The organism is Prauserella oleivorans, assembly GCF_042685745.1.
GTDB lineage: Bacteria > Actinomycetota > Actinomycetes > Mycobacteriales > Pseudonocardiaceae > Prauserella_A > Prauserella_A oleivorans.
On the sequence record NZ_JBHUNT010000001.1, the window covers coordinates 4,165,487 to 4,277,366 of the forward strand.

108 protein-coding genes (2 of these 108 cut by a window edge) are annotated in these 111,880 nt (G+C 71.5%); 54 read left to right on the forward strand and 54 right to left on the reverse strand.

From position 1 onward, the window contains the following. Window positions 1-596: the 3' portion of a phosphatase PAP2 family protein gene (locus tag ACFSZT_RS20400; protein ID WP_377385440.1), read on the forward strand. The gene continues 40 nt to the left of window position 1, outside the view; 596 of the gene's 636 nt are visible here — the last part of the coding sequence; its start codon lies beyond the left edge, outside the window; the stop codon is at window positions 594-596. Here the strand turns inward: ACFSZT_RS20400 and zapE are convergent. Then, window positions 528-1,568: a cell division protein ZapE gene (gene zapE, locus ACFSZT_RS20405; protein ID WP_377385445.1), complete on the reverse strand. Its 1,041-nt coding sequence runs from the start codon at window positions 1,566-1,568 to the stop codon at window positions 528-530. The two genes, ACFSZT_RS20400 and zapE, sit on opposite strands and share 69 nt — an antisense overlap. Before the next feature lie 54 nt (window positions 1,569-1,622). On the opposite strand from zapE, the gene ACFSZT_RS20410 reads away from it, so the two are divergent. From ACFSZT_RS20410 to msrB, 16 genes are all read left to right on the forward strand, one after another. After that, on the forward strand, window positions 1,623-2,402 hold the full coding sequence (locus tag ACFSZT_RS20410) for a pyrimidine reductase family protein (protein WP_377385449.1): 780 nt from the start codon (window positions 1,623-1,625) through the stop codon (window positions 2,400-2,402). A 77-nt stretch (window positions 2,403-2,479) separates the two neighbouring features. Beyond that, on the forward strand, window positions 2,480-2,947 hold the full coding sequence (locus ACFSZT_RS20415) for an Asp23/Gls24 family envelope stress response protein (protein ID WP_377385452.1): 468 nt from the start codon (window positions 2,480-2,482) through the stop codon (window positions 2,945-2,947). Between the two features lie 3 nt (window positions 2,948-2,950). Further along, window positions 2,951-3,265: a hypothetical protein gene (locus ACFSZT_RS20420; RefSeq protein WP_377385455.1), complete on the forward strand. Its 315-nt coding sequence runs from the start codon at window positions 2,951-2,953 to the stop codon at window positions 3,263-3,265. Further along, window positions 3,265-3,519: a hypothetical protein gene (locus ACFSZT_RS20425; RefSeq protein ID WP_377385457.1), complete on the forward strand. Its 255-nt coding sequence runs from the start codon at window positions 3,265-3,267 to the stop codon at window positions 3,517-3,519. The genes ACFSZT_RS20420 and ACFSZT_RS20425 overlap by 1 nt, the downstream gene beginning before the upstream one ends. A gap of 60 nt (window positions 3,520-3,579) precedes the next feature. After that, window positions 3,580-3,756 carry a hypothetical protein gene (locus tag ACFSZT_RS20430; RefSeq protein ID WP_377385460.1) on the forward strand — a complete coding sequence of 59 codons (177 nt, stop codon included), beginning with the start codon at window positions 3,580-3,582 and terminating at the stop codon, window positions 3,754-3,756. After that, window positions 3,753-4,187, forward strand: coding sequence for an Asp23/Gls24 family envelope stress response protein (locus ACFSZT_RS20435; protein ID WP_377385463.1), 435 nt, complete (start codon window positions 3,753-3,755; stop codon window positions 4,185-4,187). Before ACFSZT_RS20430 ends, ACFSZT_RS20435 begins: the two co-directional genes overlap by 4 nt. A gap of 15 nt (window positions 4,188-4,202) precedes the next feature. Further along, a complete protein-coding gene (locus tag ACFSZT_RS20440; RefSeq protein WP_377385466.1) occupies window positions 4,203-4,739 on the forward strand; it encodes a DUF6286 domain-containing protein in 537 nt (178 codons plus the stop codon). After that, on the forward strand, window positions 4,736-5,338 hold the full coding sequence (gene amaP / locus ACFSZT_RS20445; protein WP_377385469.1) for an alkaline shock response membrane anchor protein AmaP: 603 nt from the start codon (window positions 4,736-4,738) through the stop codon (window positions 5,336-5,338). Before ACFSZT_RS20440 ends, amaP begins: the two co-directional genes overlap by 4 nt. A 35-nt stretch (window positions 5,339-5,373) precedes the next feature. Beyond that, a complete protein-coding gene (locus tag ACFSZT_RS20450; RefSeq protein WP_377385472.1) occupies window positions 5,374-6,450 on the forward strand; it encodes an ATP-dependent DNA ligase in 1,077 nt (358 codons plus the stop codon). A 75-nt stretch (window positions 6,451-6,525) separates the two neighbouring features. Next, window positions 6,526-8,082: an alpha/beta hydrolase gene (locus tag ACFSZT_RS20455; protein ID WP_377478317.1), complete on the forward strand. Its 1,557-nt coding sequence runs from the start codon at window positions 6,526-6,528 to the stop codon at window positions 8,080-8,082. Window positions 8,083-8,170: 88 nt separating this feature from the next. Then, on the forward strand, window positions 8,171-9,436 hold the full coding sequence (locus tag ACFSZT_RS20460) for an AMP-binding protein (protein WP_377385478.1): 1,266 nt from the start codon (window positions 8,171-8,173) through the stop codon (window positions 9,434-9,436). A 49-nt stretch (window positions 9,437-9,485) separates the two neighbouring features. Next, on the forward strand, window positions 9,486-9,890 hold the full coding sequence (locus ACFSZT_RS20465) for a pyridoxamine 5'-phosphate oxidase family protein (RefSeq protein ID WP_377385481.1): 405 nt from the start codon (window positions 9,486-9,488) through the stop codon (window positions 9,888-9,890). Window positions 9,891-9,945: 55 nt separating this feature from the next. Beyond that, window positions 9,946-10,617, forward strand: a complete 672-nt coding sequence (locus ACFSZT_RS20470; protein WP_377385484.1) for a TVP38/TMEM64 family protein — start codon at window positions 9,946-9,948, stop codon at window positions 10,615-10,617. 189 nt (window positions 10,618-10,806) lie between these two features. Then, window positions 10,807-12,294 carry a serine/threonine-protein kinase gene (locus ACFSZT_RS20475; protein ID WP_377386839.1) on the forward strand — a complete coding sequence of 496 codons (1,488 nt, stop codon included), beginning with the start codon at window positions 10,807-10,809 and terminating at the stop codon, window positions 12,292-12,294. A gap of 37 nt (window positions 12,295-12,331) precedes the next feature. Beyond that, complete coding sequence (locus ACFSZT_RS20480) at window positions 12,332-12,631, forward strand: hypothetical protein (protein ID WP_377385487.1); 300 nt, start codon at window positions 12,332-12,334, stop codon at window positions 12,629-12,631. 10 nt (window positions 12,632-12,641) lie between these two features. Next, window positions 12,642-13,067: a peptide-methionine (R)-S-oxide reductase MsrB gene (gene msrB / locus ACFSZT_RS20485; RefSeq protein ID WP_377385490.1), complete on the forward strand. Its 426-nt coding sequence runs from the start codon at window positions 12,642-12,644 to the stop codon at window positions 13,065-13,067. Window positions 13,068-13,206: 139 nt separating this feature from the next. On the opposite strand, the gene hemQ is transcribed toward msrB, so the two are convergent. The 3 genes from hemQ to hemE are packed head-to-tail and all read right to left on the reverse strand — an operon-like array spanning window position 13,207 to window position 16,437. Then, the gene (gene hemQ, locus ACFSZT_RS20490) at window positions 13,207-13,902 is read right to left on the reverse strand and encodes a hydrogen peroxide-dependent heme synthase (protein ID WP_377385493.1); all 696 of its coding nucleotides are present in this window, start codon (window positions 13,900-13,902) and stop codon (window positions 13,207-13,209) included. A 4-nt stretch (window positions 13,903-13,906) separates the two neighbouring features. Beyond that, window positions 13,907-15,325 (reverse strand): protoporphyrinogen oxidase, encoded by a 1,419-nt coding sequence (hemG, locus tag ACFSZT_RS20495; RefSeq protein ID WP_377385496.1) that lies wholly within the window; start codon window positions 15,323-15,325, stop codon window positions 13,907-13,909. Then, entirely contained in the window at window positions 15,322-16,437 is a 1,116-nt protein-coding gene (hemE, locus tag ACFSZT_RS20500; protein WP_377385499.1) for a uroporphyrinogen decarboxylase, read from the reverse strand. Before hemE ends, hemG begins: the two co-directional genes overlap by 4 nt. An 87-nt stretch (window positions 16,438-16,524) precedes the next feature. Here hemE and ACFSZT_RS20505 point away from each other — a divergent pair, with 87 nt between their 5' ends. The 3 genes from ACFSZT_RS20505 (at window position 16,525) to ACFSZT_RS20515 (ending at window position 19,520) form a co-directional block, all read left to right on the forward strand. Continuing rightward, window positions 16,525-17,088 carry a DUF3000 domain-containing protein gene (locus ACFSZT_RS20505; protein WP_377385502.1) on the forward strand — a complete coding sequence of 188 codons (564 nt, stop codon included), beginning with the start codon at window positions 16,525-16,527 and terminating at the stop codon, window positions 17,086-17,088. A gap of 406 nt (window positions 17,089-17,494) precedes the next feature. Beyond that, window positions 17,495-18,211 carry a response regulator gene (locus ACFSZT_RS20510; protein WP_377385505.1) on the forward strand — a complete coding sequence of 239 codons (717 nt, stop codon included), beginning with the start codon at window positions 17,495-17,497 and terminating at the stop codon, window positions 18,209-18,211. 67 nt (window positions 18,212-18,278) lie between these two features. Next, complete coding sequence (locus tag ACFSZT_RS20515; protein WP_377385508.1) at window positions 18,279-19,520, forward strand: HRDC domain-containing protein; 1,242 nt, start codon at window positions 18,279-18,281, stop codon at window positions 19,518-19,520. Between the two features lie 15 nt (window positions 19,521-19,535). Here ACFSZT_RS20515 and ACFSZT_RS20520 read toward each other — a convergent pair whose 3' ends face one another. Next, window positions 19,536-20,120, reverse strand: coding sequence for a hypothetical protein (locus tag ACFSZT_RS20520; protein ID WP_377385511.1), 585 nt, complete (start codon window positions 20,118-20,120; stop codon window positions 19,536-19,538). 234 nt (window positions 20,121-20,354) lie between these two features. Between ACFSZT_RS20520 and ACFSZT_RS20525 the strand changes: the two genes are divergently transcribed. Together ACFSZT_RS20525 and ACFSZT_RS20530 are read left to right on the forward strand one after the other, a co-directional pair. Further along, a complete protein-coding gene (locus ACFSZT_RS20525; RefSeq protein WP_377385514.1) occupies window positions 20,355-21,557 on the forward strand; it encodes a thiolase family protein in 1,203 nt (400 codons plus the stop codon). Further along, on the forward strand, window positions 21,554-23,662 hold the full coding sequence (locus ACFSZT_RS20530; RefSeq protein ID WP_377385517.1) for a 3-hydroxyacyl-CoA dehydrogenase NAD-binding domain-containing protein: 2,109 nt from the start codon (window positions 21,554-21,556) through the stop codon (window positions 23,660-23,662). Before ACFSZT_RS20525 ends, ACFSZT_RS20530 begins: the two co-directional genes overlap by 4 nt. 66 nt (window positions 23,663-23,728) lie before the next feature. Here the strand turns inward: ACFSZT_RS20530 and ACFSZT_RS20535 are convergent, their stop codons facing one another. From ACFSZT_RS20535 to ACFSZT_RS20560, 6 genes are all read right to left on the reverse strand, one after another. Beyond that, window positions 23,729-25,567, reverse strand: coding sequence for a C69 family dipeptidase (locus ACFSZT_RS20535; RefSeq protein ID WP_377385520.1), 1,839 nt, complete (start codon window positions 25,565-25,567; stop codon window positions 23,729-23,731). Window positions 25,568-25,700: 133 nt separating this feature from the next. Next, window positions 25,701-26,522, reverse strand: coding sequence for an aldo/keto reductase (locus ACFSZT_RS20540; RefSeq protein ID WP_377385523.1), 822 nt, complete (start codon window positions 26,520-26,522; stop codon window positions 25,701-25,703). A 17-nt stretch (window positions 26,523-26,539) separates the two neighbouring features. After that, entirely contained in the window at window positions 26,540-27,676 is a 1,137-nt protein-coding gene (locus tag ACFSZT_RS20545; RefSeq protein ID WP_377385526.1) for a sensor histidine kinase, read from the reverse strand. Then, the gene (locus tag ACFSZT_RS20550) at window positions 27,673-28,368 is read right to left on the reverse strand and encodes a response regulator transcription factor (protein ID WP_377385530.1); all 696 of its coding nucleotides are present in this window, start codon (window positions 28,366-28,368) and stop codon (window positions 27,673-27,675) included. The genes ACFSZT_RS20545 and ACFSZT_RS20550 overlap by 4 nt, the downstream gene beginning before the upstream one ends. A 118-nt stretch (window positions 28,369-28,486) precedes the next feature. After that, on the reverse strand, window positions 28,487-30,400 hold the full coding sequence (dxs, locus tag ACFSZT_RS20555; RefSeq protein WP_377385533.1) for a 1-deoxy-D-xylulose-5-phosphate synthase: 1,914 nt from the start codon (window positions 30,398-30,400) through the stop codon (window positions 28,487-28,489). Window positions 30,401-30,533: 133 nt separating this feature from the next. Beyond that, window positions 30,534-31,250, reverse strand: a complete 717-nt coding sequence (locus ACFSZT_RS20560; protein ID WP_377385536.1) for a FadR/GntR family transcriptional regulator — start codon at window positions 31,248-31,250, stop codon at window positions 30,534-30,536. 177 nt (window positions 31,251-31,427) lie between these two features. Here ACFSZT_RS20560 and ACFSZT_RS20565 point away from each other — a divergent pair, with 177 nt between their 5' ends. Beyond that, complete coding sequence (locus ACFSZT_RS20565; RefSeq protein WP_377385539.1) at window positions 31,428-31,940, forward strand: gluconokinase; 513 nt, start codon at window positions 31,428-31,430, stop codon at window positions 31,938-31,940. A gap of 35 nt (window positions 31,941-31,975) precedes the next feature. Beyond that, window positions 31,976-33,364: a GntP family permease gene (locus tag ACFSZT_RS20570; RefSeq protein ID WP_377385542.1), complete on the forward strand. Its 1,389-nt coding sequence runs from the start codon at window positions 31,976-31,978 to the stop codon at window positions 33,362-33,364. 1 nt (window position 33,365) lies between these two features. On the opposite strand, the gene ACFSZT_RS20575 is transcribed toward ACFSZT_RS20570, so the two are convergent. Together ACFSZT_RS20575 and ACFSZT_RS20580 are read right to left on the reverse strand one after the other, a co-directional pair. Continuing rightward, on the reverse strand, window positions 33,366-34,565 hold the full coding sequence (locus ACFSZT_RS20575) for a class I SAM-dependent RNA methyltransferase (protein ID WP_377385544.1): 1,200 nt from the start codon (window positions 34,563-34,565) through the stop codon (window positions 33,366-33,368). Further along, window positions 34,562-36,616 carry an APC family permease gene (locus tag ACFSZT_RS20580; protein WP_377385547.1) on the reverse strand — a complete coding sequence of 685 codons (2,055 nt, stop codon included), beginning with the start codon at window positions 36,614-36,616 and terminating at the stop codon, window positions 34,562-34,564. Before ACFSZT_RS20580 ends, ACFSZT_RS20575 begins: the two co-directional genes overlap by 4 nt. Window positions 36,617-36,788: 172 nt before the next feature. Here ACFSZT_RS20580 and ACFSZT_RS20585 point away from each other — a divergent pair, with 172 nt between their 5' ends. Together ACFSZT_RS20585 and ACFSZT_RS20590 are read left to right on the forward strand one after the other, a co-directional pair. Beyond that, window positions 36,789-37,454, forward strand: coding sequence for a potassium channel family protein (locus ACFSZT_RS20585; RefSeq protein WP_377385550.1), 666 nt, complete (start codon window positions 36,789-36,791; stop codon window positions 37,452-37,454). Continuing rightward, window positions 37,454-38,110 (forward strand): potassium channel family protein, encoded by a 657-nt coding sequence (locus tag ACFSZT_RS20590; RefSeq protein ID WP_377385553.1) that lies wholly within the window; start codon window positions 37,454-37,456, stop codon window positions 38,108-38,110. The genes ACFSZT_RS20585 and ACFSZT_RS20590 overlap by 1 nt, the downstream gene beginning before the upstream one ends. A gap of 6 nt (window positions 38,111-38,116) precedes the next feature. Here the strand turns inward: ACFSZT_RS20590 and ACFSZT_RS20595 are convergent, their stop codons facing one another. Both ACFSZT_RS20595 and ACFSZT_RS20600 read right to left on the reverse strand, forming a co-directional pair. Then, window positions 38,117-38,863, reverse strand: a complete 747-nt coding sequence (locus tag ACFSZT_RS20595; protein ID WP_377385556.1) for a DUF3159 domain-containing protein — start codon at window positions 38,861-38,863, stop codon at window positions 38,117-38,119. Between the two features lie 11 nt (window positions 38,864-38,874). Then, window positions 38,875-39,252, reverse strand: a complete 378-nt coding sequence (locus ACFSZT_RS20600) for an OB-fold nucleic acid binding domain-containing protein (protein WP_377385559.1) — start codon at window positions 39,250-39,252, stop codon at window positions 38,875-38,877. Between the two features lie 116 nt (window positions 39,253-39,368). Between ACFSZT_RS20600 and ACFSZT_RS20605 the strand changes: the two genes are divergently transcribed. Next, window positions 39,369-40,133, forward strand: coding sequence for an alpha/beta fold hydrolase (locus tag ACFSZT_RS20605; protein ID WP_377385562.1), 765 nt, complete (start codon window positions 39,369-39,371; stop codon window positions 40,131-40,133). Here the strand turns inward: ACFSZT_RS20605 and ACFSZT_RS20610 are convergent. Both ACFSZT_RS20610 and dut read right to left on the reverse strand, forming a co-directional pair. Continuing rightward, entirely contained in the window at window positions 40,130-40,807 is a 678-nt protein-coding gene (locus ACFSZT_RS20610; RefSeq protein WP_377385565.1) for a DUF3710 domain-containing protein, read from the reverse strand. The two genes, ACFSZT_RS20605 and ACFSZT_RS20610, sit on opposite strands and share 4 nt — an antisense overlap. Further along, on the reverse strand, window positions 40,807-41,271 hold the full coding sequence (gene dut, locus ACFSZT_RS20615) for a dUTP diphosphatase (RefSeq protein ID WP_377385568.1): 465 nt from the start codon (window positions 41,269-41,271) through the stop codon (window positions 40,807-40,809). The genes ACFSZT_RS20610 and dut overlap by 1 nt, the downstream gene beginning before the upstream one ends. 24 nt (window positions 41,272-41,295) lie before the next feature. Here dut and ACFSZT_RS20620 point away from each other — a divergent pair, with 24 nt between their 5' ends. After that, window positions 41,296-41,856, forward strand: a complete 561-nt coding sequence (locus ACFSZT_RS20620) for a DUF3093 domain-containing protein (RefSeq protein ID WP_377385571.1) — start codon at window positions 41,296-41,298, stop codon at window positions 41,854-41,856. A gap of 137 nt (window positions 41,857-41,993) precedes the next feature. Here ACFSZT_RS20620 and ACFSZT_RS20625 read toward each other — a convergent pair whose 3' ends face one another. Next, a complete protein-coding gene (locus tag ACFSZT_RS20625; RefSeq protein ID WP_009153915.1) occupies window positions 41,994-42,302 on the reverse strand; it encodes a DUF4193 domain-containing protein in 309 nt (102 codons plus the stop codon). Window positions 42,303-42,766: 464 nt separating this feature from the next. Between ACFSZT_RS20625 and cei the strand changes: the two genes are divergently transcribed. Beyond that, a complete protein-coding gene (gene cei / locus ACFSZT_RS20630; protein WP_377385575.1) occupies window positions 42,767-43,450 on the forward strand; it encodes an envelope integrity protein Cei in 684 nt (227 codons plus the stop codon). 10 nt (window positions 43,451-43,460) lie between these two features. Here cei and ACFSZT_RS20635 read toward each other — a convergent pair whose 3' ends face one another. After that, window positions 43,461-44,279 carry an inositol monophosphatase family protein gene (locus ACFSZT_RS20635; protein WP_377385578.1) on the reverse strand — a complete coding sequence of 273 codons (819 nt, stop codon included), beginning with the start codon at window positions 44,277-44,279 and terminating at the stop codon, window positions 43,461-43,463. Between the two features lie 72 nt (window positions 44,280-44,351). Here ACFSZT_RS20635 and ppgK point away from each other — a divergent pair, with 72 nt between their 5' ends. The 3 genes from ppgK (at window position 44,352) to ACFSZT_RS20650 (ending at window position 48,313) form a co-directional block, all read left to right on the forward strand. Next, window positions 44,352-45,113 carry a polyphosphate--glucose phosphotransferase gene (gene ppgK, locus ACFSZT_RS20640; RefSeq protein WP_377385581.1) on the forward strand — a complete coding sequence of 254 codons (762 nt, stop codon included), beginning with the start codon at window positions 44,352-44,354 and terminating at the stop codon, window positions 45,111-45,113. A gap of 173 nt (window positions 45,114-45,286) precedes the next feature. Continuing rightward, a complete protein-coding gene (locus ACFSZT_RS20645) occupies window positions 45,287-46,690 on the forward strand; it encodes an RNA polymerase sigma factor (protein WP_377385584.1) in 1,404 nt (467 codons plus the stop codon). A gap of 174 nt (window positions 46,691-46,864) precedes the next feature. Then, complete coding sequence (locus ACFSZT_RS20650) at window positions 46,865-48,313, forward strand: APC family permease (protein WP_449301430.1); 1,449 nt, start codon at window positions 46,865-46,867, stop codon at window positions 48,311-48,313. Here ACFSZT_RS20650 and ACFSZT_RS20655 read toward each other — a convergent pair. The 3 genes from ACFSZT_RS20655 to ACFSZT_RS20665 are packed head-to-tail and all read right to left on the reverse strand — an operon-like array spanning window position 48,306 to window position 51,294. Then, on the reverse strand, window positions 48,306-49,106 hold the full coding sequence (locus ACFSZT_RS20655) for a DUF6885 family protein (RefSeq protein ID WP_377385590.1): 801 nt from the start codon (window positions 49,104-49,106) through the stop codon (window positions 48,306-48,308). The two genes, ACFSZT_RS20650 and ACFSZT_RS20655, sit on opposite strands and share 8 nt — an antisense overlap. After that, window positions 49,107-50,459, reverse strand: a complete 1,353-nt coding sequence (locus ACFSZT_RS20660; RefSeq protein ID WP_377385593.1) for a glutamine synthetase — start codon at window positions 50,457-50,459, stop codon at window positions 49,107-49,109. It lies immediately after the preceding gene. Between the two features lie 40 nt (window positions 50,460-50,499). Next, window positions 50,500-51,294 carry an EamA family transporter gene (locus ACFSZT_RS20665; RefSeq protein WP_377386842.1) on the reverse strand — a complete coding sequence of 265 codons (795 nt, stop codon included), beginning with the start codon at window positions 51,292-51,294 and terminating at the stop codon, window positions 50,500-50,502. A gap of 323 nt (window positions 51,295-51,617) precedes the next feature. Here ACFSZT_RS20665 and ACFSZT_RS20670 point away from each other — a divergent pair, with 323 nt between their 5' ends. After that, a complete protein-coding gene (locus ACFSZT_RS20670) occupies window positions 51,618-51,797 on the forward strand; it encodes a DUF7455 domain-containing protein (protein ID WP_377385596.1) in 180 nt (59 codons plus the stop codon). 135 nt (window positions 51,798-51,932) lie between these two features. Continuing rightward, window positions 51,933-53,330, forward strand: a complete 1,398-nt coding sequence (locus ACFSZT_RS20675; protein WP_377385599.1) for a PepSY-associated TM helix domain-containing protein — start codon at window positions 51,933-51,935, stop codon at window positions 53,328-53,330. Between the two features lie 15 nt (window positions 53,331-53,345). On the opposite strand, the gene ACFSZT_RS20680 is transcribed toward ACFSZT_RS20675, so the two are convergent. After that, window positions 53,346-55,103, reverse strand: coding sequence for a DEAD/DEAH box helicase (locus tag ACFSZT_RS20680; protein ID WP_377385602.1), 1,758 nt, complete (start codon window positions 55,101-55,103; stop codon window positions 53,346-53,348). Between the two features lie 197 nt (window positions 55,104-55,300). On the opposite strand from ACFSZT_RS20680, the gene ACFSZT_RS20685 reads away from it, so the two are divergent. Further along, on the forward strand, window positions 55,301-56,536 hold the full coding sequence (locus ACFSZT_RS20685; protein ID WP_377385605.1) for a YihY/virulence factor BrkB family protein: 1,236 nt from the start codon (window positions 55,301-55,303) through the stop codon (window positions 56,534-56,536). On the opposite strand, the gene ACFSZT_RS20690 is transcribed toward ACFSZT_RS20685, so the two are convergent. Next, window positions 56,503-56,751 carry a DUF3039 domain-containing protein gene (locus ACFSZT_RS20690; protein WP_377385608.1) on the reverse strand — a complete coding sequence of 83 codons (249 nt, stop codon included), beginning with the start codon at window positions 56,749-56,751 and terminating at the stop codon, window positions 56,503-56,505. The genes ACFSZT_RS20685 and ACFSZT_RS20690 overlap by 34 nt on opposite strands. Before the next feature lie 101 nt (window positions 56,752-56,852). Here ACFSZT_RS20690 and ACFSZT_RS20695 point away from each other — a divergent pair, with 101 nt between their 5' ends. Both ACFSZT_RS20695 and ACFSZT_RS20700 read left to right on the forward strand, forming a co-directional pair. Then, window positions 56,853-57,752 carry a pseudouridine-5'-phosphate glycosidase gene (locus tag ACFSZT_RS20695; protein ID WP_377386845.1) on the forward strand — a complete coding sequence of 300 codons (900 nt, stop codon included), beginning with the start codon at window positions 56,853-56,855 and terminating at the stop codon, window positions 57,750-57,752. 2 nt (window positions 57,753-57,754) lie between these two features. Further along, on the forward strand, window positions 57,755-58,648 hold the full coding sequence (locus tag ACFSZT_RS20700; RefSeq protein ID WP_377386848.1) for a carbohydrate kinase family protein: 894 nt from the start codon (window positions 57,755-57,757) through the stop codon (window positions 58,646-58,648). A gap of 4 nt (window positions 58,649-58,652) precedes the next feature. Here ACFSZT_RS20700 and ACFSZT_RS20705 read toward each other — a convergent pair whose 3' ends face one another. Both ACFSZT_RS20705 and ACFSZT_RS20710 read right to left on the reverse strand, forming a co-directional pair. Further along, window positions 58,653-58,991 carry a DUF3099 domain-containing protein gene (locus ACFSZT_RS20705; protein ID WP_377385611.1) on the reverse strand — a complete coding sequence of 113 codons (339 nt, stop codon included), beginning with the start codon at window positions 58,989-58,991 and terminating at the stop codon, window positions 58,653-58,655. 17 nt (window positions 58,992-59,008) lie between these two features. Further along, window positions 59,009-60,283, reverse strand: coding sequence for an amidohydrolase (locus ACFSZT_RS20710; protein ID WP_377385614.1), 1,275 nt, complete (start codon window positions 60,281-60,283; stop codon window positions 59,009-59,011). A 56-nt stretch (window positions 60,284-60,339) separates the two neighbouring features. Here ACFSZT_RS20710 and ACFSZT_RS20715 point away from each other — a divergent pair, with 56 nt between their 5' ends. The 4 genes from ACFSZT_RS20715 to ACFSZT_RS20730 all read left to right on the forward strand — a co-directional run bounded on the left by ACFSZT_RS20715 (window position 60,340) and on the right by ACFSZT_RS20730 (window position 65,626). Beyond that, window positions 60,340-61,854, forward strand: coding sequence for a DUF7782 domain-containing protein (locus ACFSZT_RS20715; RefSeq protein ID WP_377385617.1), 1,515 nt, complete (start codon window positions 60,340-60,342; stop codon window positions 61,852-61,854). Beyond that, window positions 61,851-62,276 carry a D-aminoacyl-tRNA deacylase gene (dtd, locus tag ACFSZT_RS20720; RefSeq protein WP_377385620.1) on the forward strand — a complete coding sequence of 142 codons (426 nt, stop codon included), beginning with the start codon at window positions 61,851-61,853 and terminating at the stop codon, window positions 62,274-62,276. Before ACFSZT_RS20715 ends, dtd begins: the two co-directional genes overlap by 4 nt. A 256-nt stretch (window positions 62,277-62,532) precedes the next feature. Beyond that, a complete protein-coding gene (locus tag ACFSZT_RS20725; RefSeq protein ID WP_377385623.1) occupies window positions 62,533-63,561 on the forward strand; it encodes a sigma-70 family RNA polymerase sigma factor in 1,029 nt (342 codons plus the stop codon). 388 nt (window positions 63,562-63,949) lie between these two features. After that, window positions 63,950-65,626: a fumarate hydratase gene (locus ACFSZT_RS20730; protein WP_377385626.1), complete on the forward strand. Its 1,677-nt coding sequence runs from the start codon at window positions 63,950-63,952 to the stop codon at window positions 65,624-65,626. Here ACFSZT_RS20730 and ACFSZT_RS20735 read toward each other — a convergent pair. Both ACFSZT_RS20735 and ACFSZT_RS20740 read right to left on the reverse strand, forming a co-directional pair. Continuing rightward, the gene (locus ACFSZT_RS20735) at window positions 65,556-66,068 is read right to left on the reverse strand and encodes an SRPBCC family protein (RefSeq protein WP_377385628.1); all 513 of its coding nucleotides are present in this window, start codon (window positions 66,066-66,068) and stop codon (window positions 65,556-65,558) included. The two genes, ACFSZT_RS20730 and ACFSZT_RS20735, sit on opposite strands and share 71 nt — an antisense overlap. Window positions 66,069-66,088: 20 nt before the next feature. Continuing rightward, window positions 66,089-66,547: a hypothetical protein gene (locus ACFSZT_RS20740; RefSeq protein WP_377385631.1), complete on the reverse strand. Its 459-nt coding sequence runs from the start codon at window positions 66,545-66,547 to the stop codon at window positions 66,089-66,091. A gap of 41 nt (window positions 66,548-66,588) precedes the next feature. Between ACFSZT_RS20740 and ACFSZT_RS20745 the strand changes: the two genes are divergently transcribed. Further along, a complete protein-coding gene (locus ACFSZT_RS20745; protein WP_377385633.1) occupies window positions 66,589-67,818 on the forward strand; it encodes an APC family permease in 1,230 nt (409 codons plus the stop codon). On the opposite strand, the gene ACFSZT_RS20750 is transcribed toward ACFSZT_RS20745, so the two are convergent. Together ACFSZT_RS20750 and ACFSZT_RS20755 are read right to left on the reverse strand one after the other, a co-directional pair. Beyond that, window positions 67,805-68,917 carry an NAD(P)H-dependent flavin oxidoreductase gene (locus ACFSZT_RS20750; RefSeq protein ID WP_377385636.1) on the reverse strand — a complete coding sequence of 371 codons (1,113 nt, stop codon included), beginning with the start codon at window positions 68,915-68,917 and terminating at the stop codon, window positions 67,805-67,807. The two genes, ACFSZT_RS20745 and ACFSZT_RS20750, sit on opposite strands and share 14 nt — an antisense overlap. Window positions 68,918-68,930: 13 nt before the next feature. Next, entirely contained in the window at window positions 68,931-70,550 is a 1,620-nt protein-coding gene (locus ACFSZT_RS20755) for an acyl-CoA synthetase (RefSeq protein ID WP_377385639.1), read from the reverse strand. Window positions 70,551-70,619: 69 nt separating this feature from the next. Here ACFSZT_RS20755 and ACFSZT_RS20760 point away from each other — a divergent pair, with 69 nt between their 5' ends. Further along, window positions 70,620-71,408 carry a crotonase/enoyl-CoA hydratase family protein gene (locus ACFSZT_RS20760; RefSeq protein WP_377385642.1) on the forward strand — a complete coding sequence of 263 codons (789 nt, stop codon included), beginning with the start codon at window positions 70,620-70,622 and terminating at the stop codon, window positions 71,406-71,408. Between the two features lie 5 nt (window positions 71,409-71,413). On the opposite strand, the gene ACFSZT_RS20765 is transcribed toward ACFSZT_RS20760, so the two are convergent. Continuing rightward, the gene (locus ACFSZT_RS20765) at window positions 71,414-72,991 is read right to left on the reverse strand and encodes an acyl-CoA synthetase (protein ID WP_377385644.1); all 1,578 of its coding nucleotides are present in this window, start codon (window positions 72,989-72,991) and stop codon (window positions 71,414-71,416) included. Between the two features lie 101 nt (window positions 72,992-73,092). Between ACFSZT_RS20765 and ACFSZT_RS20770 the strand changes: the two genes are divergently transcribed. The 3 genes from ACFSZT_RS20770 to ACFSZT_RS20780 are packed head-to-tail and all read left to right on the forward strand — an operon-like array spanning window position 73,093 to window position 76,313. After that, window positions 73,093-74,088: a Zn-ribbon domain-containing OB-fold protein gene (locus ACFSZT_RS20770; RefSeq protein WP_377385647.1), complete on the forward strand. Its 996-nt coding sequence runs from the start codon at window positions 73,093-73,095 to the stop codon at window positions 74,086-74,088. A 10-nt stretch (window positions 74,089-74,098) separates the two neighbouring features. After that, complete coding sequence (locus ACFSZT_RS20775) at window positions 74,099-75,151, forward strand: thiolase domain-containing protein (RefSeq protein ID WP_377385650.1); 1,053 nt, start codon at window positions 74,099-74,101, stop codon at window positions 75,149-75,151. Window position 75,152: 1 nt separating this feature from the next. Further along, window positions 75,153-76,313, forward strand: a complete 1,161-nt coding sequence (locus ACFSZT_RS20780) for a thiolase domain-containing protein (RefSeq protein ID WP_377385653.1) — start codon at window positions 75,153-75,155, stop codon at window positions 76,311-76,313. A 262-nt stretch (window positions 76,314-76,575) separates the two neighbouring features. Here the strand turns inward: ACFSZT_RS20780 and ACFSZT_RS20785 are convergent, their stop codons facing one another. Beyond that, window positions 76,576-77,802, reverse strand: coding sequence for a cytochrome P450 (locus ACFSZT_RS20785; RefSeq protein WP_377385656.1), 1,227 nt, complete (start codon window positions 77,800-77,802; stop codon window positions 76,576-76,578). 243 nt (window positions 77,803-78,045) lie between these two features. Here ACFSZT_RS20785 and ACFSZT_RS20790 point away from each other — a divergent pair, with 243 nt between their 5' ends. Next, window positions 78,046-79,209 (forward strand): steroid 3-ketoacyl-CoA thiolase, encoded by a 1,164-nt coding sequence (locus ACFSZT_RS20790; RefSeq protein WP_377385659.1) that lies wholly within the window; start codon window positions 78,046-78,048, stop codon window positions 79,207-79,209. 3 nt (window positions 79,210-79,212) lie between these two features. Here the strand turns inward: ACFSZT_RS20790 and ACFSZT_RS20795 are convergent, their stop codons facing one another. The 7 genes from ACFSZT_RS20795 to hsaA form a co-directional block, all read right to left on the reverse strand. After that, on the reverse strand, window positions 79,213-79,509 hold the full coding sequence (locus tag ACFSZT_RS20795) for a hypothetical protein (RefSeq protein ID WP_377478320.1): 297 nt from the start codon (window positions 79,507-79,509) through the stop codon (window positions 79,213-79,215). Between the two features lie 101 nt (window positions 79,510-79,610). Continuing rightward, entirely contained in the window at window positions 79,611-80,033 is a 423-nt protein-coding gene (locus ACFSZT_RS20800) for a WGxxGxxG family protein (RefSeq protein ID WP_377478322.1), read from the reverse strand. A 121-nt stretch (window positions 80,034-80,154) separates the two neighbouring features. Beyond that, window positions 80,155-80,898 (reverse strand): SDR family oxidoreductase, encoded by a 744-nt coding sequence (locus tag ACFSZT_RS20805; protein WP_377385665.1) that lies wholly within the window; start codon window positions 80,896-80,898, stop codon window positions 80,155-80,157. 60 nt (window positions 80,899-80,958) lie between these two features. After that, complete coding sequence (gene hsaB, locus ACFSZT_RS20810) at window positions 80,959-81,495, reverse strand: 3-hydroxy-9,10-secoandrosta-1,3,5(10)-triene-9,17-dione monooxygenase reductase subunit (RefSeq protein WP_377385667.1); 537 nt, start codon at window positions 81,493-81,495, stop codon at window positions 80,959-80,961. After that, window positions 81,492-82,391, reverse strand: a complete 900-nt coding sequence (gene hsaC, locus ACFSZT_RS20815; protein ID WP_377385670.1) for an iron-dependent extradiol dioxygenase HsaC — start codon at window positions 82,389-82,391, stop codon at window positions 81,492-81,494. Before hsaC ends, hsaB begins: the two co-directional genes overlap by 4 nt. A 2-nt stretch (window positions 82,392-82,393) precedes the next feature. After that, a complete protein-coding gene (hsaD, locus tag ACFSZT_RS20820) occupies window positions 82,394-83,248 on the reverse strand; it encodes a 4,5:9,10-diseco-3-hydroxy-5,9,17-trioxoandrosta-1(10),2-diene-4-oate hydrolase (protein ID WP_377385673.1) in 855 nt (284 codons plus the stop codon). Between the two features lie 4 nt (window positions 83,249-83,252). Then, on the reverse strand, window positions 83,253-84,431 hold the full coding sequence (hsaA, locus tag ACFSZT_RS20825) for a 3-hydroxy-9,10-secoandrosta-1,3,5(10)-triene-9,17-dione monooxygenase oxygenase subunit (RefSeq protein WP_377385676.1): 1,179 nt from the start codon (window positions 84,429-84,431) through the stop codon (window positions 83,253-83,255). Between the two features lie 398 nt (window positions 84,432-84,829). Between hsaA and ACFSZT_RS20830 the strand changes: the two genes are divergently transcribed. Genes ACFSZT_RS20830 through ACFSZT_RS20845 form a run of 4 tightly spaced genes read left to right on the forward strand, consistent with a single transcriptional unit; the run spans window position 84,830 to window position 88,137 of the window. Further along, complete coding sequence (locus ACFSZT_RS20830) at window positions 84,830-85,978, forward strand: Rieske 2Fe-2S domain-containing protein (RefSeq protein ID WP_377385680.1); 1,149 nt, start codon at window positions 84,830-84,832, stop codon at window positions 85,976-85,978. Then, complete coding sequence (locus tag ACFSZT_RS20835) at window positions 85,978-86,247, forward strand: hypothetical protein (RefSeq protein ID WP_377385682.1); 270 nt, start codon at window positions 85,978-85,980, stop codon at window positions 86,245-86,247. The genes ACFSZT_RS20830 and ACFSZT_RS20835 overlap by 1 nt, the downstream gene beginning before the upstream one ends. After that, window positions 86,240-87,268, forward strand: coding sequence for a 2Fe-2S iron-sulfur cluster-binding protein (locus tag ACFSZT_RS20840; RefSeq protein ID WP_377385685.1), 1,029 nt, complete (start codon window positions 86,240-86,242; stop codon window positions 87,266-87,268). Before ACFSZT_RS20835 ends, ACFSZT_RS20840 begins: the two co-directional genes overlap by 8 nt. Window positions 87,269-87,276: 8 nt before the next feature. After that, window positions 87,277-88,137: a MaoC/PaaZ C-terminal domain-containing protein gene (locus tag ACFSZT_RS20845; protein WP_377385687.1), complete on the forward strand. Its 861-nt coding sequence runs from the start codon at window positions 87,277-87,279 to the stop codon at window positions 88,135-88,137. Window positions 88,138-88,230: 93 nt separating this feature from the next. Here ACFSZT_RS20845 and ACFSZT_RS20850 read toward each other — a convergent pair whose 3' ends face one another. The 7 genes from ACFSZT_RS20850 to ACFSZT_RS20880 all read right to left on the reverse strand — a co-directional run bounded on the left by ACFSZT_RS20850 (window position 88,231) and on the right by ACFSZT_RS20880 (window position 95,149). Beyond that, window positions 88,231-88,821 (reverse strand): DUF5134 domain-containing protein, encoded by a 591-nt coding sequence (locus ACFSZT_RS20850; protein ID WP_377385690.1) that lies wholly within the window; start codon window positions 88,819-88,821, stop codon window positions 88,231-88,233. Window positions 88,822-88,957: 136 nt separating this feature from the next. Further along, window positions 88,958-90,136: a lipid-transfer protein gene (locus ACFSZT_RS20855; RefSeq protein WP_377385692.1), complete on the reverse strand. Its 1,179-nt coding sequence runs from the start codon at window positions 90,134-90,136 to the stop codon at window positions 88,958-88,960. Beyond that, window positions 90,133-90,531, reverse strand: a complete 399-nt coding sequence (locus ACFSZT_RS20860) for a MaoC family dehydratase (RefSeq protein ID WP_377385695.1) — start codon at window positions 90,529-90,531, stop codon at window positions 90,133-90,135. The genes ACFSZT_RS20855 and ACFSZT_RS20860 overlap by 4 nt, the downstream gene beginning before the upstream one ends. After that, complete coding sequence (locus ACFSZT_RS20865) at window positions 90,528-91,451, reverse strand: bifunctional MaoC family dehydratase N-terminal/OB-fold nucleic acid binding domain-containing protein (RefSeq protein WP_377385697.1); 924 nt, start codon at window positions 91,449-91,451, stop codon at window positions 90,528-90,530. The genes ACFSZT_RS20860 and ACFSZT_RS20865 overlap by 4 nt, the downstream gene beginning before the upstream one ends. After that, window positions 91,448-92,611 carry an acyl-CoA dehydrogenase family protein gene (locus ACFSZT_RS20870; protein WP_377385700.1) on the reverse strand — a complete coding sequence of 388 codons (1,164 nt, stop codon included), beginning with the start codon at window positions 92,609-92,611 and terminating at the stop codon, window positions 91,448-91,450. The genes ACFSZT_RS20865 and ACFSZT_RS20870 overlap by 4 nt, the downstream gene beginning before the upstream one ends. Continuing rightward, entirely contained in the window at window positions 92,611-93,681 is a 1,071-nt protein-coding gene (locus ACFSZT_RS20875) for an acyl-CoA dehydrogenase family protein (RefSeq protein WP_377385703.1), read from the reverse strand. Before ACFSZT_RS20875 ends, ACFSZT_RS20870 begins: the two co-directional genes overlap by 1 nt. An 85-nt stretch (window positions 93,682-93,766) precedes the next feature. Next, window positions 93,767-95,149, reverse strand: coding sequence for a WS/DGAT/MGAT family O-acyltransferase (locus ACFSZT_RS20880; protein ID WP_377385706.1), 1,383 nt, complete (start codon window positions 95,147-95,149; stop codon window positions 93,767-93,769). Between the two features lie 40 nt (window positions 95,150-95,189). Between ACFSZT_RS20880 and ACFSZT_RS20885 the strand changes: the two genes are divergently transcribed. Continuing rightward, window positions 95,190-96,458, forward strand: a complete 1,269-nt coding sequence (locus ACFSZT_RS20885; protein ID WP_377385709.1) for an alpha/beta hydrolase fold domain-containing protein — start codon at window positions 95,190-95,192, stop codon at window positions 96,456-96,458. On the opposite strand, the gene ACFSZT_RS20890 is transcribed toward ACFSZT_RS20885, so the two are convergent. Next, window positions 96,415-98,529 carry an acyl-CoA dehydrogenase family protein gene (locus tag ACFSZT_RS20890; protein ID WP_377385711.1) on the reverse strand — a complete coding sequence of 705 codons (2,115 nt, stop codon included), beginning with the start codon at window positions 98,527-98,529 and terminating at the stop codon, window positions 96,415-96,417. The two genes, ACFSZT_RS20885 and ACFSZT_RS20890, sit on opposite strands and share 44 nt — an antisense overlap. A gap of 118 nt (window positions 98,530-98,647) precedes the next feature. On the opposite strand from ACFSZT_RS20890, the gene kstR reads away from it, so the two are divergent. Further along, window positions 98,648-99,280 carry a cholesterol catabolism transcriptional regulator KstR gene (kstR, locus tag ACFSZT_RS20895; protein WP_377385714.1) on the forward strand — a complete coding sequence of 211 codons (633 nt, stop codon included), beginning with the start codon at window positions 98,648-98,650 and terminating at the stop codon, window positions 99,278-99,280. 36 nt (window positions 99,281-99,316) lie between these two features. Here kstR and ACFSZT_RS20900 read toward each other — a convergent pair whose 3' ends face one another. From ACFSZT_RS20900 to ACFSZT_RS20930, 7 genes are all read right to left on the reverse strand, one after another. Further along, window positions 99,317-100,306 carry a TIGR03557 family F420-dependent LLM class oxidoreductase gene (locus ACFSZT_RS20900; protein WP_377385716.1) on the reverse strand — a complete coding sequence of 330 codons (990 nt, stop codon included), beginning with the start codon at window positions 100,304-100,306 and terminating at the stop codon, window positions 99,317-99,319. 44 nt (window positions 100,307-100,350) lie between these two features. Then, a complete protein-coding gene (locus ACFSZT_RS20905; protein WP_377385718.1) occupies window positions 100,351-101,184 on the reverse strand; it encodes an LLM class F420-dependent oxidoreductase in 834 nt (277 codons plus the stop codon). A 51-nt stretch (window positions 101,185-101,235) separates the two neighbouring features. Then, the gene (gene icmF, locus ACFSZT_RS20910) at window positions 101,236-104,472 is read right to left on the reverse strand and encodes a fused isobutyryl-CoA mutase/GTPase IcmF (protein WP_377385721.1); all 3,237 of its coding nucleotides are present in this window, start codon (window positions 104,470-104,472) and stop codon (window positions 101,236-101,238) included. A 77-nt stretch (window positions 104,473-104,549) separates the two neighbouring features. Then, window positions 104,550-105,164 (reverse strand): GTP-binding protein, encoded by a 615-nt coding sequence (locus tag ACFSZT_RS20915; RefSeq protein ID WP_377385723.1) that lies wholly within the window; start codon window positions 105,162-105,164, stop codon window positions 104,550-104,552. Continuing rightward, complete coding sequence (locus tag ACFSZT_RS20920; protein ID WP_377385725.1) at window positions 105,145-105,738, reverse strand: DUF742 domain-containing protein; 594 nt, start codon at window positions 105,736-105,738, stop codon at window positions 105,145-105,147. Before ACFSZT_RS20920 ends, ACFSZT_RS20915 begins: the two co-directional genes overlap by 20 nt. A gap of 8 nt (window positions 105,739-105,746) precedes the next feature. Continuing rightward, window positions 105,747-106,199, reverse strand: a complete 453-nt coding sequence (locus tag ACFSZT_RS20925; protein WP_377385728.1) for a roadblock/LC7 domain-containing protein — start codon at window positions 106,197-106,199, stop codon at window positions 105,747-105,749. Next, window positions 106,196-109,651, reverse strand: coding sequence for a sensor histidine kinase (locus tag ACFSZT_RS20930; protein ID WP_377385731.1), 3,456 nt, complete (start codon window positions 109,649-109,651; stop codon window positions 106,196-106,198). Before ACFSZT_RS20930 ends, ACFSZT_RS20925 begins: the two co-directional genes overlap by 4 nt. 1,095 nt (window positions 109,652-110,746) lie before the next feature. Here ACFSZT_RS20930 and ACFSZT_RS20935 point away from each other — a divergent pair. After that, a protein-coding gene (locus ACFSZT_RS20935) for a type III PLP-dependent enzyme (protein ID WP_377385734.1) crosses the window boundary here: on the forward strand, window positions 110,747-111,880 show its 5' portion. It continues 36 nt past the right edge of the window; 1,134 of the gene's 1,170 nt are visible here — the first part of the coding sequence; it begins with the start codon at window positions 110,747-110,749; the stop codon falls past the right edge of the window.

Below are 111,880 nucleotides of genomic sequence, written 5' to 3' on the forward strand. Positions count from 1 at the left end.
CGCTGTGCGCGCTGGTGCCCGGTGTCCTCTACGCGGGCCAGCGGCGTCCCGGCAACCTGGACCGGGCGGCATCCGACGCGGTCGAGGCCGGTCTCGGCGACGCCCACGGGGTCCTCACCGCGCTGGTCCTGCCGACCGAGCCGCCCGTGGTGCTGGCGGCCGTCCTCGTCACCATGCTGGTGTGCGCGTGGCGGCGGCGGTGGGCCGGAGCCGTGCTGGCGGTGGTCGCGCCGGCGGTCGCGGTCGCGGTGAACACGTGGGTGCTCAAGCCGATGGTCGGCCGGTACTACGACGACCATCTCGCCTACCCGAGCGGGCACACGGTCAGCCTGGTGTCGGTGCTCGCCGTGATCGCGCTGCTGGCCACCGCGACGTGGCGCCGGGTGGTCGTGGGCGCCGGGATCGTGCTCACCGCGGCAGCGGGGGCGGGCATGATCGGGCTCGGCTACCACTACCTCACCGACGTGCTCGGCGGCGCGGCCTTCGCGGTGGCCGCGACCCTGGCGGTCGCGACGGGGCTGGGCGCGCTAACCCGGCACGGCCGGCGACTCGGCGGCGTCCCGCGCGAGCGCCGTGAGCCTGCTGACGGCACGTAGGTACTTCTTCCGGTATCCGCCCGCCAGCATCTCCGGTGTGAACAGCTCGGCAGGCGAACCGCCGGACACGAGCACGGGGATAGCGCGGTCGTAGAGCCGGTCGGCGAAGGCCACCAGCCGCAGCGCGATCGCCTGGTCGGGCGCCGGGCGCACGCCGCGCAGGTGCACGGCCGACACGCCGTCGACCAGCCGCCCGTACCGGGACGGGTGCAGGCTCGCCAGGTGGTCGCACAGCGCGTCGAAGTCGTCGAGCGTGGCGCCGGGGCGCGCCTCGGCCGAGGCCACCAGCTCGTCGTCGGTGAGCGGGTCGGGCGGCTTGGGCAGGCCGCGATGGCGGTAGTCGGGGCCGTCCACCCGCACCACGCTGAACTTGGCGGACAGCGCCTGGATCTCCCGGAGGAAGTCCTCGGCCGCGAAGCGGCCCTCGCCGAGCTTGTCCGGCAGCGTGTTGGACGTCGCGGCCACGTAGACGCCTGCGTCGGTGAGCTCCCGCAACAGGCGGTTGACGAGCATCGTGTCGCCGGGGTCGTCCAGTTCGAACTCGTCGATCGCCAGCAGCCGGTGCCCGGAGAGCCGCCGGACCGCCTCGGCGAACCCGAGCGCGCCGACCACGTGGGTCAGCTCGACGAAGGTGCCGTACGACTTGGGCTCGGGCACCTCATGCCAGATCGACGCGAGCAGGTGGGTCTTGCCGACGCCGAAGCCGCCGTCGAGGTAGAGGCCGGGCTTGCCGGGGTCGGCCTGCTTGCGCCCGAACAGCGCGCGCCACCCGGAGCGCTGGGCGCCGGCTTGCCGGACCCGCTCGGCGAACGCCGAGCACGCCTCGACAGCCGCGGCCTGGCTGGGCTCGTCCGGGTTCGGGACGTAGGTGGAGAAGCGGACGCCGTCGAACCGCGGCGGCGGGACGAGGGTGGTGATGAGCTCGTCCGCCCCGATCTCGGGCCGGCGCGCGGTCAGCTTCTCGACAGGCATGGCGCCCAGGTTAGCTGGCGCCCGAGTGGCCCCGATCGTGCTCGTCGTGCTGGGATGTGGGTCGTGCATCGCCTGTGGCCCACGCCGGCCGACGCGGCCGGCCCGCTCTCCGACGCCGAGCTCGAGGAGCTCTACGACTTCCCCGCCGAGCTGGACCGTCCCTGGATACAGGCCAATTTCGTGTCGTCGGCCGACGGCGCGGTGACGGTCGACGATCGCTCCGAGGGACTCTCCAGCCCGGCCGACAAACGGGTGTTTCTACTCGGCCGGGACCTCGCGGATGTGATCCTCGTCGGCGCGGGCACGGTCCTCGCGGAGACCTACAAGGGTGCCAAGCCCGGACCCGAGCGGATGGAGCGGCGGCGCAGGCACGGGCTCGCCGACACCCCGCCCATCGCGATCGTCACCGGCCGCTGCACGATCCGCCCGTACGACCCGGTGGTCACCGACACCCGCGTCCCGCCGATCATCCTCACCACCGAGGCGGCGCCGGCCGAGCGGCGCAAGGCGCTGGCCGACGCGGGAGCCGAGGTCGTCGTGCTGGGTGAGCACACCGTCGACCTGCCTGCCGCCGTGGCGATGCTCGGCGAGCGCGGGCTGCGGCGCATCGACTGCGAGGGCGGGCCGCACCTGTTCGGCACGCTGATCGCCGAGGACCTCGTGGACGAGCTGTGCCTCACCGTCGCGCCGTTGCTCGCGGGTGCGGCGCCCGGCCGGATCGCCGCGGGCCCTGCGGCCGAGGCGGCGCGGCGGATGCGGCTGACCTCGCTGTTGCATGAGGACGGCTTCCTGCTGGCCCGCTACCGCCGCGACACTGTCACCCATTCGGAGTAGTGGCGCGCGAACTGCGGCGCGACGGGACATCGTAGAAGCACAACAGTTCGGCCTTGACCGTCGCGAAGGAGCGAACCATGGCTCAGAGCAGCGCGACCACGCCGGAGACCTCCCCCACGACGCGTGCCGGATCGTCGGCGGCGCTCAACGAGGAAGGCACGGCGGGTAAGACCACCATCGCCTCGTCGGTGGTGCAGAAGGTGGCGGGCGTCGCCGCGCGCGAGGTGTCGGGCGTGTACGCCTTGGGTGGCGGCGTGTCCCGTGCCTTCGGCGCGATCCGCGAACGCATTCCCGGATCGGGCACCGCGACGACGCAGGGCGTCTCGGTGGAGGTCGGTGAGAAGCAGACGGCCGTCGACCTGGACATCGTCGTGGACTACGGCGCCCGGATCGTCGACGTCGCGCGGTCGGTACGGCGCAACGTGATCTCGACCGTCGAGCAGATCACCGGACTCGAGGTGATCGAGGTGAACATCGCGGTCAACGACATCCATCTCCCCGAGGACGACAGCACCGAGGAGGAGCCCACCACCCGCGTGGAGTGACGGATGACGCCGGACCGCCTTGCCGACGCGATCGCCGACGAGATCCGCGGCCACCCCGCCGTGGTGCGCCTCGACGCCGGCCGGCACGGCACGCTGGTCACCCCGCTGAAGGGGCGCCGGGTTGTGGGAGTGCGGGTGCTCGGGCCGGGCGAACCGGTCGACATCGGCGTGGTGCTCCGGATGCCCGGACCGTTCCCCGAGGTGGCCGCCGACCTGCGCGTCCGGGTGCGGCGGGTCGCCGGTGACGTGCCGGTCAACATCACCGTCACCGACGCCGTCGACCCCGCCCCCGTGGGCGCCGGGGATCAGGAGTCGTGATGGCCGGGGAACCGTTCGACGACCGGGAACGACGAGCCGCCGTGCGGGCCTTCGCGCGGCGGCACCATCCCGACATCGGCGGTGACCCCGCGACGTTCGTCGCCGGACTGGCCCGGCTGCGGGCGCGGACAGCCGAACCCGACCGCGGCGAGGCGCCCGTGGTTTTCGTGACCCGCCGCGCGGGCCTCGCCGGGCTCGCCGATCGCCTCCGGACGTGGTGGCGTCGTCGTCGCAGACCGCCACGCGTGCGCTGAACCAGCACCGACCCGCGGCAATCCGGACAACAAGCCAATCCGGAGAACAAGGAGACTGCCATGAATGCGACCCAGACCGGACTGCTGGCCGGACTCGTCCTGGGCCTGGCCGCGTACCAGAGCTTCGTCGCGTTTCTCGTGACCCTCGCGGTCGGGGTGATCGGGCTCGTGGTCGGCCGGGCACTCGACGGCGAGCTCGACCTGTCCGATGTCTTCGGCCGGGGCCGGGACCGGTGAGCGCCGGCACGGAGGTCGAGGGCGCCAAGCGCGGCGAGCTCGACATCGCCGAACGCGGGGAACTCCCCACCGCCGGGCACGCGGACCGCGAGGTCGCCGAGCGCGGGAAGCTCGAGATTTCCCACGGCGTGGTACGCAAGGTCGCCGCGCGCGCCGCCGACGAAACCGGCGTCACGGCGCGCGCACCGCGCCGCGTCGCCGGCCTCGATGTCGGCCACGGCGGCCCGACGGTGCGGGTCGCCGGCGCGGACAACGCCGTCGACCTGCGCCTCGATGTGGCGCTGCACTACCCGGCGCCCGTACGGCCTGCCGTCGAGCGCATCCGCGAGTCGGTGATCGAGCGGGTCGAGCACATCACGTCCTACCGGGTGCGCACCCTGGAGATCACCGTGTCGGCTCTGGTGCCCGAGACCCGCGCACGCGTGCGCTGAGCGAGGGGGTGAACGGTGCGCGTCTTCGTCCGGCTGCTGTCGCTGGTACTGGGCCTGGCGCTCGCCGCGCTGGGCCTGCTGCCGGCGCTCGAGGTCGCGTGGCACTGGTGGCGTCCGGAGGACGCGCCGCTGCTCGTGCCGTGGCCGTCGTGGCGCGAGAGCCTGCTGGAGGCCGGCTGGAACTCGGCCGTCGTCCGCCTCGCCGCCGCGCTGGTGATGCTGCTGGGGCTCGTGCTCATGATCGCGGCGCTGGCGGCGCGGCGCCGCGACATCCGCCTGCACGACCCGGCGACCGAGGTCAGCGTCACGACGTCGCCCCGCGCGCTGGCGCGGCTCGTCGGCCGCCACGTCCGGGCGCAGGACAACATCACGGGGGCGACCGTGACCGCGAGCAGACGCCGGGTCCGTGTGCGGGCGCGGTCCACGCTGGAGGCCGAGCACGAGGTGCGGCCACGCGTCGCCGGGTCGGTCAGCGCGTTGCTGGCCGACATCCCGCTGGTGACCCCGCCGAAGGTGTCCGTCGTCGTCGACTCGCCGAAGGACCGCCGATGACCCGATCCGTCGCCGCCAAGGCCGCCGCCCGCTCGAACCGGCCCGACCGCGTGCTCACCTTTGTCACCGGGCTCGTCGTCTTCGCGCTCGGCGCGCTGGCACTGGTGGTGGGCTTCGGCTGGCTCGGTGCCTACCGGGCCCAGCGGCCCGTGCTCGACCCGATCGCGCTCGACTGGCTGAGCCGGCAGGACCCGGTGCTCACCCGGGCCGTGGCGATCGTCGTGGGCCTCCTGCTGTTCGTGCTGGGGCTGTGGTGGTTCCTGCGGTCGCTGCGCCCGGAGCCACGGCCCGATGTCGCGCTCGACCGCGCGCCCGGCCGGGAGGTGACCGTGTCGGCCTCGGCCATCGCCGACGCGGTCCGCACGGACGCCGAGGCCATCGACGGCGTCAGCCGCGCCCGCGTGCGCTCGGTCGGCAGCGCCGAACACCCGGCCCTGCGGCTCACACTGTGGCTGCGCGAGGGCAGCGATCTGCGCGACGTCTGGCACGAGCTCGACACCCAGGTGCTCGCCCGCGCCCGCGAGGCACTGGACGTCGCGGTCCTGCCGACCGCCGTGCGGCTGGAACTCGGCTCCGCTGAGCGCCGCCGCGTACGGTGAGCACGACCAGACCGCGCGCACCCCGGAGAGCACCGATGTCCCTGCCCGTCGCACCACCGGTGAAGCCGATGCTCGCCAAGGCGGCCACCCGCATCCCGGACTCCGACACGCTGCTCTTCGAGCCCAAGTGGGACGGCTTCCGCTGCCTGGTCTTCCGCGACGGTCCGGAGCTCACCCTCCAGTCCCGTGCGCTCAAGCCGCTCAACCGGTACTTCCCCGAGGTGCTCGCCGAGCTGGCGGACACCCTGCCCGAACGGGTGGTGCTCGACGGCGAGCTCGTCATCGGGCGCGGCGGACGGCTCGACTTCGACGCGCTCACCGAGCGGATCCACCCCGCGGCCAGCCGCATCAGCGCCCTCGCGGAGAGCACGCCCGCAAGCTTCGTCGCTTTCGACCTGCTCGCGCTCGCCGACCGCGACCTCACCGGGGAGCCGACCAGCGTCCGCCGCGACGAGCTCACGGTGCTGGCGGACGGCCGGCTGCGCATCACTCCGGCCACCACCGACCCGCCCACCGCGCGGCACTGGTTCGACCTGTTCGAAGGCGCCGGGCTGGACGGTGTGGTCGGCAAGCCGCTGGCCTCGCCGTACGCACCGGGCAAGCGCGTCATGCTCAAGTACAAGCACTCCCGCACGGCCGACTGCGTGGTCGCCGGGCTGCGCTGGCACGTCCACACCGCGCCGGGCGAGTCGGTCGGGTCGCTGCTGCTGGGCCTGTACGACGACGCGGGCGTGCTGCACCACGTCGGCGTCGTCGGGGCGTTCGCGGCGAAGCGGCGCACCGAACTGGCCGCCGAGCTGTCGCCGTTCATCACCGAGGGAGCGCACCCGTGGCTCGGCGACGCGGTGGTCGAGGGCCAGCGACTGCCCGGTGGTGTCAACCGCTGGCGGTCGACGGAGCAGCCGTGGGTGCCGCTGCGGCCGGAACGGGTGGTGGAGGTCGGCTACGAGCACACCGAGGGCGGCCACCCGGCGCGGTTGCGGCACACGGCCCAGTTCGTGCGGTGGCGGCCGGATCGCGACCCGGCGTCGTGCGGCTACGCCCAGCTCGAGGAGCCCGCCCGGTACGACCTGGACGCCGTCTTCCACGGCGAGGTGCGGCGAACCCGTTAACGTCTCCCACACCGAACGCATGCGACAGTGGGCCGGCCGCCCAGCCAGCCCGGACGAACAGTGAGGACGCATCAGTTGCCGCGCCGTGGTCGTGTCCGCTTCCTGACCCTCGCCGCGTTGGTCCCGATCCTGCTGCTCGCCGCGTGCACGGCGGGCCCCTCCACACGGCCCGCCGTCGTGGAGAACGACGGCCCCGCGCCCACCGGCCGGCCCGGCGGCCCCTCGCGTGAGGTGCCCCTGCCGAGGCTGGAGCAGCCCCGCGGGGCGAGCATCGAGTGGTCCGACTGCGGCGACGAGACCCGGCAGCGGCTCGGCGACGGCGCCGCTCGCGCGGGTCTGAGTTACTCGTGCGCACGCCTCACGACCACCCTCGACGCGCCGGGCCTGCCCGCCCGGGGACTCACCCGGATCGCCGTGCTCAAGGCGGGCGACGGCCCGATCCCGCTCGTGGTGGTCAACGACATCGACGGCGAGCCGGGCACGCTGCACGCCGCGCGGCTCGCCGCCGAGCTGCCGCCGGAGCTGCTCGAGACGTTCTCCCTGGTCGGCATGGACCGGCGCGGCACCGGCGACTCCGATGCCGTGCGCTGCATTCCCTCCGACGTGCGGACGACACTGCTGGGGCACGACCCCGCCGACGGCGTGGGGCCCTTGCTCGACGCCGCCCGCACGGCCGGCCAGCAGTGCGCGATCAACCTGGAGGACGAGCAGGGCGCCTTCGACAGCTGGCGCACCGCGGGTGATCTCGACGAGCTGCGGGAGCAGCTCGGGCTGTCGCGGCTGAACGCGCTGGGGCACGGTGAGGGCTCGCGCGTGGTGGCGATCTACGGCGCCCGCTACCCCGGCCGGGTGGGCCGGGTGGTGCTCGACGGCATGCCGGACCCGTCCACGGACCACGCGAGTGTGCTCGACGGCGTCGCCGGCGGCGCGGAGGCGACGCTGGACGCGTTCGGTGCGGATTGCGCGCAGCGCGGGTGCCCGCTCGGACCGGACGCGCGCGGCGCCGTGTCCGCCCTGGCCGAGCAGCTGGACCGCAGGCCCGCCACCAGCGCCGAGGGCTACCGGATCACCCGGGCGGCGGCACTGCGCGGCATCCTCGCCGGTCTCTCCGAACGCCACCGCTGGCCGGAGCTGGCCGACGCCATCGCCGCGGCCCGCACCGGCGACCCGGAAGGACTGATGGCCTTCCTCCGGCCGCACCTCGTCGAGGACCAGCTCCAGGCCGCCCGGCTCGACGGCACGATCGCCACCCGGTGCAACGACACCCCGGCCCGGCTGCCCGGCGACCAGCTCAGCGCGCGCACCCGTGAGCTGGCCACCAAGCATCCACTGTTCGGGGGCGTGGTGGCGCAGGAGCTGGTGTGGTGCAACCCGTGGCCGAGCCGCGGCGACGACCCGCCCGCGATCGGCGCCGACGGGACTCCGCCCATGGTGGTGATCAGCACCGCGACCGATCCGGTCACGCCCGAGCAGGGCACGATCCGGGCGGCCGAGCGGATGCCGTCCGCGGTCCGGGTGGCGTGGCAGGGCGCCGGGCACCACGCGTTCGGGTCGGCGTGTGTGGCCGAGGCCGTGCGGGCGTTCCTCGTCGACGGCGAGGTTCCCGAGGACGGAACGCTCTGCCCCGCGTGACCGGCCACACAGCGGCACCTGGGCAGCGATGTCGATCTCCCCGCCCGGCACTTGACGGGGCGAGTGGGGGATGTTTCGCTGGCCCGCGGTGAACCTTCTGTCGTTGCTCGCTGGCCTGACCAAGCGCGACCCGCACGCCATCATCGCGATCGACGCCGATCCCGCTCAGCCCGTGCACGTGAGCCGCTCCGAACTGTGGCGGCGCACGCTGCAGCTGCGCGCGGATCTGGCGACCGCGGGCGTGGGTCGCGGGGACGGTGTCGCCCTCTGGTTGCCCAACTGGTCGGACGTGCTCGTCTGGCACATCGCCACCGCCTCCCTCGGCGCCTACGCCGTCGGGCTCGGCGCCGCCACCCCGGCCGCCGACGTCGCGCGTGTCGTGGAGCAGGTCCGGCCCCGCGTCGTGGCCGCCGCGCACGACGCGCGTGGTCTCGACCTCGCGGGCCGGCTGCGCGAGGTCGTCACCGGCTCGGAGGGCCTCGACGTGATCCCCGCGGTGGCCGTCGTGGCAGGTCCGCACGGCAAGCCTCCGATCGACCCGTCGCCGTGGGACATCGGCGGGGGCGCGTGGCTGCCGAGCGCGACGACCGCGGGCATGCCGATGCCGCGCACCACGGGTGACGAACCGGCCGTCGCGTTCGAACCCGCGCTCGGTGTGCACCGGGAATCGGTGCTCGTCGCGCACGCCACCGGGACCGCCCGGGCGCTCGGAGTGCGCGAGAACGACCTCCTGCTGTGCACCCAGCCGGTCACCGGCCCGCTGGGCCTGGGGTTCGCGCTCGCCGCCGTCGCGGGCGAGGGCACCTGCCTGCTCGACCCGGCACTGGACGAGACCACACTGCTCGGCGACCTCGCCCGCTTCGAGGCCACGCACCTCGCCACGGACGAGCAGACCGCGACGCGACTGGCCGAGACCTGCCACGACCACCCGTGCACCCTTCCCGCCCTCCGCTGGGTCGGCGTCGCCAACGCCGCCACCCCGGACGCCGCGGGCCGGGCCGAGAAGGAGCTCGGGGTGCCCGCTTCCGCGTTCTACGCGCCCGGCGAGGTCCTCGCTCCCGCCGCGCTGTGGCCATCGGAGCACGCCACCCCCGCCCGGTGGCACAGCGGCGGCCTGCCGGTCGAGCCCGGTCTCGAGGTGCGCGTGGTGGACCCGCTCTCGAACACACCGATGCCGGCAGGCGAGCAGGGCATGCTGCAGTTGCGCGGCCCGGGTGTGCCGGAACAGCGGCTCGGCAAGGCCGGGGAACCGCCGGTCACCGGCGACGGCTGGTTCAGCACCGGTGACCTCGCCATCCGCACGACGGAAGGTGAACTCCGCTATCTCGGCCCCGCACACCGCCCGGCGGGCTGAGGACCTTCTGCTCTAGGGCCGCGCCCGCAGCGGCACCAATACTGCAGCGATGACCGACACCGTCACGCGGCGGGTGCGGGAGCTGGACCCAGCCGCCGCACTGCCCCTCCTGGCCACCGTGCCCTACGGCCGGATCGCGTTCACGCTGCAGGCGTTACCCGCGATCCGGGCGGTCCCGCATGTGCTGCACGGCGGCGAGGTCGTGATCCGCGACCGCGGCCCGGAGCTGGGTGCGGCCGTCGGTCAGATCGTGGCGTTCGAGGCCGGCGGCCTCGCTCCCGGCGAGCACGTCGGCTGGAGCGTCTCCGTCACCGGCAAGGCACACCGGGTTCGCGATCCCGCCTGGGCCGAGGAGCTCCGCGACCTCCTGCCGCTGCGTCCCGCCACGGGCTCCGAGGAGTTCATCCGGATCGCACCCACGCTCGTCAGCGGGTTCACCGTGGAGCTGCGCTGACCGCACCCCGTGGACGGCAGGGGGCAGCCGCCGGGGTGTGTTCTACCGTGGAGAGGTGGCGCGTCGAACCAAGTTGATCATCGGGCTCGTCGTGCTCGTGGTGTTCGTGGTGGCGGCGCTGACCCTTCCGGTACCGAGCCCCGCAGAGGTCCGCGCCTGGGTCCAGGACGCCGGTCCCTGGGCCGTCGTGCTGTTCCTCGCTGCGTACGCGGTGTTCACCGTGGCGCCGTTGCCACGCACGGTGTTCAACCTCGCCGCAGGCCTGCTGCTGGGCGAGGTCGTCGGTGTGGTGATCGCGATCACGGCGACCATCCTCTCCGGGCTGCTGGGCTTTCTGCTCGCCCGGGCGCTCGGCCAGGACGTCGTGGCGCGGCACCTGGATCGCGCGCCGGTGCGCGCGGTCAACGCGCGGCTCGCCGGCGGCGGAATGCTCGCAGTGGCCTCGCTCCGGCTGATCCCGGTGATTCCCTTCGCGCCGCTGAGCTACTGCTGTGGCGTGTCCTCGCTGGCCCTGCGCCCGTACCTGCTCGGGACCGCCCTGGGCAGCTTCCCGGGAACCGTCGCCGTCGTCGTCCTGGGCGATGCGCTGACCGGCACGACTCCGCCCGCTCTGGCCGCCTGCTACGTGGTTTTCGCCGCAGCCGGTGCCGTGGGTCTGGTGCGGGTGATCAGGAAAGCCGAGCCACAGCAGGCAAACCCCGCCACCGCCCGCGACACGGTGGACTGAGAACACGCACCGGCGGCGGTTCACACGGCCCGCAGAACACGGACCGCTACACTCGTTCGCGGGCGCGAGCGGGGTGTCGCGCCGAGTCCTTTCATGATCGCGAGAAGCAGCCGAGGAGAAGGCGTCATCGACACCGGTCAGTTGGTCGCAGGCCACTATCGCCTCGTAGAGCACATCGGCAGCGGTGCCATGGGCATCGTATGGCGGGCGGTCGACGAACGCCTCGAACGATCGGTCGCCGTCAAGCAGATCATCACGCAGCCCGGTCTCTCCGAGGCCGAACGCGCCAATGTGCGCCAGCGCGCGATGCGCGAGGCCAAGAACGCCGCGCGATTCCAGCACCCCAATGCCATCGTCGTCTTCGACATCGCCGAGCACGCGGGCGATCCGTGCCTGGTCATGGAGTACCTGCCGTCGCGAAGCCTGTCGGCGATCCTGGCCGAGCACGGCACGCTACCCGTTCCGGAGGTCGCGCGCATCGGTGAGCAGGTGGCCGCGGCCCTGGTGGCAGCGCACCGCGCGGGCATCGTGCACCGCGACATCAAGCCGGGCAACATCCTCATCGACGACAACGGCACCTGCAAGATCACCGACTTCGGCATCTCGCGCGCCAGCGGCGACCTCACCCTCACCCAGACCGGGCTGATCGGCGGCACGCCGGCGTACCTGGCTCCGGAGCTCGCGCGCGGTGCCGACCCCACGCCCGCATCCGACGTCTTTTCTCTGGGTGCCACGCTCTACCACGCGATCGAGGGCGTTCCGCCGTACGGCGACAACACCAACCAGCTCGCGCTGCTGTACTCGGCGGCCAACGGCAAGGTGAACCCGCCGACCCGGTCCGGGGCGGCGACCGCCCTGCTCATGAGCCTGCTGCGCACCGAGCCGGACGAACGGCCCACGATGAGCGAGGCCCGGGAACGGCTGGCCTCCCTCGCGCGGTCCGAAGCGAACGGCAAGCCGCTCGGTGCCACGCTCGTCTCGCCGCCGATGCTGCATTCCGGCAGCGGACCGCGCCCCGCGGCTCCGAGCATGGCGCCGGTGGCCCCGCCGTGGCGGCGCGAGCCGTCGCCGAGCGAGCCACCTCGGCACCCGACCACCGCGGGGACGCCGCTGCCCCCGCCCGGGAACGGCGGTGACAGCCCGCGCAACAGACGCAAGCCGCTCGTGTTCGGCGCGATCGGCGCCGCGGTGGCCGTGATCGCCGCGGTGCTGGCCATCGCCCTCTCGAGCGGCGACGACGGTTCCGGCGCGAGCGCAGACGGTTCGGCGACGTCCTCGCCGAATACTCCGAGCCCGAGCTCGACGAGCGCGCCCTCCTCCCCGTCACAGCCCGCCACCAGCGACGGCGTCGTCAGCGACTGGGGCGCCGCGGGTGCCCGCATCGAGGCGTTCTACGGCAACCCGCAGGGCTCGTGGAGCATGCTCACCCCGAACGCCCGCGCCGCCTACGGCAACGACCCCGCGAAGTTCGCGCAGTACTGGCAGAACCACACGGTCGTCGGCTACCGGGACATTCAGGCGTACAAGGGGGCGAACAACCCCGACGGGTCGGTCGACATGCGCCTCTTCATCGACATCGGCAACGGGCCGCAGCAGCTGACGCTCCGGGTCGTGCAGTCCGGCGGCACCCTTCTGATCGACGGCGACACCCGGCCCGACGGCGGCACGTCCGGTTAGCGGACGCGCGGCCACCCGCGTGGCTTACCGTGGTGGTATGTCCGAGCACGAGGGTGGCCGCCGCAGCTCGCGGTTCGACGACGAGCTGCTCGGCCTCGACCCGGACGATCCCGAGGCGCAGGCCTTCGCCGAGCATCTCGACCGGATGCGGCGCTGCGAGCCGACGTTCACCGTCGAGGGCTCGCTGCGCGGGGTGGCCGAGTTCGCCGAGGGCAGCACGCGTGCGGGCGGCCTGCGCTGGTGGACCGCGGTACTGATCGTGGTGCTGCTCCTGCTGGGCGTGGTGGTGGCCGCGTGGGACATGATCGGCGCGTTCCTGGTGTGGCTGGGCAGGTAGCCTGAAGGGTATGGAACCTGTCGCCGGAAACGCCCCCCGAGTCCGCAAGACCGACGAGGAATGGCGCGCCGAGCTCAGCCCCGAGGAGTACGCGGTGCTGCGCCAGGCAGCGACCGAACGACCCTTCACCGGCGAGTACACCGACACCAAGACCACCGGTGTCTACCAGTGCCGGGCCTGCGGCGCCGAGCTGTTCCGCAGTGACACGAAGTTCGAGAGCCACTGTGGCTGGCCGTCGTTCTACGACCCGGCCGACTCCGATGCCGTGATCCTGCGCGAGGACCGCTCGCTGGGCATGGTCCGCGTCGAGGTGCTGTGCGCGAGCTGCCACAGCCACCTGGGCCACGTCTTCGAGGGCGAGGGCTACCCGACGCCGACCGACCAGCGGTACTGCATCAACTCGATCGCGCTGCGCCTCGTCCCCGCGCAGGACTGACCGGCTCCGGCCCGGCCCGATCGCACCGGCCACGCCGGGAGCACGGCGTGGCCGAGCCGGCGGGCCCGGGACCCACCCGGTGTCTTCCGGGTCCGCGCGGCGCGGGCGCACCACACGCGGGCCCGGGACCGGCCGCGGGTCAGGGCAGATTCAGCACGAGCTCGCCGGGCTGCACGCGCGGGCCGGTGTAGAACGGCGTCTCCTCCCGCACATGCCTGCGTGCCTCGGTGCCGCGCAGGTGGCGCATGAGGTCGACGATGCGGTGCAGCTCGTCGGCCTCGAAGGCGAGGATCCACTCATAGTCGCCGAGAGCGAACGACGCGACCGTGTTGGCGCGCACGTCCGGGTAGTCGCGGGCTTCCTTGCCGTGGTCGGCGAGCATCTTCCGGCGCTCGTCGTCGGGCAGCAGGTACCACTCGTACGACCGCACGAACGGGTACACGCACACGTACTTGCGCGCTTCCTCGCCCGCGAGGAAGGCCGGGACGTGGCTCTTGTTGAACTCGGCCGGCCGGTGGAGGGCGACCTGGCTCCACACCGGCGTCGACGCCCGGCCCAGCGGCGTGGTGCGGCGGAAGCCCGTGTAGGCCGCCTGCACCTGCTCGACCTCCTCGGAGTGCCACCAGATCATGTAGTCGGCGTCGGCCCGGAGACCGGACACGTCGTAGACGCCGCGGACGACGACGCCCTTGCCCTCGAGCGCGTCGAGATAGTCGGTGGTCTCCTGCGCGGCCGGGCCGCGGTCGTCGGGGAGCCGGCCGGGCTCGATCCGGAACACCGACCACATGGTGTAGCGGATCGTGTTGTTGAGTTCCTGGTAGTTCAACCGCGCCATAGTCCTATCGTCCCACCACTCGCAGTCCTGCCACACGCCGGGCGGCCGCGTCGGCGGTCGCGATGCACGCCGGAATGCCCACACCGTGCAGGGCCGCACCGGCGATCTCGAGACCCGGGAGCTCGGCGATCGCACGCTCGATCCGCGCCACGCGGTCGGTGTGCCCGACACCGTACTGCGGCAGTCCCCCGCCCCAGCGCTGCACGACGGCGTCCACCGGCTCCGCGGTGATCCCGGTGAGCTCGGCGAGATCGTCGCGCACCAGGCGCAGCAGCTCGTCGTCGGTGGCGCGCAGGAACCTCGGGTCGCCGAAACGGCCCACGGAACCGCGGACGAACACCGGTTCGCCGGGCACGGCATGGTGCGGCCACTTGCGGCTCGAGAAGGTGAACGCCTTGGCGGCGAACGGCCTGCCGTCGCGCCGGCGTTCGCGCTCGCCGATGAGGATGCCGGACTCCTGGGGCAGCTCGGTGTCCGCGGGCAGGGCCAGCGCGATCACGGCCATGGAGGCGAGCTCCACCTCGCCGTACGCGGCCGCCGCCTCCGGGGCGAGGCCGGTGAGGAGACGGCTCGCGGCGGGCGCGGGAACGGCGAGCACCACGGCATCGGCGTCGAGGTCGGGCTCGGCGGGTGCGTGGGCGGCCGCCGCGGCGCCGAGCGTGAGCCGCCATCCGCCGCCGGGACGCCGGCCGATCGCCCGGACGGGCACGCCGAGCCGGATCTCCGCCCGCGACTCCCGCACCAGGCGCTCGATGAGGTCGCCGAGGCCACCGGTGAGCGTGCCGAACACGGGCGCGGTGCTGGGGTTGGCGGGCAGCTGCGCGGCGGCCGCGGCCGTGAGGGACCGGGCGCCCGCGTCGACGGCGGCCGCGAGTGCGGGCAGGGTCGCGCGCAGTCCGAGCCCGTCCGCTCCCCCCGCGTAGACGCCGCCGAGCAGCGGGTCGACGAGACGGTCGACGAGTTCGTCGCCGAACCGCTCGCGCAGCAATGCTCCGAGTGACAGGTCTGCGTCGGGCAGTGTGAGCCCAGGCAGGGTCTCCTCGGCGGCCACCGCCCGGCTGCCGTCGGGCGACAGCACGCCCGCGACGGCGTCGGCCGCGGCGGGCACGCCCATCACGGTGCGTTTGGGCAGCGGGAGCGTCCGGCCGCCCGCACGGACGGTCGCGGAGACGGGCGCGGGGTGGTTCAGCGCGTCGCCGAGCCCCAGCTCCCGGACGAGGTCCACGGCTTCCGGCCGGCGCGCGAGGAACGCCTCAGCGCCGACGTCACACGGCCGTCCGGCAAGCGGGACGGTGCGCAGCTTGCCGCCCAGGACACCGCTGGCCTCACACACGATGATCGCCGCGTCCGGCCCGAGTTCGCGGCGCAGCCGGTAGGCGGCCGTGAGACCGGAGATCCCTCCACCGACGACAGCGACTCTCACAGGCTGTGCACCAGCTCCACGATCCGGGTGAGCACGGTCGGGTCGGTCTCCGGCAGCACGCCGTGACCGAGGTTGAAGATGTGCCCGGCCGCCGTGCGGCCCTCGGCCACGATCCGGCGGACCTCCTCCTCGACGACCGGCCAGGACGACATCAACAGCGCCGGGTCGAGGTTGCCCTGCACCACGGGCGGCGGTCCGTCCGGCAGGGTCAGCCTGCGCACGGCCTCGTCCAGCGGCACGCGCCAGTCGACGCCGACGACGTCGGCCCCGGCGTCCCGCATCCCGGTGAGCAGCTCCCCCGTGCCGACGCCGAAGTGGATCCGCGGCACGCCGTAGGCCGCGGCGCCGGCGAGGACCTTCGCCGAGTGCGGCAGCACGAACTCGCGGTAGTCGCGGGGCGAGAGGGCGCCGGCCCAGGAGTCGAACAGCTGGATCGCGTCGACCCCCGCGTCGAGCTGGGCGCGCAGGAACGTGAGGGTCAGCTCCGCGAGCGTGTCCGCGAGCCGGTGCCACAGCTCCGGCTCGGCGTGCATGAGCGCCTTGGTGTGCTCGTGGTTACGGCTGGGTCCGCCCTCGATGAGGTACGACGCGAGCGTGAACGGAGCGCCGGCGAAGCCGATCAGCGGGGTGTCGCCGAGCTCACGGAGCAGTAGTGCGATGCCGTCGGTGATGGGCCTGACCTGCTCGGGGTGCAGCTCGGGCAGCGCCGCGACATCCCCCTGCGTGCGGACGGGGTGCGCGACGACGGGTCCCGTGCCCGGCACGATGTCGATGCCCACGCCCGCGGCGTAGAGCGGCACGACGATGTCGCTGAAAAGGATCGCGGCGTCCACGCCGTGCCTGCGGACCGGTTGCAGCGTGATCTCGGCGAGCATCCCGGGGTCGAAGCACGCCTGGAGCATCGGCACGCCCTCGCGGAGCGAGCGGTACTCCGGCAGCGAGCGGCCGGCCTGGCGCATGAACCACACCGGCACGTGGGACGGCGTTCCGCCGCGCGCGGCGACGAGCAGCGGCGCCTGGGGAAGGTCCCGTCGCGCGGCCGGCTGATTCGCCCGCACCGGCTGCGGGAACACGGAGGGCACCGACGAGGGCGCGGAAGAGGGCAGTGTCATCACCTCAATCGTGCCACGAGGGGACGAGCAGCCATCCGTCGGCGCGTCCTGGCCGTCCGTCGCCGGGCCGCGCCTTAGAGTCAGGCGGTGACCGCCATGACGCAGGCGCCGGAGGAGTTCCGCGACGCCGTCGCAGCGCTGCAGTCCGTGCAGCCCCGGCCCGAGGTGACCGTGGAGCCGATCCGGGCGCCCCAGCGGCTGGCCCCGTGGGCGTACGCCCTCAGCTGCGAGACGACGGGCCCGGGCGACGTCGAGGCGTCCGGACGGCTGGTGCTGCTGCACGACCCGGACGGCCAGGAAGCCTGGAACGGCGTGTTCCGCCTTGTCGTGTACGTGCGAGCGGGCATCGACCGCGAGCTGGCGAGCGACCCGTTCCTGCCGTCGGTCGGCTGGTCCTGGCTCACCGACGCGCTCGACGCGACCGAGGCCGAGTTCACCGCGCTCGGCGGCACGGTGACGGAGACATCCTCGGCCCGCTTCGGCGAGATCGCCGGGCCCGCGCGTACCGACGATCTGGAGTTGCGGGCGTCGTGGACGCCGACGACCACGAACCTGCGCCCGCACGGTGAGGCCTTCTGTCAGTTGATGGCGAGCTACGCCGGGCTGCCGCCGGTCGGCGTGACGATGTTCGGACAGCGCCAGACGTCCTGAACGCCCGAGCCGATCGATGGTCCAGCCGCACGCGGCGCGGCCCGATGTCCCGTCGTGACCCGGGCCCGGCGGCGCCGCGAGACCCGCCTCCGCGCGATGCCTGCGACCGTTCGCGGTGGCGTGCACACGCCGTCTGCACGCGCTTTCCGGCCATCGCAACCTTATGTGATCGCCGGTACTCAGTGGTCTGTTACCAACTCTGCGTGGATTAGCCCTATCGCGCTACAGCGGAGGCGGCGAGTCCCTACCCGATCGGGATAGATACCCGTTTGTCGCCCCCACTGCCCCACTCGGGCGGCTAGAGTGCTTCCGACGACACCACTTTCGGTCTAAAGCTGGCGCGGCTGATTGGCCGAAAGTCCCGGTGCCGGTCGGGGGGCACGACCGACTCCAGGGAGGTAGTGACGTGGCTGCCGTCGGCTTTTCTCAGGCCGTCCGATCCACGCCAGCCGGCGCATTGCCGGCGAGCATGGTTCCGCATCCGCGGGAAGAGTTGTTCTCCGTGATGGTGGTCGACGACCACCCGTTGTTGAGGGAGGCGATTGCCGCACGACTAGCGCAGATGGGCGCAGGCACGGTGCACGAGGCCGCGACGGTGGCCGAGGCCAGGGCCAGGGCGACGGCCACAGGGCCGTGCGATCTGGCGATCCTGGACCTCGGGTTGCCCGACGGCAGCGGCATCGAGCTGGTCACCGAACTCCGGAGCAACGGCTGGCCACGTGTGGTGGTCCTCGCCTCGTCGGACGACCCGTACGCGGTGCGGTCGGCCTTCCAGGCGGGCGCTCAGGCCTACCTGCTGAAGTCCGCCTCACCGGTGGTGGTCACCGACGGCGTCCGCCGGGTCCTCGAGGGTGGCGTGTACGCCGACCCGAGTGTGGCTCCGGTGCTGGCCACCGGCACGCGGGTCGCCGGCACCGACAACACCCCGCGCGAGCTCTCGGCACGCGAGGTCGAGGTGCTGCAGCTCGTGGCGGACGGCCAGTCCAACAAGGAGATCGGTGAGGAGCTGAGCCTCTCCGCGCTCACGGTGAAGTCGCACCTGTCGCGGATCGGGCGCAAGCTCGGCACCGGCGACCGGGCACAGATGGTGGCGCTGGCCATGCGAGCCGGCGTCATCCGTTAGTCACCGCAGCACACCTACGGGACGGGCGAGCCAGGCACGGCAAGCCCGTCCCGTAGGGTTCAGCCTTGTGGACAACGCAGATCACGGCTCCCAGGTGCCGGAGGAGTCTGCGCCTCAACCGCTGACGGAGCCGGCGGGGGGAACCCCGCCGGTGATCGCCGACGCCGACACACTGCGCGACGCGTGCGAGCGGCTGGCGGCGGGCAGCGGCTCGATCGCCGTGGACACCGAACGGGCCTCCGGCTACCGGTACTGGCCCAAGGCCTACCTCGTGCAGGTGCGGCGCGAGGGCGCGGGCACGCTGCTCATCGACCCCATCCCGCTGCGGGACCACCTCCAGCCGCTGGCCGAGGTGCTCGCCCATGCCGAATGGGTGCTGCACGCCGCCTCGCAGGACCTGCCGTGCCTGGCGGAGCTCGGCCTGTACCCGCCGTCGCTGTTCGACACCGAGCTGGCGGGCAGGCTCGCCGGTTACGAGCGGGTCGCGCTCGGCACGCTTGTCGAGAAGCTGCTCGGCTACCGGCTGGAGAAGGGTCACAGTGCGGCCGACTGGTCGAAGCGGCCGTTGCCGACGGACTGGCTGAACTACGCCGCGCTCGACGTCGAGTTGCTGGTGCCGTTGCGCGAGAAGCTCGAGGCGGAGCTGTCCGCCCAGGGCAAGCTGGAGTGGGCCCGGCAGGAGTTCGAGGCGGTCCGCACCGCGCCGCCGCCTCCCCCGCGCGCCGAACCGTGGCGGCGGACGTCGGGTATCCACAAGATCCGCACCGCCCGTGGGCTCGCCGCTGTTCGGGCGCTGTGGCAGGCCCGCGACGAGATGGCCCGGAAACGGGACCGTGCGCCGAGCCGTGTCCTGCCGGACAGCGCGATCATCAACGCCGTGCTGGCCGACCCGAGGACGCCGGCGGACCTGCAGGCGCTGCCCGTGTTCGGCGGACGGGTGCAGCGCCGCTACACCGGCAACTGGCTGCGGCACCTGCAGGCGGCGCGGACGTTGCCGGTCTCGGAGCTGCCGAGCACCTCCGTGCCCAACGACGGCCCTCCCCCGGCCAACCGCTGGGCGGACAAGGATCCGGACGCGGCGGCCCGGCTCGCGGCCGCGCGGGCGGCGCTGGCGACGATCGCCCAGCACCATCGTCTGCCCGTGGAGAACCTGTTGCTACCCGACCTGCTGCGCCGGACGTGCTGGCGGCCGCCGGAGGACCGGTCACCGGAGGGGGTCGCCGGCTTCCTCCGGGAGAACGGTGCGCGGCCGTGGCAGGTGGAGCTCACCGCCGCCGCCCTCAGCACGGCGCTGCAGGCCAAGGGCTGACCGGGGTCGCGGGCCTCAGCCCGCGTGCGTCCAGACACAGTCGCCGGACAGCTCCAGAAACTCGCCGTCGTTGACGGTGACGCTGCCGGGGCCTTCGAGGCCGCCGTTGGTGATGATCGACTCGAATTCGCCGGAGTCGTCGGTGTTGCGCGACCAGTAGCAGAACCCCATGCCGCCCGGCAGCGGACCGTCCGTGCGGTAACGGCCGGGCTCGATGTCGACGCCGACCTGGTAGACGCCCGCCGTGACGCCGTCAGCCGGGTCGGGACGTGGCGGCGCCGCGGGGGCCTCCTCCTCGACGGTGACGGTCTCGGGCGGCAGGGCGGGCTCGGTGTAGCTCTCCGTCACGGTCTCCGTGACGGTGTCGGTGACCGTCTCGGTGACGGTGTCGGTCACCGTGGTGACGGAGGTGACCGGCGCGGCCACGGCCGCGGTCCGGGTGACCGGCTGGCGGTCGGCGACACGGATCGCGCCCGCCGCGCCCGCGGCGCCGCCAACCACGAAGGCGGCGACCAGACCGGTGATCCACGGCCACCGCTTGCTGGTGCGTGGCCTGGTCCGCGAGTCCTGGGCAGGAGGCGGCGCAGCTGGAGTGTTCATGAAGGTGATGTCTCTCGTGTCCGGCGCCCGGTGCGGGCGCGTCACCCGTGACTCGCGTCGATCATGTGGCCTGTTACAGACGGTCGCCGATGTGGGTGACCGTGCGTGATCACCCACCGTGGGCGAGCCCGCTCTGCGCCCGGCCCTTGCGGCGGGCTACGATCATAGTTACCGGCCGGTAACAACGATGGCCGTCCGGTGGTTCTCGAGTTCCGACTTCCCGAAGGAGCACCCGTGGCCGCACCAGCGCGCACCGTCGCCTTCGTCGAAGGGGTCCGAACCCCCTTCGGCAGGGCCGGCGAGAAGGGCATCTACGCCAACACACGGGCCGACGATCTCGTCGTCAAGGTCATCCGTGAGCTGCTGCGCCGGCATCCCGAGTTGCCTCCCGAGCGCGTCGACGACGTCGCGATCGCCGCGACCACGCAGATCGGCGACCAGGGCCTGACCATCGGCCGTACGGCGGCGCTGCTCGCCGGCCTGCCGAAGTCCGTGCCGGGCTTCGCGATCGACCGCATGTGCGCGGGCGCCATGACGGCGGTGACCTCGGTGGCCGGCGGTATCGCGTTCGGCGCCTACGACGTGGCCATCGCAGGCGGCGTCGAGCACATGGGCAGGCACCCGATGGGTGAGGGCGTGGACCCGAATCCGCGGTTTCTCACCGACAAGCTGGTCGACCCGTCCGCGCTCGTGATGGGGCAGACCGCGGAGAACGTGCACGACCGCTATCCCGCCATCACCAAGGAGCGCTGCGACGCCTACGCGGTCCGCAGCCAGGAGCGCTTCGCCGACGCGGTCAAGGCGGGCAAGATCGGCCCGGAGCTCGTGCCGGTCGCGATCCGGCACCCCGAGCTCGGCTGGGGCCTGGCGACCGAGGACGAGCCGCCGCGGCCCGGCACCACGATGGAGGCGCTGGCCGGTCTCAAGACCCCGTTCCGCCCGCACGGCCGCGTCACGGCGGGCAACGCGGCGGGACTCAACGACGGCGCCACCGGTGCCCTGATCGCCGGTGAGGACACCGCTCGCGAGCTCGGCCTGCCGGTGGGCATGCGGCTGGTCGGCTACGCGTTCGCCGGGGTCGAGCCGGAGGTCATGGGTGTCGGCCCGGTGCCCGCCACGGAGAAGGCGCTGGCACGCGCCGGTCTGTCCATCTCGGACATCGGGCTGTTCGAGATCAACGAGGCATTCGCCGTGCAGGTCCTGGCCTTCCTCGACCACTTCGGCATCGCCGAGGACGACGAGCGCGTCAACCCGTGGGGCGGTGCGATCGCGTGTGGACACCCGCTCGCCTCGTCCGGGATCCGGCTCATGACGCAGCTTTCCCGCCAGTTCGCCGAGCGTCCCGACGTGCGCTACGGCATCACGACGATGTGCATCGGCATCGGCATGGGCGGCACGGTCATCTGGGAGAACCCCGCGTGGGAGGGACACAAGTGATTTCCGCTGAGCAGGCCAAGGCCGCTTTTCCCGACGAGGTGGTCACCCGCGCGGTGACCAGGCTCGTCTCCGTGCCCGGCCTGGACAAGCCGGTGGCGCTCATCACCCTGGACAACGGCCACGACCACACGCGACCGTCCACGTTCGGCCCTCAGGGCCTGGTCAGCCTGAATGCTGCGTTCGACGAGGCGGTGGCGGCGGAGCCCGCGGCGATCGCGGTCACCGGCAAGCCGTTCGTCTTCGCCGTGGGCGCGGATCTGTCCGGTGTGGAGAAGATCTCCGATCCCGAGCTGGCCCGCCAGATCGCCCAGACCGGGCACGACGTCTTCCGGAAGTTCACCGAGTCGCAGATCCCGACGTTCGCCTTCGTCAACGGTGCCGTGATGGGTGGTGGGCTCGAGCTCGCGCTCTCGTGCCACTACCGGACGCTGGCCGACAACGCGGCGGCGATCTCGTTCCCCGAGGTCTTCCTCGGTCTGTTCCCGGGCTGGGGCGGCACGCAGCTGTTGCCGAACCTGATCGGCCCGGACGCCGCCGTCACGGTGATCATCGAGAACGCCTTGAACCAGAACAAGATGCTCAAGCCCGCCCAGGCCGCGCAGCTCGGCATCGCCGACGAGCTGCTGTCCTCGGCCGACTTCCTGGAGCAGTCACTGCTGTGGCTGGCCAAGGTCGTGCGCGGTGAGCTCGCCCCGGCTCGCCCGGAGATCGACCGAGACGCAGGCTGGGACGCCGCGATCGAGCGGGCGCGGTCCATCGTGGACGGCAAGACGAAGGGCGCCTCCCCCGGCGCGACCAAGGCCGTGGAGCTGCTCGAGCTGGCGCGGCGCAACGATCTCGACGCGGGCTATGCCGCCGAGACCGAGGCGCTGGCCGACATCCTCATGACGGACACCCTGCGGGCGGGCCTGTATTCGTTCAACCTCGTGAACAAGCGCGCCAAGCGGCCCGCAGGTGCACCGGACAAGTCGCTCGCGCGCACGGTCGGCAAGGTCGGCATCGTCGGCGCCGGGCTGATGGCGAGCCAGCTGGCCCTGCTGTTCGTGCGCAGGCTGAAGGTTCCGGTGGTGCTCACCGACGTCGACCAGGAACGGGTCGACAAGGGCGTGTCCTATGTGCACGGTGAGGTCGACAAGCTGCTGGGGAAGCAGCGTCTCTCGCCGGACGAGGCGAACCGGCTCAAGGCGCTGGTGTCCGGGTCACTGGACAAGGCGGCCTTCTCCGACGCCGACTTCGTGATCGAGGCCGTCTTCGAGGACCTCGGCGTCAAGCAGCAGGTCTTCGCCGAGGTCGAGGAGCACGTGAGCGCGGAGTGCGTCCTGGCCACGAACACATCGTCGCTGTCGGTGACGGCGATGGCCTCGCGGCTGCGGCGCCCGGAGCGGGTGGTCGGCTTCCACTTCTTCAACCCGGTGGCCGTGCTGCCGCTGCTGGAGATCGTGAGGGGTGAGCGCACCGACGATGCCGCGCTGGCCACGGCGTTCGCGGTCGGCAAGCAGCTGAAGAAGTCGAGCGTGCTGGTGAAGGACGCGCCCGCGTTCGTGGTGAACCGCCTGCTCACACGGTTCCTGGGCGAGGTGCTCGCCGCGGTGGACGAAGGCACGCCGTTCGAGGTCGCCGATTCGGCGCTGGACCCGCTGGGTCTGCCGATGTCACCGATGACGTTGTTGCAGCTGGTCGGTCCGCCGGTGGCCCTGCACGTGGCGGAGACCATGCACGACGCATTCCCCGACCGGTTCGCGGTGAGCGAGAACCTCCGGCGGTTCGTCGAGGCGGGCAAGTCCGCCGTGTGGCAGTGGGACTCCTCCGGGACGCCGACTGTGGACCCCGAGGTCGCCGCGCTGTGGCGGCAGGGCGACGCACCGTCCACGGCGGAGCAGGTGCGCGAACGAGCGCTCGCGGCACTGGCCGAGGAGGTGCGGCTCATGCTCGACCAGGGTGTGGTCGCCGACCCGCAGGACATCGACCTGTGCCTGATTCTCGGCGCGGGCTGGCCGTTCTGGCTGGGAGGTATCACGCCGTACCTGGACCGGGCCGGGGTGTCGGAGAAGGTGACCGGCAAGCCGTTCCTCGCGGCGGGCGTGGCCTCCGTGCCGCCGGCGTAGGACGACGGAACGCGGCGGGGCCTGGGAGCGCGCGCTCCCAGGCCCCGCCGTATAGGACGTTATACGTCAGTTGGTGCCGACGTTCTGCATCTCCTGCCAGGCCCGCTCGGCGTGCTTGCGCCAGCCGTTGCCCTGGCCGTTGGCGGCCGCCTCCATCGCCCGCATGAACTTCTCCTTCGACATCGCGGGCGCCGGCAGCTCCAGAGTGCCGGCGGCGTCCCGGTAGGCCCCGTGCTCCCGCGGGAACTCGCCGAGCCCCTCGCGATAGCAGAAGACGATGCCGTCGGCGTCACCCTCCAGGCCACCGCCGCGGTTCATGCTCTGGCTCTCCGGCCGTGCCGTCTCTCCGGACAGGTCGCGGCCTTCCGGCAGGCGAATGCCGAACCGCTTCCGCGTCTGCTCCTCGACCCCGCCCACCAGCCGTTCACCGAGGGACAGGCTGTCGAGCAGACGGTCACCGACGTAGCCGGTCAGGTACTTCCCGGCCTCGTGCGCCCGGCCGGACCCGTAGTGCTGCGCCGCGGTCCGGACGACCCGGTCCTGTTCGGCGAGCAGCCTGCTCTCGAACGTCTCGATCTCCGCGGTCACGGGCTTGTAGAACATCTCGGGGTGCTCACACGTGTGGTACATGAGGCGCTTGAACGTCCGCGTCGCGTAGCGGGTGGCCTCGAGCGGCGCATAGTCGCGGGCGACGTGGGTCGAGGCGGTCTCGCTCGTCAGGTACCGGTGCTGCTTGAACTCCGGCGGCACATCGTCGGCTCCGATGTAGACCGGAACGTAGGGCGTGGTGACCGCGCCGGTGACAGCCGTCCACAGTGCATTGAGTCCAGGATGTTCCACATCGGACAGCTTGGCCACCTGGCCGTAGCCGGACCGGTCGTGCGACCAGCGCGGATCCCGGACGTAGGCCAGCATGTCCTCGAGCGACACCGGCGCGAGCTGCTCACTCAGCTCACGCTCCAGTTCGCCCTGCACGTTGCTGCCCCACGGGTGGGTGGGGGTCACCTGCCGCTGGTTGGGCTGCCAGCCGCCGTAGACGGCCTGCGGGTCGAACACCTCGCTCGTCGCCGGGTCGAACCAGCCCTGCTCGACGGCGAAGTCGATGAAGTTGTCCGACGCCAGGAACTCGCCGGGGCGGTTCTTGTAGTCCAGCGGCAGCGGATCGAGGTAGCCGGGGTACGACACGCGCGCCTCGTCCGGTCCGAGGCGCTCGGCGGCCCACAGACCCTGGCTGCCTCCGTAGTTGACCAGTACCCAGCCCTCGTTCTTGTCGGCGAAGAGGTGCGAGTTGCCGCCGTAGGTGGAGTAGCCGTACCGGTCGATGAGCCCGCCGACGATCTCCACGGCCTCGCGCGCCGTCGTCGCGCGCTCCATGGCGATCCGCGAGAGGTCACTGTAGTTGGGGCCGGTCTGCGGGTTGTCGGTCATGGCCAGCAGACGGTCGCTCGTGGGAGACCAGATGTCCCGGGCGGCCACACCATGCTCGTTGAGTCCGCCGTTGGTCAGCGGAGCCGGGAAACCGGCGAACTCCGAGTAGTTCGACGTGATGTACTTGTTGGTCCGGCGCGCCTGCGGGATCTCGGTGAGCGTGCCGGGGTACTCGGCCCGGTCGGTGACCCCGACGGTGGTGGTGGCGCCCTCGGGGAACTCCCGGCTCGGGACGATCTCGAGCCAGTGGCTCGACGGTTCGTGGCCGAACCCGCCGAGCAGCACCGAGCCGTCCTCGGTCAGGTTCTTCCCGACGTAGAAGCCGATGCTCTTGGTCGGCCGGTCCTCCCGCACGGGACCGGCGCCGGCCGTCCGCACCTCGCCGGGACCGGCCGCCTCGCTCGGCACGGTCAGCACCGCCGCCGCGGCCAGCGCGGTGAGTACCACCCCGGATAATCTCGTTCTGCCTCGACGCATGTCGCGACACCTTCCCACGCGGTCGTAAAACGACCGGAAGCTACCACGACACGCGTTCGGGAACGGCCCGGCGAGGGAGCAAGATCACCGGTGGGCCACCTGCGCCCGGAATGCCGGGATCAACTGTGCTACGTCAGCTGTCGTCCGGGTGCGGGCCCAGCCGCTCGCCCGATTCGAGCGTCGCGAACCCGGCGATGTCCTGCTCGTCGAATTCGATGTCGAAGATGTCGATGTTCTCCGCGATTCGCTGCGGATTCGCCGACTTCGGAATCGCGGTGTGCCCCATTTCCAGGTGCCAGCGCAGCACGACCTGGGCGGGTGTCTTGCCGTGCTTGTGCGCGACGGTGCGGATCACCTCGCTGCGGCGGAGGCGTTCGCCGCCGTTGCCGAGGGGCCGCCACGCCTGCGTCACGATGCCGTGCTCGTCGTGGAAGGCCCGCAGCTGGGGCTGCTGCAGCCAGGGGTGCAGCTCGATCTGGTTCACGGCGGGGATCACGCCGGTCTCGTCGATGAGCCTGCGCAGGTGCTCGATCTGGAAGTTGGAGACCCCGACCGCGCGCACCCGGCCGTCGGAGACGAGCTCAGTCAGCGCCCGCCAGGTCTCCACGTACCGGTCCTGCCGGGGCACCGGCCAGTGGATCAGGTAGAGGTCGACATAGTCGAGCCCGAGCTCGGTCAGGCTCCGGTCGAAGGCTCGCAACGCGGCGTCGCGACCGTGGTCGGTGTTCCACAGCTTCGTTGCGACGAACACGTCCCGCCGGGGCAGGCCCGACTTCGCCACCGCGGTACCCACGCCGCGCTCGTTGCCGTAGAGCGTTGCCGTGTCGACACCGCGATACCCCGCCTCGAACGCCGTGAGCACGGCCTCCGTCACCTCCTCGTCGGGGATCTTGTAGACCCCCAGCCCGAGCCGGGGCATGGACACACCGTTGTTGAGTTCGACCACGGGAACCATGCTCCGACGGTAACCCGCTACGCCGCGGCGGGCAGGTGCACGGTCACCGTGAGCCCGCCGCCGACCACGGGCTCGGCGGTCACGGTGCCCTCGTGGGCCTGCACGGCCGCGCGCACGATCGACAGGCCGAGACCGGCTCCGGAGCGGGCCGTGCGCGCGACTCCCGCGCGGCGGAACGGCTCGAACAGCTCCGAGACCGTGGCCGGGTCGAGCAGCGCACCCGACGACCGGACGCGCAGGGTCGCCCAGCGTGGTCCCGGTACCGTGCTGACCTCGATCCAGCCGTTGTCGACGTTGTGCCGGACCGCGTTCTCGAGCAGGTTGCCCGCGACCCGCTCGAGCAGCGCCGGGTCACCGGTCGTCGGCGTGGGCGCGAGCCGGAACTCCGCACGGAGCCCGCGTTTGTCCGCCTCGGCCGCCACGGCCCGCCACGCGCTCTCCGCGACGGCGGCGAGGTCCACCCGCTCGGTGAGCACGAGGCCCGCGCCATCGGTGCGGGCGAGCAGCAGCAGTGAGCCGACGAGCCGTTCGGCTCGCTCCGTGGCGTCCCGGACGACGCCGGCCATGCGGCGCAACTCGGCCTCGTCGGCGGTCTCGTCCGCCAGCGTGACGTCCAGCTCGGTCCGGATCACCGACAGCGGTGTGCGCAGTTCATGGCTGGCGTTGGCGACGAAATGGCGTTGCGCGTCGAACGCCGCCTGCAGCCGGTCGAGCATCGCGTCCATGGTCCGCGCCAGCTCGGCCAGCTCGTCCCGCGTGGACAGCTCACCGATGCGCTCCCCCATCGACTCGACCGACAACCGTTTCGCCGTGCCGGTGATCTCCCGCAGCGGCCGCAGCACGCGCGAGGTGAACGTCCACGCCAGGATTCCCGCGGCCGCCACCACGAAGCAGAAAGCGATCGCACCGCCGATCAGCACGCGTTGCCGGGCATGCTCCCGCAGGTGGTCGGCGAGCACGGACGCCTCGACATCCACGCCGTCCACGCGCACCGTCGTGCCAGGCGGGAGCTGGGGTACGGCGGACACGGCGTCGCCGACGAGCGTCCAGGTCAGCCACAACAGCACCACGCTGACCACCGCGGCCAGCACGGTCGCGAGCACGGTGATGCGGGCGCGCAGGCTGCGCGCCGGGAATCCGGTACGGCGGATCACTCCGTGAGCGAACCAGATTCCGCGCCCGAGCCGGCGCCCGGCACCCGGTAACCCGAGCCGACGACGGTCTCGATGATGCCCGGCTCGCCCAGCTTCTTGCGCAGCGTCATCACGGTGACACGCACGGTGGTGGTGAACGGGTCGGCGTTCTCGTCCCACACGCGTTCGAGGAGGTCCTCGCTGCTCACGACGGCGCCGCCCGCGGAGAGCAGTACCTCCAGCACGCCGAACTCCTTGCGGGTCAGCTCGATCGGCTTGCCCGCGCGGTGCACGGTGCGCCGGGACGGGTCCAGCTCGACATCACCCGCGGTGAGCACGGGCGGGGTGGCCGGGGTCGCCCGCCTGCCGAGCGCGCGGACGCGTGCCACCAGCTCGGGGAACGCGAACGGCTTGGCGACGTAGTCGTCGGCGCCCAGCGACAGACCTTCCACGCGGTCGGACACCGCGCCGCTGGCGGTGAGCATGAGCACTCGCGTGAGCTCGCCGGAGGACACGATCTCCTTGCACAGGTCGTCACCCGACATGCCCGGCAGATCCCGGTCGAGCAGCACCACGTCGTAGCGCGTGATGGAGGCCTTCTCATGGCCTTCGTCGCCGTCGAAGGCGACGTCGACGGCCATGCCTTCCCGGCGCAGCCCGCGTGCGATGGCCTCCGCGAGCGGCGCTTCGTCTTCCACTACCAGTACCCGCACGTCAACACCGTGTCATAGCTTCCTGAGAGATTCCTTTGGGCGAATCCCTTCGAATTCTAGAGCGCCGGGCCGCCGCACCCCCGTCATGATCATCGTCGGCCACGGCGGCGCGTGCCGGTCAGTCGCGCGGGGCGTCCACCGCATCGGTGGCGGCATGGGGCTCGCCGAGCCGGGTGGACGCCCACTCGGTCACGCGGCGTGCCACGTCCTGCGCCGTGAGCCCGATGTCGGCGAGAACCTCCTCGCGGGTGCCGTGGGCATGGAACCGCTGCGGCACGGCCAGGTCGCGCAGCGGCACGTCGCAGTCGGCATCCCGGAGGGCGGCGGCCAGCCCGGAACCGAAACCGCCGTGCCGACCGCTGTCCTCGACGGTGACGACGAGCCGGTGCCCGGCGGCCAGTTCCACGAGCTCGCCGGGAACGGGCACGACCCAGCGCGGGTCCACCACGGTGACGCCGATGCCCTGGTCGGCGAGCCGGTCCGCCGCGGCGAGCCCGAGCCGGGCGAACGCCCCGACGGCCACCAGCAGCACGTCGTCGCCGGCGCCGCGGCGGAGTACGTCGACCGTGCCGATCCGCTCCCGCGCGGGCACCGACTCGACCACGCTGCCCTTCGAGAACCGCAATGCCGTCGGACCGTCCGAGACGGCCACGGCCTCCCGCAGTTCCTCCCGCAGCGTCACCGCGTCACGGGGCGCGGCGACCCGCATCCCCGGCACCATGCCGAGCAGCGACAGGTCCCACATGCCGTGGTGACTCGGGCCGTCCGGCCCGGTGATCCCCGCCCGGTCGAGTACGAGGGTCACCGGCAGCCGGTGCAGCGCGACGTCCATGAGGGTCTGGTCGAAGGCGCGGTTGAGGAACGTCGAGTACACCGCGACCACCGGATGCAGCCCGCCCATCGCGAGCCCGGCCGCGGAGGTCACGGCGTGCTGCTCGGCGATGCCGACGTCGAACCAGCGGTCCGGGTACGCCTCGGCGAACGTGTGCAGGCCGGTCGAGCGCAGCATCGCGGCGGTGACGGCGACGACGTCGTCGCGCTCGGCGCCGATGCGGGTGAGCTCGTCGGAGAAGACCGACGTCCAGCTCGGCCCCTTCACCGGCGGCAGGCCGGTGCGCGGGTCGATCGGGTCGGTCTGGTGCATCTGGTCGGCCTCGTGGTTGACCGCGGGCGGGTAACCGTGTCCCTTCTCGGTCACGGCATGCACGATCACCGGCCCGCCGAACGACTTGGCGCTGTGCAGGGCCTTCTCGAGCGCGGCGAGGTCGTGCCCGTCGACCGGGCCGAGGTACTTGAGCCCGAGGTCGGAGAACATCACCTGCGGGCTGATGGCGTCCTTGATGCCCGCTTTGGCGGCGTGCAGCGCGGTGTAGATGGGCTTGCCGACCACGGGGGTGTGCTGCAGCAGTTCCCGGCCGCCGTCCAGCAGCCTTTCGTAGCCGGGACGCAGGCGCAGCGCAGCCAGGTGCTCGGCGAACCCGCCGATCGTCGGCGAGTACGAGCGGCCGTTGTCGTTGACGACGATGACGATGGGCAGCTCGGGATTGGCGGCGATGTTGTTGAGCGCCTCCCAGCACATGCCGCCGGTGAGCGCACCGTCGCCCACGACGGCGACCGCGTGCCGCCCGCCACCGGCGAGCCGGAACGACTTGGCGAGACCGTCGGCATAGGACAGTGCGGCGGAGGCGTGGCTGTTCTCGATGTGGTCGTGCTCGCTCTCGGCGCGGGCCGGGTAGCCGGCGATGCCGTCGCGCTGCCGGAGCCCGTCGAAGCGGTCCCACCGGCCGGTCACGATCTTGTGGACGTAGGACTGGTGGCCGACGTCGAACAGGAGCGTGTCCCGCGGCGAGTCGAACACGCGGTGCAGCGCCAGCGTCAGCTCGACGACCCCCAGGTTCGGTCCGAGGTGGCCACCGGTCTTGCAGACCTTGTCGACGAGAAAAGTCCTGATCTCCTCGGCCAGCACGCTCAGCTGTTCGTGGTCCATCCGCTTGAGGTCGGCCGGTCCGTGCACGGACTCCAGCAACGTCACGCTCCACCTCGCTCGCCGTCGGGTCACACCTCGTCCGCTCAGTCTAGGGAAGCACGGAGCGGTTGAGCTCCCTGCGACGGCGGCGGGCGGCATCGCCAACGTCACACACCGTGCTCGGCCGTCCGGTGGCCGGCTAACGGCGCCAGAGCGGCAGCATGGCGTCGCGCACCTCGGCCAGCAATTCGCGCATGGCCTCCTCCGCGTCCACCGGGCGACCTCCGGCGACGGCGGAGGCGACGCGCTCGTGCAGGTCGAGCGCCTCGGGCACCGGCTGGTGGGGCATGAGGCCCAGCTGGGTGCGGCCTTGGAGCACGACGGCGACCACGTCGGCGAGCGCGCCGAACATCTCGTTGCCGCTGGCGTGGAGCAGCAGGGTGTGGAACGCGATGTCGCACTGCAGGAACGCGTCGAGTTCGCCACGCTCGCCGAGGTCGCGCATCTCGTGCGCGAGTGCCACGGCCCGGTCGCGCTGCCCGGCCGAGGCGCTGCGGGCGGCGGCGCCGGCCGCCAGCGGCTCGACGGCGATGCGGAGCTCGGTGAGCGAGCGCAGTTGGGCGGCCCGTCCGGTGCCGGAGAGCCGCCACCAGATCACTCTCGGATCGAAGACGTTCCACGACGCGGCGCCGAGAACGGTGATGCCCACCCGCCTGCGAGAGCTCACCAGTCCCATCGACTCGAGGATCCGCATCGTCTCGCGGGCGACCGTACGGGAGACGCCGAACCGGTCCTGGATGCCCTCGAGCGTCAGCACGTGGCCCTCGGGCAGCTCGCCCGAGGTGATCTGCAGGCCGATGGTGTCCAGCACGGTGCCGTGCCTGCCCGCGATACCCGGTTCGTACCCAACGCCCACGGAGGAAGACTAACCGCGCGCAGTGCCTCCGCCGGGGTGGCGGTGGGCGACGGGCAGGCGGAGCGCGTCACCTCAGTCCGGGCGGAGCCCGCCGGCCCGGGCTCCCCACCTCCGGATCAATGGTGCTATCTTTCGGCGCTAAACGTAGTACCTTTCGCGGTTCAACGAGGAGCGCCCATGCCGACCACGTGTCTGGTGGTGATGGGGGTGTCGGGCTCGGGCAAGACCACGATCGCCGGTCTACTCGCCCGTGAACTCGGCTGGCCCATGGCCGAAGCCGACGAGTTCCACCCTCCCGCCAACATCGCCAAGATGTCCGCGGGAACCCCGCTCACCGACGCCGACCGGACGCCGTGGCTGCGCGCGATCCGCGACTGGATCAGCGAACGCGGCGCCGCCGGCGAGAACGCGGTCGTCACGTGTTCCGCGCTCAAACGGTCCTACCGCGACATCCTGCGGGAGGCGGACGCACGCGTGCGGTTCGTCTTCCTCGACGGCGGCACCGACACCGTGGGCAGCAGGCTCGCGACGCGGTCCGGCCACTTCATGCCGCCGGCTCTGCTCGGCTCCCAGTACGCCGATCTCGAACCGCTCGGCGACGACGAGGACGGCGTGACCGTCGACGTCACCCGCCCGCCCGAGGAGGTCACCGCCACGGCGCTGATCCGCCTCGACCTCACCCCGCACTGACCCGGTCCCCGGCCGAAGCAACGGAGCTCTCCCCCATGAACACCGACGAGTGGACCCAGACCCTCGGCGCCGGGCCGCTACTCGGCATCGCCGCGGCGGCCGTCGCCGTGCTGCTGGTGCTCATCATCGTCCTGCGGATCCACGCCTTCCTCGCGCTCGTGACCGTCAGCGCCGCCACGGCCTTCGCCACGGGCATCCCAGCGGACAGCATCGTCGACACGCTCACCGACGGCTTCGGCTCGACCCTCGCCGACGTCGCCCTGCTCGTGGGGCTCGGCGCGATGCTCGGCAGGCTGGTGGAGGTCAGCGGCGGGGCACAGGCCCTCACGGACTCGCTGATCCGGCGCTTCGGCGAGCGGCGCGCACCCCTTGCGCTCGGCATCGCTTCCCTCATCTTCGGGTTTCCGATCTTCTTCGACGCCGGGCTCGTCGTGATGTTGCCCATCGTGTTCTCCGTCGCGCGCAGGCTCGGTGGCGGAGTTCTGCGGTACGGCCTGCCGGCGGCGGGGGCCTTCTCCGTCATGCACGTCTACGTGCCGCCGCATCCGGGTCCCGTGGCCGCGAGCGGGCTGCTCGGCGCCGAGGTGGGCCTGGTGATCGCGCTCGGCCTGCTGGTGGCCCTCCCGACGTGGTTTCTGACGAGCTACCTGTTCGGCGTGTGGGCGGGCAGGCGGATCGTGCTTCCGGTGCCCGACCTGCTCACCGGCGGCCCGCAGGACGACGACGCGAACGGGAACCCGCCCCGGCCCGGCACGGTGGTGGCCCTGCTCCTGCTGCCCCTGGTGATGATCTTCGCCGACACGGGACTGAACACCGCGGGCTCCGCGGGATGGGTGGACGAGAACGCCGGCTGGTTCCAGCTCGCGCGGGCGCTCGGCTCGACACCGATCGCGCTCCTGGTGACGGTGTTCGTCGCGCTGTACGTGCTGGGCACCCGGCGTGGCCGGGGCAAGGACATGCTGGAGAAGCTCGTCGACTCCGCACTCGGGCCGGTGTGCTCGATCATCCTCATCACCGGTGCCGGCGGGATGTTCGGTGGCGTGCTGCGCGCCGGCGGGATCGGTGACGCGCTCTCCGGCGCCATGTCGGGCATCGGCCTGCCGGTGATCGTGGCCGCCTACCTCATCGCCACCGTGCTGCGGGTCGCACAGGGGTCGGCGACCGTGGCGCTGACCACCGCGGCGGGGCTCGTCCAGCCGCTCGTGCTCGATGCCGGGTTCAACGCCGTCGAGCTCGCCGCCCTCGTGCTCGCCCTGGCCGCCGGATCGGTGACGGCGGGCCACGTCAACGACTCCGGATTCTGGCTCGTCGGCCGGTTCTTCGCCATGGACGTGCCGACGACGTTGCGCACGTGGACGGTCATGCAGACCACCATCGGGCTGGTCGGCTTCGCGCTGTCGGCCGTGGTGTTCGCGATCGCCTGACTCAGCGGGTGAGCAGGGCCACGCACTCGACGTGGTGGGTCATCGGGAAAGCGTCGAACGCGCGGAGGCGGGCGAGCCGGTAGCCGTGCTCGGCGAACGTTGCGACGTCGCGGGCCAGCGCCGCCGGATCGCACGCCACGTACACGACCCGCTCCGGCACCGCGTCCACAACGGACGCCACGACGTCCCGGCCCGCGCCCTTGCGCGGCGGGTCGAGCACCACGACCTCCGCCTGCTCGTCCACACCGGACAGAACGTGCTCGACGCGGCCGCACCGCCAGCGCACCTGCGGCAGATCGGCGAGGTTGGCCTCGCCGTCCCGGACGGCCCGGCGACCGGACTCCACCGCGAGCACCGACCCGGTGGGGCCCACCTGCTCGGCGAGCACGGAGGCGAAGAGCCCGACACCGGCGTAGAGGTCCCACACCCGGGCGCCCGGTGACGCCGCGGCCCACTCCCCCACCACGGACGCGAACGTGTCGGCCGCGGCCGGGTGCACCTGCCAGAAGCCGTGCGCGGCAAGCCGCCACGTCCGGCCGGCGGCGCGCTCGACGGCGATCCCGCCGGTGAGCTGCTTCGGCCTGCCCGCGCGGCCGTGGGCGGCGGGGCGCAGCTCCGCCGTGTGCACCCGGCCCGTGGCGTCCTCGGTCACCTCGATCTCGGTGCCCGGCCGCGCGCGCCGGGACAGGCCCGTCTTTGCCGCGTCCTGCAGCGTGATCGGGCAGTCCTCCAGCGGGACCACCCGGTGACTGCGGTGCGCCCGCAGGCCCGGCCTGCCGTCCGGCCCGGTCACGAACCGCACGCGAGTACGCCAGCGCAGCAGCGAACCGGGGAGCTCCTCGACCTCGACCGGCCAGTCCAGCCCGGCAAGGCGGCGCAGCTGCTCGCCCACCACGCTCGCCTTCAGCCTGCGCTGGGCGGCGCCGTCGGCGTGCTGCCAGTCGCAGCCGCCGCACAGGCCCGGCCGCGCCACCGGGCACGGCGGCTCGACCCGGTCGGCGGAGGGACGCAGGACGCGGATCGCGTCGGCCCGGCAGAACGACTTGCCGCGGTCCTCGGTCACCTCGGCGAGCACCCGCTCCCCCGGCAGGGTATGCCGCACGAACACCACCCGTCCGTCCACACGCGACACACAGTGCCCGCCGTGCGCGACTGGACCCACGTCCAGCTCCAGGGTCCGGCCGGTCCAGTCGGCGGTCACCGCCCGGTCTCCTGCCGGTCACGGGCGGGACGGCCACCGTCCGGGTGCTGTCCGTCGGCGAACCCGCGGCGCACGTCGCCGACCACCGAGCGCGGCTGCGCGCGGTCCGCCCGCGTCGACGCCCGTTTCGACGACTCGAGCTGCCACGGCACGCTGGTCACCATCACCCGCGACTGGAACAGCAGGCGGGTCTTCAGCCGCAGCGCGCTCTGGTTGTGCAGCACCTGCTCCCACCAGCGGCCCACGACGTACTCGGGGATGAACACGGTGACGACGTTGCGCGGGTTGTCGCCCCGGACGCGCTTGACGTAGTCGAGCACCGGTCGCGTGATCTCGCGGTACGGCGACTCGACGACCTTCAGCGGCACGGAGAACTTGCGGCGGTTCCACTCGTCGACGAGCTTGCGGGTCTCGAGGTCGTCCACGTTCACGGTCACGGCCTCGAGCACGTCCGGCCGGGTGGCCTTGGCGTAGGCAAGGGCCCGCAGGGTCGGCCGGTGCAGCTGCGAGATGAGCACGATCGCGTGGTTGCGCGCGGGCAGGGTGACCTGTTCGCCCTCCTCCTCCTTGAGCTCGTCGGCCACGCGGTCGTAGTGCTTGCGGATGCCACGCATGACCGCGTAGATCCCCGCCATCGCCACGATGGAGATCCAGGCGCCCGCGAGGAATTTCGTCACCAGCACGACGACGAGGACCGACGCGGTCATGACGAGGCCAAACGTGTTGATCGCCTGCGACCGCCTCATCCGCCGCCGCTGCGCCGCGTCGGTCTCGTCGGCGAGTTTGCGGTTCCAGTGCCGGATCATGGCGCTCTGGCTCAGCACGAACGACACGAACACACCGACGATGTAGAGCTGGATGAGCTTGGTGACCTCGGCCTCGAACACGATGACGAGCAGCACCGCCAGGCCGGACAGGAACAGGATGCCGTTGCTGAAGGCGAGCCGGTCGCCACGGGTGTGGAGCTGCCGCGGCAGGAACCGGTCCTGCGCGAGGATCGAGCCGAGCACCGGGAAGCCGTTGAACGCCGTGTTGGCGGCGAGCACGAGGATGAGCCCGGTGAAGAAGATGACGTACCAGGTCGCGGGCGGGAATCCGGCGAACACCGCGCCGGCCAGCTGGGCGACGAGGGTCTTCTGCTCGTAGCCCTCCGGCGCGCCGATGAGCTGCCGCTCGGGGTCCTCGGCCATGATCGCGCCCGTGGTGTCGGCCAGGAAGATCAAGCCGAGGAACATCGTGATCGCGAGCATGCCCATGAGCAGCAGCGTCGTCGCCGCGTTGCGGCCCTTGGGCTTGCGGAAGGCCGGCACGCCATTGGCGATCGCCTCGACCCCGGTCAGCGCCGCGCTGCCCGACGAGAAGGCCCGCAGGATCAGGAAGGCGAACGCCAGACCCGCGAGGTGGTGCTCCTCGGCGGCGAGTTCGAAACCCGCGCTCTCGGCACGCAGGTCGTCCCCGAGCCCGTAGGTCCGGAACGCGCCCCACACGATCATGCCCAGGATGCCGGCGACGAAGGCGTACGTCGGGATCGCGAACGCCGTGCCCGACTCGCGGACACCGCGCAGGTTCATGGCGGCCAGGAGCAGGATCGCCAGCACCGCGAACTGGACCTTGTGGGTCGCCACGAACGGGATGGCCGACCCGATGTTGGCCGCCGCGGCGGAGATCGACACGGCCACCGTGAGCACGTAGTCCACCAGCAGTGCGCTGCCCACGACCAGGCCCCAGCCCGGACCGTGGTTGACGCTCGCCACCTCGTAGTCGCCACCGCCGGAGGTGTAGGCCCGCACGTTCTGCCGGTACGAGGCCACCACGGCGATCATCACCAGCGCCACCACGAGGCCGATCCACGGGCTGTAGACGTACGCCGAGGCCCCGGCGACCGACAGCACGAGCAGGATCTCCTCGGGCGCGTACGCCACGCTCGACATGGGGTCCGACGCGAACACCGGCAGCGCGACCCGCTTGGGCAGCAACGTGTGCGTCAGCCGGTCGCTGCGGAAGGGACGGCCGAGCAGCAGCCGTTTCGTCGCGGTGGCGAACTTGGACACGACTGCAGCGTAATCGCCGCTATTCGCGGCCGGACCAGCGCGGGCGCCCTCCCGCGGACGCCGACCGGACCGGGCGGACGGCGGCCCCGCGAACGTGCGGCCCGGGCGCGGGGGCGGCCCGTCCCGGGGTAGGTTCTGCGCTGTCGCGACTACGCACAAGGAGGCACCCGACGTGCACGTGGTGATCATGGGATGCGGCCGGGTCGGCGCGTCCCTGGCCGCTGCTCTCGAACGGCTCGGTCACGACGTCGCCGTGATCGACCGGGACCGGGAGGCGTTCCGGCGGCTCGGCGCCGGCTTCCACGGCCAGCAGGTGCTCGGCATGGGCTTCGACCGGCAGGTGCTGATCGAGGCGGGCATCGAGCGGGCCGGCGCGTTCGCCGCCGTCTCCAGCGGCGACAACTCGAACATCATCTCCGCGCGCGTCGCTCGCGAGAATTTCGGCGTCGAGCACGTCGTGGCACGGATCTACGACCACAAGCGCGCCGCCGTCTACGAGCGGCTGGGCATCCCGACGGTCGCGACGGTCCCGTGGACCACCGACCGGTTCCTGCGCACGCTGCTGCCGGACGGCGTGGCCACGTCGTGGCGCGATCCCACCGGCACGATGGCGCTGCTGCAGCTGCCGCTGCACGAGGACTGGGTGGGTCACAGCGTCCGGGAGCTGGAAGAGGCGACGGGTTCGAGGGTGGCGTTCGTGATGCGGTTCGGCACCGGGGTGCTGCCCGACTCCAAGACCGTGTTGCAGGCCGACGACGACGTGTACGTCGCCGCGCGCTCGGGCACCGTCGGTGACGTCACGGCGGTGGCCGCACGAGGCCCCGAGGAGGAGGACTGATGCGGGTCGCGATCGCGGGTGCGGGCGCGGTGGGCCGGTCGATCGCGGCCGAGCTCATCGAGGCGGGACACACGGTGATGCTCATCGAGCGCCAGTCCCGGCAGTTCACACCCGAAGTGGTGGAGCAGGCCGAGTGGGTGCTCGGCGACGCCTGCGAGGTGTCCACCCTCGAGCAGTCCGGCATCGAGCTGTGCGACGTCGTCATCGCCGCCACGGGCGACGACAAGGTGAACCTCGTGCTGTCGCTGCTGGCGAAGACGGAGTTCGCGGTGCGGCGCGTCGTGGCGCGGGTCAACAACCCCGCGAACGAGTGGTTGTTCAACGAGAGCTGGGGAGTGGACGTGGCCGTGTCCACCCCGCGGATGCTGGCGGCGATGGTCGAGGAGGCGGTGAGCGTCGGCGACCTGGTGCGGCTGATGACGTTCCGGCAGAGCCAGACGAACCTCGTGGAGCTCACGCTGCCCGCGGAGACGCCGCTGGCGGGCACCCCGGTGCAGGAACTCGAGCTGCCCCGCGACGCCGCGCTCGTGACGATCCTGCGCGGCGACCGGGTCATCGTGCCGCAGCCGGACGACTCGCTCGAGGGCGGTGACGAGCTGCTGTTCGTCGCGCCCGGAGAGGTGGAGCCGGAGATCCGGAAGGCGCTGGGCCGCTGAGCCCGATCAGGACTGCGAGGCGGGCGGCCGGCCGTACTTGAGCCGCAGCCGCTCCTCCAGCTCGGCCTCGGAGCGCTCCTCGGCCTCCCGCAGCGCCTTCAGCCGCCGGTCCGACCGGCGCACCGCCCACACGACGACGAGCAGCGCGAGGCCGTACAGCGGGTAGCCCATCGCGATCTTGGCGAACGCGAGCCAGCCCGTGTAATCCTCGTCGTAGAGCCAGCGCTGGACGACGAACCGCGCCGCGAACACGGCCGCGAGGGCGAGCGTGGCGATGTCGTAGCCGAACCGGGACGGCTTGTCCTTGCGCCAGTCCATGCCGGTGCCGTTCAGCAGGTTCCACACGACACCGGCCAGCGGCCAGCGCACGAGCACCGACAGCGCCAGGACGGCGAAGTACACCAGGCTCGTCCAGATGCCGAACAGGAAGAAGCCCTTCGCCTCGCCTGTGCGGTAGGCGATGAACGCGGCGATCGCCACGCCGAGAAACCCCGAGATGGCCGGCTGCACCGGCTCCTTGCGCACGACCCGCACGATCGTGATCAGCACGGCGCTGCCGAGCGCGGTCCAGATGCCTGCGGCGAGGCCGAACAGCGAGTTCGCCAGCACGAAGACCACGACCGGGAGGCCCGAGTAGATCAGCCCGGACACGCCGCCCATCTGTTCGAGCAGAGTGGGCTGACGTTCGCCCTCCCCGGCAGCCGGCTTCTCGCTCTGGTCGGTCTGGTCACCGGTGCGGCGGGGCTCAGTCACGCGCTAACTCTCTAGGTCGGTTGCAGCAGTTCGTAATAGGGGTTGTACAGAACCTTGCGGCCGTCGCGGTCGGCCATGCGGCCCCGGACCTTGATGATCCGGCCGGGTTCGATACCCGGGATCCGGCGCCGGCCCAGCCACACCAGTGTGACCTCGTCGGTACCGTCGAACAACTCCGCCTCCAGAGTGGCGACGTCGCTCGCGGGACACAATTCAACACTCCGCAACCGTCCGAGGACGGTCACTTCCTCACCCGAGTGGCAGTCGCACGCGCGCTGCGCGCCGCCTGCCTCTGATTTCTCGGAGAGGTCGTCGGCGTCCAACTGCTCGATGTCGCTGGTGAGCTTCCGTACCAACCGGCTGAAATAGCCGCCGTCCTTGGCGGGCATAGCGCCTGCTCCTGTGCTCAAGGGCCCCCGACTGGATCAGGCCCGTCCTCGTTCAGAGTAGCTCCGTCGGAGCAAGGGAAACCGAGTTGCGCCAGGATCGCAACGTGACCTCCGTTATGCCGACACCCACGGCTGTCGTTCTGCCCGGAACCGGATCGGATGAGGTGTTTGTCCGTTCTGTCTTCGCCGGCCCGCTGGGCGCGCTCGGGATCCCGCTGCTCGCGCCGCCACCGGCGCCGGGCGGCGCCGTGGTGGAGGGCGGTCTGACCGTGCTCGACGACCTCGCGCGCGAGGTCGGCACACCCCTGCTGGTCGGGGGCATCTCGCTCGGTGCGCACCTGGCCACCGAATGGGCGCTGCGCCACCCGGATCGGTGCGCGGGGGTGCTGGCCGCACTGCCGGGCTGGCACGGCGAGCCCGGGGACGCCCCGGCGGCCGTCGCCGCCCGCGCCTCGGCCGACCTGGTCGAGCGGGAAGGCCTCGACGGGGCGCTGGCCGCCGCGACCGCGGGAGTCGCACCGTGGCTGGCCGCGGAGCTCACCCGGGCATGGCGGCGGCACGGCGACGGGCTGGCCGACGGCCTGCGTGCCGCGGCCGCGCATCCGGCACCCGCACCGGCTTCCCTGCGCACGCTGGACGTGCCGGTAGGCATCGCGGCGTGCGTGGACGATCCGGTGCACCCCCTGGCCGTGGCGCGGGTGTGGGAGGGGGCGCTGCCACGCGTGCGGCTCGCCGAGACGACGCTCGCCGCGTTCGGCGCCGACCGGGAGAGCCTCGGCCACGCCGCCGTGGACGCATGGCTGCGCGCGGGTCGGCGAAGCCCGGACGACACCGACGGCACCGGCGAGAGGGACCCCGCCGGGCGCGTCGCCCCGCGCTAGGCCTGCCGCGCCTGCTGCTGGGCGATGTGCTCGGCGACCGATTCGGGCAGCGTGATCGGCAGGGGCGTCCGGACCGGCATCGGGGCGTCACCGCGCACCACGATCGTGTCGCGCACGATGTCCCGCAGGGCGATCGGCGCCTGCGCCGCCTGCGACTGCGGACCGGCGATCACGCCGCGTAGCATCCAGCGCGGGCCGTCGACCCCGACGAACCGCAACGCCATCTCGCCGATGATGGCCGAGAGCTCGAGACCCCATTCGCCGCGGGCGGTGGTCACCTTCGCACCGTCGGAGCGCAGTTGCTCGGCCAGCTCGCCGCTCACCTCGCGCCACAGGCCGCCGGACCGTGGCGCGGCGTAGGCGCTGACGGTCACCTGGCCCTGCGCGGTCACGACATGCACGGCCCGGACGTTGCCGCTCTGCCGGTCCATCTCGACCTGCACCTGGGAGCCGTCCGGCACCGGCACCCGCACCGAGCCGAGATCCATCCGCGGGCGCCCGTCGTCGGGCGCGTCGGCGATGTCGTACGGCCCGGTCCGCGGCTCATCGACGCTGTCGTCGTACTCGTCGTACTCGTCGTACTGGTCGTACTCGGCGTCGGCCTGGCCCGCGCCCACCCGGCTCTCGACGTGCTCGTCCTGCCGCGTGCGTCGCTTCCATCCGAAAATCCCCACTACTTCTCCGTTCCGAGGGCCGCGTGCCCACCCGTCGAACCGTATCCGCCCGCTCCCCGCTCGGTCGGCTCCAGCTCGTCGACCTCGACGAACTCCGCCTGTTCGACGCGCTGGACCACCAGCTGGGCGATCCGGTCGCCCCGGCTCAGCTCGACCGGTTCCTTCGGGTCGAGGTTGACCAGGCACACCCGGATCTCGCCGCGGTAACCCGCGTCGATGGTGCCCGGCGTGTTCACGATGGAGAGCCCGACGCGCGCCGCCAGCCCCGACCGGGGGTGGACGAACCCGGCGTACCCGGGCGGCAGCGCGATCGCCACGCCGGTACCGACGACCGCGCGCTCACCGGGATGCAGCACGACGTCGGACGTCGTCACGAGATCGGCGCCGGCATCCCCCGGGCGGGCGTAGGACGGGACCGGCACTCCGGGGTCGAGACGGGAAAGCAGGACCTGCACGCTGGACACGACTGGCGAGACTACCCTGACCTTGTGAGCAGCACTGCACGCACGCGGTCCCAGCGGGACACGGTCTTCTCCGAGCGCCTGTACCTGTCGTGGTGGGGCTGGCCGCTTCCCCTGCTCGGCACCGCGCTGGTGGCCGCCGAGATCCATCTGGGTTACCCCGGGGTGCGGGCCTGGCTGCCCTACGTGATCCTGCTGCCGCTCATGATCCTGCTGCTGGCAGGTATGAGCAGGCTCAAGGTGGACGTCACCCGGGGCGGGCAGGACTCCGAGCCGGAACTGTGGGTCGGCGACGCCCACCTGCCGCTGCGGTTCGTGGGCCGGGTCGAGGTGATCGACAAGCAGGCCAAGCGCAAGACGCTCGGGCCGGAGCTCGATCCCGCCGCGTTCGTCACCCACCGGGCGTGGGTGCCCACCATGGTCCGCATCGAGCTCACCGACCCCGACGACCCGACGCCGTACTGGCTGGTCTCGACCCGGCATCCCGAACGGCTCGCGGCCGTGCTGCGCGACCAGCGCGACGAGCCGGGCAACTCCGAGGCGCCCGGTCTGCTCGGCAACGCCGACCCCGGCGGCGCACCCCGCTGATACGAGAACGGGTGGCCGAGCACGCAACTCGGCCACCCGCCTCGTGAAGTTCTGCCCCTCCGGGTGCCTTCACCCCCGCGTCAGTGCCTGCCGACGACGCGTACCCGCGCCCGCCCGGCCGGACCGCCCGAACCGGATCAGGCGCAGTCGCGGCAGATCAGTCGTCCGCCCGACTCCTCCGCGAGGCGGCTCCGGTGGTGTACCAGGAAGCACACCGAGCAGGTGAACTCGTCGGCCTGCTTGGGCACGACCTTGACGGTCAGGTCCTCACCCGACAGCCCGGACAGGTCCGCCCCCGGCAGCTCGAAGTTCTCGGCGGTCGCGTCCTCGTCGACGTCGACGACGCCGGACTGCGTCTCGTTGCGCCGCGCCTTCAGTTCCTCCAGCGAGTCTTCGGCGAGCTCGTCAGCCTCACTGCGGCGCGGAGCGTCGTAGTCGGTCGCCATTGTCCTTCACCCCTGCGATCAGCTGTTCTCTCGATACGCGGACCGCCGGACCGCCGTCCGGAAGTCCTCGTGCCGCTGGTCAACGTTCCAGCGCCCGTGTTTGTGCCCGTGCGGACAGTGAGCGTCGTCTCTTCCGGTGACCGTCCAACCGACGCCGCCGTTCCCGCCCGGGAGCCCGGAGAGGGTAGCCCACGGCGTACCCAGCCCCGAAGCTGGTCACCCTAGCCCTGAGCTACGTCACCCGACAGGGCTAATTAGATATCTGAGCAGGGGCTACCCCGAGATGTGTTGCACCTCGATATCAGACGCGGGCCCACGGCCGTGTCCGCTTGCCCGGGCGGCATTCACCGTGATGCCATCCGGGCGCCTCCGGCGTGTCCACCTGTAACGCCTAGGCTGATCAGCAACGACGTTGTCCGTAGTTGGGGACGGGTTTGCGGAAGGGACGCGCAGTGGTGTCGGGGGTGTCGGGGACCGGGGGCTTCCGGAGGAATCGAATCAAGCCGTACCGCAAGTACAAGCCGCTGCCCGCGCTCATCGTGCTGGGCGTGCTCGGCGTCGTGGCGGCGTTCGTGTGGGTCAACGTGGTCACGTCCGTGGAAGACCTCGACGAGGCGATCCGCTGCCAGCCCGCGGCCAGGCCACCCCAGGGCGTCACCTACACCTCGCAGCCGCACGACGCGCTGGCCGATACCCAGCCCGTGCCGCCGAACCGGGTGGCCGTGCGGGTGCTCAACGCCAGCGGCCTGCGTGGCGAGGCCGCGATGACGACGGAAGCCTTGCGCCAGCTCGGCTTCACGCAGCTCGCCGAGCCCGCCAACGACGACTCGTTCCCCGCGGGCGAGGCCGACTGCCACGGGCAGATCCGCTACGGCACCAACGGGGAGGGCGCCGCGCGGACCCTTCAGCTCATCGACCCGTGCCTGCAGCTCGTCAACGACGGGCGCCGGGACGCCACCGTGGACCTCGCCGTGGGCACGACATTCAACGACGTGCGGCCGACCCGCGAGGCACTCGACGTCCTCGAGCAGCTCAACCGCTGGTCGGCGGAGAACAGCGCCGTCGGCGGCAGCGAGCAGTCGGCGGGCGGGCAGGGCCCGATCGTCGACCAGGACCTGCTCGCCAAGACCGCACCCAGTCACTGCTGAGTCGCCCGCGTCAGACGCCGGCGGCTCCGCACTTGATCGCCGCCTCCCGTAGTTCCGCCGCGACCGACGGGGCCGCCGCCAGCGTGGCATCGGACCCGAGCTCCCGATCCTGCCCGGGCAGCGACACGACGGCACCCGCCTCCTCGGCGATGAGCGCGCCCGCGGCCCAGTCCCAGCGCTTGAGGCCGTGCTCGAGGTAGGCGTCGGTCCAGCCCGCGGCGACCGCGCACAGGTCGAGCGAGGCCGAGCCGGGCCTGCGGATGTCGCGGACGTGCCCGAGCAGGCCCGCGATCAGCTCGGCCTGCCGGGCCCGGCGCTCCGGCCGGTAGGAGAACCCGGTGCCGAGCAGCGCGACGTCGAGCCGCTCCGGGGACGAAACCCGCAGCCGCCTGCCGTCCAGCCACGCGCCCTCGCCGCGCGCCGCCGTCCACCGCCTGCCGCTGACCGGCTCCACCACGGCACCCGCGACGGACACCCCGGCGATCTGCGCGGCGACGGACACGGAGAACTCCGGCAGCCCGTAGAGGAAGTTGACGGTGCCGTCGATGGGATCGACGACCCACGTCACGGCGTCACCGGCCTCGCCGCCGCCCTCCTCCCCCAGCACGGGCTCACCCGGCCGCAGCTCGGCGAGCCGGGCGCGCAGGAAGCGCTCCGACTGGTGATCGACGGCGGTGACGACGTCGGTCTTGCTGGTCTTGGTATCGACAGTGACGGCACCACCGGCGAGCATGGACTCACGCGCGCGCCCGACCAGCTCGGCGGCCTCGACCGCGACCTGCTCGGCGACGGCGGCCAATGCGGCCGGCTCCGGTTCGACAGCTCCCACGTCACCATGGGACCACACCCGGCTAAAGTCTCGGCCGATGACTTCTGAATCGAGCAGGAAGGGACGGCGCCAATGACGGCGACCCGGGGTTTCGGCATCGACATCGGCGGCAGCGGGATCAAGGGCGCCCTTGTCGATCTGGAGAAGGGCCAGCTGATCGGCGACCGGCTGCGGATCGACACGCCGCGCCCGGCCACGCCGGAGGCCGTCGCGGACGTCGTCGGCGAGGTCGTCGCGCACTTCGACTGGGACGGACCGGTGGGCATCACGCTGCCCGCCGTCATCAAGAAGGGCACCGCCCACACGGCCGCCAACATCGACCCCAGCTGGATCGGCACCGATGCCGACGCGCTGTTCGCCAAGCGCCTCGGCAGGCACGTCGACGACATCGCCATGCTCAACGACGCCGACGCCGCCGGCATGGCCGAGATGCGGTTCGGCGACCCGGCCGCGCGCCAGGGCGTCGTCGCTCTCCTGACGTTCGGTACCGGCATCGGCAGCGCCCTGTTCCAGGACGGCAGGCTCGTGCCGAACACCGAGTTCGGCCACGTCGAGGTGGACGGGCACGACGCCGAGACCAGGGCGGCGGCGTCGGTCAAGGACCGGGAGGAGCTCTCCTACCCGGAATGGGCGACGCGGGTCGATCGTTATCTGACCGTGCTCGAGAACCTCATCTGGCCGGACCTGTTCATCGTCGGCGGCGGGGTGAGCAAGAAGGCTCACAAATGGGTACCCCTGCTGGAGATCCGAACGCCGATCATCGTCGCGTCGTTGCAGAACAACGCCGGGATCGTGGGTGCCGCCGCAGCTGCTGCGGAGGGCCTCGAACACTGAGGTGAGGCAGGCGGCCGGGCCGGTTCCGGGGCCGAAAAAGTTGATCGCTCGGCGACTCCGCCGGGCATCGTCGTTACAATGGAACACGGCCCTCGGCTGCGGGAGTAAAAACCGCAGGCCGGGGTATGTTCCCCGAATCTAAGGCAGCCGGGACGCATGCGTACCGGTTCGTCATGATCGACCGCTGCGAAAGGGCGTACGTGGCAGCCGCAAAGACCGCAACCCGAAGCGGGACGAAGACAACGAGCGCCGCCAAGCAAGCGACAGCCGAGGAGACGGCGGCCGCGAACGGTGCGGACACGCCGGACGCGAAGGCGCCCGGACGTAAGCCCGCGTCGAAGAAGGCGCCCGCGAAGTCCACCCGGACCCGCAAGAGCGCCAAGGGCGACAAGCCGAAGACCAAGGCCAAGGGCGGCGAGCTCGGCGAGGACGTCGATGCCACCGATCTGGAGGATGTCGACCTGTCCGACCTCGACGTCGATGCGGTCGAGGTCGACGTCGTCGACGCCACGGTGACCGAGGAGGACGCCGAGGAAGCCGAGGGCGACGACGAGGCGGGCAGCGCCAAGCAGCGTTCCTCCAACGACCCCGACTTCGTGTGGGACGAGGAGGAGTCGGAGGCCCTGCGGCAGGCCCGCAAGGACGCCGAGCTCACCGCGTCGGCCGACTCGGTGCGCGCGTACCTCAAGCAGATCGGCAAGGTCGCGCTGCTCAACGCCGAGGAGGAGGTGGAGCTCGCCAAGCGCATCGAGGCCGGGCTCTACGCCGCCGAGCGGATGCGCGTCGCCGAGGAAGAGGGCGAGAAGCTCAGCACGCAGATGCGCCGCGACCTGAAGTGGATCATCCGCGACGGCGAGCGCGCGAAGAGCCACCTGCTCGAGGCCAACCTCCGGCTCGTGGTGTCGCTGGCCAAGCGCTACACCGGTCGCGGCATGGCCTTCCTCGATCTGATCCAGGAAGGCAACCTCGGCCTGATCCGCGCGGTCGAGAAGTTCGACTACACCAAGGGCTTCAAGTTCTCGACCTACGCGACGTGGTGGATCCGGCAGGCCATCACCCGCGCCATGGCCGACCAGGCCCGCACCATCCGTATCCCGGTGCACATGGTCGAGGTCATCAACAAGCTGGGCCGGATCCAGCGTGAGCTGCTGCAGGACCTCGGTCGCGAGCCCACCCCCGAGGAGCTCGCCAAGGAGATGGACATCTCCCCGGAGAAGGTCCTCGAGATCCAGCAGTACGCCCGCGAGCCGATCTCGCTCGACCAGACGATCGGCGACGAGGGCGACTCCCAGCTCGGTGACTTCATCGAGGACAGCGAGGCCGTGGTGGCCGTCGACGCCGTGTCGTTCACGCTGCTGCAGGACCAGCTGCAGTCGGTCCTGCAGACCCTGTCCGAGCGCGAAGCGGGTGTCGTCCGGCTCCGGTTCGGCCTCACCGACGGCCAGCCGAGGACACTGGACGAGATCGGCCAGGTGTACGGCGTCACGCGCGAGCGCATCCGGCAGATCGAGTCCAAGACGATGTCGAAGCTGCGGCACCCGTCGCGGTCCCAGGTGTTGCGCGACTACCTGGACTGAGCGTCACCGCAGCCTGAGGCCCCTCGTGGGTGCCCGGGTCCGGAGCTTCCGGATCTCGGACGCCCACGAGGGGTTTTGTCGTGTTCGCACTCTCCGAAGTGGATCCGGAACACTCGCGCCACCCCTTCCCAGCGGCTGGTGTGCCGCTCCCTTACGGTGGAGCGAGTGGGAATCATGCGAACGCTCGATGTCACCGAGGTGCTGAACCGGCAACGCTCGAGCGAACTCAAGCGTCGGCTGAGCGGACGGGACCTGGTGGGGTTCGGGGTCGGGATCATCATCGGCACCGGAATCTTCACCCTCGCCGGGGTCGAGGCCAAATCCCATGCCGGCCCGTCCGTCACGCTGTCGTTCGTGATCGGTGCCGTGGTCGCCGGGCTGGCGGCGCTCTGCTACGCCGAGCTGGCCTCCAGCGTGCCGACCGCGGGCAGCGCCTACACCTACGCGTTCGCCACCCTCGGCGAGGTCTTCGCGTGGATCATCGGGTGGGATCTGCTGCTGGAGTTCGCGCTCGGGGCCGCCGTCGTGTCGCGCGGCTGGTCCGGCTACCTGGCAAACCTGCTCGGCCTTCCGCCGTCGCTGTTCGGGGAGGACGCCGTCGTCAACATCGGCGCGGTCGTCATCATCGCCGTGCTCACGGTGGTCGCCGTGCTGGGCATCCGGCAGTCGTCGATGGTCACGAACGCGCTCGTGATCGTGAAGGTCACCGTGTGCGTGCTGGTGATCGGAGTGGGTGCCTTCTTCGTCAAGGCCGCGAACCTGACGCCGTTCGTCCCACCCGCCCGGCCTTCCGGGGACACCGAGAGCGCCCTGCACCAGCCGGTGGTGCAAGCGGCGCTCGGCCTGGAGCAGTCCGTCTACGGGCTCGCCGGGATGCTCACCGCGGCGGCAGTGGTGTTCTTCGCCTACACCGGATTCGAGGCGCTGGCCAACCTCGGCGAGGAGACCCGCAACCCCACACGTGACCTGCGGATCGGCATCCTGGGCGCGCTGGGCGTGTGCGCCGTGCTCTACATCGGGGTCTCGCTGGTGCTGACGGGCATGGTGCCGTTCACCGACATCGACGAGGGGGCACCGCTGGCGGACGCGTTCAGCTCCGTGGGCCAGCACTGGGTGAGTGCGCTGATCTCGCTCGGCGCGGTGACGGGGTTGACGTCGGTGATGATGGTCGAGCTGGTGACCATCGGCCGGATCGGCTATGCGATGGGCCGGGACGGGCTGTTGCCGAAGCCGCTGGGCACCGTGCATCCGCGCTGGGGCACCCCGCACCGCATGACCATCGGCGGCGCCGCGCTGATCGCCGCGCTGGCCGCGTTCGTGCCGATCAGCGAACTGTCCGACATGGTGAGCATCGGCGCGCTGTCAGCGATGATCATCGTCGCCGTCGCGGTCCCCGTGCTGCGCCGGAAGCGGCCCGATCTGGAGCGACCGTTCAGGGTGCCGTTCTCGCCGGTGCTGCCGATCATCGCCGCGCTGGCGTGCTTCTACCTGATGCTGAACCTGGACGTGCTGACCTGGCTGCGGTTCGCCGCGTGGCTGCTGCTCGGCATGATCATCTATGTCGCGTACGGGCGCAGGCACTCACGGCTGGCGGCCGAGGAGCGAAAGAAGTCGCTCAAGTGAGCGGTGCGGGGCTGCCGTTGTCCCACAAGGTGGCGTGCAGCCCCGCACCGGTGACGACCGACTCGGCAGCGGCGGCATCCCCGGCTGGCACCACGACCAGCAGGCCTCCCGGCGCCATGCCGTCCCTGCGCAGGGCCGCGGCGACGTATTCCACCGGCTGCAGGTGCACACCACGCTGACCCAACGACGGGTACGTGTCCACAACGGACACCAGGGTGCCGCATCGGCCCGGCAGAATCCCTGACAGCACGACAAAATGACCGACGCGCCAGCGGTTCATCCACAATGGAGCGAGACCGGAGTCGAGGTAGTCGCGTAGCGCTCGGCCGGGTGTGTCGGGGGCGGCGAACGCCCCCGTGTCGACGTTGGCGATCACGGCCACGCGGGTCAGCGTCCGCAGTCCGCCGAGCACCTGCAGTACCACGGCGGTACTCCACTGCCCGCATGCCGGCACCACGGCGAGTGCCCCGTCCGACAGCGTTTCGACAGCGCGGGCCACTCCGGCGGCGGACGTCCCGGCGGAGGCCGGGTCGCGCGTGGACGGCAGGGACAGCCGGAAGTCCACGCGACCCGGCTCACCCGGCGGCCTGCTCGACGGTCCGGCCGCGAGCAGCACGGACCCCGCGGCCCGGGCGACCTCGTCCTGATCGGACACCGGAAAACCGTGGGCTCGCAAGGAGATCAGGCCGGTGAAGGCGCCACAGAGCTCGTCCTTCTGGGGCAGCTCGGCGCGTGCGTGCGCCAGGATCTCCGACGTTCCCGGCAGTGGCTGGACCTCCTCGAGCAGCGACATTCAGTACCGCCACAGGTGGGCGCGCACGATCTCCTCAAGCGGACGGTCCCGAGCCCACTCGCCGTCCGACTCCCGGACCGCCCGGAACGCGCCGAGCAGCTCGGCACCCAGCACGGCCTGCAGCCGGGGTGACCCGGCGAGCGCCACCGCCTGCTCGGCCGCCGACGCGGGCAACCGCGTCACACCGCGTGCCTCCCGCTCGGCGTCGCTCCAGGTTCCCGGGTCGTGCTCGATCTCGTCCGGCGCGACCAGCCCGTCCTCGACACCGGCGATGCCGGCCGCGAGCACGGCGGCCAGCGCGAGATAGGGGTTGGCCGAGGCGTCGCAGGGCTTGAGCTCGACGTTGGCATGCTCGTCGCCGAGCATCGCCGAGCCGGGGACGTATCGCAGCGGCGCCTCACGGTTCTCCACGCCCCAGAACGCGTAGGCACTGGCGAAGTAGCCGGGACGCAGGCGTGCCGTCGACGGCACGCTGGGCGCGGTGATCGCGGTCAGCGCAGGCAGATCGCGCAGCAGTCCGGCGAGGTAGGACGCGCCCTCGCCCCGCGGAACCGTGCGGCCCGCCAGCACGTTGCGCCCGTGCCGCCAGAGCGAGGTGTGCAGATGCCAGCCGTTGCCGGCGGCCTCCGGGCTGACCAGCGGCGCGAAGCTCACCCGCAGGCCGTGGGTGTGGGCCGCGGCATGCACGGTCTGCCGGGCCAGCAGCTGATCGTCGGCGGCGGAGACCGGGTCGGTCGCGCCGAGACTGAGCTCGAGCTGCGCCAGCCCGTACTCGGCATGCAGCTGGCCAATGCGCAAGCCGTTTGCCTCGAAGTCGCGCAGCAGCGCGGCGACGAAGTCGTCGATCGGCACGAGCGCGTGCGGGCTGTAGGCCGGGCCGCCGTGCCCGGGTGCCGAGACGATGTCCGGGCTGCCGGCCGGCGCGACGGCGAACTCGAGCTCGAACCCGGCGCGCAGCTCGAAGCCCTTGGCGGCCGCGGCGGCGACCTGGCGCTCGAGCACGCCGCGCTGGCAGTACGGCGAGGGCGTTCCGTCGGCCAGGACCTGCCGCACGGGCGCCCACGCGAGGGCGGGCTGCCCGGCGAGTTTGCGCACCCGCTCCACGACGGGAACCAGCCGGATGTCCCCGGACGGCGTCGCCAGGCCCGCGTGACCGTAGGTGATGCGGTCGTGGCTGTCGAACACCGCGAACAGCGTGGTCGCGCCGATTCCGCGGGCCGCGGCGTCGCCGAGGCCGCCGATCGGCACGATGCGGGACCGCGGGATGCCGTTGTTGTCCGCCCATGCCAGGTGCACACCGCGCACACCCGCGAGTGCCAGGTCCTTCGCAGCCGCCGACGCCGCCTTGCTCACACAGGCCATCGTGCCAGGTCGCGCGGCGGCCGTCAGGCGATCACGGCGGCTCGTGGACGGAACCGTCCTCGCGGGAGCGCAGGGCCACGCCGGCGACGACGGCGAGGATGCCGAGCCCCTCGGGCAGCGTCGGCACCTGCCGGAGCACGACGAGGCCGGTGACGGTGGCGGTCACCGGCAGCAACGCCAGCAGCACCGCGAACCGAGCCTGCCCCACCCGGCGGAGCACCACCTGATCCAGGACGTACGGCACGACCGTGGACAGCAGCCCCACGCCGATGCCGAGCGCCAGCAGGTCCGGCTCGGTCCAGACGCCGCCGGTGCCGAGGGCCAGCGGGCTGAGCAGCACGGTGGCCACGGCGAACCCGACGGCGAGGCTGTCGATGCCGCTGCCGCCGAGCGCCACCCTCTTGCCGAGCACGATGTAGCCCGCCCACGCGGCCGCCGCGGCGAGCGCGAAGGCGACCCCGGCCGGGCTGCCGCGCAACTGGACGTCGGCGATGCACACCACGCCGACCGCGACGAGCCCGAGCGCCGCGAAGTCCCGGCGGCCGCGGGAGCCGAGGGCGGCGACGAGGACCGGGCCCGCGAACTCGACGGCCACCGCGGTGCCGAGCGGCAGCCGCGCGATCGCCTCGTAGAAGACGACGTTCATGCCCGCGGTCACGACGCCGAACGCCCCCGCGAGGAGCAGCGGCCTGCCGCGCCATGCCTGGCTGCCCGGTCTACGCCACGCGAGCAGGATCACAGCGGCACCCAGACAGCGCAGCCACGCGACTCCGGATGGAGTGGCGGCGTCGAACAACCACACCGCGATCGCGGCGCCGACGTACATCGAAATTCCGCTCAGAACGAACAACAGCGGCGCCGGAACCGTGTCGATACGCCGTTTCGAGGCCGAAATGTCCACGCAACGATGGTGCCTGAGCATGGCAAACGCGGTGGTACGGGCCAGGGTGTCCTACGTCTCGGGATAGTTCTGCGGCGTCCGGGGTAATTGGACGTGACACACCTCCCACCCGCGTGGGAACACTTGCGGGCCGCAAAACGTCTGCAACAGTGGAAGCAGCGAACGGCGAGACGGCACCACCGCCCGATCGCCGCCGCGGCTGAATTGATGGCATCGGCGCGCCGATGCCGGGACGGAGGGAGACTCCAATGACTTCACCGACGCTCACCCGCCCCGAACTGACCCGTGCGGACCGTTGCGACCGTTGCGGAGCAGCCGCCCAGATGCGCGCGGTACTCCCGAGCGGAGGCGAGTTGCTCTTCTGCGGGCACCACGGCCGCGAGTACGAAGCGAAGCTCAAGGAGCTCGAGGCTGACATTCAGCGCTGAGCCGTCACACAGCCGCATGAGCGGGCGGGGATCCTGGTGAGGGTCCCCGCCCGCTCGGCATTTCCGAGCATGGTGAGGCAGAACACACTCTGATCACCCGGGAACCCGGTGGGCCCGGCCGACGACCTGGCAGTCATGTCGACCGAGGCCCAGATCGAGACCTCGCGCGCGGAGCCGGCTCCCCGCGCCACCCTGCGGCCGCTGCTGCTGCGGCTGCACTTCTATGCGGGCGTGCTCGTGGGCCCGTTCCTCCTCGTAGCCGCGCTGACCGGGCTGCTCTACGTCTTCGCTCCGAACCTCGAGCAGGTCCTCTACGACCACGAGCTGCACGTGCCGGCCGCGGCGGAGTCCGTGCCGCTCGCCCAGCAGGTCGCGGCCGCGGAGGCGGCCCTACCCGGGAGCACGCTCGCCGCCGTCCGGCCCGCCCCGTCACCCACCGACACCACGCAGGTGATCTTCGACAGCCCCGGGCTGGCCGAGAGTTACCGGCACACGGTGTTCGTCAATCCGCACGACGGCGAGATCCGGGGTGTGCTGGAGACCTACGGCTCCGGGCAGGCGCTGCCGGTGCGCGCCTGGCTCGACGAGCTGCACCGCAGCCTGCACCTCGGCGACGTCGGCCGCCTCTACAGCGAGCTCGCGGCCAGCTGGCTGTGGGTCGTGGTGCTCGGCGGGCTCGTGCTGTGGTGGAGCCGCCGCAGGCGCACCCGGCTGCGGCCGGACCGGACCGCCTCGGGCAGGCGCCGGACGCTGTCATGGCACGGCGCCACCGGCACCTGGGCGGCGCTGGTCCTGCTCTTCCTGTCCGCGACGGGGCTCACCTGGTCCCAGTTCGCGGGTGCGAACGTCGGCTCGCTGCGGGCGGCTCTGTCGTGGGAGACGCCGGCGGTGTCGTCCTCGCTCGGTGCGCACGCCGAGCACGGCGCCGTCGGGCACGACGCGGCCGGGCACGGGCACGGCGACTCCACGGTGATCGGTCCCGACGAGGTGCTGGCCGCGGCGCGCGAGGCCGGCCTCGACGATCCGGTCGAGATCCGGCCGCCGGCGGCCGAGGGTGACGCCTACGTCGTGCAGCAGGTCCAGCGGCACTGGCCGGAGAAGCAGGACCAGGCGGCCGTCGACCCGGTGACCGGAGAGGTGCTCGAGGTCCTGCGGTTCGACGACTGGCCACTGATGGCCAAGCTCGCACGCTGGGGCATCGATGCCCACATGGGCCTGCTTTTCGGCCTGCCGAATCAGCTCGTGCTGGCCGCCGTGTGCCTGGCGCTGACGGCGCTCGTCGTGCTCGGATACCGCATGTGGTGGCAGCGCAGGCCGACCAGGGCCGGGTTCGGCCTCGGCAGGCCGTATTCGCGCGGCGGCTGGCGACGGGTGCCGTTGTGGCTGCTGGCCCCGCTCGTGGCCGTGGCCGCCGCGGTGGCCTGGTTCCTGCCGCTGCTCGGAGTGTCGCTGGCCGGATTCCTGGTGCTCGACGCGCTCGGGTCACTGCGCGCGCCCCGGGCGAGGCCGGCCGCGACCACCGGCGCGGAGTAGGGGCGCCGAGCGCGGTCACCAGGACCGGAGGGTGGCGATCCGTTCCTCGAGCTGCTCGACGGTGGCCATCGCGGTCGGCGGCCCGCCGCAGATCCGGCGCAGCTCGTTGTGGATGGCGCCGTGCGGCTTGCGGGTGCGGTGGTGGTAGACGCCGACGAGCGTGTTGAGCTCCTTGCGCAGTGCCTGGATCCGCTCGCTCACCGACTGCGGCTTCGGAGCGGCCGGCCGAGCGGGCTCCTCGGCCTTCGGTTTGCGCCGTTTGGCGTCGGCGAGCTGCTCCTCCTGCCGCTTGCGCAGCAGCGCCCGCACCTGGTCGGGTTCGAGCAATCCGGGCAGGCCGAGGTACTCCTGCTCCTCCTCGCTGCCGGAGAACACGGCGGTGCCGAAGGAGTTCCCGTCGTAGATCACCTGGTCGAGCTCGGCGGAGGCGCCGAGCGAGGTGAACGCCTTCTCCTCCTCCCCGGGCTCGTCCCGCGTGCGGTTGGCCGCGACCAGCAGCTCGTCGTCCCAGCCGTCCTTCTCCCGGTGCGGCTTGCCGAGCACGTGGTCGCGCTCGGCCTCGAGCTGGCTGGCCAGCTCCAGCAGCACCGGCACACTCGGCAGGAACACGCTGGCGGTCTCCCCCGGCTTGCGCGACCGGACGAACCGGCCGATCGCCTGCGCGAAGAACAGCGGCGTGGACGCGCTCGTCGCGTACACGCCGACCGCCAGCCGAGGCACGTCGACGCCCTCGGACACCATCCGCACGGCCACCAGCCAGCGGTCGTCGGAGTCCGAGAACTCGCCGATGCGTTTCGTGGCCTTCGGGTCGTCGGAGAGCACGACCACGGGCTGCTCGCCGGTGATCCGCGCGAGGATCTTGGCGTAGGCCCGGGCGGATTCCTGGTCGGTCGCGATGACCAGGCCACCCGCGTCGGGGATGCCTCCCGCCCGAAGCTGCGACAGCCGGGTGTCGGCGGCCTGGAGCACCGACGGCACCCACTCCCCCGCCGGGTCGAGCGCCGTCCGCCAGGCGCGCGCGGTCTGCTCGGCTGTGAGCGGCTCGCCGAGCCGGGCGGTGAACTCGTCACCCGCGCTGGTCCGCCACGACGCCTCACCCGAGTACGCCAGGAACACCACCGGCCGCACGACGCCATCGGCGAGTGCGTCGGCGTAGCCGTAGGAGCTGTCGGCTTTGCTGCGCAGGGAGCCGTCGGCGTCCGGCTCGTAGGTGACGAACGGGATCGGCGAGTCGTCGCTGCGGAACGGGGTACCCGTGAGCGCGAGCCTGCGCGTGGCGGGCGTGAACGCCTCGGACACGGCCTCACCCCACGACTTCGCGTCCCCCGCGTGGTGGATCTCGTCGAGGATCACCAGCGTCTTGCGGTTCTCCGTGCGCACCCGGTGCAGATTCGGGTGCGCGGCCACCTGCGCGTAGGTGACGGCGACGCCCTGGTAGTCCGACGACGTCACGCCCGTCGTGTTGCGGAAGTTCGAGTCGATCGCGATGCCGGCCGCGGCGGCCGAGATCGCCCACTGGTGCTTGAGGTGCTCCGTCGGTGTGACGATGGTGATCGCCTCGACCGTGCGGTCCGAGAGCAACTCGGCGGCCACGCGCAGCCCGAACACGGTCTTGCCCGCGCCGGGAGTCGCGACCGCGAGAAAATCCTTCGGCTTGCGCGTCAGGTACTTGGTCAACGCCCGGCGCTGCCAGGCTCGCAGCGGACGGGCGGTGGCGTCGTGCGCAGCCTCGGGTGCGGCGAAACCGTGCTGGGTCCGAGCCGTTTCCGACACCGACGCACCCACTCCTTCCTCCACCGGGGAATCCGTGCCGAACACACGAAGGCCCCCACGTGACACGGACCGGCTGCCGTGCCGGTCCGCGGTGAGGGCGCGCAGCAGAGCGTACCCGCCGCCACCGACGGCCACGGGGCACGGCACGCCGGGCGACATACCGAGGACCCGCCGCGCCGAACCGCCGCTCATGGACCATGCTGGAAACCGCGATGGAGACACCGAACCCGGGCGACGCGACGGCCAAGCGCAAGGGGCCCTTGCGCTTGTTCAGCCGCACCCTGAGCAAGGCCTGGGACGGCAGCATCTTCTCCGAGGCGGCCGAGGCGGCGTTCTGGCAGACCCTCTCCCTGCCCCCGCTGCTGCTCGGCCTGCTCGGCAGCCTCGGCTTCCTCGGCGACTGGTTCGGCCAGGTCGTCGTGCAGCAGGTGCACGACAACATCATCGACTTCTCCGAGACGATCTTCAGCGAGAGCGTCGTCACGCAGATCATCGAGCCGACCGTCGACGACATCCTGACGACGGGCAAGAGCGAGATCGTCTCGGTCGGCTTCCTGATCTCACTGTGGGCGGGCTCGTCGGCGATGTCGTCGTTCGTGGACGCCATCACGGTGGCCCACGACCAGTACGGCGTGCGCAACGAGGTGTGGCAGCGGATCTTCGCCCTGCTGCTCTACCTGGCGAGCCTGGTCCTGCTCATCGTGGGCCTGCCGATCGTCGCGATCGGCCCCGACCTGCTGCCGGAGTTCTTCCCCGACGGGTGGCGGCCCACCATCGCGCAGTGGGTGGGGGTTCTGTACTACCCGACGGTCGCGGTGCTGCTCGTGCTGGCGCTCGCGACGCTGTACAAGGTGGCGCTGCCCCGCAAGCTGCCGTGGCACCGCGGGTTGCCCGGCGCCGTGCTGGCGATGGTGATCTTCCTGCTCTCCAGCATCGGGCTGCGGTTCTACATCAGCTGGATCACGACCACCGGCTACACCTACGGCGCGCTCGCGACCCCCATCGCGTTCCTGCTGTTCACCTTCTTCATCGGGCTGGCGATCGTCGCGGGCGCCTACTTCAACAGCGCGATCCAGGAGCTGTGGCCCGCGAAGATGACCCGCAGGCAGCGGCGCAGGTGGCGGCGGCTCGAGCTGGAGCGGGCGAACGAGCGCCTTCGCGAGCAGGAGGGCATGAGCCTGTGGCAGCGGACTACGATCCCGCTGCGCAGGCCACGCAAAGAGGACCAGCCGGACAGCGAGCCGGCCTCCGAATCCCCCGCGACTCCCGCGGCCGGGACGGAGCCGCCCGCCGAGACGCGGCTCCCCGGCCGGCCGGCCACCGGGACCGGCGACGAGCGCCGCGCCCGCAGCTCACCTCGCCCGGAGGAGGAGGGCCCGGCCGGGCCCTCCGATCCCGACTACTCCTCGCCGCCGGGCGGCAGGCTCTCGTAGATCCGCTTGCAGTCGGGGCACACGGGCGAGCCGGGCTTCGGCGACTTCGTCACCGGAAACACCTCGCCGCAGAGCGCCACCACGTGCGTGCCCATGACCGCGCTCTCGGCGATCTTGTTCTTGCGCACGTAGTGGAACATCTTCGGCGCGTCGTCATCGGTGCTGTCGGTACCCTCCGGCCGGGTGTCGACATCAGGCAGAGTCTGAGTGCTCATGCGTCTAGTTTGCCGCATTCCCCCGCTCCGGTGACCCGCCGGGAGATCGAACCCGGCCGATGGGCCAGGATGCGTCTGTGACCAGCAACCCTCGTCTCGCCATGTCCGCCGAAGTCGCCGACGCGCTCGCCGCGGGAACCGCCGTCGTCGCGCTCGAGAGCACCCTGCTCGCCCACGGCCTCCCGCCCGGCCGCAACCTCGAGGTGGCCCGCCGCCTCGAGCAGACCGTCCGGGACGCCGGCGCCGTCCCCGCCACGATCGCCGTGCTGGACGGCCGGCCGCTCGTGGGTCTCTCCCCCGCGCAGCTGGAGCGGGTGTGCTCGCCGGACGCCGAGCTCGACAAACTGTCGCTGCGGGACCTCGGGCCCACCCTCGCCCAGGGCCGCTCCGGTGCGACCACGGTGGCCAGCACGGCCGTGCTCGCCCACACCGCCGGGATCGGTGTCTTCGCCACCGGCGGCCTGGGCGGCGTGCACCTGCCTCCGCCGGGCGCCGCCTGCACGTGGGACGTCTCCGCCGACCTCGGCGTGCTCGGCCGGACACCGATCCTCGTGGTGTGTTCCGGCATGAAGTCGATCCTGGACATCCCGGCCACGCTCGAGGTGCTGGAGACCCGGTCGGTGCCCGTCCTCGGGTATGGCGTCGACGAGTTCCCCGCGTTCTACCTGCGCTCGTCCGGGCTGCCCGTGCCGCACCGGGTCGACGACCCGGCCGCGGTGGCGGCTGCCGTGGCGGCGCACCGGCACTTCGCCGATTCCGGTGTGGTGCTGGCCAACCCGGTCCCCGCGGAGTCCGAAATGGACAAGGACCTGCACGACCGGTTGCTCGCCGAGGGGCTCGAGCTCGTCGCCGAACGCAGGGTGCACGGCTCGGACGTCACCCCGGTGCTGCTCGAGCACTTCCACACGGCCAGCGGCGGCGCGAGCCTCGACGCGAACGAGGCGCTCGTGCTGGCGAACGCGGCGCTGGCCGCGCGGGTCGCGGTGGAGCTGGCGCGGTGACGATGCCCGGCGCGGGGAAGGTCGTGGTGGTCGGTGACGCCGGCCTGGACGTGGTCGCCCGGCACGACGGGCCGATCGTGCACGGCGGCGACACGCGGTCGCAGGTCCGGCTGACCGGAGGCGGTGCCGGGGCGAACACGGCGCTCTGGCTGCGCGCGGCGGGTGCCGAGCCGACGTTGCTCGCGCGGATCGGCGACGACGCGCCGGGCCGGCTGCTGCGCAGCGAGCTGGAAGCGACCGGTGTGACGTGCGCGTTCGCCGTGGACGACGAGGAGCCCACGTGCTGCGTGGTGGTGCTCGTCGACACCGACGGCCAGCGCAGCATGCTGCCCGACCGCGGCGCCAACAAGCGGTTCCGCCCCAGCGACGTCGATCGCGCGGTGCTGGCGGGCGCCCGGCATCTGCACGTGTCCGGGTACGTGCTGCTGGACCCGTCGTCGCGGCCGGCGGGTCTGGCGGCGCTGGAGGCGGCCCGGGCCGCCGGGCTGACCACGTCGGTCGATCCGCAGGCGGCGTCGCTCATCACGGATCCGGCCGCCTTCCTGGACGACGTCCGCGGCGTCGACCTCCTGCTGCCGAACGCCGCCGAGCTGCGGGCACTGACGGGCGATGCCGACCCGGCCTCCGCGCGGGCACTGCTGGACACGGTCGGCGCCGTCGTGGTCACCACCGGCCTCGACGGCGCGGCCTGGGTGGACGGCGACGGCATCCGGACCGTGCCCGCGGAATCGGCGCCGTGCGTGGACAGCACGGGTGCGGGCGACGCCTTCAACGCCGGCCTGCTCGCGGCCGTGCTCCGCGGCGAGTCCATTGAGGACAGTCTGCTCGCCGGAGTCCGGCTCGGCGCGCGAGTCGTCAGTCAGGTGGGCGCGCAGCCGGTGCTGAGCGGCCGATGAGTGTTCAGCCGTCGATGATGCGGTGCTCGCGGGCCTCGAGCTCGCGGGCCTCCCGCTGATAGCGATTGACCTTCTCCGCCTTGCGTGGCGGACGGTCGTTCGCGATCAGCACCGCGATCCACGGCAGCGGCACCGACAGCACCAGGAAGGTCAGCGCGAGCCACCACGTGTGGTAGAAAACGCCGGCCAGGATCAGGCACGGGAAGCGCAGGCCCATCGTGATGACGTACTTGCGCTTGCGGGCGGCCAGCTCGTCGTCGTAGGAAGGCGCTGCCGCGGTGATCAGCACCGGGTCAACTCGCCTGTCGTGCTCGTCCACCGGCCTCACCTCCACCGCTTCCATGCTCCCACCGTCCCGGCTCAGGCGACACCCGGGGCGCGGAGGCGGTCCAGCGCCGCGACGACGAGGGCCTCCACCCCGGTGCGCAACGTGGGGTGCGGCACGGGCGCGAACAGTGACGAGTGGTTCGACGGGACGTCGGTCTCGAACCGCCCCGTCGCCAGCGCATCCAGCACCCTGCGTTCATCCCCGCCTCCGACCAGCCAGAACACCGACGCGGCCCCGGCGGCTGCGCCGAAGTCGCCGACGTCCTCACTGCCCGTGATGAGCGGCGCGTCCCACACCCGGCCGTCCGGGAAGTGCTCCTCGAACGCCGCCCGGACGCGCTCGGTCGCCGCGGGGTCATTGCGGGTCACCGGGAACGACGCGATCGGCGTGATGTCCGGTGGCCGGGATGCGGCGGCCGCGTCGGCCTCGGCCCGCACGATCCGCTCGACGGCGGCGAGCACGCGCGTGCGGACCTCCGGGGTGAAGCTCCGGATGTCGAGGTCGAGGGTCGCGTCGTCGGCGATGACGTTGTGCGCGGAGCCGACATGCAGGGAACCCACGGTCACCACGGCCTGCTCGGTGGCGGCCAGCTCCCGGGAGACGATGGTCTGCAGGCGCAGCACCACCGAGGCGGCGAGCACGGCCGGGTCGACCGTGGTCTCGGGGCGCGAACCGTGTCCGCCGCGGCCGTGCAGGGTGACGCGCAGCGCGTCGGTCGCGGCCATGAGCACGTCCGGGCGGGTGAGGACCCAGCCTGCCGGTGCCGGGGTGACGTGCTGGCCGAACACGACGTCCGGCGTCCCCACCCGGTCGAAGAGCCCGTCGTCGATCATGGCCCGGGCGCCGCGACCCACCTCCTCGGCGGGCTGGAACACCGCGACCAGCGTGCCCGACCAGGACGCGCGGACCTCCGCCAGCAGCGACGCGGCCCCGCACAGCCACGTGACGTGCATGTCGTGCCCGCACGCGTGCATGACGGGCACCTGCCTGCCCTCGGTGTCCACCGCGCGGGCGGTGCTGGCGTAGGCGAGACCCGTGCGTTCCTCCACCGGCAGGGCGTCCATGTCCGCGCGCAGCAGGACCGTCGGCCCGTCTCCCCGACGCAGGACTCCGGCCACCCCCGTCCCGCCGATACCCGTGTGCACGGTGTAGCCGTCCGCGCGCAGCCTGCGCGCGACGACGGCGGCGGTACGGGTCTCGGCAAAGGCCAGCTCGGGATGCCGGTGCAGGTCGACGTAGAGGCGCTCCAGCGCGGGCAGTCGCGCGTCCAGACCGGCCAGGACGTGCGCGGCACGCGAGTTCCCCATGCGCCCATCTGACCACGCACCGCGTGGGCCCGCCTACCGTGCGACGATGACACACCGTGAACGGTGACCTTCCCGAGTTGACCACCGACGTCTGTGCCCGCCTGCGGGAGGCCTTCCGGCGCGCCCACTACGACGCCGACGGTGTGGTCGAGGTCCTCGGCGCCGCCGCCCACGCCGCCCTCGGCCGGGGCGAGCCGGTCCCGGCGCTGCGCGCCAGCCGCGACGCAGGCGACCTCGGCACGTTGATCCGGCTGTTCCTGCTCGGGTTCGCCGAGCCTGCCGGCGAGGTCCGCTCCGCGTTCGCCCCGCTCGACCTCGCCGACGCCGTGGCCGCCGGGGTGCTGCGCCCCGACGACGAGGATCCCGGCCGCCTGCGCGCCGGGCTGGACATCCGCCCGCACGGCGACGAGCAGGGATCGTGGTGGGTGGTAGCCGACCTCGACTCCGACCAGCTCGGCCGTCCGGTCGCGGAGGATCACGTGCTGGGCGTGGGGCATGCGTCGCTGAGTCTCATCCGGGCCACCAGCAGGCGCCCGGTGGGGTCCCTGCTCGACGTCGGCACCGGGAACGGCGTCCAGATCCTGCACGCCAGCAGGCACGCCGAGCGGCTCACCGCGACCGACGTCTCACCGCGCGCGCTCGCCCTCGCCCGGGCGACGTTCCTGCTCAACGAGCTGGATGTGGAGCTGCTCCAGGGTGAGTGGTTCGCCCCGGTGGCGCGGCGGACGTTCGACCAGATCGTGTGCAACCCGCCGTTCGTCGTGGGCCCGCCCCGCGTGGACTACGTCTACCGTGACTCCGGGCTCGCCGGCGACGACGCCAGCGCCCTCGTCGTCCGGCAGCTGCCGTCGTTCCTCACCGACGGCGGCGTGGGCCACCTTCTGGCGTCGTGGCTCCACGTGGGCGGTGAGGACTGGTCCGACCGGGTCACCCGGTGGCTGCCGCACGGCACGGACGCGTGGTTCGTCCAGCGGGACGTCGCCGACCCCGCGCTGTACGTCGGCACGTGGCTACGGGACGCCGGCATCGACCCACGCTCGCCCGAGGGCATCGCGAAGGCCGGCGCGTGGCTCGACTGGTTCGCCGACCACGACGTGCGCGGGATCGGTTTCGGCTTCGTGACCCTGCGGCGCACCGGGTCCACGCCGACGATCGTGTGTGAGGACCTCCGCCAGGCCTACGACGACCCGCTCGGCGCCGAGTCGGCCGCCTGGCTCGACCGCGTGGCGTGGTTGCGCGAGCACGAGGCGCACAGCGACGAGGCCCTGCTCGGCACGGCGTTCCGGGTCCCCGACACCGTGGTGCTGGAGCGCATCGAGGCCGTCGGCGACGAGGGCTGGGCCACGACGGTCCGCCGCCTGCATCGCACCGATGGGCCCGGCTGGCAGCACGAGGTCGACGAGCTCACCGCGGCACTGCTCGCCGGCTGCCGCGGGGTGCTGCCGTTGTCGGATCTGCTGGACCTGCTGGCCGCCGCGCACGGCGAGGACCCGGAAACCCTCCGGGAGTCGGCATTGCCGGTGGTGCGCGAACTCGTCCGGCACGGGATGCTGGAGGTGACCGGGAGATGAGGGCGGTGGCGGCCCGGGTGACCGAAGCCAGCGTCACCGTGGACGGCGACGTCGTCGGCGCGATCGACGAACCGGGTTTGTTGGTTTTGCTGGGAATTCACGCCGACGACACACCGGACAAAGCGGCCACAATGGCTCGGAAGCTGTACGAGCTTCGCATTCTGCGCGGCGAGGAATCATGCGCGACCGCGCATGCGCCGCTGCTTGTCGTCAGCCAGTTCACCCTGTACGGCGACACCCGGAAAGGCCGCCGTCCATCGTGGACGGCCGCGGCCAGGCCGGAGACGGCGGAGAAACTCGTCGACGCCGTCGTGGCCTCCCTGCGCGAGCGCGGCGCGACCGTGGCGACGGGGCTATTCGGCGCGATGATGGCCGTGCACAGCGTGAACGACGGTCCGTTCACGGTACTCGTCGAAGTCTGAGGCGCGGTCGAGACCGCGCCCGCCACCGGCTTCCCGGTGCCCACTCGCACGGCTGCCGAAACCTCGCGCTTGCTCGAACGTGAGCCACTCAACACGCCTCAACGGACCGGGAACGATTTCGCGGACACCGACGTTGTTCGAGATGTCCAGCACGAACGCTGGGCCGCGCGCAGGGGTTCCACAGGCCTTGGTGCGCGGCGCGCAATGCGGGCACGAGCACCGCATGAGACGTGAGCCCGTTGACCGGGGAGGCAGAATGTCCGTCCAGACTCTCGACCGTGAGGCCCGCGGGATCCGCGAGCGGAACATCCCGATGGCCGCCGTCGAGGACGTGGCGCCCGCGCCAGCAGAGGAGCCCGATCTCGACGCCCAGGGTCCGGCCGCGGACCTCGTCCGCGTGTACCTCAACGGCATCGGCAAGACCGCGCTGCTGAGCGCGGAGGAAGAAGTCGACCTGGCCAAGCGGATCGAAGCCGGGGTGTTCGCCCAGCACGTGCTGGACACCGACCCCGAGCTCTCCGACGAACGCCGGTCCGAGCTGCGTGCCATCGTCCGGGACGGCAGGCGGGCCAAGAACCACCTGCTGCAGGCCAACCTCCGCCTGGTGGTGTCGCTGGCCAAGCGCTACACCGGCCGCGGCATGCCGCTGCTCGACCTCATCCAGGAAGGCAACCTCGGCCTGATCCGCGCCGTGGAGAAGTTCGACTACTCCAAGGGCTTCAAGTTCTCCACCTACGCGACGTGGTGGATCCGGCAGGCCATCACGCGGGGCATGGCCGACCAGGGCCGCACCATCCGCCTACCCGTCCACCTCGTGGAGCAGGTGAACAAGCTCGCGCGCATCAAACGCGACCTGCACCAGAAGCTCGGCCGTGAGGCCACCAACGAGGAACTGGCCGCCGAATCGGGCATCGCCCCGGAGAAGGTCGCGAACCTGCTCGACCACGCCCGCGACCCCGTCAGCCTCGACATGCCGGTCGGCAACGAGGAGGACGCCCCGCTGGGCGACTTCATCGAGGATTCCGACGCCACGGACGCCGAGAACGCCGTCATCTCCGGGCTCCTCCAGGACGACATGCGTCGTGTGCTGGCGACCCTCGACGACCGCGAGCAGCACGTCATCCGGCTGCGCTACGGCCTCGACGACGGCCAGCCGCGCACGCTCGACCAGATCGGCAAGCACTTCGGGCTCTCCCGGGAGCGAGTCCGCCAGATCGAGCGCGAGGTCATGGTCAAGCTCCGGCAGGGCGAGCGGGCCGCGAAACTCCGCGCCTACGCGAGCTGACGCACCGCATCACCGCTGACCCCACCACCAGAGCCGCGCCGACTATGACGCGGGTCACGAGACGACCGAAATGCCTGGTCAGCGCATCTGGCGGCAGCCCAGCGTCCGGACGAACGGACGTCGCCGCCCCCAGTGGCGCAACCATTCGGCGACGTGCACGTCTTCAGAAGTGGGGTTAGGGCAATGCGGCGCGTGTCCACGGTGCGCACCGCTGTCCCTTGAGAAGGCCGGGTCCCTCGGGGTGGGGCCCGGCCTTCCGCTCGTCCGGGCCCGTCTTCGGTGTGCGGGCGGGTGATCTGCGTCGCGCGTGACCACCGGCGCGGTCCGGGCGAGCACGCGCCGTTGTACGGTCGAATCCCCTTTGACCACGTGCGACGGAGCCCGAGCAGTGACCTCTTCCACCACACAGTTCCAGCACACCGACGTCCTGCCGCTGGGTAAGGACACCGAGACCGAGTACCGGCTCGTCACGCCCGACGGCGTCCGGGTCGTCGAGGCAGCGGGCCGGCGGTTCCTGGAGATCGAGCCGCAGGCGCTCACCACGCTGGCGCGGACCGCCATCACCGACATCCAGCACCTGCTGCGGTCCTCGCACCTGGCCCAGCTACGCGCGATCGTGGACGACCCCGAGGCCAGCGGCAACGACCGGTTCGTCGCGATGGACCTGCTGCGCAATGCCGCGATCTCGGCGGGCGGGGTGCTGCCGATGTGCCAGGACACGGGCACGGCGATCGTGATCGGCAAGCGCAGTGAAGGCGTGCTCACCGGTGGCACGGACGAGGAGGCCCTCTCCCGCGGCATCTACGAGGCCTACCGGGACCTCAACCTGCGGTATTCGCAGATGGCGCCGCTGAACTTCTGGGAGGAGCGCAACACCGGCACGAACCTGCCCGCGCAGGTGGAGCTGTACCACAAGGACAACACGGCCGGGGACTCCTCCGATCCCGCCTACGAGTTCCTGTTCATGGCCAAGGGCGGGGGCAGCGCCAACAAGACGTTCCTGTACCAGGAGACCAAGGCGGTGCTGAACCCGAAGCGCCTGGCGAAGTTCCTGGACGAGAAGCTGCGCAGCCTCGGCACGGCGGCCTGCCCGCCGTACCACCTGGCGATCGTCGTGGGCGGCATGTCGGCCGAGTTCAACCTCAAGGTCGCCAAGCTCGCCTCGGCGCGCTACCTCGACAACCTGCCGCGTGAGGGTTCGCCACTTGGCCACGGTTTCCGCGACACCGATCTCGAGCAGCAGGTGCTCGAGATGACGCGGCAGTTCGGCATCGGCGCCCAGTTCGGCGGGAAGTACTTCTGCCACGACGTACGCGTGATCCGGCTGCCCCGGCACGGTGCGTCCTGCCCGGTCGGCATCGCCGTGTCGTGCTCGGCCGACCGGCAGGCCAAGGCGAAGATCACCGCCGACGGCGTGTTCATCGAGCAGCTGGAGCGCGACCCGGCACGGTTCCTGCCGGACGTCACCGAGGACGACCTGTCCGAGGAGGTCGTCGCGGTGGACCTGAACCGGCCGATGGACGAGATCCGCGCGCAACTCTCGCAGCTGCCGGTGAAGACGCGCCTGAGCCTCACCGGGCCGCTCGTGGTCGCCCGCGACATCGCGCACGCCAAGATCGCCGAGCGGCTCGAGGCGGGCGAGGAGATGCCGCAGTACCTGCGCGATCACCCGGTCTACTACGCGGGCCCCGCCAAGACGCCCGACGGCTACGCCTCCGGCTCGTTCGGCCCCACCACCGCGGGCCGGATGGACTCCTACGTCAACCAGTTCCAAGCCGCGGGCGGGTCGCTGGTGATGCTGGCGAAGGGCAACCGGTCGAAGCAGGTCACCGAGTCGTGCCGCAAACACGGCGGGTTCTATCTCGGCTCCATCGGCGGTCCGGCGGCCCGGCTCGCGCAGGACTGCATCAAGAAGGTCGAGGTGCTCGAGTACCCCGAGCTGGGCATGGAAGCCGTGTGGAAGATCGAGGTCGAGGACTTCCCCGCCTTCATCGTCATCGACGACAAGGGCAACGACTTCTTCGCCGAAACCTCCGAGCCGGTGCTGCAGATCTCGTTCCGTTAGGACGCGTGTCGCCGAAGGTCCCCGCCAGGCGCTCCAGCGTCCGCTCGATGCCGGCGCGATTCCTGGTGGGGAGCGGCGTGCGGTCCAGCAGGAACGGCAGCCGCGTGGTGGACCAGTCGAAGGTCTCCGTCACCGCCGTGCGGCCGTCGCCGTCCGGGTCGAGTTCCCAGCGCCAGCGGTGACCGAAGAAGTGCCGCCACGCGATGAGCCGGTTCTGCTCGTACTCGACGACGGTGGTGGTGAGGCGGTAGGGCACGCCCACCCGCATGTCCATCGCGAAGCGCGACCCCGGCTCCAGCCGCCGCGGACCGCAGGCACGGGCGGCCCGCACCGTGCCCGATCCGTCGAGCAGCGGGTGCTGGACCGGGTCGGTGGGCAGGGCGAAGATCTGCGGCGCGGAAGGGGGAATCGTGCGCGTGACACTGACCTGGCGGCGTGGCACGGCGCCACCTGCAGCCGCGGTCAGTCCGTTCGCTGGACGTACTCGAGCACCAGCAGGCGGTCACCGAGCGGCGCGTCCAGCCGGACGGTGATCGGCGGGTACCGCATGTCCATGGTGCACATGACGTTCTTGTCCGCGGGCTTCGTCTCGGTCATGGTGACCGTGACCCGGTCGCCGCGCTGCTCCCCCACTTCGGCGCCGGCCTTGCTGCAGCCGCCTTCCTGCCCGGTGATGACCAGCGTGGACCCCTCGGCCCGCACGTCGGCCGGATAGCCCTTCGGGAGCCCGGTGGTGTCGAGCTGGGCCGCGGGCACCTGGCCGCCCCCGTCGGCGGGCGGCTCGGCGGGCTGGCGGCCCGGCATCTTCGTCAGCTCCTGCGAGGCCGGAGGCGACTCGACGGGCGCGGGCTGATCCTGGCCGCACCCCGTCAGCACGAGCACGCCGGCGGCGACACCGATGATCGTCTCTTTCCACCTCATGTTCGACTGGACGTAACTGCCCCGGCGGTAGGTTGCACGGCATGAGCACGGACCGGCTGGCGCGCAGGCTCGGCACGGGCGACGCCGTGGTGGTGGGGCTCAGCGCGATGATCGGCGCGGGCGTGTTCACGGCGTTCGCCCCGGCGGCCGCCGCGGCGGGCAGCGGCCTGCTGCTCGGCCTCGCCATCGCCGCGGTGGTGGCCTACTGCAACGCGACGTCGTCGGCACGCCTGGCCATCCGCTATCCTGAGTCCGGCGGAACGTACGTGTACGGCCGGGAACGGCTCGGCCCGTTCTGGGGCTACCTGGCGGGCTGGGGTTTCGTCGTCGGCAAGACGGCGAGCTGCGCCGCCATGGCACTCACCGTCCTGGCCTACGCGGCACCGGGGCTGGGACAGCCGTGGCGGGGCCTGCTCGCCGTGGCCGTGGTCGCGGCGCTGACGGCGCTGAACTACCGCGGCGTGCGGCGCTCCACCCGGGCCGCGACGGTGCTGGTGACGCTGAGTCTCCTCGCGCTCGGCGTGGCGGTGGTGGCGGTGCTGGTGGCAGGTGGCCCGAGCGCGCACCGCCTGCTCCCCCTCGCCGGGACGGGTGCCACCGGCATCCTGGAGGCGGCCGGGCTGCTGTTCTTCGCCTTCGCCGGGTACGCCCGCGTCGCGACGCTCGGCGAGGAGGTCCGCGACCCTGCCCGCACCATTCCGAGGGCGATCGCGTGGGCGTTGGGCATCGTGCTCGTCGTCTACGCCGTCGTGGCGGCCGTGCTGCTGGCCCAGCTCGGTTCGTCCACTGTGGCCTCGGCCGGCGATCCGCTGGCCGTCGCCGTCGCCGCGACGGACTGGCCCGGGCTCACGCCGGTGGTCCGGACCGGTGCCGCGCTCGCCGCGCTCGGCGCGTTGCTGGCGCTGGTGCTCGGCGTCTCCCGGACGGTGCTGGCGATGGCGCGCGACGGCCACCTGCCGCGCGGACTCGCGGCCGTCCATCCGCGGTTCGGGGTCCCGCACCGGGCCGAGCTGGCCGTCGGCGCGGTCGTGGCACTGCTGGCAGCCGTCGTCGATCTGCGCGGCGCGATCGGTTTCTCGTCGTTCGCGGTGCTGACCTACTACGCCATCGCGAACGCGAGCGCCTGGACTCTCGGCGCCCGGCGGGTCGTGCCCGCGGTCGGGTTCACCGGTTGTGTGCTGCTGGCCGCGAGCCTGCCGGTCTCCGCCGTCCTCGCCGGTGCCGCCGTGCTCGCCGTGGGCGTGGTGGGCTACGCGCTCAGGCGTCCTTGATCGCGACGAGCCGGTCGACGGCCGTGCGGAAGCCACCGGCGAGCTCCGCCACGATGTCGGTGACGCCGCGGATCTCGGTCAGCCGCCCGACGATCTGGCCGACCGGCATGGACACCACCGACGGGTCGGCGGCGGCGTGGATCCGGTTGTGGGCGGGTGCCACGAGCAGGTTCTGCAGCGGCATCGGGAGTGGCTCCGGGGCGCCGGGCTGGGCCCACGCCTCGGTCCACCGGGTCTTGAGCAACCGCGCGGGCTTGCCGGTGTAGATCCGGGTCCGCACGGTGTCCGACGAGCCGGCGGCGACGAGTGCCTGCTGCATGGCCTCCGATTCCGGCATCGTCTCCAGATACTCCCGCGTCGCCAGCCAGATCGACCCGGTCCAGACCCCCGCGGCACCCAGCGCGAGTGCCGCCGCGGCCTGCCTGCCGGAGCCGATGCCGCCGGCGGCGAGCACCGGTGCCCGGTCCCCCACCGCGTCGACGATCTCGGGCAACAGCACCATCGAGGCGATCTCGCCGGTGTGGCCGCCCGCCTCGTAGCCCTGGGCGACGACGAAGTCGACACCGTTGTCGACGTGCCGCACGGCGTGCTCGGCCTTGCCCGCCAGTGCGGCGACCGGGACACCGTGGTCATGCGCCTGTTCGATGACGTCCACCGGCGGCGAACCGAGTGCGTTGGCGATGAGGCGGATGGGGTGTTCGAGCGCGACCTCGACGTGCGACCGTGCCACCGAGTGCAGCCAGCCCAGCACGCCCTCCCGCTCGTCCGTGCCCGCGGGCAGTTCCGGCACCCCGAGCTCGGTGAGCGTGCGCTCGACGAACGTCTTGTGCTCGTCGGGGATCAGCTTCGTCAGGTCGGCGGGCGCGCCCTCGGCCGGGATCTTCGACGGCATGACGACGTCCACGCCGTAGGGCTTGCCATCGGTGTTGGAGTCCATCCAGCCGAGCACCTTGTCGAGTTCCTCGGCGTCGTTGAACCGGACGCAGCCGAGCACGCCGAGCCCTCCGGCCCGGCTGATGGCGGCGGCGACGTGCTCGGACGGGGTGAAGCCGATGATCGGCACGTCGATGCCGAGGGTGTCGCACAGCGCGGTGCGCATGGGTGGTGTCCTCCTACGCTTTCAGCAAATCGGCGGCGGGCTCGTGCTCGGCCGCGTGCCGCTGGGCCCACGGATAGTCCGGTTTGCCGCTCGGCAGCCGGGCGATCTCGGCGACGATCCAGATGCTGCGCGGCACCTTGTAGCCGGCGATCTCGGTGCGCACGTGTGCGTCGAGTGCGGTGAGGTCGAGGGTGCGCCCGGCGCGGGGTTGCACGATGGCACCGACACGCTGTCCGAGCCGGCCGTCGGGGACGCCGATGACGAGGGCGTCGAAGACGTCGGGGTGCGACTTCAGCGCGCCCTCGACCTCCTCGGGGAACACCTTCTCGCCGCCGGTGTTCACGCACTGCGAACCCCGGCCGAGCAACGTGACGGTGCCGTCGTCCTCGTAGCGGGCATAGTCGCCGGGAACGACGTACCGCACGCCGTCCACCTCGACGAAGATCGTTTCGCTCTTGGCCGGATCCTTGTAGTAGCCGAGCGGCACGTGACCACGCCTGCCGATGCGCCCCACCGCTCCCGGTTCGGCGGGCACGACTCCGCCGTCGTCGTCGAGAAGCACCGCGTCCTTGCCGAAGTTCACCCGCGGACCGGCGGAATGGTCGGCGTCCTTGGCCATCATGCCGATACCGGTGAAGCCGCTCTCGGAGGAGCCGATGGCGTCGGTGAGGACCACGTTCGGGAACGTGGCGAGGTACTCCTGCTTGACCGACTGCGAGAACAACGCGGCATGGCTGGAGACCGCGACGAGCGAGGACGCGTCGTAGCCGTTGCCGTGGTAGGCATCGAGCAGCGGCCGGGCCATGGCGTCACCGACGATGGTGAGCACATTGACCTTGTGCCGCTCCACGGCCCGCCACACCTCGTCGGGATCGAACTGCGGGACGAACACCACCGTGCCGCCCGCGAACAGCGCCCCGAAAGCCGCCCACTGCGCCGCGCCGTGGATGAGGGGCGCCACGGGGAGCCGCACGAGCGCGCCCTGCCTGCCCTGCTCGGCCAGGGTCCACTCGTCGGGCACGTACTCGCCGGTGACGAAGTCGATGCCGCCACCGAGTGCACGGAAGACGTCCTCGTGCCGCCACATGACGCCCTTGGGGTAACCCGTGGTGCCGCCCGTGTAGAGGATGTAGAGGTCGTCGCCGCTGCGCTCGCCGAATCCTCGCTCGGGCGAGCCCGCCGCGATCGCCTCTTCGTAGGGCACGCCGCCGTGGGCCGCGAAGTCGGCGTCACTGCCGTCCTCGACGACTAAAACGTGTTTCAGAGTTGGCGCACCGGGCAGCACCGCGGCCACCCTCTCGGAGTAGTGCCTCTCGTGGACGAGAGCCACCAGATCGGCATTGGTGAACAAGTAGGCGAGTTCGCTCTCCACATACCGGTAGTTGACGTTGATCGCGATGGCGCGGAGCTTGTACGCCGCGAACATCGTTTCGATCATCTCGAGTGAATTCCTGGAGTACACGCCGATGTGGTCGCCCTGGCCGATGCCCTGCTCGGCGAGATGGTGGGCGAGCCGGTTGGCGCGCTCGTCCAGTTCGGCATAGGTGAGGAGCCGGTCACCGCAGATGACCGCGGTGCGATCCGGCACGACGTCGACGGCGTGCTCCAGCAGGTCCGCGATGTTGAAGGCCACGAGAACAAACTAGAACATGTTATTGTTCTGGGCAATGGAGCAGTCGATTTCTCCGACCGAGAGGCAGCGATGACACAGGCGCACGCTCTGGTGGAACAACGCGGGCACACGCTCGTGGTGACGATGAACCGGCCGCAGGCTCGCAACGCGCTCAGCGGCGAGATGCTGGCGATCATGACCGAGGCCTGGGACCGCGTCGACACCGATCCGGAGATCCGCAGCTGTGTGCTGACCGGCGCGGGCGGGGCATTCTGCGCCGGCGCCGATCTGAAGGCGATGAACAGCCACAGCCCGTCGTCGTCGTTCGAGAAGCGGGCCTTCGACCCGAGCCGGATGGACGGCCTGCTCAAGGGCAGGAGACTGACCAAGCCGCTCATCGCCGCGGTGGAAGGCCCCGCCATCGCGGGCGGCACGGAGATCCTGCAGGCCACCGACATCCGGATCGCCGGCGAGAGCGCCCGGTTCGGTGTGTCGGAGGCGAGGTGGGGGCTGTTCCCGCTCGGAGGGTCCGCGGTGCGCCTGCCCCGGCAGATCCCGTACACGGTCGCGGCCGAGATCCTGCTGACGGGCAGGCACATCACGGCCGCCGAGGCCAAGGAGATCGGGCTGATCGGTCAGGTCGTGCCCGACGGCACCGCCCTCGACCGCGCCCTCGAGATCGCCGACACGATCGCCGCCAACGGGCCGCTCGCGGTGCAGGCCATCCTGCGCACCATCCGCGACACCGAAGGCATGCACGAGGAGGAGGCGTTCAAGCTGGAATCGCAGTACGGGGTGGCCGTGTTCGCCAGCGAGGACGCCCAGGAAGGCCCGCGCGCCTTCGCCGAGAAGCGCACGCCGCGGTTCCGGGGGCGCTGACGAGCTCAGATGGCGCGGTCCCGGCCCTGCCAGTACGGGTCCCGCAGCGTGCGCTTGTAGAGCTTGCCGTTGGGATCGCGCGGCAGCTCGGCGTGATAGTCGATGCTCTTGGGCAGCTTGAACTTGGCCAGCCTGCCGCGCGCGTATTCGAGTAGCTCCTCGGTCAGCTCCGATGACGGTTCGACTCCCTCGGCGGGCTGCACGACGGCCTTGATCTCCTCACCCCAGTCGTCGTGCGGCACGCCGAACACCGCGACGTCGGCGACCTTCGGATGCAGCACCAGCTCGTTCTCGATCTCGGCCGGATAGATGTTCACACCACCGGAGATGATCATGTCGTTCTTGCGGTCGTGCAGGTACAGGTAGCCGTCCTCGTCGAGGTATCCGACGTCGCCGAGCGTGAACAGATCGCCCACGCGAGACCGCTCGGTCTTCTCCCGGTCGTTGTGGTATTCGAAGTTCGAGCCGCCCATGCGCATGTAGACGATGCCGGGCTCGCCCGGCGGCAGCTCGTTGCCGTCGTCGTCGAGCACCTTCACGGTCGAGTTCGGCCACGGCCTGCCCACCGACCCCGGCTTGCGCAGCCACTCCTCGCCGCTGATCACCGTGCCGCCGCCTTCGGTCGCGGCGTAGTACTCGGTGACCACCGGTCCCCACCACTCGAGCATGCGCCGCTTGATCTCCTGCGGGCACGGCGCCGCGCCGTGGATCATGACCCGCAGCGACGACACGTCGTAGCGCAGGCGCACCTCGTCCGGCAACGCCAGCAACCGGCGGAACTGTGTGGGCACCATGTGGCTGTGCGTCACCCGGTGGCGTTCGATGAGCCGCAGCATCTCCTCGGGATCCCAGCGATCCATGAGTACGGCGGGATGGCCCAGCTGGATCGAGATCGCGACGAAGTTGAGCACCGCCGTGTGGTACAGCGGCGAGCCGCAGAGGTGCACGTGGCCGTCGAACGGCGCGATGCCGAACAACGCGAAGAACGAGGTCGAGGCCACCGGAACCGCGTCCGGGTCGGCGCCCGTCAGCGGCCGCCGCACTCCCTTGGGCCTGCCCGTGGTGCCCGAGGTGTAGAGCATCGGCGAGCCGGCGGTGCGCCGCTGGGGCCTGCCGTCGCCCTCCCCCGCCCCGAGTTCCTCGATGCGCCGGAAACCGAGGACCGCGCCGACCGCGAAGCGGGCGCGCGGGGAGATCCCGGCTTCGTCGGCCGCCGCGACCGCGACGGCGGCGAACCGCTCGTGCGCCAGGAAGGCCTTGGCGCCCGAATCGCGGAGGATGTAGGCGATCTCGGGCCCCACGAGGTGCCAGTTGGCCATCACGACGTAGAGCCCGGACTGGATCGCGGCGAAGTACGCGGCGACGAGTTCGACGCCGTTGGGCTGAAGCACGACGATCGCGTCGCCGGTCTCGAGACCGAGCGCCTGAAGGCCGCGGGCGTAGGAGTTGGCCTTGGCGGCGAGTTCGCCGTAGCTGACCTCGGTGCCGTCCGGGTCGACCATCGCGGTGAGCTCAGGACGCTCGGCGGCGATGTTCCACAGACCGATGGTCTCCGTCGTCGTCGGCGTGGTTGTTGAAGGCATATCGAAAATCTAGAACTGGTTTCAATAGGTGGCAAGGACATCCTTGTCGAACACCGTTGCGATGCTTGCTTAAGGACAAGGAACGTGTTTCACTTCTGACCGTGACTGCTCTCGAATCCGAGACACCGCTGTCCGCCCCGCTCGACGTGGGGTTCGACTACACCCGCTCGGTCGGCCCGGTCCTCGGCCGCTTCGTCAACGCCCTGCGCGAACGGCGCATCGTCGGCGTGCGGGGCTCCGACGGCCGGGTGCACGTCCCGCCCGTGGAGTACGACCCGGTGACCGCCGAGGCGCTCACCGAGTTCGTCGACGTGGCCGACGAGGGCACCGTCCAGTCGTGGTCGTGGGTGGCCGAGCCACTGGCGGGACAGCCGATCCAGCGGCCGTTCGCCTGGGCGCTGATCACCCTGGACGGCGCGCACACCGCCCTGCTCCACGCCGTCGACGCCGGCTCCCCCGACGCCGTCCGCACGGGAATGCGCGTCCGCGCCCGGTGGGCCGACGAGCCGGTCGGGCACATCCGCGACATCGCCTACTTCGTGAGCACCGAGTCGCCGCCGCCGGATCCGGCTCCCACACCGCCCCCGCCTCCGGTCGCGACCCGCGAGGAGGGCGCGCCGGTGAGCACGATCGTCACCCCCATCCACCTCGGCTACGAGCATTCGGCCTCGCCCGAGGAGAGCCGCTATCTGCGCGGCCTCGCCGAAGGCAGGCTGCTCGGGCAGCGCTGCCCGGCCTGCGGCAAGGTCTACATCCCACCGCGCGGCGCCTGCCCCACCGACGGCGTGCCGACCACCGACGAGGTCGAGCTGCCGGACACCGGGATCGTCACGACGTTCTGCATCGTCAACGTGCCGTTCCTCGGCCAGCGCATCACGCCGCCCTACGTCGCGGCCTACATCCTGCTCGACGGCGCCGACATCGCGTTCCTGCACCTCGTCCTCGGCTGTGCGGCCTCGGAGGTGCGGATGGGCATGCGGGTGCGCGCCGCATGGCGGCCACGCGAGGAATGGTCGACGACGCTCGAGAACATCGCGCACTTCGAACCGACCGGCGAGCCCGACGCGCCGTACGAATCCTTCGCCCACCACCTGTGAGGGGTCACTGATGACTGATGTTGCGGTGGTCGCGTTCGCCCAGGCACCGAGCGTGCGGCGAACCCACGGGACCACCAACGGCGTCGAGATGCTGGTGCCGATCTTCAAGGAGGTCTACCAGCGAACCGGATTGTCCAAGAAGGACATCGGGTTCTGGTGCTCGGGTTCCTCGGACTACCTGGCGGGCCGGGCGTTCTCGTTCATCTCCGCCATCGACGCGATCGGCGCGTTCCCGCCGATCCACGAGTCGCATGTGGAGATGGACGCCGCCTGGGCGCTCTACGAGGCGTGGCTGAAGATCCGGATGGGTGAGGTGGACACCGCGCTCGTGTACGGCTTCGGCAAGTCGTCGGCCGGCGAACTGCGGCGAGTCCTGGCACTGCAACTCGACCCGTACGTCACCGCGCCGCTGTGGCCGGACTCGGTCGGTATCGCCGGGCTGCAGGCACGGCTCGGCCTGGAGGCCGGGCTGTGGAGCGAGAAGGACCTCGCCGAGGTCGCCGCCCGCAGCAGGCGCGACGCGACGGGGAACCCGTGCGCGCAGGTGGGTGGCCAGGTCGAGGCGGCGGAGCTGCTGGAGTCCCCGGTGGTGGCCGACCCGCTGCGCGCCCACGACATCGCACCCGTCTCCGACGGTGCGGCGGTGATCGTGCTCGCCTCCGCCGAGCGGGCCCGTGACCTCATCGAGCGGCCCGCCGTCATCACCGGCATCGAGCACCGGATCGAGACGCCGGCACTCGGAGCACGGGACCTCACCCGCTCGCCGTCCACCGCGGCCGCGGGCGCGGCGGCCGGCGCCACGAACGTCGAGGTGGCCGAACTGCACGCGCCGTTCACCCACCAGGAGCTGATCGTCCGCGACGCACTGGGCCTCGGCGACGACGTCCGGATCAACCCGTCGGGTGGCGCGCTGACGGGCAACCCGATGTTCGCCGCCGGTCTCGTCCGGATCGGTGAGGCCGCCCGCCGCATCCACTCCGGCGACGCGACGCGCGCGCTGGCACACGCGACCAGCGGGCCCGCGTTGCAGCAGAACCTGGTGGCCGTCCTGGAGAGGGGCTGAGATGGGCAAGCAACTCGCCGCGGTGCTCGGCACCGGACAGACGCACCACCGTGCCAAGCGCACCGACGTGTCGATGGCCGGGCTCGTCCGTGAGGCCGTCGACCGCGCCATGGCCGACGCGCAGGTGGACTGGGATGACATCGACGCCGTCGTGGTCGGCAAGGCACCCGACCTGTTCGAGGGCGTGATGATGCCGGAGCTGTTCCTCGCCGACGCCCTCGGCGCCAACGGCAAACCGCTGCTGCGCGTGCACACGGCCGGATCGGTCGGCGGGTCGACGGCGCTGGTGGCGGCCAGCCTCGTGCAGTCGGGTGTGCACCGGCGGGTGCTCACGGTGGCGTACGAGAAGCAGTCGGAGTCCAACGCGATGTGGGCGCTGTCGATCCGCGTGCCTTTCTCGATGCCGGTCGGCGCCGGTGCGGGCGGCTACTTCGCGCCCCACGTGCGCTCCTACATCCGCCGCTCGGGCGCTCCGGAGCACATCGGTGCGATCGTCGCGGCGAAGGACCGGCGCAACGGCGCGCTCAACCCCTACGCCCACCTGCGGCAGTCCGACATCACCGTCGAATCGGTGCAGGCGTCGCAGATGCTGTGGGACCCCATCCGCTACGACGAGACCTGCCCGTCCTCCGACGGGGCGTGCGCGCTGGTGATCGGCGACGAGGCGGCCGGCGACGCGGTGCCGGGCGGTGCCGCGTGGATCCACGCCACCGCCATGCGCACCGAGCCGACGACGTTCGCCGGGCGCGACCAGGTGAACCCGCGAGCGGGGCGCGACGCCGCGGCGGCCCTGTGGCGGGAGGCAGGTGTCGCCGACCCGCTGTCCGAAGTAGATGCCGCGGAGATCTACGTGCCGTTCTCGTGGTTCGAGCCGATGTGGCTGGAGAATCTCGGCTTCGCCGCCGAGGGTGCGGGCTGGAAGCTCACCGAGGCCGGCGAGACGGCCCTCGGCGGCAGGTTGCCGGTCAACCCGTCGGGGGGTGTGCTCTCGTCCAACCCCATCGGCGCGTCCGGGATGCTCCGGTTCTCCGAGGCCGCCAAGCAGGTGATGGGCCGGGCCGGTGACTACCAGGTCGACGGCGCCCGGCTCGCGCTCGGACACGCCTACGGCGGTGGTTCGCAGTACTTCGCCATGTGGCTGGTGGGCGCGGCGAAACCGTAGGAGGCGGTACGGGAAGGGTGCGGCGAGCCCGTCGCCGGACCCTTTGGCCTGAGGCGGTTTTGTCCGCATGCCGCCCGTGGACGCCGGACACGCCGACGGCGGACACCGCTACGGGAACGGCAGATACGGCGACGCGAACCGCGGACACCGCTACGGGAACGGCAGACACGGCTACCCGAACCGCAGACACGGCGACGCGAATCGCAGACACGGCTGCCCGGGCAGCCGCGGCGGCTGCCCGGGCAGCCGGAGGGAGCGCGCCCTATTCGTAGGCGACCCGGTAGTGCTTGATGCCGTTGAGCCAGCCGGAGCGCAAGCGGTCCGGTGGTGAGAGCTCCCGGATGTTCGGCATCTCGTCGGCGATCGCGTTGAACATGAGGTCGATCTCCAGGCGCGCGAGGTTCGCGCCGATGCAGTAGTGCGCGCCCGTGCCGCCGAAGCCGACGTGTGGGTTGGGGTCGCGCAGCACGTCGAAGCGTTCCGGCTCGTCGAACACCTCGGGGTCGAAGTTGGCGGAGCTGTAGAACATGCCCACCCGGTCGCCCTTGCGGATGTGCTGGCCACCGAGCTCGGTGTCGGCTGTCGCCGTGCGCTGGAAGGCCACCACCGGGGTCGACCAGCGCACGATCTCGTCGGGTGCGGTCTTCGGCCGCTGCTGCTTGTAGAGCTCCCACTGCTCGGGGTGGTCGAGGAAAGCCTTCATGCCGTGGGTGATGGCGTTGCGGGTGGTCTCGTTGCCGGCGACCGACAGCAGGATGACGAAGAACCCGAACTCGTCGGAGGCGAGCGACTCACCGTCCACATCGGCCTGGACGAGTTTGGTGACGATGTCGTCGGCAGGGTGCTGCCTGCGCTGCTCGGCCATGGTGAACGCGTAACCCACGAGCTCGGCGGAGGCCGCGACCGGGTCGACCTCGTACTCGGGGTCGTCGTAGCCGATCATCTGGTTGGACCAGTCGAAGATCTTGAGCCGGTCCTCCTGCGGGATGCCGATCAGTTCGGCGATGGCCTGCAGCGGCAGCTCGCACGCGACGTCCTGGACGAAGTCGCCCGAGCCCTTCGCCTTGGCCTCGTGCACGATCCGCGCCGCGCGCTCGCGCAGCGCATCCTCCAGCTTGCCGATGGCCCGCGGCGTGAAGCCCTTGGAGACGATGCGCCGCAGCTTGGTGTGCTGGGGTGCGTCCATGTTGAGCAGGACGAGCCGGTTGGCGTTGAGCCCGTCCTCGTCCATGTTCTCGTCGAACCGGATGATGGCGGTCTTCTCCTGGGAAGAGAACAGCTCGCTGTCCTTGGAGACCGTCTTGACGTCTTCGTGCCGGGTCACCACCCAGAAGCCCTCGTCGCCGAACCCGGCCTTGTTGTAGGGCTGGGCGTTCCACCACACCGGTGCCGTGCGGCGCAGGAGCGTGAACTCCTCCAGTGGCAGCCGACGCGCGAGCAGGTCGGGGTCGGTGAAGTCGAATCCTGGGGGCAAGAGCGACGATGTCATGCGCCGTACCTCCGACAGCAGCGTCGTGGAACACGTTCTATGCGACGATTGAAGCATACGGTGTTAACTCAGGGAAGAGGTTGAGTGAACCCCGTTTACCGGATCGATGGGGATCTTGTTTCCGCTTGTCGACACATCGTGCGCACTCGGTGACCAGACCTCGTTCGACCTGCACCACTGTTGCCCACTCTAAGAACATGTTCTAATTCTGGCGAGGTATCCGGGTGTTCGAAGGAGAGCAACGTGGGCAGTCCCGTCATCGTCGAAGCCGTGCGCACGCCGATGGGCAAACGCAACGGGTGGCTCGCCGGATTGCACGCCGCCGAGCTGCTCGGGTTCGCCCAGGCCGCCCTGCTCGACCGCGCCGGCATCGACCCCGGGCTCGTCGAGCAGGCCATCGGCGGCAACGTCACGCAGGCAGGCGAGCAGGCGGGCAACGTCACCCGCACCGCCTGGCTGCACGCCGGGCTTCCCCAGGAATGCGGTGCCACCACCGTCGACGCGCAATGCGGATCCGCCCAGCAGGCGGCGCACTTGGTGGCCGGGCTGGTCACAGCGGGGGCCATCGACATCGGCGTCGCGTGCGGCGTGGAGGCCATGAGCCGGGTTCCGCTCGGCGCCAACACCGGCGTGGACGCCGGATCCCGCAGGCCCGAATCGTGGTCCATCGACATGCCGGACCAGTACCGGGCCGCCGAACGCATCGCCGAGCGACGCGGGCTCACGCGCGGCGACCTCGACGCCTTCGGCCTGGCGTCCCAGCGGAAAGCGGCGGCGGCGTGGCAGGACGGCCGGTTCGACCGCGAAGTGGTGCCCGTCAAGGCGCCGGTGCTCGGCGAGGACGGCGCCCCCACCGGTGAGACCCGGCTCGTCGGCCGCGACCAGGGGCTACGTGAGACCAGCCTCGAGGCGCTGGCCGCGCTCACGCCCGTGCTGCCCGATGGCCTGCACACCGCGGGCACGTCGTCACAGATCTCCGACGGCGCCTCGGCGGTGCTGATCATGGACGCCGAGCGTGCCCGCGCCCTCGACCTGCGCCCTCGCGCCCGCATCGTCGGGCAGGCACTCGTCGGCGCCGAACCGTATTACCACCTCGACGGACCCGTGCAGGCCACCCAACGCGTGCTCGACCGCGCCGGCATGACCGTGGACGACATCGACTTGTTCGAGATCAACGAGGCGTTCGCCTCCGTCGTCCTGTCGTGGCAGCGGGTCCACCGGCCCGACCCGGGCCGGGTCAACGTCAACGGCGGCGCCATCGCACTGGGCCACCCCGTCGGCAACACGGGCACCCGGCTGCTCACCACCGCGCTGCACGAGCTCGAACGGCGCGATGCCGCCACCGCGCTCGTGAGCATGTGCGCCGGTGGCGCACTGTCCACCGCGACGATCCTCGAGCGGGTCTGACGCCTACGTCCGCTCCTGACGCATCACGTCGAGGTTGCGGTAGATCGGCGGGCCGTCGCACAGGGCCGTCAGCTGCTCGGCGATCCGGTTCGTCTCCGGCAGTTTCGAGTTCCTCATCGCCTCCTCGTACGACGGGAACTCCACGATGTCGATGTAGGTGCCGGAGCTGTCCCGGTCGCTGGTGAGAACCACGCTGGTGGCCGTCCGCTTGCCCTCGGTCTCGCGCAGCCAGCCGTCCAGAAGCTCGTTCAGCTCGTCGATGCGCGACGTCTTGAACTCGATGAGTTGGATGAAGGTCATAGCTCCTGCCTCCGCACCGCCCCTGTGCCGCCGAGCGTGCGCCGGGCCGCCGGCCGTCGTCAACGGACGGATTTTCAGGGGCGGTACGGCGAGCGTGGTCGTCACGCCTCCCGCGAGTGCCGCGGCCGGGCACCGGCCTCGCGCGGAGCCGCCGTCCGGTCCGTCGGCGCCGTGTGGACCAGGTGGGTGCCGGGCCGCGGGGCCCCGGCAGCCGGCTGCGGCGCCGCGCCTGCGGCCTGCCGGGCCACGGGCGGCGCCGAGGCCACGGACGGCTGCTGCGGCGTGGGCCTGCGGCGGGCCAGGCCGGCCAGCCCGGCGAGGCCGAGCAGTCCCAGCAGACCCCACAGCCCGGCGTTGTCGTCGTCCTCGACCTGACGCTCGCCGTTCGGAAGCTGCTGCTGCGCTGCCGCCGGCCTGGTGTCCTGCTCCGCGGCGGACCCGGCGTCGGCGACGGTCACCGACACCAGCGGGAGCGCGGCGCCGGCGGCGATCGCGGCCAGCCACTGTCGAGTCCTCGTCACCATGCGAGTAGGTCACCCCCCGAATGTCGTGCTGCCCGTTCTGCGGTGCTCGAGGCCTACCCGCCACGCCGGCCGGCCAAGGCCGGGTTCGCCCGGACGAGGGGCGTCGACTCGCCGGATCGCGTCACCCTCGGCCCAGAAACGGCATCGCGGTGGCCGTGAGGGTGAGGAACTGGACGTTGGCCGACAGCGGCAACGCCGCCATCGACAGCACCGCGTCCGCGACGTGAGCCACGTCGAAGGTCGGTTCCGGGCGCACACTGCCGTCCGCCTGCTTCGCGCCCCGCGCGATACCCGCGGTCATCTCGGTGGCCGCGTTGCCGATGTCGATCTGCCCGCACGCGATGTCGAATGCCCGGCCGTCGAGCGAGATCGACTTCGTCAGGCCCGTGACGGCGTGTTTGGTGGCGGTGTAGGCGACGCTCTCCGGACGCGGAGCGTGGGCCGAGACGGAGCCGTTGTTGATGATGCGCCCGCCGCGCGGGTCCTGCTGCTTCATCAGCCGCACCGCGTGGTGGGCGCAGAGGAACATGCCCGTGAGGTTGACATCGACGGTGCTCCGCCAGTCCTCGACGGACAGGGTGTCGACCGAGCCCGGGGTGCCGAAGGTGCCCGCGTTGTTGAACAGCAGATCGAGCCGGCCCCAGCGGTCGCGGACGGCGGCGAAGAGCGCGGCGACCGCGTCGGCGTCGGTGACGTCGGTGGGCACCACCAGCGCGCCGGTGTCCTCGCCCGCGGTTTCCCGCAGCGGCTCCTCGCGCCGTCCGGCGAGTGCGACCCGGTAGCCGTCGCCGAGCAGCGCCCGGGCGACGCACCGGCCGATGCCGGATCCGGCTCCCGTCACCACGGCGACGCGTGGGTGTGTCATGCCCGCGATCATAGGCGGGGCATGACACACGCACGCGCCACCGTGGTCGCGGATGTCTGGTCAGAACCAGTCGTCCGGCCGGGGCCAGGTGAACATCTCCCCCACCGGCTCGGACTCGGTGACCGTGTACCGGCCGCGGTAGAACAGCAGCGGCCGGGCATCCGACACCTCGCCGAGCGCGGTGACCCGGCCGACGACGACGTCGTGGTCACCGGCCTCGTGCACCGCCTCGACCGCACAGTCGACCCAGGTCAGCGCGCCGTCCAGCAACGGAGCCCCGCTCGGCGCGGAATGCCAGGCGACCATCGAGAACTTGTCCACGCCCCGCGCGCCGAATGCCACGCTCACGTCGCGCTGGTCGTCGGCGAGAACGTTCACGGCGAAGCTGCCCGTCCGCTCGATCACCGGCCACGTCCGGGAGCTCTTCGCCGGGCAGAACAACACCAGCGGCGGCTCGAGCGACAGCGCCGCGAACGACTGGCAGGCGAACCCCACGGGTTCACCGTCCTCGCACGCCGTCACCACGGCGACCCCGGTACAGAAGTGCCCCAGCACCGATCGGAACCGCGCGACGACGTCCGGCGCGACGGCGCTCATCGTGCCCCGACGGAGAAGTCGTGCCCCCAGAGGCTCACCGCCGTGCTCTCCCGCGCGATCCAGGTGTCGTCGTCCACCTGCCTGCCCTCACACCCGAACTCCACGTCGAACCCGCCCGGGGTCTTCATGTAGAAGGACAACATCAGGTCGTTGACGTGCCTGCCCAGCGTGGCCGACAGCGGCACCTTGCGCCGCAGCGCGCGGTCGAGGCACAAGCCGACGTCGTCGGTGTTCTCCACCTCCACCATGAGATGCACGATCCCGCTGGGCGTCGGCATCGGCAGGAACGCCAGACTGTGATGGCGTGGGTTGCAGCCGAAGAACCGCAGCCACGCGGGCTCGGCATCGGACGGCCTGCCCACCGCCTCCGGCGGCAGGCGCATCGAGTCACGCAGCCGGAATCCCAGCACGTCGCGGTAGAAGCGCAGCGCCGCCTCGTCGTCGTGGGTGGAGAGCACCACGTGCCCCAGGCCCTGCTCGCCGGTGACGAACCGGTGGCCGTAGGGGCTGACCACGCGCCGGTGCTGCAGCGCGATGCCGTGGAAGACCTCGAGGGTGTTTCCGGACGGGTCGTCGAACTCGATGAGCTCGTACACCCCACGGTCGGCGCGCTGCTGCGCGGTCCCCTCCTTGAACGGCACGCCGTGCGCGGCCAGGCTGTCGCGCACCGCGTCGAGCTCGGCGGCGTTCGCGACCTCCCAGCCGGCGGTGGCGAGCCGGTCGCTCTCCCCCGGCACGATCACCAGCCGCGCCGGGAAGTCGTCCATCCGCAGATACAGCGCGTCCGGATCGGCGCCCTTGCCCTCGACCATCCCGAGTACCTTGAGGCCGTACTCGCGCCAGGCGGCCATGTCGGTGGCCTCGATGCGCAGGTATCCCAACGAGCGGATGCCCATGGTCACTCGTCCTTCAGAAAGTCGATCGCCAGCCGGTTGAATTCATCGAACCTCTCCAGCTGCGCCCAGTGCCCGCAGCGGCCGAACACGTGCAGCTGTGCGCGCGGGATGGTCTTCAGCGCGAGCAGAGCACCGTCGAGCGGGTTCACGCGGTCCTCGCGGCCCCAGATCAGCAGTACCCGCTGGCGGAGCCGGTGCGCCGCGCGCCACAGCAGTCCCTGCTCGTAGGTGTCCGGCCGCGCGAAGGACGCGCCCATGGCACCCATCGCGGCCAGCGCCTCCGGGGTGCTCGCCGCGGCGAAGCGCTCCTCGACGAGCTCGTCGGTGATGAGCGACTGGTCGTACACCATCACCCGCAGGAACGCCTCGAGCTTCTCCTTGCTCGGGCCGGGCGGCGCGGCGAACTTCGCGAGGTTCTTGACGCCCTCGGTCGGATCGGGAGCGAAGACGTTGACGCTCAGGCCGCCCGGCCCCATGAGCACGAGCCTGCCCGCACGCTCCGGGTGGTCGAGCGCGAGGCGCACCGCCGCACCGCCGCCGAGCGAGTTGCCGACCAGATGGGCCTTCGCGATGCCGAGCGCGTCCATGAGCCCCACCACGGCGTCCGCGCTGTGCGTGAAGTACTGCGGGTGCTCGATGGGTTTGTCGGATCGGCCGAAACCGGGCTGGTCCACGGCGATCGTCCGGAACGACTTGGCGAACCCCGGGATGTTGCGGGCGAAGTTGCTCCACGCCGACGCGCCGGGTCCCCCGCCGTGCAACAGGATCACCGTCTCGGGGTGCTCGGCGCCCGCCTCGTGGTAATGCAGCCGCAACCCCGGCCGCGCCTCGACGTACGTTCCCTCTGCGTGCGTCATCGGCTCACACCATCGCGTTCTCGACGGGGAGCCCGAAGGCTCCGGTGCCGAACATCGTGTAGGCCCGCTCCGGGTCGTTGGCCGCGTGCACGCGCCCGGCGTGCGCGTCGCGCCAGAACCGCTGGATCGGGGTACCCGCCTGCAGCGCGCGCCCACCGGAGTTCTCGAAGAGCCGGTCGATCGCGGCGATGGCGCGCTCGGTGCCGCGCACCTGGTCGCGGCGCACCCGCAGCCGCGTGGAGAACGGCAGCTTCTCGCCCCGGCACGCCAGCTGGTAGAGCTCGTCGATGTTGTGGGTCAGCTGCAGCCACGCGGCGTCGATCTCGCTGGCGGCCTCGGCGATGCGCACCTTCGCGAACGGGTCCTCCTTGGACTTCTCACCCAGGTAGGAGGCGCGCACCCGTTCGCGCTGGTACGCCACGTGCGCGTCGTAGGCGCCCTGGGCCATGCCGATGATCGGTGCCGTGATGGTGCTCGGATGCACGGAGCCGTACGGCAGCCGGTACAGCGGCCCGGGATTGACCTCCTGCCCCGGCGTGGACAGCTTGGACGTGGCCACGAAACTCAGTGCGCGATGCTGTGGGACGAACACCTCGTCGACGACGATGTCGTTGCTGCCGGTGCCGCGCAGGCCGACCGTGTCCCAGACGTCGTCGATGGTGTAGTCCTCGATCGGCAGCAGGTAGGTGCAGAAGTCCACCGGCTTGCCGTCGGCGTCGAACGCGGGCGCCCCGAGCAGCGCCCACGTCGCGTGGTCGCAACCCGAGGAGAAGCTCCACCTGCCGCTGAGCCGGTAACCGCCGTCGACCAGCTGAGCCTTCCCCATCGGCGCGTAGGACGACGAGATGCGGGTGTCGACATCGTCCGCCCAGACGTCCTCCTGGGCCCGGGCGTCGAACAACGCGAGGTGCCAGGGATGCACGCCCAGGATGGACGCCACCCATCCGGTGGATCCGCACGCGCTCGCGATGAGCTTGACGGCGGTGTAGAAGGTGACCGGGTCGGCCTCGTAACCGCCGTAGGTCCTGGGCTGCAGCAGTTTGAAGAAGCCGATCTCCTGCAGGGCTTTGATCGACTCGTCCGGGATCTTCCGCGCGTCCTCGGTCTCCTGCGCGCGCTCGCGCAGGACGGGCAGCAACTCCTCGATCCCGGCGATCACCGCGTGGGTGCCCTGCTCGCTCATACCTGCCTCGTTCCTGGTCACGAAACCATGCGGGTCTACGTGGTCTGACACCTCCACACACTAGAACACGTTCTCGTTTTTGTCACGCGCACGTGCCGCGACCTGGGCACACCGCGGGAGTAGCGAGCATCCACGCCGCCTGGAACAGATTCTCTCCGCGCGCGGCGGCCCCTGAGCGACCCCTGCGCCGGCCCCCGCTTCGCCTCACATCGAGGGCCGCCACCTCCGGTAGAACTGGAACACGTTCTCGTCTATGGTACGCATAGTGGCCGCCATCGCGACGGCAGCAACATGGAACCTGTTCCAGGATGCGGGGCGCTCGGCCGGACCTTGCCACCGATCGTCCCGCTGCCGAAGAATCGATCATCCCCGCGGCCCGAGGGAACTGGAGGATCGTCATGACGCAGGCGGGATCGGTACGGCAGATCGATGTGGGGGTGCCGCCGGAGCGGTTTGCCCGGGGGTGGCATTGCCTGGGGTTGGTGGAGCACTTCGCGGATGGGCGGCCGCATGCGGTGGAGGCGTTCGGGACGAAGTTGGTGGTGTTCCAGTCTTCGGATGGGCGGTTGCATGTGCTGGACGGGTATTGCCGGCATATGGGGGGTGATCTGTCGCAGGGGGAGGTGAAGGGGGATGCGGTGGCGTGCCCGTTTCACGACTGGCGGTGGGCCGGGGACGGGCGGTGTGTGGGGATCCCGTATGCGCGGCGGGTGCCGTTGCGGGCGCGGACCCGGTCGTGGCTGACGTTGGAGGAGAACAAGCAGTTGTTCGTCTGGCACGACCCGGAGGGCCAGCCCCCGCCGCCGGGGGTGACGATCCCGCGGATCGAGGGGATCTTCACCGGCGAGTGGAGCAACTGGACCTGGGACTCGGTGCTCATCGAGGGCGCCAACTGCCGGGAGATCGTGGACAACGTGGTGGACATGGCGCACTTCTTCTACGTGCACTACGGCATCCCGACCTATTTCAAGAACGTGTTCGAGGGCCACATCGCCACCCAGTACCTGCACACCAAGGGCCGGGCGGACAAGGGCCTGGCCGGCTCCAACTACGGCGGCGAGGACAACCTGCTGGAGTCGGAGGCCTCCTACTACGGGCCCGCCTACATGATCAACACGCTGCGCAACCACTACAAGGGCCTGGAGATCGACAACGTCCTGATCAACTGTCACTACCCGGTGACGCCGACCTCGTTCGTGCTGCAGTGGGGCGTGGCGGTGAAGAAACTACCCGGCGTGGACGACACCCAGGCCGACGCGATCGCGGCCAAGTTCGCCGAGAGCATCGGGGTCGGGTTCCTGCAGGACGTGGAGATCTGGAAGAACAAGACCCGCATCGACAACCCCCTGCTCTGCGAGGAGGACGGCCCCGTCTACCAGCTCCGCCGCTGGTACGACCAGTTCTACGTCGACGCCGCCGACGTCACCGACGACATGACCCGCCGCTTCGAGTACGAAGTGGACACCACCCGCGCCACCCAGGTCTGGGACCAGGAAGTCGCCGACAACCTCGCCCGCCGACACCAAGCCGACGCGGGAGTCTCCTAGTGCACCCCGACACGCTCGCCGACCGCGAGGAATTCCTCACCGCGGGCCTGGTGCCCGTGGCTTGCCGCTCGTGCGCGACGACCGTGCTGGTCAAGAAGAACAGCCCGGAACACACGAGCATCCAGTGGACCACGGACGCCTCCCGCAGCTGTCCCGTGTTCGCGGAGAAGGTCGCCCAAGGCGTCCACCCCGCCCTGCTCGACACGTGCGACCGCCTGCGCGAGAGCATCGCCGAGGCGGCACGGGAAGGTGTCTTCGCCCATGAGTGACGTCCGATCGCTGCGGTTGCGGGTGTCGGATGTCGCCGCCGAGACGCCGGACGCCTGCTCGATCGTCTTCGACGCCGACCTGGACTACCGGCCGGGCCAGTTCCTGACCCTGCGCATCCCGAGCGAGGAATGCGGCTCCGTCGCGCGCTGTTACTCCTTGTCCAGCTCCCCCTACACCGGCGATGCCCCGCAGGTCACGGTCAAACGCGACGGATACGCCTCGAACTGGCTCTGCGACCATGTGCGTCCGGGCAGTGAGCTCGAGGTGCTCCCGCCGAGCGGTGTGTTCACCCCCGCCTCGCTGGACGCCGACCTCGCGCTCTTCGCGGGCGGCAGCGGCATCACGCCGGTGCTGTCGATCGTCCGGTCGGTGCTGGCGAAGGGCAGCGGCTCGCTGACCCTCGTGTACGCCAACCGCGACGAGCGGTCCGTGATCTTCGCCCGCGTGCTGCGCGAGCTCGCCGAGGAACACCCGGACCGGCTCACGGTCGTGCACTGGCTCGAGTCGCTACAAGGCCTGCCGGACCCGGGCCGGCTACGCACGCTCGCCGAACCGCTGCGCGAGCGGGAGGCGTTCCTCTGCGGGCCCCGGCCGTTCATGAACGCGGTCACCACGGCGCTGCGCGCCCTCGACGTGCCCAAGTCGCGCATCCACAGCGAGAAGTTCGTGTCACTGGGCGGCAATCCGTTCGACGACGTCGAGTCCGCCGGGCCGGAGCCCGGGACCGGCCAGGAGGACGTGCAGACACCGGCCACGGTCACCGTCGACCTCGACGGCACCGTCAGCACGTTCCCGTGGCCACGCAGGCGGACACTGCTCGACCTGCTGCTGGAGCGGGGTCTCGACGCGCCGTACTCGTGCCGGGAAGGCCGGTGCAGTGCGTGTGCCTGCCGGATCACCTCGGGCGAGGTCACGATGATCGACAACGACGTCCTCGACGCCGAGGACATCGCCGAGGGAATCGTGCTGGCCTGCCAGTCGCTGCCGCTCACCGACGAGGTCTCGATCAGCTACGAGTAGGAGCCCGCATGCCCATCGACCCCGCCACCGCGATCGGCGCCGACCTCGGTGAGGCCACCTTCGCCTGGACGGCCTCCGACGTACTGCTCTACCACCTCGCGCTCGGCGCCGGGACGGACCCGCTGGATCCGAGAGAGCTGCGCTACGCCTATGAGGCGGACCTGCGCGTGCTGCCGACGTTCGCGACCGTGGCGGCCACGTTGAAGGCCGCCGACCCGCCCTCCGTGCGATTCCCGGGCATCGACGTCGACCTCGCCAAGGTCGTGCACGGGACGCAGCAGGTGGTGACGCACCGGCCGATTCCCGTCGAGGGCAAGGCGACCGCGCGCACCCGGATCGCCGACGTGCTCGACAAGGGCAAGGCGGCCGTCATCGTTCAGGAGACCGAGGCCGCCGACCCGGCGGGCGATCCACTGTGGACGGCTCGGTCGAGCATCTTCGCCCGCGGTGAGGGCGGCTTCGGCGGCAAGCGGGGCACGTCCGACCGCGTCGAGCCACCGCAGCGCGAGCCCGACGTCGTCGTGGACGTGCCCACGCTGCCGCAGCAGGCGTTGCTGTACCGGTTGTGCGGCGACCGTAACCCGCTGCACGCCGACCCCGGCTTCGCCCGAGCGGCAGGGTTCGACGCGCCCATCCTGCACGGCCTGTGCACGTACGGCATGGTCGCCAAAGCCGTCACCGACGCGGTGCTCGACGCCGACGTCACCCGCATCCGCTCGTGGTCGGCGAAGTTCGCCGGGATCGTGCTGCCGGGCGAGACGCTGCGGGTGCGCGTGTGGCGCGACGGCGGACGCCTGCTGGTCGGCGCCGTGGCCATGGACCGCGACGAGGCGCCGGTGCTCTCGGACGCGGTCCTGGAGACTCGCTAGCCCCGGCCCCCGGCCCGGTCGGCCGTGTCTGCCGCTCCCGTCACCGTGTTCGCCGTTCCCGTCACCGTGTCGGCCGATCCGGCGAACCCGGCGTCACACCAGCATGGCGGCGAACAGGTAGCCCATGCCCACCCCCATGACCGTCCGGCAGACGGTGCGAGAGGCGAAACCCGCGGGCATGGCGCCGAGGCCGCGTTGCCTCACCGACCGGACTGCGCGCACGGCGGCCTGGATGCCGTCGAAGGCGAAGTAGGCCGCGGCGAGTCCTGCGAGCACGGGCACCGCGGGCGGCGCGCCGGTGTCCATCGTCATGGTGGGCCACACCGTGTGCCCGCCGCCGTGCGGCATGGCCGTGAGCATGTACAGCATGCCCACGGCGGCGAGCCCGTGGTGCAGATCGCAACGCCGGCACACGCCCGCCGACATTCGATCGCGCAGGGCCGCGGCCAGGAACCACCCGGCGGTCAGCAGGAACAGCGCCTGCCAGCCCGCGATGGGAATCGGACCGCCGACCGGCGACACCATGGCGACCATCGCCAGCGTCATGAGCAACCCGGCGAGATCGATATGCCGGACGCCGGCCCCGAGGCGTGCGTAATCGAGCCGGACCAACCGGCTCACACACGGAAGGGTCAACGCCAGGAACGCGACGGTGAGCGCCCAGCCGATCGCCGGAATCTGCATGCCTACCTCGCTCGTACAACAGCCCGGAGACCCCGGCGATCACGGTGGCAGACCCGCTCCGGGCGACAAAAGCGGGCAAGCAGGTGAACCCGGCCGCGGAGCGGAGCAGACCCCACCCGCGAACAGCCCATGCCGGTCAGCCCGCCGTGAGCACCAGACCACTCGTCGGGACGCCGGTTCCCGCGGTGACGAGCACATTCCGAGCACCCGGTACCTGGTTGGCGGCGGTCCCCCGGATCTGCCGGACGGCTTCGGCGATGCCGTTCATGCCGTGGATATAGGCCTCGCCGAGCTGGCCACCGTGCGGGTTGAGCGGCACCGACCCGTCCAGCTCGAGGTGCCCGTCGGCGATGAAGTCCTTCGCCTCCCCGCGCCCGCAGAAGCCGAGCTCCTCCAGCTGCATCAGCACGTACGGCGTGAAGTGGTCGTACAGCACGGCGACGTCCACGTCCGACCGCGCCAGCCCGGACTGCTGCCACAACTGCCGCCCGACCACGCCCATCTCCGGCAGCGCGGCGAGCTCGTCCCGGTAGTAGCTGGTCATGATGTACTGGTCCGGACCGCTCCCCTGCGCCGCCGCGGCGATCACCGCGGGCGGGCGGCGCAGGTCCCGGGCCCGTTCGGCACTCGTGACGACGAGCGCGACGCCGCCGTCGCTCTCCTGGCAGCAGTCGAGCAGGTGCAGCGGCTCGGCCACCCACCGCGAGGCCTGGTGGTCCTCCAGCGTGATCGGCTTGCCGTGGAACCACGCGTTCGGGTTGGTCGCGGCATGCTTGCGCACGGTGACGGCCACCCGGCCGAAGTCCTCGCTCGTCGCGCCGTAGACGTGCAGGTAACGCTGGGCCACCATCGCGACGGTCGCCGCGGGCGTGGCCAGCCCCACCGGATAGTGGTAGCCGTTGTCGATACCCGAGGTGTTCACCTGCTGCGCCGCGGCCGACGACACCTGGCCGTAGCGGTGGCCGGACCGCTCGTTGAACGCGCGGTAGGCCACCACGACGTCGGCCACGCCCGTCGCGATGGCCATCGCCGCCTGCTGCACGGTCGCCGCGGCGGCACCGCCGCCGTAATGGACACGGCTGAAGAAGGTGAGCTCCGGGATGCGGAGTTCCCGCGCGACGGCGATCTCGGCGTTGCCGTCCATGGTGAAGGTCACGAGCCCGTCCACGTCGCCCGGCGTGAGCCCGGCATCGGCCAGCGCGGCGCTCACGGCCTCCACGGCGAGGCGCAGCTCGCTGCGTCCGGAGTCCTTGGAGAACTCGGTGGCACCGATACCGGCGATCGCGGCCGCGCCCGGCAACGCGCGCGCCGTCATGCCGGCTCCCCGGGGACGACGACGCGCACGGTGCCGGTCACGTGCTCGCCGAGGCTGTCCGTGGCGCTGACGGCGATCTCCAGCTCGTCGCCGTCGCGAGCGGTCACCCGGCCCGTGAAGGTCAGCGTGTCACCCGCGTAGCAGGGCACGCCGAGGCGGATCTTGATGGCTGTCACCAGTGCCTGCGGGCCCGCCCAGTCCGTGACGAAGCGTTGCACCAGACCGGTGTCGGTGAGGATGTTGAGGAAGATGTCCTTCGAGCCCCGCGCGACGGCGGCATCGCGGTCGTGGTGGACGTCCTGGAAGTCCCGGGTGGCCAGCGCCGTGCTGATGACGAACGTCGGCGTGACCTCGACGGTGAACGGCGGCAACTCGGTGCCGATGGCGGTGGTCATGCGCGCACCTTCCACGCGGGCAGGGTGAGCTCATCGTCGATCTCGACGAAGGTCACCTCGACAGGGAGTCCGATGTGGACGTCAGCCGGGTCGACATCGAGCAGCTCGCCGAGCACGCGCACGCCCTCATCCAGCTCGACGAGCGCCACCACGAACGGCAGCGTCTTGCCGGGCACCTCGGGATGGTGGTGCACGAGGTAGCTGTAGACGGTGCCCGTCCCCGCGGCGACGATGTAGTCGGGCCGGGCGGAGAGGTCGCCGTCCGGCGGCAACGGCCCGGGCGGGTGCCGCAGCGTCTCGCCCCAGCGCTGGATGCGCAGCTCCCCCTTGCGCACGCCCTCCCAGAAGAACGCGTTGTCCTTGCCGACCACCGGGCGCAGCACCGCGCGCGGATCCGGGGCCGCGGCCGGTGGCCGCTCGCGCGGGCGGAACTTCAGCACCCGGAACAGCATCTCGGCCACCACCTCGTCGCCGACGTACCAGGTGGTGCGTGTGGTCACGAACCAGCCTTCACCGAGCGCGGTGCGCTTCGGTCCGGTCACGCTCTCCAGCCGCGCCGACGCGGCCACCCGCTCGCCGTGCCGCAGGTAGCGGTGGTAGGTCTGCTCGGAGTCGGTCGCCACCACAGAGGTGTAGCCGGCGTCGTCGAGGACGCCCAGCATCCGGCCGAACGGGTCGTCGTCGGCGCGCCGTCCGTGCAGGCCCCGCATGGTCCACACCTGTGCCATCGCGGGCGGAGCCACCAGTCCACCGTGGACGGACCGCTCGGCGAACTCCGGATCCGAGTAGACCGGGTTGGTGTCCCCGATCGCCTCGACCCAGTTGTTGACCATCGCCTGGTTCACCGGGTCACGCGCGAGCAGCGGGCGGGACTGCCCTGCCGCCGCGATCCGGCGTGCTGCTTCCTCGATGTCGTTCATCTGGGCACCCTCGGCAGATCGAGTCCGAACGTCGCGATCAGTTCCCGCTGGATCTCGTTGACCCCGCCGCCGAACGTCAGCACGATGTTGCGTTTGGCGAGCACGTCCAGCCACTCCACGAGCTCGGCCGTCTCCGGATCCGCCGGATCGGCATGCCTGCCGACGATCTCCTCCAGCAGCCGGCTCGCCCGCTGGTGCCGTTCGGAGGAGAACACCTTGGTCGCCGACGCGTCGGCCACCAACCCGCGTTCGGACACCGCCACCTGCCAGTTCAGCAATTCGTTGACCCGGACGACGGCGAGCACCTCGCCCAGCGCCCTGCGCACGTCGGGTAGATCCAGCAGCGGCGTGCCACCGGGTGTCTTGCGGGCGGCTGCCCAGTCGCGCACCCGGTCGTACAGGCCGGCGATGCGCCCCGCCGGGCCGAGCATCACGCGCTCGTGATTGAGCTGGGTGGTGATGAGCTTCCAGCCCTGGTTCTCCTCGCCGACCCGCATCGACACCGGCACGCGGACGTCCGCGTAGTACGTGGCGTTGACGTGGTGCGCGCCGTCACAGGTGATGATCGGCGTCCACGAGTATCCGGGGTCCGAGGTGTCGACGATGAGGATCGAGATTCCCCGGTGCCGGGGTGCCGCCGGATCGGTGCGGACGGCGAGCCAGATGTAGTCGGCGTCGTGGCCGCCGGTGGTGAAGATCTTCTGCCCGTTGACGAGGTAGCCCTCGCCGTCCCGCACCGCGCTGGTCCGCAGCGACGCGAGGTCGGTGCCCGCTTCGGGCTCGCTGTAGCCGATCGCGAAGTGCACCTCGCCGGCCAGGATCTTCGGCAGGAAGCGAGCCTTCTGCTCCTCGGTGCCGAACTGTTGCAGCGTCGGCCCGACCGTCTGCAGCGTCACCGACGGCAGCTGGACGTCGGCGCGCGCGGCCTCGTCCACGAAGATGTGCTGCTCGACCGGGCCGAATCCCCGGCCGCCGTACTCCACCGGCCAGCCGACGCCGAGCCAGCCGTCGCGGCCCATCCGGCGGACGATCTCCCGGTACGTCGGCCCGTGCCGTTCCCGCAGCAGCGTCCGGCGTTCCTCCGGTGTGACGAGCCCGGCGAAGTAACGGCGCAGCTCCGCGCGCAGCGCCTCCTGCTCCGGGGTGAGTGCGATGTCCATCAGGCACCTTCGACGAGCGCGCCCACGCGCTCGAGCCTGGCCGCCACGCCACCGATCCCGCGCACGAGGTCCTTGACGAGCGAGGAGTAGCGGTGCAACGGATAGGTCTCGTCGACGCCGATGCCGCCGTGCAGGTGATGGCACACGGCGAGCGCCCGCGGCGCCTCCTCGGCGAGCCAGAAGGTCGCGATGTCGAGGTCGGCGTCCGGGTCGAGGCCGGCTCCGAGCCGCCACACGGCCGAGGCCGCGGCCAGGTGCACGGTGCGGGAGGCGACGTAGACGTCCGCGATCTCCTGCGCGACGGCCTGGAACGTGGCGAGCGGCCTGCCGAACTGCTCGCGCGTCGCCAGGTGGGTGGTGGTGAGCGCCACCGCGCCGGCGAGGGCACCGTCGCCGAGGGCCGCCGCTCCGGCGAGCGCGTGCCGGTGGAGGACACACAGGGCCCGCTCCGGGTGTTCGGGCAGGAGGGGCTCGTCGACCTCGGCGCCGTCGAGGCGCAGCGTGTACTCGGGTGCGCCGGTGGCGGTGTGGCTCTCGGTGACGCTGACCCCGGCGCTCGCCGGGTCGAGGAGGAAGACCCCGGTGCCGCCGGGACGGGTCGCCGGAACGAGGACGCGGCGTGCCGTCGCGGCGACCGGCACGGCGGTCTTCACGCCGCTGACCCGCCACGTGCCGCCGTCCGGGGTGGCGGTGGTCGCGGGCCGGACGGTCAGCGGGTCGGACGGTTCGTGCAGCGCCGCCGTGAGCACGGCCTTGCCGGCGGCGACGTCGGGCAGGAGTGCTTCCCGCTGCGCCACCGTGCCCAGCTCGGTCACCGGCAGCACACCGAGGGCGAGGGTGGCCCACGCGGGAACCACCGAGGCCGCACGGCCGACCTCGGTGAGCACGGCGGCGACGCCGGCCACGCCGAGTCCGTCGCCGCCGAGGCCCACAGGCACCGCCAGCGCCAGCAACCCGGCGTCCGCGAGTGCACGCCACGTCCGCTCGGCATCGGCCCCACTGGTCCGTTCCAGCACGCCTGCCGCGAGATCGGCGGCCGCGCGCTGAGTCTCGTCCGGGGTGAAGTCCACGCTGCTCCTCACGCCTGCCTGTCGCGAGAATGAAACACGTTCTAGTCTTAACAACAGGAGGCGCTCACGGCAAGCCCCTGGCCGATCAGGGGCAGGCGTCGAGCAGATCCCGCAGGGATTGCGGGATCGCGTCGGTGATCCGCCACGGTTCTGGAACGAGTTCTCGGGCACCGAGCACGCCGACGTTCACGGTGCCACCGGTCGAGAGGACCGTGATGTTGAGCCCGGCGCCGTGGAACACCGGGCCGAGGGGATACATGCCGGTGACGCGGGCGCCCAGCAGCGAGATGTCGGACGGTGGGCCGGGCACGTTCGAGACCACCAGGTTGTGGATCACCGGGTGACGTTCGGCCAGCCGCAGCGCCGAATACGCACGCACGGCCAGGCCGAAGGTCGTCTCGGCGGCGAACTGGGCCCAGTCCTGCAGCATGTCCGCGTCGATGGTGTTGTGGTGGTCCTTCGCGTGCCGGTTGCTCTCCGCGATCATGTACACGCGCGCGGCGGGCTCGGCCAGGTGTGTGGGCAGCGAGGCGAAGAACGCCGACACGCGGTTGCTGCCCTCGACCCTGCTGGTGCGGTCGTGGATCGACACGGGCACGGTCGCCACCAGCGGGTCCGGTGGCAGTTCACCCCGGTCGTCGAGGTAGCGGCGCAGCGCGCCCGTGCACATCGCGAGCACGACGTCGTTGACGGTGACGCCGAACGCGTTCTTGACGGCCTTGACCTCGTCGAGGCCCACCTGGGTGAACGCGACGCTGCGGTGGCCGGTGATGGTGCCGTTGAACGACGTGCGCGGTGCCGTGAACGGCGTCGGCATGTTCTTGCCCTGCAACGACCTGCCGACCCAGCGCGGCACCATGCCGGCCAGCCCGGGCAGCAGGCGCAGCAGCTCGAACGGCCTGCGCGCGAGGGTCAGCGCGGAGCTGCGCAACATGGCGAGCTGGCCCGGAGGGCGGGGATTCGCGGGGTGGCCCTCCGGCGGCTCCGGGCCGGCGTCGAGTCCGGCGAGCGACGCGAGCAGATTCGCTCCGCTGACCCCGTCGACGCTCGCGTGGTGCATCTTCGCCAGCACTGCCACCCCGCCGTCGGCAAGTCCCTCGATCACGGTCATCTCCCACAGCGGGCGGTTCCGCTCGAGCGGCCGGCCCGCGATGTCCGCGCACAGCTCGGCCAGTTCCGCGTGCCCGCCCGGCGCGGGCAGGACGGTGCGGTGGACATGCCGTTCGAGGGAGAAGTCCCGGTCCTCCACCCACACCGGGTGGCCGAGGTTCAGCGGCGGGTTGTACAGCCTGCGCCGGAAGGCGGGCGCGCCGTTCACCCGCTCGCCCAGCCGCTCCACCAACCCGGCGTAGCTGTAGCCACCCTCGACCGTGCCGGGATCGAGGGTCAGCAGCGCGCACACGTGCAGCGGTTGGGCCGGTGTTTCGAGGTAAAGGAAGCTCGCGTCGAGACCACTCAATGGCTGCACCGGTCAAGAATAGGCGGGCCGGACCGTTACGCTCACGTTCATGCACCCCACGTTCAGGACCCGCCGGGCGGTGCAACTGGGGCTCACGGCCAACGCGCTGCGACCGCTGTCCGGTCCGCGCGTGTCGATCGCCGCCTTCTTCGCCGGCTGGCTCACCTCCGAGCTCGCTCCGCACCTGCTCGCGCTGACGGTCGCCGACACCGCGGCGCACCTGGCCAAGCGCAGGCCGCGCGGCGCCGACCGGCCCGGCCTCGCCCTCGCCGCGCTGTCGGCGGGCGGCCTCGGGGCCTTGATCGTGCAGGCCCAGCGGGCACGCGGCGCCGTGGAGGACGCCCTGGTGGAGGCGCTCGGACCCGCCTACCGGGAAGACCTGCGCAGGCCACCGGATCCCAAGGACCTCGCCACGCCGTGGGGCCAGCTCGTGCTGCCGTTCCGGATGCGCAATACCGAGATCCGGCGCGACCGCGACATCGCCTACGCCCCGGGCGGGCGCCGATACCTGCTCGACGTGTACCGTCCCCGCGAGCCGGTCTCGGGCAGGCCCGTGCTGCTGCAGGTCCACGGCGGGGCGTGGATCACCGGCAACAAGGACCAGCAGGGCATCCCGCTCATGCAGCACATGGCGCAGCGCGGCTGGGTGTGCGTGGCGATCAACTACCCGCTCTCCCCCTCGGCGCGGTGGCCACAGCACATCGTGGCGGCCAAGCGGGCGCTGGGCTGGATCCGGGACAACATCGACAACTACGGCGGCGATCCGTCGTTCCTCGCGGCCACCGGCGGCTCCGCGGGCGGGCACCTGGCGGCGCTGCTCGCGCTGACGCCCAACGATCCGGCTCTGCAGCCCGGCTTCACCGACGTCGACACCAGCGTGCAGGCCTGTGTGCCGCACTACGGGGTGTACGACTTCGCCGGAACGAGCGGCTCGCGTGCCAGTGCCGCCCGGATGCGGCACCTGCTGGCGCGCTTCGTCGTGGGCAAGGACCCAGCCGAGGCGCTCGACGACTACATCGCCGCGTCCCCGCTGGACCGGATCAACGACAAGGCGCCGCCGTTCTTCGTGATCCACGGCGAGCGCGACAGCCTCGTGCCGGTGCGAGAAGCACGGGAGTTCGTGCGCAGGCTGCGGGAGGTCTCGCCGAATCCCGTGGCGTACGCGGAGATCCCCGGCGCGCAGCACGCCTTCGACGTCTTCCCGTCCATCCGCAGCGCGCATGTGGTGCGCGGCGTCGAGCGGTTCCTGGAGTGGACCTACCTGCGGCACCTGGCTACTGCCGAGGCAGCCCGAGGAGGCGCTCCGCCACCACGTTGAGCAGTACCTGGGTCGTCCCGCCCGCGATGCTCAGGCAGCGGCTCAGCAGGAACTCCTGCTGCGCGGCCGCCGTCGTGTCGTCCACGGCGACGGCCTGCTCGCCGAGGTGATCGAGCGCGACCTCGGCGACGTCCTGCCGGTGGCGCACGCCGAGGAGCTTGCGCACGCTCGACTCCGGCCCGGGCTCCTGGCCGTCGAGGCGGCGCACCGTGTCCCGCAGACCGAGCACGGACACCACCGAGCCCTGGACGACCAGGGCGCCGAGCCGTTCCGGGTCGATGCCGGGACAGGTGGCGACGAGCGCTTCGACGGCCTCGCCGACCGACGACCCGCCGCCGAGCGCGACGCGCTCGTTGGCCAGCGTCGTCCTGGCAAGCGCCCATCCCCCGTTCACCTCGCCGACCACGTCGCAGTCGGGCACGAAGACGTCGTCGAGAAAGACCTCGTTGAACCGGATCTCGCCGGTGATCTCGCGCAGTGGCCGCACCTCGATGCCGGGAGCGCGCATGTCCACGAGGAAGTAGGTGATGCCGCGGTGTTTCGGCGCGCCCGGATCGGTCCGGGCGAGGCAGATCGCCCAGTCCGCCTCGTGTGCCAGTGAGGTCCAGACCTTCTGTCCGGACAGCCGCCAGCCACCCTCGGCGCGGACGGCTCTCGTGCGCAACGACGCCAGGTCCGACCCGGCACCGGGCTCGCTGAACAGCTGGCACCACGTGAGCTCGCCGCGCAGCGTCGGCCCGACGAACCGTTCCCGCTGGGCGGCGTCGCCGTGCCGCAGGATCGTCGGCACCGCCCACGCCCCGACGACGAGGTCGGGTCTTCTCACGCCCGCGCGGTCCAGCTCGGCGTCGATCACGAGCTGCTCGGCGGGCGTGGCGTCGAGGCCGTACGGGCGGGGCCAGTGCGGCACGAGGTAGCCGGTCTCGGCCAGGCGCACCCGCTGCTCACCCGCGTCGAGCCGCGCCAGGTCCCGCGCGACGGCCCTCGCCTCCGCGGCGAGGTCGCGGTCAGCCTGTCCGGTGTAGCGCGCGGGGTCGACGTCGAGGCCGCGCCGGGTTCCGGCGAGGGTGAGCTCCCCCGCCCGGCGCCGCCACCTCGCGGAGCCGCCGAGCAGCTGGCGCAGCGACACGGCGCGGCGGAGGTAGCGGTGGGCGGGGTGTTCCCACGTGAAGCCGATGCCGCCGAGCACCTGGATGCAGTCCTTGGCGTTGTCGACGGCGGCGTCGAGCGCGCCGCCCGCCGCGACGGCGGCCGCGACGGCGAGCTGGCCGGCGTCACCGTCGTCGGCGGCACGCGCCGCGTCCCAGGCGAGCGCGGCGGCCAGCTCGGCGCGGCAGAGCATGTCCGCGCAGAGGTGTTTGACCGCCTGGAACGAGCCGATCGGCCTGCCGAACTGTTCCCGCACCCGGGCGTACTCGCTCGCCGTGCGCACACACCACGCCGCGACGCCCGCCGCCTCGGCCGCCGCCAGGGTCGCCGCGAGGTCCGGCACAGCGGCGCCGGGCAGTGCGGCCTCGGCGGGCAGCACGATCTCGTCCAGCTCCACCCGCGCGACCGGCCGCGAGAGGTCGAACGCCGCCTGTGCCGCCGGTCGCGTGCGCTCGGCGGGCACCACGAACCACACGGGCTCGTCGCCGACCCGGGCGGCCAGCAGGAGGTGGTCGGCCTCCCCGGCATCCGGCAGCGCGGGGGTCGTGCCGGACACCACCAGTCCGCCGTCGGGGCGGCGTCGTCCGGTGACGTCCCCGGGACCGGGTGCGACGGCCGCCCGTGCCGTGCCGTCGGCGAGCGAAGGCACGATCTCCTTGGCGACGGGCGCATCCGGGTATCGGGCGAGCACGAGTCCGGCGAGGAGCGTGCCGAACAACGGCCCGGGCACGAGGGCGTCGGCGGCGGCCTCGACCCCTGCGGCCAGGTCCGCGACGCTGCCGCCCGCGCCGCCCAGGGGTTCCGGGACCGCGACCGCGGTGAGGCCGATCCCAGCGACGGCGGAGGCCGCGTCGCCATCGGCGGCGGCCTCCCGGATCGCGTCGGCCACGGCGCGCTGTTCGTCGGTGATCGCGATAGCCACAGCCACGATTATAGAACGTGTTTCAGTTTACGCGGCGTGACCCGGACATCGTTTCCGCCGTACGTTCGGTAAGCTGAGGATCGAGAGTGAAACACGTTCTGCGACCAGGAGACTGCCGATGGCAAGCAAGCCCAAGGCGCCGGCCCCGTCGAGGGGCCGCAGCGCGCTGAGTCCGCTGGGCGGCGAGGAACTGGGCTCGGCTGCCCAGCGGGACCGGCGCAAGCGGATCCTCGACGCCACGCTCGCGCTCGCCTCGAAGGGCGGCTACGACGCCGTCCAGATGCGTGCCGTGGCCGAGCGCGCCGACGTCGCCCTCGGCACTCTGTACCGGTACTTCCCGTCGAAGATCCACCTGCTCGTCTCGGGGCTCGCCCGGGAGTTCGAGCGCGCGCAGGAGAAGCTGGACCGCAGTTCGATCCCCGGTGAGACGCCGACCGACCGGCTGCTGTTCGTGCTCGGCCGCAACACCCGGCTCATGCAGCGTGACCCGCATCTGACCGAGGCGATGGTGCGGGCGTTCATGTTCGCCGACACGACGGCGGCCGCCGAGGTCGAGATCGTCGGCTCCCTCATGGAGACCATGTTCGCCAAGGCGATGGGCATCGACGAGCCGACCGAGCACGACCGGGACGTCTTCCACGTCATCGCCGACGTGTGGATGGCCAACCTGGTCGCATGGGTGACACGGCGGGCCTCGGCCGCCGACGTCGCGAAGCGCCTCGAGTTGTCCGTCCACCTGCTGCTGGACTAGCGAGGGGCCACCGCCGCGCGGTGGCCCCTCGCCCGGTCACGCGGTGAGCTTCGGCAGCACCTCGCGGCCGAACACCTTGATCCACTCGTCCTGGTTGCGGCCGACATTGTGGATGTAGATGCGGTTGAATCCCGCGTCGATGAACTTCTGCAGCGACGCGCGGTGCACGTCCGGGTCGGACGAGACCACCATGCGGCCCTCGAAGTCCTCGGGCCGCACCAGCCTCGCCATCTGCTCGAAGTCGAACGGCGACCGGATGTCGGCCTTCGGGAACTTCATGCCGCCGTTGGGCCACTGCTCCATGGCGTTGCGCCACGCCTCCTCGTCGTTCTCCGCCCACGACAGGTGTACCTGCAGCAGCTTCGGCATCGTGTCCGGGTCCTTGCCCGCCTTCCGGGCACCCTTGCCGAAGTTGTCGAGGATGCCGGACAACTTCTCCAGCGACGCGGCCGGCGTGATCAGCCCGTCGGCGAGCTCCCCCGTCTTGCGCGTGGTGTACGGGCCCGCCGAGGCGATGTAGATCGGCGGCGGCGCGTCGGGCAGCGTCCACAACCGGGTGGTGTGCAGCTTGAAGAACTCGCCGCTGTGCTTGACGTCCTTGCCGGAGAACAGCTTGCGGATGATCTCCAGCGCCTCGAACATGCGGCGTACCCGCTCCGGCGCCTCCGGCCAGTAGCCGCCGATGATGTGCTCGTTGAGCGCCTCGCCGGAGCCCAGGCCCAGCCACGTGCGCCCCGGATAGGTCGCCTCCAGCGTCGCCGCGGCCTGCGCCACCATCGCCGGATGCTGACGGAACGACGGACACGTGACCCCGGGCCCGAGGTCACCCGTGGTGTTCTCGGCCAGCGACGCCAGCACGCTCCACACGAACGAGGCCTCACCCTGCGCGGGCACCCACGGCTGGAAGTGGTCAGCCGCCATTTGACCGGAGAATCCGTGCTCCTCGGCCAGCGCGGCGAGTCTGATGGACTCCCGGGGGGAGAACTGTTCCAGCGCCGCCGCCATGCCGATCTGTACTTCAGTCACGCCTGCTCCAACCCTTTCGTCGCTGCGCCCCGCTGCTGGTGAACCTACCCCGCATGACGCTGCGCCAGCACGGCCAGCTCGTCGAGCCTGCGCAGAGTCTCGCTCTCCGGTTTCGTCTCGAGGTCGAACGCCACCCGGTCGACGCCGGCCTCCGCCCAGCCCGCGATCTTCTCCTCGTCGGCCGGTGCTCCGAAGATCGTCATGGGCACGTCGGTACGGCCCTGGTCGGCGAGCTGCTTGCGGACCTGGCGGATCTGCTCGGGCGTGGTCTGCGCGCGCGGGAGCCAGCCGTCACCGTAGGCGGCGAGACGCCGGAACGCGGCCGGGCTCTCGCCGCCGATGTAGATCGGCGGGTGCGGCCTGCGGACGGGCTTGGGCCAGGCGAACACCGGATCGAAGTCCACGTACTCGCCGTGGAACTCGGCCTGTTCGTTGGTCCACAGCTCCTTGATGGCCTGCAGCTGCTCGTTCATGAGCGCGCCGCGCGTGGCCGGGTCGGTGCCGTGGTTGCGCATCTCCTCACGGTTCCAGCCCACACCCACGCCGAAGACGAACCGGCCGCCCGAGACAAGGTCAAGGCTGGCGCCCTCAATCGCGGTGTGGATGAGGTCTCGCTGCGGCAGGAGCGCCACCCCGGTCCCGAGCAGCAGCTCGCGGGAGTGAGCGGCCGCCGCGGTGAGCGCCACGAACGGGTCGAGTGTGCGGTAGTACTTGCGCGGCAGGTCCCCGCCACCCGGGTACGGCGACTCCCGGCTGACGGGGATGTGCGAGTGCTCGGCGAGGAACAGCGCGTCGAAACCGCGCTCCTCCAGGGCCGCGGCGAGGGGGCCGGGCCGGATTCCTTCGTCGGTCACGAACGTCGACACACCAAACTTCATGTGACCTTGGAACTCACCGGCCCGGCAGTTCATTCCCGCCGGGGCCCCGGGTCACACGTTGCGCCGGTACTGCCCGCCGACCTCGAAGAACGCCTCGGTGATCTGGCCGAGCGAGCACACCCGAGCGGCGTCCATGAGCACGTCGAACACGTTCTCGCCCCGCGTCGCGGCCTCCCGCAGCTCCTTGAGCGCCTGCTGGGCCTCGGTGTGGTGCCGCCGCTGGAAGTCGGCCAGCCGCGTCAGCTGCGACTGCTTTTCCTCCTCGGTGGCGCGGGCCAGCTCGACCTCGGCCTCCTCCTCGTCGGCGTGCGGATTACGGAACGTGTTCACGCCGACGATCGGCAGCGAGCCGTCGTGCTTGAGCCGCTCGTAGAGGATCGACTCGTCCTGGATCTTGCCGCGCTGGTAGCCGGTCTCCATCGCGCCGAGCACGCCACCCCGCTCGGAGATGCGCTCGAACTCCGTGAGCACGGCCTCCTCCACGAGGTCGGTGAGCTCGTCGATGATGAACGAGCCCTGCAACGGGTTCTCGTTCTTCGACAGGCCCCACTCCTTGTTGATGATCATCTGGATCGCCATGGCGCGGCGCACCGAGCTCTCCGTCGGTGTGGTGATCGCCTCGTCGTAGGCGTTGGTGTGCAAGGAGTTCGCATTGTCGTACAGGGCGCACAGCGCCTGCAGGGTCGTGCGGATGTCGTTGAAGCTCATCTCCTGCGCGTGCAGCGACCGGCCGGAGGTCTGCACGTGGTACTTGAGCTTCTGCGACCGCTCGTTGGCGCCGTAGCGCTCGCGCATCGCCACGGCCCAGATCCGCCGCGCGACGCGGCCCAGCACCGAGTACTCCGCGTCCATGCCGTTGGAGAAGAAGAACGACAGGTTGGGCGCGAAGTCGTCGATGTCCATCCCGCGGGCGAGGTAGGCCTCGACGTAGGTGAATCCGTTCGCCAGCGTGAACGCCAGCTGTGAGATGGGATTCGCGCCGGCCTCGGCGATGTGGTAGCCCGAGATGGACACCGAGTAGAAGTTGCGGACCCCGTGGCGGATGAACCACTCCTGGATGTCGGCCATCATCCGCAGCGAGAACTCGGTGGAGAAGATGCAGGTGTTCTGGCCCTGGTCCTCCTTGAGGATGTCGGCCTGCACCGTGCCGCGCACCTGGCGCAAAGTCCACGCGCGGATCTCGGCGGCCTCCTCGGCCGTCGGCTCGCGGCCGTGCTCGGACCGGAACGCGTCCATGCGCTGGTCGATGGCCGTGTTGAGGAAGAAGGCGAGGATCGTCGGCGCGGGTCCGTTGATCGTCATCGACACCGAGGTGTTCGGCGCCGTGAGGTCGAACCCGTCGTAGAGCGCCTTCATGTCGTCGAGCGTCGCGATGGACACCCCGGACGTGCCGACCTTGCCGTAGATGTCGGGGCGCGTGTCGGGGTCGAACCCGTACAGCGTCACCGAGTCGAACGCCGTGGACAGCCGCTTGGCCTCCGAGTCGGCGGAAAGGTACTTGAAGCGGCGGTTGGTGCGGAACGCGTCGCCCTCGCCGGCGAACATGCGTGCCGGGTCCTCGCCCTCGCGCTTGAACGGGAAGACGCCCGCGGTGTACGGGAAGTAGCCCGGCAAGTTCTCGCGGCGCAGGAACGAGACGAGCTCGCCCTTGTCGGTGTAGCGCGGCAGCGCCACCCTCGGCACCCGGTTGCCGGACAGCGTCTCGCGCCAGAGCGTGGTGCGGATCTCCTTGTCCCGCACCCGGAACACGAGCTCGTCGCCCCGGTAGGACTCAGCCAGCTCGGCCCAGCGCTCGAGCAGCTCCGTGGTCGCGGAATCCACATCGGACTCGGCGTGCGCGAGCAGGCGGCCCAGGGCGGTGGTGTCGGCACCGTCGGCGGCGAGGGCGTCCCGGGCGGCGGCGAGGTGCTCGCGCTTGCGCACGGCCTCGGCCTGCCGCTCGGTCTCGGCGTGGTAGGCGCGGACGGTCTCGGCGATCTCGGCGAGGTAGCGCGTGCGGTTGGTCGGGATGATCGTGCTGACGTCGGTGGAGACCTTGCCCTCGACCCGCGGCAGCACGCCGGCGGAGACGGACAGCCCGCTGCCGGCGAGCAGGTCCCGCAGGTGCTGGTACAGCGCGGTGACACCGTCGTCGTTGAACTTCGCCGCGCTGGTGCCGAACACCGGCATGTCCTCCGGCGAGGCGTGGAACTCCTCGCGGTTGCGCACCAGCTGACGGGCCACGTCGCGGCGCGCGTCCTCGGCGCCCCGGCGCTCGAACTTGTTGATGGCCACGACGTCGGCGAAGTCGAGCATGTCGATCTTCTCCAGCTGCGACGCCGCGCCGAACTCGGGCGTCATCACGTACAGCGAGTGGTCGACGTGGTCGACGATGCCGGCATCCCCCTGGCCGATGCCGGGCGTCTCGACGATCACGAGGTCGAACCCGGCCGCCTTGCAGGCCTGGATCGCCTCGTCCAGGCCAGTGGGGATCTCGCCGCTGGTGGTCCGCGTCGCCAGGGAGCGGAAGAACACCCGGTCGCCGTCGAGGCAGTTCATGCGGATGCGGTCGCCCAGCAGCGCACCCCCGCCCCGCCTGCGGGTGGGGTCGATCGCCAGCACGGCGATGCGAAGCTTGTCCTCCTGGTCGAGCCGGAAGCGGCGCACGAGCTCGTCGGTGAGCGACGACTTGCCCGAACCGCCGGTGCCCGTGATGCCCAGCACCGGCACCCTCCGCGACTCGGCGGCCTCGCGGATCGTGCCGAGCCAGTCCTGCGGGAGAGTCTCCTGCTGCAGCTGCGTGACGGCGCGCGCCAGCGTGCGCGTGTCGCCGGCCAGCAACTCGTCGAGCGACCCGGCAGGCTCGGTGGCGAGATCGACGTCGCACTCCCGGATCATGTAGTTGATCATCCCGGGCAGGCCCATCTGGAGACCGTCGTCCGGGGAGAAGATGCGCGCGACCCCACGGGAGTGGAGCAGCTCGATCTCCTCGCGCACGATGACGCCACCACCGCCGCCGAACACCTTGACGTGCCCGGCGCCGCGCTCCCGCAGGAGCTCGACGAGGTAGGTGAAGTACTCGACGTGTCCGCCCTGGTAGGCGCTGATGGCCACGCCCTGCACGTCCTCGGAGATCGCGGCGTTGACGACCTCGTCCACCGAGCGGTTGTGGCCCAGGTGGATCACCTCGGCGCCCTGCGACTGCAGGATGCGCCGCATGATGTTGATGGACGCGTCATGCCCGTCGAACAGGCTCGCGGCGGTGACGAACCGGACGGGGTGCACAGGCCGGTGCAGTTCGGAGGTCATGCCTCCAAAATACTTGGACTTCCTACTGTTTGAAAGCCGAACGTGAGCGTGACGACGGTCTCAGCGAGCGGATCGATTCAGCCGACGGCGTTCGGCGACCGCACCGCGAGCCACTGCCGCATCGCGTACTCGACCAGCGTGATGAGCGTCTGCTTGGTCGACTCCCGGTCCCGCGCGTCGCAGCGCACGATCGGGATGCTCTCGTCGATCGACAACGCCTCACGCACGTCGGCGAGGTCGTGATGCAGCACACCGTCGAACGTGTTCACGCCCACGATGTACGGCAGGCCCCGGTCCTCGAAGAAGTCCACCGGCGCGAACGAGTCCGCGAGCCGCCGCGTGTCCGCGAGCACCACCGCGCCGATCGCGCCCCGCACGAGGTCGTCCCACATGAACCAGAACCGCTGCTGCCCTGGGGTGCCGAACAGGTAGAGGATCAGGTCCTCGTCCAGGGAGACGCGGCCGAAGTCCATGGCGACCGTGGTCGTGGCCTTGTTGGGTGTCGCCGCGAGGTCGTCGATGCCGGTGCTCGCGTCCGTCATCATCGCCTCGGTCGTCAGCGGCACGATCTCCGACACGGAGCCGACGAACGTCGTCTTGCCCGCCCCGAAGCCGCCGGCCACGACGATTTTCGCCGAGGTCATCGTCTTCGACGCGGCTTCGCGCGGTGCCTTAAAGCCGACGGAGTCCACTCAACACCCTTTCCATCAACATCATGTGCGCTTCGGCGCCCTCACTGCCCGACGCGGTCCTGTGCACGGTGACCAGGCCCGTGTCCGCCGCGTCGCTGATCAGTACCCGCGCCACCCCGAGCGGTACCCGGAGCAGCGCGGCGATCTCGGCCACCGAACGTGGAGTCCGGCATTCTTCCATGATCACCTGGTGCTCGATCTGCTCGGGCACCGCCCTGACGGCGGTCTCCCGCGTGGAGATGAGCGTTTCCAGCTCCAGCGGGTAGTTGGCCTTCGTACGCCCGCCCGTGATGGCATACGGGCGCACGAAGCCGGTCTCCTCCGCCGGTGACAACGGAATGGCTTCGGCTGACACGAACTTCTCCTCTCCGGTCGTGTACCGCGCGGCGGCGCGCTCACCGTCCTCGCCTGGGAGCTGCGCCGTTGGTACGGCCCGGCCGTGGTAGGCACCGGGGTCGTCCCTGGTGGTGTCATCAGGTCGACGGCCGTGGCCGGAGTCCGCCTGAGCACCGCCCAGCGCGTGGTAGATCACGCCGGGCGGGTACTCACCGGGAGTTCCGGGCCCCGTGGTCATCGTCGGGCTCAGCCCACCGATCCGCCGACGAGTGAGCCGCCCGAACCCTGCAGCTGCGCGCGCAGCTCAGGGGTCAGGATCTGGCCGACGCGGTCGACGAGCAGCGTCATCTCGTAGGCGACCTGGCCGATGTCGCAGTTCGGCGCGGCGAGCACCGCGAGGCACGAGCCGTCGCTGATGGACATGAGCACCATGATGCCCAGCTCCATCTCCACCACGGTCTCGTTCACCGCGCCCGCCTCGAAGCACCGGGCGGCGCCCTGGGTGAGGCTCACCAGGCCGGACGCCACGGCGGCCAGCTGGTCGGCACGGTCGAGCGGCAGGCGGTTCGACGCGGTGAGCAGCAGCCCGTCCGCGGAAACGACGACGGCGTGTGCCACACCGGGCACCCGCTCGGCGAAGTCGTTCACCAGCCACCCGAACTGATTCTGCTGGGGCTGAGCCCGGTCCGGCGCGGTCATTCACCCTCCACTTTCTCGTCACTGCTCTCGCTCGCCTGAGCGGTCCGATGCCGGCCTCGGCGAATTCCCTGTTGGAAGCTGCTGAGCCTGCCCCGCACGTCGGCGGGGTCACGCTCCGGCCGTGGCCGGTTCTCCGTCGAACCCGCCGAGGTCGCGCTGCCCGGCAACAGCTGCTCACCGCGTCTGCGGCGCGGCAGCCCGGCCGGCGTGTAGCTGGTCGGCGTCGATTCCGACACCGACTGCGCCGTCCGCCATCCGTCGTCGGAGGCGAACGCCCACTCCGACACACGGGCGCTGCCGTTGGCCTCGCCCGGCCGGTCCTGGGGTGACGGAGCCGTCTGGTCCGATCCACCGTGGCGGGGCGGAGTCGTCTGGTCCGGTCGTGTCCTCGGCCGGCGTTGCGGCAGACCGGACCCGTGGGTGTGGTTCGGTGTGCCCGGCTGCTCCTCGGCGCGGTGCCTGCGGCCCCGGCTCACCCCCTGCTGGAAGCTGGAGAGCCGGCTGCGCACCTCCACCGCATCGCGCGCGGGCGGCGTGGGCGGGCTCTGCTGCTCGCGCGGCACGCCGTTGGGTGCCGCGGGCGGGGTGCCGCCGGCCGGGGCCGCACTGCCCGGCAGGAGCTGCTCGCCGCGCTTGCGGCGTGGCAGGCCGGCGCGGGTGTAGTCCTCCGGCGCCGACTTCGACACCGCCTGGACGGCCCGGAAGCGTTCGTCGGCGGCGAAGTCCCAGCCGCTCGTGGTGCTGCCGCCCTGATCGTTCGCCGGGTCGGTCACGCTGCGGAACCAGGCGGAGAGCATCTCGTCGAAGATCGGCGTCGTCTCCGACATGTCGGCCTGCCTGCGGGCGCGCTGCTCGGCGTCGCGGGCGGTGGTGGCGGCGCTCCACCAGTCGCTGACGACCGTGCTGCTCGCCTCGAACAGCGCCTTGCCGCTGAGGTCCGCCCTGGCCTGCTGATCGGGTTCGGGCGCCTCGGCCAACGCGGGCCGATCGGTCGCCGGTTCCTGACCGGAGTCGGTCACCGCCCCGGTGTCCTCCGCCGGTTGGGGGGCCTGCGGAGCGTCGGCACCGGGCCTGCTGCGTTCGCGGGCCTGGCGCGTGGCGCCCGGCCTGCGACGGGGCAGTTCGGCCGCTCCCGGCCGGTCGGCCTCCTGCCCGGTCTCCTCGCCGGCCTCCGGAGCGGAGTCCTGCGGTGCCTCCTGAGGCGCTTCCCGCGGCCACGCGGGCTCGGGCGGGCCCGGCCGCCGCGCCTGGTCGGCGCCGTCCTCGTCGCGGCCGATGGGCGTGAACAGCGCCGTGCCCGACACCTCGCTGTCCGACGGCGGCGGTGCCTGGGTCGCCGCGCCCTTCCCGAGCTGCGCGAACGCGCCCGGCCTGGCGGTCCCGTTGGTCTGCCTCCGCGGCAGGGCGGCCGCCGCCGACGTGCCCGGCGCGGGCTGCTGCGCCTGCGGCTCCGGGCGGCCCGGCGGACCCTGGCCCGGTCCGCCCATCACGAGCTCGGCGGGCACGGTCACCGTGGCACGGACGCCGACGATGTCCTTGCCGCCGTGCAGCACGACACCGAAGCCGTGCCTGCTCGCCAGCCGCCCGACCACGAACAGTCCCATCCGCCGCGACGTGGCGATGTCCACGGACCCCGCCTCGGTCAGCCGGGCGTTGGCCTCGGCCACCTCGGCGTCGTTCATCCCGATGCCCCGGTCGACGATGTCGATGGTGAGCGAACCGTCGTCGGCAGGCCGTGTCCCCACGTGTACCTGCGTCTCCGGCGCGGAGAACGCGGTGGCGTTGTCCAGCAGTTCCGCGACCAGGCGCACCAGGTCGCCCGCGGCATAGCCGACGATCCGCAGCTGGGGCGGAGTGCCGACCACCACGCGCTGGTACTGCTCGATCTCCGACACCGCGGCACGCAGCACGTCGGTGACGGTCACGGGCTGCCCGGACCGGCGCCCCGGCTCGGCGCCCGAGAGCACCATCAGGTTCTCGTTGTTGCGCCGCATGCGCGTGGCGAGGTGGTCCAGCTGGAACAGCGTGGCCAGCTGGTCGGCGTCCTCTTCGTCCCGCTCGAGCCGCTCGATGAGCTGCAGCTGCCGCTGCACGAGGCTCTGGCTGCGGCGTGAGAGGTTGACGAACACGCTGGCGAACCCGGTCCGCATGCCCGCCTGCTCGACGGCGAGCCGCAGTGCCTGGCTGTGCACGGCGTCGAAGGCGCGCGCGACCTGGCCGATCTCGTCGTTCGTCCGCACCGGCACCGGCTCGATGTCCGTGCTCTGCGACCGGCCGTCCTGGATGCTGCGCACAGCCTCGGGCAGCGCCCGGTCGGCGACGTCCAGCGCCGCCGTGCGCAGCACCTTGAGTGAGCGGAGCAACTGCCGGCTGATGAGGAAGACGACCAGGGCGCCCAGCACGAGCGCCGCGACCAGCAGGGCGGCGAGCACGACCACCCCGGTCTGCGCGCCGTCCGCGAGATCGCGGGCCGTCGTGGTGAGCTCGTCGCCGAGCCGGCCCGTGACCTGACCCGTGCTCGCGAACACCTCGCCGGAGACGCGGGCCCACTCCTGCGGGGCGACCGTGGCGAACGCGGCCCGGTTCGAATCCTGCCCGGAGAGCACGTTGCGGACGATCCGGTCGCGGTCGTCGAAGGCCGGGCCACGCACCGTCGAGTCGAACTGCGCGCGCTGCGCGTCGGTGGCGGCGCTGGTGAACTCGGTGAGGCGGTCGGCGAGCCGGACCGTGGAGGTGCGCAGCTGGTCGAACTCGCTCGGAGCCAGCCCGCCTCGATCGAGCCCGTAGCCGACGAGCGCCTGCTGGACCGACACCTCCTCCCGCGCGACGAGCAGATCGTGCAGCGCCGTCGGGGCGCCGCCGATCTGGTCGGAACCCATGCCGGCGACCACAGCGACGTCGAGGTTGAGCACCGCGGTCGTGACGGCCGTGTACTCCGACACGGCCTGGATCGGCCCGAGTTGTCCGGACCGCACCCGGTCCCGCAGTCCGGCGAGCCGGTCGAGCTGCTCGGTGAGCCGTTGCCGTGGCCCGGCGAGCGCCTCGCCCTCGCCGGCTGCGCCGTCCAGGGTGGCCCGCACCGGTCCGGCGGCGCGGTCGACCTCACCGCGCACGTTCTGCAGCTCCGGGGAGTTGGCGCCCGAGCCTCGGGTCAGTGCCGCGACCGTCTGGGTGCGCTCCCGCTGGAGCCCGTCGAGGAGGGCGCGGGAGGACGCGTTGAGTTCGGCGAGGCGGGCGATCCCGTCGTAGCGGTCGGCACTGTCGATCCGCCCGGCGAGCGTGGTGCCGCCCAAGACCAGCGCGAGCACGATCGGGACGAGCGTGACGGCTCCGAGCTTGGCGGGCAGGCTCCAGTCGCGCCAGCGGGCGAGGGCTCGCCACTTCGACGGCTTCGGGGGCGGCGTGCCGAGGAGCTGTCCCACAGGCACCTGGCCTTCTCCTGCAACGGTCACGAAGGTGACTCCTCCTCAGGCTCGCTCGGGGCCACGACGGCTCGTACGGATCTCCACGTCCCGATCACCGGTGACGACGAGACGTGTCCGCCGTTTGTACGCACCGCGCGGTGTACCGCATGTAAGCCCATCCTCCGTACCGGCTCGCACCGGTGTTCCGCCGTCGTCCACTGTCCGCCCCGTCCACCGGCACCGCCGGCTCGACCGTCCGTCATCCCCCGGGGGCATGCCGTGGTGCATCGTGCGATCTGCACGACGAGCGCGCGAACCCGGCGCGGGCATGCCCAATTGACGTCGGTCGGGGTGCAGAAAGCGTACACCAATCGAGTAGTTGCCAAATGTTCTCGATACGTGCCCGATGACCAGCAGAAATGCCGATTCACCCGACCCGGCGGCCCGGGCATTCGCTCATCCGGGAGCCGGGCGGTGTGATTTGATTACCGTATTCGCCCGGCGCACGGCATCAAGCTTCACCCACATAGAGCAAGCCGCAGCCTCAGTGTCGCCCGAACGGGCTAACGGAGACGCCGTCACGGTTGCTCGCGCGCGGCAAAGTATCCCCGATCATGTGGCAACGCGACGAGAGTGAAACGGGGGTGCTTCCTCACCAGATCCCGGCGGTGGCCAGCGGATCTTCACGATGACACAGCCGCTCCGCCACGCGGGGACGCGGCCCCGCCCCCGGAAGGGCGTGGAGCGTCGGCGTGCTACTCACAGCAATCCGACCGGCATCGCCGCGGAGGTTTACCCACCCGTTCCCGCGAATCGACATCACGGAAAGCAACATACGCGCGGGCACTCGAGTGACGCGGCTCCGGGCGTCCCGCCTGTCCGCCGCCACGCTGGGAAGACGCGGTGCCGGCGGCGGATGCCACTCCCGCGCCGCCCACCCACCGGCGCCTGGGCAGCCCGCGGCACGCCCGACCCCCGGAATGCTCGCCGGAGAATCGCCGAACCGCCCGCGTTCTTTCTTTTTTTGGACGCACATTGTGTTCGCCATTTCACAAACGGCACGCACGAATTCCGCACCCAGAGCCACCAGCGGCGAACGGCCCGGTTCACCGGCTTCGAGGCCGGCCTGAGAGCCTCGGACGGGTGAGTACGACGCTGGAACGCATTCGAGGTTTCCTCGCCGAACAGGACCCGCCCACGCCGTGTCTCGTCGTGGACGTCGACACCGTCGTCGACCGGTACCGGGCGCTCACCGCCGGGTTCCCGGGGGCGCGCGTCCAGTACGCGGTGAAGGCCAATCCCGAGCCCGCCGTGCTGCGCGCCCTCGCCACGGCCGGAGCGTGGTTCGACGTGGCCAGCCCCGCCGAGATCGACCTCTGCCTCGCCGCCGGCGCACCCGGCGAGCGGCTGTCGTACGGCAACACCGTGAAGAAACCGGCCGACATCGAGCACGCGCACAGCGCGGGCGTGCGCGAATACACGTGCGAGGCCGACAGCGACCTCGACAACATCGCCCGCCTGGCCCCAGGCGCGCAGGTGTCGGTCCGCCTGCTGGTGGAGGCGCCGGCATCGGCGACACCGTTCGGGCGCAAGTTCGGCTGCTCGGCCGAGTACGCCGCCGACCTGCTGGTGCGCGCGGCGGAACTCGGCCTCGACCCTGTCGGGGTAAGCTTCCACGTCGGGTCGCAGCAGCTCGACCCGGCGGCCTGGGACGTCGCGATCGGTGCGGCGGCCAAGGTGTTCGCCGCCACCGCGGGCCGCGGCGTTACCCTGCGCAGGCTCAATGTCGGCGGCGGCCTCGCCGTCGGCTACCGGGAGCCCGCGCCCACGACCGAGGCCTACGCCGCGGCCGTCACCCGGGCGGTGCGCGCGCACTTCCCGGCCGCCGCGCCGGAACTCGTGCTGGAACCCGGACGCGCGATCGTGGCCGAGGCCGGTCTGATCCGGTCCGAGGTCGTGCTGGTGTCGCGGAAGTCGCACTCGGACGAGCACCGCTGGGTCTATCTGGACGTCGGGCGCTACAACGGCCTGGCCGAGACGGAGAACGAGGCCATCGCCTACCGGCTGGAGGTGGTGGGCCGCCACTCGTCCGACGAAGGCCCTGTGATCATCGCCGGACCGACGTGCGATGGTGACGACGTGCTGTACCAGCGGACGCCCTACCGGTTGCCGTCGTCGTTACGGCCGGGGGACCGGATCGACATCCTGGCCGCCGGCGCGTACACGGCGAGCTACTCCTCGGTGGGGTTCAACGGGATCCCGCCACTGCGTACCTAC

What these genes read in the sequence shown, in the direction of transcription:
- zapE (WP_377385445.1), bottom strand. Translation starts at nt 1,568, where the DNA reads ATGCCTGTCGAGAAGCTGACCGCGCGCCGGCCCGAGATCGGGGCGGAC.
- ACFSZT_RS20410 (WP_377385449.1), top strand. Translation starts at nt 1,623, where the DNA reads ATGTGGGTCGTGCATCGCCTGTGGCCCACGCCGGCCGACGCGGCCGGC.
- ACFSZT_RS20415 (WP_377385452.1), top strand. Translation starts at nt 2,480, where the DNA reads ATGGCTCAGAGCAGCGCGACCACGCCGGAGACCTCCCCCACGACGCGT.
- ACFSZT_RS20420 (WP_377385455.1), top strand. Translation starts at nt 2,951, where the DNA reads ATGACGCCGGACCGCCTTGCCGACGCGATCGCCGACGAGATCCGCGGC.
- ACFSZT_RS20425 (WP_377385457.1), top strand. Translation starts at nt 3,265, where the DNA reads ATGGCCGGGGAACCGTTCGACGACCGGGAACGACGAGCCGCCGTGCGG.
- ACFSZT_RS20430 (WP_377385460.1), top strand. Translation starts at nt 3,580, where the DNA reads ATGAATGCGACCCAGACCGGACTGCTGGCCGGACTCGTCCTGGGCCTG.
- amaP (WP_377385469.1), top strand. Translation starts at nt 4,736, where the DNA reads ATGACCCGATCCGTCGCCGCCAAGGCCGCCGCCCGCTCGAACCGGCCC.
- ACFSZT_RS20450 (WP_377385472.1), top strand. Translation starts at nt 5,374, where the DNA reads ATGTCCCTGCCCGTCGCACCACCGGTGAAGCCGATGCTCGCCAAGGCG.
- ACFSZT_RS20465 (WP_377385481.1), top strand. Translation starts at nt 9,486, where the DNA reads ATGACCGACACCGTCACGCGGCGGGTGCGGGAGCTGGACCCAGCCGCC.
- ACFSZT_RS20475 (WP_377386839.1), top strand. Translation starts at nt 10,807, where the DNA reads ATGGGCATCGTATGGCGGGCGGTCGACGAACGCCTCGAACGATCGGTC.
- ACFSZT_RS20480 (WP_377385487.1), top strand. Translation starts at nt 12,332, where the DNA reads ATGTCCGAGCACGAGGGTGGCCGCCGCAGCTCGCGGTTCGACGACGAG.
- msrB (WP_377385490.1), top strand. Translation starts at nt 12,642, where the DNA reads ATGGAACCTGTCGCCGGAAACGCCCCCCGAGTCCGCAAGACCGACGAG.
- hemQ (WP_377385493.1), bottom strand. Translation starts at nt 13,902, where the DNA reads ATGGCGCGGTTGAACTACCAGGAACTCAACAACACGATCCGCTACACC.
- hemE (WP_377385499.1), bottom strand. Translation starts at nt 16,437, where the DNA reads ATGACACTGCCCTCTTCCGCGCCCTCGTCGGTGCCCTCCGTGTTCCCG.
- ACFSZT_RS20520 (WP_377385511.1), bottom strand. Translation starts at nt 20,120, where the DNA reads ATGAACACTCCAGCTGCGCCGCCTCCTGCCCAGGACTCGCGGACCAGG.
- ACFSZT_RS20535 (WP_377385520.1), bottom strand. Translation starts at nt 25,567, where the DNA reads ATGCGTCGAGGCAGAACGAGATTATCCGGGGTGGTACTCACCGCGCTG.
- ACFSZT_RS20540 (WP_377385523.1), bottom strand. Translation starts at nt 26,522, where the DNA reads ATGGTTCCCGTGGTCGAACTCAACAACGGTGTGTCCATGCCCCGGCTC.
- ACFSZT_RS20565 (WP_377385539.1), top strand. Translation starts at nt 31,428, where the DNA reads ATGCCGACCACGTGTCTGGTGGTGATGGGGGTGTCGGGCTCGGGCAAG.
- ACFSZT_RS20570 (WP_377385542.1), top strand. Translation starts at nt 31,976, where the DNA reads ATGAACACCGACGAGTGGACCCAGACCCTCGGCGCCGGGCCGCTACTC.
- ACFSZT_RS20590 (WP_377385553.1), top strand. Translation starts at nt 37,454, where the DNA reads ATGCGGGTCGCGATCGCGGGTGCGGGCGCGGTGGGCCGGTCGATCGCG.
- ACFSZT_RS20600 (WP_377385559.1), bottom strand. Translation starts at nt 39,252, where the DNA reads ATGCCCGCCAAGGACGGCGGCTATTTCAGCCGGTTGGTACGGAAGCTC.
- ACFSZT_RS20605 (WP_377385562.1), top strand. Translation starts at nt 39,369, where the DNA reads ATGCCGACACCCACGGCTGTCGTTCTGCCCGGAACCGGATCGGATGAG.
- ACFSZT_RS20625 (WP_009153915.1), bottom strand. Translation starts at nt 42,302, where the DNA reads ATGGCGACCGACTACGACGCTCCGCGCCGCAGTGAGGCTGACGAGCTC.
- ppgK (WP_377385581.1), top strand. Translation starts at nt 44,352, where the DNA reads ATGACGGCGACCCGGGGTTTCGGCATCGACATCGGCGGCAGCGGGATC.
- ACFSZT_RS20645 (WP_377385584.1), top strand. Translation starts at nt 45,287, where the DNA reads ATGATCGACCGCTGCGAAAGGGCGTACGTGGCAGCCGCAAAGACCGCA.
- ACFSZT_RS20650 (WP_449301430.1), top strand. Translation starts at nt 46,865, where the DNA reads ATGCGAACGCTCGATGTCACCGAGGTGCTGAACCGGCAACGCTCGAGC.
- ACFSZT_RS20655 (WP_377385590.1), bottom strand. Translation starts at nt 49,106, where the DNA reads ATGTCGCTGCTCGAGGAGGTCCAGCCACTGCCGGGAACGTCGGAGATC.
- ACFSZT_RS20665 (WP_377386842.1), bottom strand. Translation starts at nt 51,294, where the DNA reads ATGTACGTCGGCGCCGCGATCGCGGTGTGGTTGTTCGACGCCGCCACT.
- ACFSZT_RS20670 (WP_377385596.1), top strand. Translation starts at nt 51,618, where the DNA reads ATGACTTCACCGACGCTCACCCGCCCCGAACTGACCCGTGCGGACCGT.
- ACFSZT_RS20675 (WP_377385599.1), top strand. Translation starts at nt 51,933, where the DNA reads ATGTCGACCGAGGCCCAGATCGAGACCTCGCGCGCGGAGCCGGCTCCC.
- ACFSZT_RS20685 (WP_377385605.1), top strand. Translation starts at nt 55,301, where the DNA reads ATGCTGGAAACCGCGATGGAGACACCGAACCCGGGCGACGCGACGGCC.
- ACFSZT_RS20690 (WP_377385608.1), bottom strand. Translation starts at nt 56,751, where the DNA reads ATGAGCACTCAGACTCTGCCTGATGTCGACACCCGGCCGGAGGGTACC.
- ACFSZT_RS20695 (WP_377386845.1), top strand. Translation starts at nt 56,853, where the DNA reads ATGTCCGCCGAAGTCGCCGACGCGCTCGCCGCGGGAACCGCCGTCGTC.
- ACFSZT_RS20700 (WP_377386848.1), top strand. Translation starts at nt 57,755, where the DNA reads ATGCCCGGCGCGGGGAAGGTCGTGGTGGTCGGTGACGCCGGCCTGGAC.
- ACFSZT_RS20705 (WP_377385611.1), bottom strand. Translation starts at nt 58,991, where the DNA reads ATGGAAGCGGTGGAGGTGAGGCCGGTGGACGAGCACGACAGGCGAGTT.
- ACFSZT_RS20710 (WP_377385614.1), bottom strand. Translation starts at nt 60,283, where the DNA reads ATGGGGAACTCGCGTGCCGCGCACGTCCTGGCCGGTCTGGACGCGCGA.
- dtd (WP_377385620.1), top strand. Translation starts at nt 61,851, where the DNA reads ATGAGGGCGGTGGCGGCCCGGGTGACCGAAGCCAGCGTCACCGTGGAC.
- ACFSZT_RS20725 (WP_377385623.1), top strand. Translation starts at nt 62,533, where the DNA reads ATGTCCGTCCAGACTCTCGACCGTGAGGCCCGCGGGATCCGCGAGCGG.
- ACFSZT_RS20740 (WP_377385631.1), bottom strand. Translation starts at nt 66,547, where the DNA reads ATGAGGTGGAAAGAGACGATCATCGGTGTCGCCGCCGGCGTGCTCGTG.
- ACFSZT_RS20745 (WP_377385633.1), top strand. Translation starts at nt 66,589, where the DNA reads ATGAGCACGGACCGGCTGGCGCGCAGGCTCGGCACGGGCGACGCCGTG.
- ACFSZT_RS20750 (WP_377385636.1), bottom strand. Translation starts at nt 68,917, where the DNA reads ATGCGCACCGCGCTGTGCGACACCCTCGGCATCGACGTGCCGATCATC.
- ACFSZT_RS20760 (WP_377385642.1), top strand. Translation starts at nt 70,620, where the DNA reads ATGACACAGGCGCACGCTCTGGTGGAACAACGCGGGCACACGCTCGTG.
- ACFSZT_RS20765 (WP_377385644.1), bottom strand. Translation starts at nt 72,991, where the DNA reads ATGCCTTCAACAACCACGCCGACGACGACGGAGACCATCGGTCTGTGG.
- ACFSZT_RS20775 (WP_377385650.1), top strand. Translation starts at nt 74,099, where the DNA reads ATGACTGATGTTGCGGTGGTCGCGTTCGCCCAGGCACCGAGCGTGCGG.
- ACFSZT_RS20780 (WP_377385653.1), top strand. Translation starts at nt 75,153, where the DNA reads ATGGGCAAGCAACTCGCCGCGGTGCTCGGCACCGGACAGACGCACCAC.
- ACFSZT_RS20785 (WP_377385656.1), bottom strand. Translation starts at nt 77,802, where the DNA reads ATGACATCGTCGCTCTTGCCCCCAGGATTCGACTTCACCGACCCCGAC.
- ACFSZT_RS20795 (WP_377478320.1), bottom strand. Translation starts at nt 79,509, where the DNA reads ATGACCTTCATCCAACTCATCGAGTTCAAGACGTCGCGCATCGACGAG.
- ACFSZT_RS20800 (WP_377478322.1), bottom strand. Translation starts at nt 80,033, where the DNA reads ATGGTGACGAGGACTCGACAGTGGCTGGCCGCGATCGCCGCCGGCGCC.
- ACFSZT_RS20805 (WP_377385665.1), bottom strand. Translation starts at nt 80,898, where the DNA reads ATGACACACCCACGCGTCGCCGTGGTGACGGGAGCCGGATCCGGCATC.
- hsaB (WP_377385667.1), bottom strand. Translation starts at nt 81,495, where the DNA reads ATGAGCGCCGTCGCGCCGGACGTCGTCGCGCGGTTCCGATCGGTGCTG.
- hsaC (WP_377385670.1), bottom strand. Translation starts at nt 82,391, where the DNA reads ATGGGCATCCGCTCGTTGGGATACCTGCGCATCGAGGCCACCGACATG.
- hsaD (WP_377385673.1), bottom strand. Translation starts at nt 83,248, where the DNA reads ATGACGCACGCAGAGGGAACGTACGTCGAGGCGCGGCCGGGGTTGCGG.
- hsaA (WP_377385676.1), bottom strand. Translation starts at nt 84,431, where the DNA reads ATGAGCGAGCAGGGCACCCACGCGGTGATCGCCGGGATCGAGGAGTTG.
- ACFSZT_RS20830 (WP_377385680.1), top strand. Translation starts at nt 84,830, where the DNA reads ATGACGCAGGCGGGATCGGTACGGCAGATCGATGTGGGGGTGCCGCCG.
- ACFSZT_RS20840 (WP_377385685.1), top strand. Translation starts at nt 86,240, where the DNA reads ATGAGTGACGTCCGATCGCTGCGGTTGCGGGTGTCGGATGTCGCCGCC.
- ACFSZT_RS20845 (WP_377385687.1), top strand. Translation starts at nt 87,277, where the DNA reads ATGCCCATCGACCCCGCCACCGCGATCGGCGCCGACCTCGGTGAGGCC.
- ACFSZT_RS20850 (WP_377385690.1), bottom strand. Translation starts at nt 88,821, where the DNA reads ATGCAGATTCCGGCGATCGGCTGGGCGCTCACCGTCGCGTTCCTGGCG.
- ACFSZT_RS20855 (WP_377385692.1), bottom strand. Translation starts at nt 90,136, where the DNA reads ATGACGGCGCGCGCGTTGCCGGGCGCGGCCGCGATCGCCGGTATCGGT.
- ACFSZT_RS20860 (WP_377385695.1), bottom strand. Translation starts at nt 90,531, where the DNA reads ATGACCACCGCCATCGGCACCGAGTTGCCGCCGTTCACCGTCGAGGTC.
- ACFSZT_RS20865 (WP_377385697.1), bottom strand. Translation starts at nt 91,451, where the DNA reads ATGAACGACATCGAGGAAGCAGCACGCCGGATCGCGGCGGCAGGGCAG.
- ACFSZT_RS20870 (WP_377385700.1), bottom strand. Translation starts at nt 92,611, where the DNA reads ATGGACATCGCACTCACCCCGGAGCAGGAGGCGCTGCGCGCGGAGCTG.
- ACFSZT_RS20885 (WP_377385709.1), top strand. Translation starts at nt 95,190, where the DNA reads ATGCACCCCACGTTCAGGACCCGCCGGGCGGTGCAACTGGGGCTCACG.
- kstR (WP_377385714.1), top strand. Translation starts at nt 98,648, where the DNA reads ATGGCAAGCAAGCCCAAGGCGCCGGCCCCGTCGAGGGGCCGCAGCGCG.
- ACFSZT_RS20905 (WP_377385718.1), bottom strand. Translation starts at nt 101,184, where the DNA reads ATGAAGTTTGGTGTGTCGACGTTCGTGACCGACGAAGGAATCCGGCCC.
- icmF (WP_377385721.1), bottom strand. Translation starts at nt 104,472, where the DNA reads ATGACCTCCGAACTGCACCGGCCTGTGCACCCCGTCCGGTTCGTCACC.
- ACFSZT_RS20920 (WP_377385725.1), bottom strand. Translation starts at nt 105,738, where the DNA reads ATGACCACGGGGCCCGGAACTCCCGGTGAGTACCCGCCCGGCGTGATC.
- ACFSZT_RS20925 (WP_377385728.1), bottom strand. Translation starts at nt 106,199, where the DNA reads ATGACCGCGCCGGACCGGGCTCAGCCCCAGCAGAATCAGTTCGGGTGG.